Genomic DNA, 96,235 nt, shown 5'->3' on the forward strand with positions numbered 1-96,235 from the left:
CCGCTCCTGTTGCCCCTGTCACTCCAGCTGCTCCAGTCACCCCGTCGGCTCCCGTTGCTCCTGTCGCTCCATCGGCTCCCGTTGCCCCTGTCACTCCGTCGGCTCCCGTTGCTCCTGTCACTCCGTCGGCTCCCGTTGCTCCTGTCACTCCGTCGGCTCCTGTTGCTCCAGTTACACCTGCCGCTCCTGTTGCTCCAGTCGCTCCATCGGCTCCCGTTGCTCCAGTCACTCCATCCGCTCCCGTTGCTCCAGTCGCTCCATCCACTCCCGTTGCTCCAGTCGCTCCATCCACTCCCGTTGCTCCGGTCACTCCGTCGGCTCCCGTTGCTCCGGTCACTCCATCGGCTCCCGTTGCTCCAGTCACTCCATCGGCTCCCGTTGCTCCAGTCACTCCATCCGCTCCCGTTGCTCCAGTCGCTCCATCCACTCCCGTTGCTCCGGTCACTCCGTCGACTCCTGTTGCTCCGGTCACTCCATCGGCTCCCGTTGCCCCTGTTGCTCCATCGGCTCCCGTTGCACCTGTCACTCCGTCGGCTCCTGTTGCTCCGGTCACCCCATCGGCTCCCGTTGCTCCAGTCGCTCCGTCTGCCCCTGTTGCTCCAGTCGCTCCATCGGCTCCCGTTGCTCCTGTCGCACCATCGGCTCCCGTTGCTCCTGTCACTCCGTCGGCTCCTGTTGCTCCTGTCACTCCGTCCGCTCCCGTTGCTCCAGTCGCTCCGTCTGCCCCTGTTGCTCCAGTCGCTCCATCGGCTCCCGTTGCTCCTGTCGCACCATCGGCTCCCGTTGCTCCTGTCACTCCGTCGGCTCCTGTTGCTCCTGTCACTCCGTCCGCTCCCGTTGCTCCAGTCGCTCCGTCTGCCCCTGTTGCTCCAGTCGCTCCATCGGCTCCCGTTGCTCCTGTCGCTCCATCGGCTCCCGTTGCACCTGTCACTCCGTCCGCTCCCGTTGCTCCAGTCACTCCATCGGCTCCCGTTGCACCAGTCACTCCATCGGCTCCCGTTGCTCCGGTCGCTCCTCCGGCTGCCCCTGTTGCACCAGTCGCTCCGTCGGCTCCAGTTGCTCCTGTCGCTCCAGTCGCCCCGTCTGCTCCGGCTGCCCCTGTCGCACCAGTCGCTCCGGCGGCTCCCGTTGCTCCATCCGCACCGGTTGCCCCTGTCGCTCCATCTGCTCCATCCGCACCGGTTGCCCCTGTCGCTCCATCTGCTCCATCCGCACCCGTTGCCCCTGTCGCTCCGTCTGCTCCTGTTGCCCCAGTTACCCCTACCGTTGCTCCGAGTAATTCAGAATGGACTAGTCGGTGAGCAGCCACAATTTGACCCACACTATTTTTTCCCCAGACTGAAATTTGAATTGGATCATCTACCAGGCTTAAAGTCGTAAAAATAAATTCAAATGCATCAAAATCCGCATAATAATCTGTTGTTACAACTTGATCAGGCATAACATTAACAAGCTGACTAACATACATGGTTCTTGTCCCATTCATATAATATCCTTGAACGAGAACCGTAGAAGAAACAACGTCACTTCGGTTATCGATTTTGATCGTAACATGTTGAGTAGGTCGTATACCTCCCACCATGGTATTATCTATCGGCCCAGTAGATAAATAGCTCAATTCTCAACACTCCTTTAGATTATTCCTACATGTTTTTCCCACGCTACTATACGATGAGAATCTACCAATTCTCCTGAAGCCTGTTTTCCCCAGACCGAGATCCCTACCTCTGCTTCAACAACTTCTAATGTTGTAAATTCAAATGCAAATGCATCTAAATCTGCAAAATAGTTCCTAGTTAGAACTTGGTTAGGTGCGAGATTAATCATTTCATTCACATACATCGATCTTGACCCATTTAGCAAAAATCCCTGAATAACAAGATTATATGGATTAAGAGAATCACGATTAACTACTTTTACTGTTACGATTTGTGTCTGTCTGACCCCTAGAATTGGACTATTATCTATAGGTCCGGTTGAGAATAAAGCCATCTTTTTCACTCCTCTCTTCTGCTGCAGTTTGAAAAATAAAAAAACTATAAAACTAGTAACATGGTTCATAATTAATAGCTCTATATAGTAATATTCTGTATTCAAAGTTAATGTGTGGACATTTATGCAAAGGAATTGCCACTCAAAAAAAGACAACCTTCTATTCTTTGAATTTGTAATCTACTAATCGGACAATCTTAAACTCAAGCATTTTCTACGTTTTTCTAACTAACACCCTATTGCTTTTTTCGAAATATTCGTTATACTGATAAAAATTATTCAAGCATCGATGAGCGGGAGAGTAGTTAACGTGTTCTAGTCCACAGTGAGCCGGGTAAGTGCAAGCCGGTACAGATCACTTAATGAAGCGCACCCGTGAGATGGACTTCTGAACCTAAGTAGGAAGTCCCGGCTGAAGACCGTTATCCTGTAAGGTGGCTAAATATCTGTTTAGCAACGAGAGTGGTACCGCGAGCGCTAAAGCCCTCGTCTCTTTTGAGACGAGGGCTTTTTTGTATTTTCAAAGGAGGGTATAAAATGTTAAGTCAAATCATCAAACACAGCATTGAACAAAGTGTAAAAAAAGTATTCCACACCTTAGAAGTTGCCTACCCAAACGATGTTGCAATTCTGATCGAACAGCCAGCTAATCTAGAGCATGGTGATTATTCCTGCAATATTGCTATGCAGCTAGCCAAACTCCTGCGTAAATCCCCTCTCGTCATAGCAGAGTTAGTAAAAGCAGAAATTAAATTACAAGAGAGGTACACGGGTCTTTTACAAAAAGTCGAAGTAGCTGCTCCTGGATTTATTAATTTGTATATGAATTGGCAGGTGTGGGCTAAACATTCCTTTAATCTGCCTGACAGCACAAGGGAAAAGGTCATCATAGAGCACACTTCAATCAATCCAAATAAAGCTGCTCATGTAGGTCATCTGAGAAATGCTTGCATCGGCGATGCGCTGGTCAGAATAATGAAAAGAACCGGACATAACGTAGAGGTCCATAACTATGTGGATGATCTGGGCAACCAGCTGGCAGATACAGTCGTTGGTTTATTAAATGTACCTTTAGAAGGGGAACATCAACGTTTCGGTGATTATTGCTGGGATCTATATGCCAAAGTGAACAAAGAATATGCACGGAATCCAGAGATCACTCACAAGCGCACGGATATGCTGCATGCCCTTGAACAGGGTGATGGTAATGAGGCGTGGCTGGGCAACCTAGTCGCTGAACGTATTGTGAGAGAACATGTAGCGGAAATGAAGCGTTTTGGTATTCACTATGACCTGCTGGTGTGGGAGAGCAATATTTTAAAAGAAGGCTTCTGGACAGCCGCATCTGAGCTATTGAAGCAAACGGCAGTTTTTGTACAGGAGACTGAAGGTAAGCTTGCGGGCTGCTGGGTGCTAAAGCAAGGGACAGAGGTTAGCAGTGGAGCGGATTCAGAGGATCATCAGATGGATAAGGTGCTTGTGCGTTCGAATGGGATTTTGACGTACACAGCCAAAGACATTGCTTATCATCTCTGGAAATTCGGTCTACTATCCAAAGATTTCACCTACAGTGAATTCTCGTCTGGTTTATGGACCACAGGATTAACTGGAACCCCTGAGCCTTATGGACATGCCGACCGTGTTATTAACGTGATCGATTATAGACAGGAATATCCGCAACAAATGGTTAAGCAGGCTTTAGGAGCACTAGGATATAACGAGCAGGCTGAGAAGCTCCATCATGTAAGTTATGGCGTTGTTTCTCTTAGTCCGGCCTCTGCTGCTGAGCTGGGGATAGATGTTTCAGAAGGGAAATCTTCTTATGCCATGTCCGGGCGCCAAGGAATCGGCGTTAAGGTGAGCGATTTAGTAAAGCTTATGGAACAGAACATAGAACATTCGCGCTCCGATAAAGAGGGTCTTTCCAGCCATATCATTGCAGCTGCTGCTATTCGTTATTATCTGCTGCGGTTTAATCTGGGAACGGAAATCGTGTTTGATTTCAAACAGGCTACCGAAATATCCGGTAATACCGGGGTTTATCTGATGTACACCTATGCCCGTGCCAGTAGTGTTTTGAGCAAATCTACAATCCCATTCAGCACAGATGCCTCAAAGCTTCAATTTCCACTCGAAATGGAAAAAGCAGAGCTCGCTTTGCTGAGACAGCTTAGCCTCTGGCAGGAGACATTGTATTCTGCCAGCATAGAATTGACGCCGAATATACTCTGCACATACGCGCATACCTTAGCCACACTTTTCAATAACTTCTATTCTATATGTCCGATTTTAAAAGGTGCGGGGGCTACCATCGCCTTTCGCCTCTGGCTCACTTCGAGATTTAAGGATACTTTAGGGGATGTACTTGAAGTGCTTGGGTTACCGACACCGAGCCGTATGTAGTACAAAAAGGGCAATCTCCACGCTTATCGCGGAGATTGCCCTTTCTTTATTATCTTACTTATAAATGTCTATCACATTTCCAGCTTCTACGCAGAGACGATCAAAGTCCTCACGTTTGATACGGATACCACCACTACGGTAGCGATTAAGCGTACCTTCGGCTTGCACTTCTGTACCGTTAACAGTAATCCGACTGTTATCAGAGCCCGTAAGGTGATAAATAAAGTCTACCTTAGTGCCTGCATATTCAAAGCTAAAGCGCATTCCGTCCAGCGACTCCGGCAGAATTGGATCGACGATTAAATCTCCGCCTTCCGTACGGATCCCCAGTGCATTCGAGATCAACTGGTTCATGTAGATCCCAGGACCGCTTGAATAGATTCTCCAGCCACCTTTAACCGCTACGTCACCATTACGCAGTTTATCGAAATTCTCCTGTGCCTCGTAACGGGTGTTAAATTTACCATCCGAGCTACTGAAATAAGAGTTAGCCTGACGTAGTTCAGCGTTTGGCACCACGTCGCGGATTCCGATCGGATTGATCGCCGCTAGGCCATTCCAGACCTGATCGGTTTTCCCTAGCTTAGCCATAGCTTCTACATAACGGATGTGTGCATGTACATATTGAAGTCCAATTTCCCGACCAAAGTTAGAAGCTTGCTCCGCACGTTTGAAATGGGTGCTTACGCCGCCAACATATTGAGCTGGACGGTTCATCAGACGAACGCCATCTGGACAGAACAGTTTATCTTGGATTACTTCATAGTGGGCTTCGGCTTGTTCTGGTGTAAGCAGCTCACTGATCATACTGCGCGTCATTGGCAGCAGACGGTATTGGATCCCTGTTTCCGTATCACTTGGATGCACCATAAGCTTCACTTGCTCTGGGTCCTCCATATACAAGAAGCCTGGAATTACCTCAGATTGAAGCATATGTGTGTTGAAATCCTCACGGATTCCCTCCACCATCGCTTTCAGCTCTTCCGAACCTGCTGGATCAACTTTATGAAGCACTTCTGAGAACTGATTCAATGTCTGATAGGTAAGCGCCACTGTCCAACTGCTAACCATGTACTGCTTCAGCTGTGGATTAGCCGGTTGGAGTGTATCATCCCAGTCTCCATCACCGTAAGAAGACAAATGCGTGTCATGCAGGAAGTGATTCTTAATATAAGCAACTTCCTTCCGTGCATGATCCAGCAGCGTCGCTTTTTCCTCTGTAAAATCAAAGCTATGCTTACGAGTATAAGGCACAGTCGCTTGCAAAATACTGTAGTCTTGCGTTACCGCCAAATAGTCTCCAAGCACTTTGAGTGGCCATACAATAATATCTCCATGGCTCTCCTCTTGCTGAATCTTCGTATATTTATCAAACATGAACCACTGTGGCCAGTTACCATCATCTTCATATTGATGAGCATACAGGGTCAGTAATATTTCACGAACCTGATCGTATTTTTGCGTAGCCATGAAGTATTCCACTGGTCCCTGACACACATCACGGGTTCCCCAAGCAGCGCCGCCGTATTGTTCCAATCCGTGAGGGACTGAATAATGGACGAGCATATTATGTGTATACCACCAAGCTAGAGCATTTACCTTAAACAACTCACCTTCTGACCCATCACCTAACGTCAAACGGAAGCCATTCATAACCCCGCTATAGAACTCGCGGTATGCGGAAATTTCCTCTTCAGCTGTACGGCTGCTCGATTGAATCTCCTTACCATCCAGAAGACCTTGAATGTTCAATGTCCACTCACTGCTCTCCGACAGTTCCAGAATAGCAAGCGGTGCATCTGACTTCTCAGCATGAGAGACAAGTCTACCTTCATTTTGAAGAGTGAAATCTGCTCCCTGTACCTGGAATTTATATTGCAGATCAGGATATTCTCCTGCACTTAGTGCACTTCTATCAGCCGAGAAGGTTACGGTTCCCTCTTCTTGCTTGAATTGATATGGAAGCTCGTATTCGTTAACGTTCATAGTGATTTGATTAGTGACTAAATAACGATAAGCTTTTCCACTTTCCGTACGTACATTCAGGAATATCTCCGGGGAATCTGCCGTAGTGTAGTTCGTAATAATAAAACATTCGCCATCTGTTCTGTAATACCAACGGGCATAGTTGAAACCAACTTCGAACAATGAAGGCATGGTCAAGAGGCGGTACTCGCCATTCCACTGCACATAGATTCGTTGTCCCGAAGCTTTTGGAATATTAAGCGCATTTCTAGGATTGGACATTAGCTTGTTGAAATTGGTATTGCCAATGACTACTTGGGAGTTAAAGATCCCGTACATATAAGAAGTTGTCGTGATAACCTTATCGTTAAGTCGAGCGTTGTCCCCACTCATCAGAATATGACCATGCGGTCGCTCTACTCTGAGTTCCTTCTCTTTCAATACAACATGCTCATAATTTTCCGTGAAGAAAGACAGAAGCTGGTCTCCCTCTTTTTCCTCTTGATAGCGAACCGGGAACAAGGCTTCGAGCTCTTCAGCCGTTAGAGAATTTGCAGCTAGCGGTGCTCCCAGCTCTTTCGTCAAGAAAGAACGCTCGAGCGGCGCTTCAGCTTCTAAAGGCATCTCTTTTACCGTTTCCCAAGCCGCAGTAACATCCTTCGTGAATTCTAACGAGCTAATCGCTTTTGGATGATCTTGCTTGAACAATCCATAAAATACAAACTGGGCTTCCCCGCTCAGCTTCACCCGCTCCGATTGCAGGGCAGTATAAGCGAATTCATATTGATAGATTTCATTACTTAATTGCTCACGACTCAAGCTTTCCGGTTGATTGGTCTCTTTATAAGACAATCCAAAGAATTGAAAACCATCCGTAGAGAAGCTTGCTGCCTTAGTGATTGCACCCTGTTGTAGATATGGAAATTTTCCACCTTGCGGTTGATTCTGTCTGGAACATACTACATATCCCTTTGACTGATCCTCGAATACGGCGTGGTCAATATACTGTGACAGGTAGGCTTCATTACTGCGAACAGCACCGATATCGGCAATACCCACATCTTGTCCGTACACGAGATCCACATCTGCATCTTGACCTGTAAGCTTCACGTCCCAGAACCAAGCGCCTTGAGCCGTCGGAGTAAAAATAACCTGATACTCGATATTTTCCGCAGTACCTTCCCAAACCAAGCGGTTCCCAGCCTTACGTACAGTGCTTGAGGAATGAATGCCCAGCAAAGGAACAGCTTGAATGCTTCCATTACTATGAATGCGTAAATATAGGTTGGATAAGGAGCCATCCACGATATTAGGCAGCAATTGATTGATCATTGTTCGTTCATGGAGAACTTGGAACAAGTCCCCGCTGTTTGTAAAAGTGAATGATAAGTCTCCAGCGTTTAAATGGATGTTAGAATTCATATTAGTAGTCATATTCTTGCACTCCTCTATTACGACAGCCTGTGTCGTATATATTCTACTTAAGCTAATGTTAAGCGAAAATCGCGTTCTTTAACCTCTTGGCTATTTGGACCCACAAACAATTTGAATTGTCCCGGATCACTGATAAAGCTTAAGTCGCTATGATAGTAACGAAGCTGTTCTTCTGTAAGCGTAAAGCTCACTTCCTGGCTTTCTCCCGGGGAGAGGCTGATCTTAGCAAAATCTTTCAGTTCCTTCATTGGTCTGACAACTTCTCCTGAAATGTCTCGGATATAGAGCTGCACTACCTCTTCACCTTGTACATTACCCGTATTAGTCACCGTAACAGTTACTTTAATAGGCTGATCCTTCGTCATTATTTCACCGGACAGGATCGGTTCACTGTAGCCAAATGTCGTATAGCTAAGACCAAAGCCAAATGGCAGGAACGGCTCATTAGGAATGTCCAGATATTGTGAGACATAACGCTTGTCCGCACCCGGTGCATGTAGAGGACGTCCAGTGTTGAAATGATTGTAATAGACCGGAATTTGCCCAACAGATACAGGGAAAGACATCGTTAATCTTCCTGACGGATTCTCGTCACCATACAGTAGACTGGTAATCGCCGCGCCGCCCTCGCTTCCTGGGAACCAGGCTTCCAGAATAGCATCCGCGTTCTCGATCACACCACTAAGATCCAGCGGACGTCCGTTAAACAACACCACCACAACAGGCTTACCCAGCATCTTCATACGTTGCAAAAGCTCACGCTGCGCTTCCGGCAAGCGGATATCTGAACGACTTCCAGCTTCTCCGCTCATATCCGAATGTTCTCCAAGCGCCAGCACAATCACATCGGCTTCCAGCGCTGCCGCTTTCGCCTCCAGCCATTGCTCTTCTGTAAAGCTCTCAATCCCGGAGCCTTCTGCAACGGTAACCTTACCTGCAGCTGCACGAGCTTCAAAAGCTGGAGCAAGACGGCTAGCTTCTTCTGTTGAACCCAACCAGGACCATGGTCCAAGAATATCTCCGTTATTAGCAAACGGTCCGATTAGCGCAATCCGCTGCTCTGTCGCAAGCGGCAGAACCTGATCATTCTTCAGTAGAACGCAGGATTTAACCGCTAATTCTCTCGCTGCTGTCCGGTGAGCATCACAGAAAATTACCTCGCGCTCTTTCTCTATATCTGCCCCACGTAACGGATTCTCAAACAAGCCCAGTCTTTGTTTCAATTTCAAAATACGAAGTACGGCTTCATCAATGATACTTTCATCCACTTGCCCATCTGCTACAAGAGCTGGCAGTTGGTGCACATAACACTCTGTCATCATCTCGATATCCACGCTAGCTTTGATAGCTTTAAGTGCTGCTTCAGCCTCATCCTCGGCGACACCATGTGGGATCAGTTCCTTCACCGCGCCCCAATCCGAGATCAACACGCCGTCAAAGCCCCATTCCTCACGCAGCAGCTGACGAAGCAGCTTAACGTTTCCGCTTATTGGAATCCCGTCAATCGTGTTGAACGAAGTCATAACCATTTCTGCACCCTCATCCAGTGCTGCACGATAGGCTGGCAGATAATATTCCCGTAGCTGACGTTCTGATAAATCGACCGTATTATAATCCCGTCCGCCTTCGGATAGACCATAGGCTGCAAAGTGCTTAACGCAAGCCGCCAGACGACTTACATCACCAGTCAAGTCATTTCCTTGAAATCCACGTACAAATGCACGGGCAAACCTACCATTCAAATAAGGATCTTCGCCGGTAGACTCCATCACTCTTCCCCAACGCGGGTCCCGAACAAGGTCCGCCATAGGGGCAAAAGTAACGTGCACACCAGATACTGCCGCTTCTTTAGCAGCAATCTCCGCGCTTAGCTCCGCTCGTTCCATATCCCAAGAGCAACCAATCGCCAGTGGCACCGGAAAAATCGTCTTAAAGCCATGCACGATATCCGCCATCATCAGCAGTGGAATACCCAATCTATTTTTACGTAAATGAGCTTCTTGGACGGCAATGACTTGCTCTGCGCCCGAAAGTCCAAGTACTGAACCACTGTTCTCAATCATGTGATCCGTAATCCCCATGGATGCCATAGGGCCAGTGATTTGCCCTCCTTCTTCCGCTCCTTCATAGAAATTAGCAGCTAGCTGCTGCAATTGTGCTATTTTCTCTTCAAGCGTCATCTGGTTCAACAGGGACGTCAGTTGCTGGTCTTTCATCTCAAATCCTCCATAATATCTCTTTCTGCAATTGCTCATTGCTCTTAGTTGTACAAGAAATCAAAAGTTGTCTTCAGATGCTCCTCCCAGAATCTCCATTCATGTGTTCCGGGAGTCTCAACATATTGAAATGTATAGGGACTCGCTTGCATATGAGAAGCAAATTCCCGGTTCATCTCCACAAATGGATCTTCCGAGCCACAGCAGGTCAAAATTGAAGGCAGCTTACGTTTATCGTCGACCAATTTAGCCGCTAAAGCATACAGATCTTGATCCGGCTTAACTTGTAAGCGTTTTCCGAAAGTGCCTGCCATCTCCCTCGCCATATCCGAAGACATTTGCGGGTCTTTCAATCTTTTCTGAATATCTGTAACGCCTGATAAGGAAACTACTTTGCTGTAACGCTCAGGATAGGTAAGTGCACATTTTAGCGCCCCATATCCGCCCATCGATAGTCCGGCAGCATACGTCTTTTGCGGATCATCATCCAGTCTCATCATTCGGCCACAAAGCTCAGGAAGCTCTTGCGTAACATAGTGGAAGTAATCCAGTCCGTACTCCATATCTGTATAATAGCTTCTTCCGACCTGAGGCATTATGACTGTACAGCCATACTTGTTAGCATACTGCTCAATGGTGGTCAGCCTGTACCATGTGCTAGCATTGTCGCCAGCACCATGTAACAGATAGAGCGTTCCTCCGGTGGTATTGCCCGAATCAACGGGGGAGATGATACTGATGGTCGTTGTCATTCTTAAGGTAGGAGAACCAGTCTCAACGGTTAGAAGTGCCATATGTCATCTCCTTACGGAACCTTTTTTAAAATATAAGAAATTATATGCTTACGCAATAAATTATCCTTCTATTTCTCGCTCAAACGCTTACCGTCCTTATAAGGACGCCGAAGGCGTTTATGCTTGTTTATTAATCTTCTTACAAGATCCCCGCTTAACCAAAACAGACTCGAATACCACATGTTTGTTCTCCGATTGTCCCGAAATCAGGTCAAACAGAATTTCAACACTGGCTTTCGCCATATCCACCCCAGGTTGGCTAATCGTATCCAGCGATGGGTGATAGTATTCTGCCATCTCTATACCGTCAAATCCGATGATCGAAATATCATTTGGAATCGATAGACCCAAAGACAATAAAGCCTTGGCAGCTCCGATAGCGATGGTATCTGATGCGGCAAATACAGCGGTGATATCTTTTTTCTTATTAAGCAGTCTTTTCGTAGCCGTAAACCCAGAACTTGGACTGTATTCACAATCCTCTACCAAGGAAGCATCATACTCAATCCCATGATCCTCAAGCGCCTTAATATAACCCATAAGACGACGGTTTCCGGTAGTATGCTGAACCAAAGGAAATCTGGCCAAAAAGCAAATGTTCCGGTGTCCGAGTGAAATTAGATAGCTCACAGCTTTATAAGACTCTTGCATATCATCAATGATCACACTGGAGAATACGGCAGGATCAACATCCTTCGTAGTCGTGATGGTAGTCAAAACGAATGGGATCGGCAATTGTTTGAATTTTTCTTCAGAATGGTCATATGTACCACCCATAAAGATTACCCCGTATAAATTCTTTTCCTTCACAAGCTGAAGAGCAGCATTGATCTCATCCACTCCGTCTTCAACATGCTGGATCAGAAGCGGGCAGCCGCGCAGATTCACTTGACGCTCTACTTCTTTGATCATGTCTGCAAAAAACGGATTTGCAATCCCCTTAACCATAAGTGCTATCGTATTAGAACGCGTTTTTTTCAGATTGCTTGCATTTCCATTTGGAATGTAATTATGTTCTCTTACAACAGCCATTACTTTAGCTCTGGTTGCATCACTTACGACACCGGAGTTATTAATTACCCTGGAGACCGTGGCGATACCAACGCCTGATAGCCTTGCAATATCCTTGATATTCATAATTCCCCCTGTTTCACCCCTATAATGAGCTCCCCTGCACCTGATGAAATCAGCTTGGTGGAAACGCATAAAATGATGGGAAACGTTTCCCATGACATCATTTTGACTGTTTTCGTATCTAAATCGCTTAATACGTTCATTATGGACAGATATTTTTTAGAAGTCAACCTATGATTTTTGACTAAAAATGATTCGCATCTCAAATTCGTTTTAAATTTTAATTGTTTTGATGCTAAATAGTAGTCTTTCTGCTTGCATTGACTTTAAAATAAGAATAGAATAGCATCGATTTAGCTAATTAATATCTAGTCAGAGGAAACGTTTCCACATCATTTTCAATCATTTCGACTACCAAACTTCCTAATCCCAGCTTGGAATCTAAGAAAGAGAGGGCTACATTTTATGTTAAACATGACTCGCTTCGAAGCCCAGATCCGCGAACGTGGATTGAATGTGTTCAATGTTCGTGTGCTTCAAAATGGAACGTTAGTGGGAAAAGTGGATCTCGCAGAGGATATTCGGCGCTTGCAGCATTCGGTCAGCAAATCTTTTACATGCATGGCGGTGGGTCTAGCCATCGAAGAAGGAAAACTATCACTAAATACAACACTTAAGGATGTGTTTCCAGAATATGCATTCACTCATAAAGAAGTCCTTCCTTCCATGCAACCTGGGGAGTTGACCTTGTTCGATTTACTACGTATGAGTACAGGGCATGATTCCCCACCGTTTTGGGTTGAAGAAAGAATGGCCTTGAAGGATGTAAATTGGATACAACATTATCTATCGCTACCTTTAGACAGACCTCCTGGGGAACAGTTTACCTACAGCAGCGGGGATACCATTATGATCTCTGCAATGGTTCAGGCCCGTGTCGGACAAACCGTAAAAGATTACCTCGTTCCCCGCCTCTTTACCCCACTAGGCATAGAAAACGTCGATTGGGAAACGGCCCCTCAAGGGATTACCCTCGGTTGTGCCGGGCTTCAGATCAATACGGAAGAACTAAGCCGATTTGGACAGCTTCTTTTGCAAAAAGGAATGTGGAAGGGACAGCAGCTTATTCCCGCAGCTTGGGTTGATTTTGTTACACAAAAGCAGATCGAAAATAACGGAGCTGGTGATTGGGGCCAAGGGTACAGCTGTCAATTCTGGTTGTGTACGCACGATGCTTATCGTGCCGATGGTGCTCATGGTCAATTCTGCATTGTTGCACCGGATGCACAAGTGGTAATCGCTATTAACAGTATGGAAGATAATATGCAGGCTATTCTAGACACTGTCTGGGAGGAGATCTGGCCGCTTCTTTAGCGGTGGGCATATGCAAGACAGCCTTCTCACGGGAAGGCTCAAGGTGCCGAGAAAGTAGTGGAGGCTACTTTCTCGGCACCTTCTTTTCGTATAATTAGGCCAACCCAAATTATAGGGTGGCCTTTTTGAGAGTAATTAGGGAAAAGCTCCCTCTATTTAGCCGATAATTGCTTGAAATGAATGAAAAGAGGGAAATCCTCCCTAAAAATCGGGGGAATATCTATATTCGCCAACGAATTAGTTAAATTATAGGGAGGATTTCCCTAATTATTAGTCTATTGAGTAGAAAGCTCTGAATTATAGGGAGATTTTCCCTAATTATCTGTCAGAGCTTCAGTTTACTTACTTTGGCGAGGATGCTCTGCACGCAAAAACAGCCCTCCCGAAGGAAGGCTGTTACTTGCCCCGAGCGGGATGCAGCCCTTTCGGGCTGACTGCGAAGCTGATCCTATCGATGCTTATGCTCCGACGAACCACCCGGGCTTCTCTTTCCCTACGCAAAAACAGCCCTCCCGAAGGAAGGCTGTTACTTGCCCCGAGCGGGATGCAGCCCCTTTCGGGCTGACTGCGAAGCTGATCCTATCGATGCTTATGCTCCGACGAACCACCCGGGCTTCTCTTTCCCTGCACGCAAAAACAGCCCTCCCGAAGGAAGGCTGTTACTTGACGTCCCGGAAGGGATTCGAACCCCTGACCGTGCGCTTAGAAGGCGCATGCTCTATCCAGCTGAGCTACCGGGACATATAAGAATTAATGATATGTATTGACGCAACGATATTTATTATACCTTATTCAGCAGAATTTTCAAGATCAAACATTTTGGAAAATAAGTAATCTTAATCCTATTTTAATAATAACAAGGGTATCCTAGCTATTTTCATAGCTTACGGATACCCTCATTTCTACTCCATATTACTCCAGATTCCGAAAATGCTGCTCCAGCTGCTTTTTTAAATCTCCGTATGTCATTAATTCTCTCTGAAACTTGGAACGTTCATCTTCTGGCGTCATAATCATACTGCCTGTAAATGCGCTCGAAGTCACATCTTTAAAAGCATCATGCATATTGTTATCAAACCAATCGGTAGAAGTATCTGCGTCGTTAGTGAGGATACGGACAATCTCATAGCCTTCTTCGCGCTGATCTTCTACGATATACACCAAAAGCGCAGGATCACTAACAGCACCTGGCAATACACCTACTTCTGCACAAGGCGCACCGTCATACTCCATCATTCTGCGAATTTTGGCATCTTTAATATAATACACCTGTCATCCTTCCCTCCTGGCAAATTCCTCTCTCCCCTAGTGTTCGGATAAGGACATACATTTTATGCCTTCCTTCGGCATATATCTGTATTACTTGGCAAAAAAGTAAGGACAACAATCGCACAAAAAGAGAGGATGAACCATCATGTGCGGAATAACCGGATTTATCCAGTGGCGCGGAGATCTCACGCAGCACTCGCAGTTGCTGGTCAAAATGACTGAAACTTTAGCAAACCGCGGACCCGATGCAGCTGGAACTTGGATTTCAGGTCCTTGCGCATTCGGTCACCGCAGACTTAGCGTTATCGATCCAGAGAACGGCGCGCAGCCTATGATCACCCGCCATGAAGAACAGGTATACGCGATTGTGTACAACGGCGAATTATATAACGCACCCGAGCTCAAACAAGAACTTAAGCAGCGGGGTCATCAATTCCGTACCCAATGTGACACCGAGGTTCTGCTGCATGCCTATATCGAATGGGGACCGGATTGTGCAGAGAAGCTCAATGGGATCTTTGCCTTTGCAGTGTGGGACGGACTTCGGGATCAGGTCTTTTTTGCACGTGACCGCTTAGGTGTGAAGCCTCTGTTCTATAGTAAAGTGGATGACGTCTTAGTTTTCGGATCAGAGCCTAAGGCGCTGCTGCAGCACCCCAAGGTACAGCCAATAGTCGGGCCAGAAGGGTTAGCGGAAATTTTTATTATCGGTCCAGCCCGTACGCCAGGACACGGTGTTTATAAGGATATGCAGGAACTTCGTCCGGGGCATGCCATGATCTATAGTCGCGAAGGTCTACGTAGTTACGCTTATTGGAAGCTGGAAAGCGCAAAACATACTGACAATGAAGCAGAGACAGCCGCTAAAGTACGTGAACTGCTGCAGGATACGCTCGAACGCCAACTGGTCTCAGATGTTCCTGTCTGCTCGCTCTTGTCAGGAGGGCTGGACTCCAGTGCGCTGACAGCACTTGCAGTGGACTACTACAACCGAAACGGCCAGGGAAGAGTGGATACGTATTCCGTCGATTATGTCGACAACGACAAGCACTTCAAGAGCCATACTTTTCAGCCCGGAGCAGATGGTCCATGGATTAAACGAATGGTCGATGAATTAAATACGAACCATCACTATATCTCATTTGATACGCCAGAGCTTGTAGAAGCACTTGATAATGCGCTGTACACACGCGATTTACCTGGGATGACCGATGTTGACTCTTCTTTGTATTTATTTTGCCGTGAGATTAAAAAGAATGCTACTGTAGCCATTTCCGGCGAAGCTGCCGATGAGATTTTTGGCGGATATCCTTGGTTCCATCGGGAGGAGATGCTCTCCTCGGGCACTTTTCCTTGGTCAGTTGCTCCTAAAATGCGTGCAAGTCTATTATCCCCTGAAGTTAATGAATGGATTCGGCCGCTGGAATATTTGGGTGACAGATACAGTGATGCAGTAGCCGAAGTCCCAACATTGGATGGGGAGACAGGTAAACAAGCACAAATGCGCGTAATGTCCTATTTAAACATCACCCGCTTCATGCCTACTTTGCTCGACCGTAAGGACCGAATGAGTATGGGCGCCGGACTAGAGGTACGTGTTCCTTATTGTGATCATCGCCTCGTTCAATATGTCTTTAATATTCCTTGGGAAATCAAGAACCTGAACGGTCGTGAAAAAGGGATTTTGCGCAAAGCGCTTGAGGGAATTCTTCCAGATGATGTGCTATATCGTAAAAAAAGTCCTTACCCGAAAACCCACAATCCAGCCTATTTAAAAGCAGTGCGAACACAAGTATTGAACATTCTAGATGACTCTACTTCGCCTATACTTCCTTTAATCGATGCTGCCAAAATCCGTGAGATCGCTGCCTCCCCAGAGTCCTCAACAAATCTGCCTTGGTTCGGTCAGCTCATGTCAGGTCCTCAGCTGTTTGCTTATCTCGCTCAAGTAGATCTCTGGCTGCGTAAATATAACGTCTCTATCCAATAAGCAACAAGCCAAACAGCAAGTCCCCGTACCGGTGGCTTGCTGTTTGGCTTGTATTCGTAATTTTTAGAAATTAAAATTGTCCGGATCCGGACCGAAACGATGGTCTCTGTTCAAATCTTCGATGGCTTTAACATCCTCATCACTTAACGTGAAGTCAAAGAATCCTGCATTCTCCTTGATTCGATCCGCATGTACCGATTTCGGAATCGTAATAACGCCTTGCTGCAAATCCCAGCGAAGTACAATTTGAGCAGGGGTCTTATCATACTTTCCAGCCAGCTCTTTAAGGAGGGGTAGATCTAAGTTTCCTTGCATTAGCGGACTCCAAGCTTCAAGCTGGATTCCTTGCTCATTGGCATACTTCAGCAACTCGCGCTGAGTCAATAGCGGATGGAATTCCACCTGGTTTACCACTGGAACTACGCTAGTGTCCTCGATGATATCCTTCAGATGATGAATCTGAAAATTGCTCACACCGATAGATTTGATGAGACCCTCTTTTTGCAGATGAATCAGAGCTTTCCAAGTCTCCCGATACTTTCCTGCCACCGGCCAATGTATGAGATACAAATCTATATAGTCCAGCCCCAGCTTGCGCCGGCTAACTTCGAACGCTTTCAGCGTTGATTCATAGCCTTGATCAGGGTTGCGCACTTTCGTCGTAATAAACAGTTCATCACGGGCCACTCCACATTCACGAATAGCCTGACCTACACCTTCTTCGTTATTGTAGCCAGCAGCCGTATCAATACTGCGATATCCAAGCTCCACTGCGGTCTTGACCGCGTGAATAACCTCTTCCCCATCTTTAGTCTGATACACGCCAAGGCCTAGCCATGGCATGGTCACTCCATCATTTAAAGTCGGACCTCCCGAGAACGGTGCATTCAATTCACTCATCGCTTAACCCTCCAAGCTTATTGTTATTTCATTAATCTTACTTAACCTAAATTCACGCTTCAGAAGCAAGCGCTACCACAAAAGTATAGCAGACTGCTTCATCATTCCCAAAATCCTCATAAAAAAACGGAGGCATATATAAAGCCCCCGCTCTTCTTTATTTCTCAATCAGTTTGAAATCGTCAAAATGGAATTCTGGAGAAACGATACAGGATACCAGGACCGGTTCTGATCCTAACGGGCGAGCCGCCTGCCATACGCCTGCTGGAACTACGACCTGCGGCTGTTGACCTGCAGCAATATCGAGACCCAGAATAACTTCCTGCACATTCTCAGGCTTATCTCCATTACCTCCGAGACTAAGCACTATTGGACTACCGGAATGCCAGAACCAAACTTCATCGGACAAAACAGTATGCCAATCAGATTGTTCCCCCTCGTGTAGCAAAAAATAAATCGAAGATGCCGAATGGCGCGATCCGGAATAGCTATCCCCAAGCACTTCCTGCGGAATTTCAAATTCGGAGTTCCAAAGTCTTTTGTACCAACCGCCCTCAACATGGGGCTGTAATCCGAGCAGTTCAACTAACGGTGAGATTTCTTTTTGTGTCACGGTAGCTTCTCTCCTTCAAAGTTTGCATGAGCAACAATAGCTTCGTATGCATAGGGTTGTTTTTGCTTTTTACTTTAACGGAAGAAGCACGAATTGTAAAATCTATTTACTATCCTTGCTCGCTTTGAATACCTCAGCAATCGCCCCAAGACTTCCCAGCGTTTCAACAGCGCTTGTTGGCAAGAACACTTTATTTGCAGGACCTTTGGCGATTTCAGCCAGAGCCTCGAAGGAGCGATATGCGAGCACATGCTCATCCAGACCTGCTGAGCGAATCAGCTCAATGCGTGATTTTTCTGCTTCAGCCACTGCTTGAATTGCTTTCGCCTCACCATGAGCTTCCAGCTCCTGTGCTTGTCTTGAACCCTCTGCTTGGCGGATACGTGCTTCCTTGTCGCCTTCCGCTTTCAGAATCTTGCTCTGCTTATCCCCTTCAGCACGCAGGATCATATCTTGCTTGGCAGCTTCCGCTTCCAAAACAATCGCCCGTTTGCTCCGCTCCGCTTTCATCTGCTTATCCATTGCTTCTTGAATATCGAGCGGCGGCTTGATATCGATGACTTCCACACGCTCGATTCTTACGCCCCACTTCTCTGTAGCCTCATCAAGCGCCAGACGAATATCAGTTGAGATTTTTTCACGCCCAGACAGCGTTTCGTCCAATTCCAGCTTACCAATAATTTGCCGCATAGTTGCCGTTGAAATGTTTCTTACCCCATATACATAATCGGAAATGCCATACGTAGCTTCCTCTGGTCCCACTACCTGATAGAAAATAATCGTGTCGATCTGCACCTGCACGTTATCCTTCGTGATCACCGTTTGCGGAGGCACATTCGCTTGTTGAATCCTTAGATCATGGTAAGTACGCACCTGATCAATCACAGGTATCAGAATGTTCAGACCCGGCGTCAGTAGACGATTGAATTTACCCAGACGTTCCACTACACCTACCCGTTGTTGCGGTACGATTTTGATCGTTAATGCCACAAATACTACGACTACCACTAGAATAATTGAAATAATTGCCCATTCCATTAGTTCATATCCCCCCATCGTTCTACTTCAATAATGGTCGTGCCTCTCTTCACTACTCTGACCACTTCGTCCTTGCCCAAAGACTGGTCAGAGCTCGCGCTCCACGTATCTCCGCCTACCTTCACTTGCCCGTAGCGCCCCTGCTCAATCGGCTCAATGACAACTCCTTGCCTGCCTACGATTTCTGTGCCTGTATCCTTGAACCCACGTGAACTGCGAAATTTAGAAACCAGTGGTTTCGAGAATATAGTCAGACCAAGTGCGACCAGTGATCCGAGGATCACCTGAAACAAAATGGCTTCAGGAACAATCATCGACACCACACCTGCGGCCAACGCACCAATACTAAGCCATAGCAGATAAAAAGTAAGCGTCATCATCTCTACAACAAACAGGACACCGGCTGCGATCAACCAAAACACAACCATCGGTGAACCCACCACCTTCCTTATGATACTACTATAACGAAAAGAAACAGCGATGCGTTGCGTAATTCCGTAAAAATATTGCAGGCATGTATATAATTTATATTCATAACATCGGAGGTTATGTGTTCTGCATGAGTTTCCTTAAAAAGAGGACATACACCTTTTCTATCAAAGTTCACCTAAACAAGTATCCATGAATTAGAAAAATGTCCCCCTATATTACTGAATTTTATCCCTAGCATAATCGCTCTCTATGCTTGAAAATAAGAAATGCCTTCACCCATAAATAAGAAATTAATCCTAATTATTGAACTCCAAACCCACTCTTCTACTCACCCTACACCCCTTCAACAATGTTACATCTACAAGTTTGTCAAAAAGTAATCCTTAAAACAGCAGTTTAGAAAGCGCTTACTTATTGTGTAAACCTTATGTAGACCGCTATTTTTTTGCTGCAAAATCTATGAACTTGGTGTCAGTAGAATGAGAGATTTGCAAGGGTGAAGGTACAGGTGAATTTCAAACTATGGGAGGTGAAGGTTGGGATTTCTTGCCGAAAAGAATTTCGAACTACACATTGAACCTTGGAGGTATAAAATCAATGATATTTACGAAAAAAAGTTCACGTAAGACCTTTGCGATCGCGATGATCGCCGCGCTTGTTCTTACACTTTTTTCAGCCCTGGGTAGTAGTGCCAAAACGGCCAACGCCGCACAGGATTATAAACTGGTTGGTTATTACGCTTCTTGGGCCGCTTACGGGCGGGCTTACAATGTATCAGATATCGATCCTACCAAAATGAATGTCATTAACTACGCCTTCGCAGATATTTGTTGGAATGGCATTCACGGAAACCCTGACCCTACCGGCCCTAATCCGGTAACATGGAGCTGTCAAAATGAGCAAGCACAGACCATTAACGTTCCGAACGGCACGATTGTTCTGGGTGACCCGTGGATTGACACCGGAAAGAGCTTCGGAGATGACAAATGGGATGACCCCATCAAAGGTAATCTGAAGCAGCTATGGAAGCTGAAAGAAAAGAACCCGAACCTGAAAACGTTGATCTCCGTTGGGGGCTGGACCTGGTCGAACCGTTTCTCGGATGTGGCGGCTACAGCCGTAACCCGTGAGGTTTTTGCCAACTCAGCGGTAGACTTCATTCGTAAATATAAAATGGACGGGGTCGATCTAGACTGGGAGTACCCAGTCAGCGGTGGGCTCGCAGGCAACAGTTATCGTCCCGAAGACAAGGAAAACTATGTACTTCTACTGCAAAAAATTCGTGAGAAGCTAAATGCTGCCGGTCAGACCGATGGCAAAACCTACCTGCTGACCATTGCTTCCGGTGCAGGACCGACGTACGTCAATAACAATAATCTTGCAGGTATTGCTTCCATTGTTGACTGGATCAATATTATGACCTATGACTTCAACGGGAGCTGGAATAAGACCACCGGTCACAATGCTCCTTTGTACTATGATCCAGCCGCTTCTGCATCAGGCCTGACCGAACCGCAAAATTTTAACGTCGATAAAGCGGTAACCAGCTATTTAGCCAATGGCGTACCCGCGAACAAGTTAGTGCTTGGTATGGGATTCTATGGCCGTGGTTGGGGAGGTGCTCCTGCCGCAGGAAATGGCCAATATCAATTGTCCGCTGGTATTTCGTCCACGGGTACATGGGAAAAGGGTAGTTATGACTTCTATGACCTCGAAGCTAATTACATTAACAAAAACGGCTATACCCGTTATTGGAATGACATTTCTAAAGTGCCTTATCTCTATAATCCAACGAACCAAACTTTTATCAGCTATGACGACGTAGAATCTTTTGGCCATAAGATCAGTTATCTCAAATCAAAAGGCCTAGCGGGTGCCATGTTCTGGGAGACAAGTGGTGACCGGAACAAAACACTGACCAACAAGCTGAACGCCGACCTTGGCGGAGGAGTGGTACAGCCGACACCGACACCAACCGCAACAGCAACTCCCACACCATCGCCTACGGCAACCCCAACTCCAACCGCAACTCCGACTCCTACGGTAACTCCAACACCAACGGCTACTCCAGGACAATGCGCAGCGGCGTGGAACCAGACTGCCGTATATACTGGCGGCCAGCAAGTTTCTTACAACGGTTCAGTCTATGAAGCTAAGTGGTGGACTCAAGGCGATCGTCCCGACCTTAGCGGTGCTGCTGGAGTCTGGAAATTCATCAACGTATGCGGGACAGCAACTCCGACTCCGACGGCAACAGTGGCACCAACCGCAACTCCCACACCAACGGCCACTATAACACCGACAGCAACAGTAGCACCAACCGCAACAGTAGCACCGACAGCAACTCCGGCTCCAACCGCAACTGTAGCACCGACAGCAACTCCGGCTCCAACCGCAACTGTAGCACCCACCCCTGGGAGTTCTAGCTGGATTGTAGGAATCGCTTACAAAACGGGTGACATCGTTAGCTACAACGCCAAAACGTATACTTGCCTCCAGCCCCATATTTCACTTCAAGGCTGGGAACCAGCGACCACACCCGCACTTTGGAAGCTGAATTAAGACTCATTATTAACGCGAAAGGATCACCGTTCCTAATCTACTCCCGCAGTTATATTATCCCTTTTGGAGGAATGTTAAATGAACATAAGTACACGTAATAGGCGAAGTAAATCCGCACGCTACATTGCGGCCTTAATGAGCGCCATCATTCTGCTTCCGCTTTACACAAGTGCAGGTGGATCGTCGCAAGTAGCCTTAGCAGCAGGGACGACGCCTACTGCTCCAGCTCCGGCTGCAGATCATCCGCGTAAAATTGTAGCTTACTTCCCGGAGTGGGGAGATCAGGAGAACAAAGGATTTTATACTGTCGATAAAATACCGTGGGGCAAAATCACTCACATTAACTATGCGTTCGCCAAGGTAAACCCTCAAACGAACAAGATTGATCTGATGGACCGTACAGCAGCTATCGAAAAAGACTACCCTGACCAATTAACTAATTTGCCGTATAAAGGACATTTTAATCAACTCGTAAAGTATAAGCAGTTATACCCCGATGTCCGCACCCTGATTTCGGTTGGTGGTTGGTCGGGTTCTGGTGGTTTTTATAACATGGCCAATTCGGAAGCTGGCCGCGAGACCTTTGCCAACAGTGTTGTGGATTTTCTACGTACCTACCAATTCAACGGTGTGGACATTGATTGGGAGTACCCATCTGGTACTGGTCAATCAGGTAACCCGAATGACTTCGGTGTGGCTGAGCCGCTGCGCACAGTGAATTACAACAACTATGTTCTCCTCATGAAAAAGCTTCGTGAAAAGCTGGATCAGGCAGGCGCACAGGACAATCAGAAATATGACCTAACCATCGCCGCAACCGCCTCCTCTTGGATTCTGGGCGGAATGAAGCTAGGGGAAGCTAACCAGTATTTGGACTGGGCGAACCTTATGACCTATGATTTCCACGGCGCTTGGAATGGATATGTTGGGCCGCATTCCGCCCTGTACCCGGATTCTCGTGATACTGAAACAGCTGCGCTGGGCACTCCGGTTCTGAATACCGACTGGGCCGTTCGATACTATTTGGGTACGCTTCCTCCGGAAAAAATCGTCATCGGAGTTCCTTATTACTCACGTGGCTGGAAGAATGTAAATGGAGGCATCAACAACACCGGTCTTTATGGTACAGCTCCTACAACCGGAGGTGGAGCCGACGGCGTATACGGAATCTGGAATGATCCTGCACCAGAGCAGCCGGCTGGCGCAAATCCAATCTGGCATGTGCTGAATCTGCTCAAAGATCCAGCGAACAAACGTTATTTCGATCCTGTTACCAAAACTCCATACTTGTTCAACGCAGACAAGAAGGTCTTTCTTACGTATGAAGATAAGGAGTCACTCGGCTACAAACTGGATTATATCAAGCAAAAAGGCTTGGGAGGGATGATGTTCTGGGAACTGACCGGCGACTACTCTGAAAAGAGTGATGGCACTTACACGTATGGCAACTCGTTGACCGATTTTGCCTATGACCAGCTTAAGACAGCCTCTCTGCCAGGTGGAACTCCGAAGCCACAACTACCTGCACCTACGAACTTCAGTCTTAGCTTCAGTGGCGCTTACGATCATCCGAATTATACCTACTCCCTGAAGATAACGAATAACACAGGCGCGGATATCTCCGGTGGCTGGAAGCTGGAATTCGATCTACCGACAACAACAACCTTGACCTCTGCATGGGGAGCCGGTACTGTAGAGCAAATCTCTACGGATTGGGACTTTAATCGCTATCGTATTACCGGGACTGCATCTCAAACGATTGCAAACGGAGGCACACTGGAAGTTCCAGGCATGATGAAGCTGAATTTCTCGGGTGGTCCTCAGCGAATTACACTAAACGGAAGCTCGTCCCAGCAGGAATACGACAAACTGTATGGAGGCATCACTCCAACGCCGACACCTACTCCAACAGCGACACCGACACCGACAGCAACACCAACGGCGACGCCAACCGCGACGCCAACCGCAACGCCAACACCGAAGCCCACCGTAACACCGACGCCGACTGCAACCATAGCACCTACTCCAACACCAACCGTTGCACCAACGCCGACACCAACTATAGCACCTACTCCAACGCCAACCGTTGCACCAACGCCGACACCAACTACAGTACCTACTTCAACACCAAACGTAACACCAACGCCAACTGCAACACCGAGTCCGGGAATATCTGCCTGGGCAGCAGGAGTAGCATACAAAGCGGGTGATAAGGTTAGCTACAACGGGTTAACGTATACATGTCTGCAGCCCCACACTTCACTTCTGGGCTGGGAACCGACAGCGACACCCGCACTCTGGAAGCTGAACTAATTCAATAAATTATGCCTAGCCTTACAAATCAAAAGAAGCTTGCAATTCAAGGTACACCCCTTGGATTTGCAAGCTTCTTTATTTCATCTCATATGCGACGCATAGAGGTTTAGGATTAGGAATTCAAGTCATCTGCAGCTGCCAGCTTCTCCGTCAGCAACCTTAGCGCAGTGCCTCGGTGGCTAATCCGCTGCTTCTCTTCGAGCGTTAGCTCGGCCATTGTCTTTTCATATTCCGCCAAGTAAAACAACGGATCGTAGCCGAAGCCTCCACCACCAGCAGGTTCGGATGTGATCCATCCCTCCACTGCACCTTCAGCGGTTAACTCCCGTCCTGAGCTTGGATCGTATAAGGACAATGTACAGACAAACCGAGCTGTACTTAGCAAAGGCTGTCCGGTATCCTCGCCCTGTTTTAGCTTCTCAAGTTCGCTAAGCAGCTTCAGATTGTTCTCTTCATCTCCTGCATTTTCCCCTGCGTAACGTGCAGAGTACACACCCGGTTGGCCATCCAAAGCGTCTACGCAAAGACCCGAATCATCGGCGAGTACCGGGATTCCAAGGGCGTCACCTACGGCTTTGGATTTTTTAAAGGCGTTCTCGGCAAAAGTGGCTCCGTCTTCCACCACATCGGGCAGATCCGGATAGTCGTACATACTTTTCACTGTCAGCCCTAGCGGGGCAAAAGCATGCTCGAATTCGCGTACTTTCCCCTTATTCTTCGTCGCAACAATAAGAATACCGCCGTCAGACTTCATGCTACACCTCTTGGCCCGGCTGGCCGGAAGGGATTTTCAGAGCGATCGCTCCAAGCGCTTCTTTCTGCGCAGCAATCAGTTCATAGATTCCCTTCTCACCTAGACCCAGCAAAAGATCCAACTCTTGACGAGTGAACGGTCTTTCTTCGCCAGTCCCTTGAAGTTCAACAAAGGCACCGCCGCCAGTCATAACTACATTCATATCTACTTTTGCTTTGGAATCTTCTTCATAATTCAAATCGAGCAGCGTTTTATCCCCTACAACACCGACACTGATTGCCCCCAAGAAATCTGTTATAGGAAACACAGGCAACTTGTGCTGAAGTGCAATTTTGTTAATAGCAAATGCCATAGCAACAAAAGCACCTGTAATCGAAGCGGTCCGCGTACCACCATCCGCCTGAATCACATCACAGTCCAGCGTAATACTACGCTCGCCTAACGCTTGTAAATTCACTACGGAACGAAGCGCTCGTCCGATCAGCCGTTGGATCTCCATAGTCCGTCCGGTAAGCTTACCACGTGCAGCTTCACGCTGGTTACGGGATTGAGTTGCCCGAGGAAGCATCGAATATTCAGCGGTTACCCAGCCTTTTCCTTGCCCTTTAAGAAACGGAGGCACTTTTTCCTCCACAGTAGCCGTACAAATGACTTTGGTATCTCCCATTTCAATGATCACGGAGCCCTCAGCATATTTATTCGTTTGGGTTGTTATTGTCAGCGGCCGTAATTGGTCGTCGTTTCGCCCGTTTGATCTCATCTTTTCTGCCTCCTACATCGTATAGCTAAAAGTTTAGCGTGAGTCCCATTTCCCCGTCATAAATACCGAGTAGCACAATGCTTGGGACGTAACGTCTTTTTGAGCAACTTTTATTCTACCAAAGAGGAGGCACAAAAGCATCTTTTAAACCTTACAGGGTCATTCTATAACGGGATCTCATTCAAATATTCAGGTGCGGAAACAGGTTTGCTGTAGTCCACATTATCTGTATCCGTAATCGATTCCTTGCCGTTCAAGCGAATTTGTACCAGAGAATCATCCGAATTTTGCGCAACCGTCAGTACGACCGATTCCAGCATTTCAGCGGGTACACCTTTACCATCTGTGAACATATCATCCGTCAAGGACACGGTAACTACACCGTTCTGCCCAGCATCAACGGAATCAAGTATCGTCCCCTGTGTCATGACCATTTCCAACCCATTTCCGGATTCAGGACCTGCAATCAATTCGTTCAAAGCAGCAGTCAGCTGTTCATGTCCGGCGGGTACAAAGCGGGTTACAGGTACATAATATTGGATACCGTCAGGAGATGTTGTGGAAAAATAAACAGTAACCGCACTGGAGTTCATCAGAAGTGGACCTTGCTTCGGCAAGTTTATGCCCATTGTGCGGGTTAATGGACGATCCAGCGGAGTTCCTTGAAGCGGCATCTCTGTGAGCTTTTTACCATCTACCCAGAGCTGTACGCTTTTAATGTCATCTTGACCGGTCAGCGTCCAAGTGATAGCTTCGAGGATTTTACGTTCCTCTAAAGGATCATAGTTATTGAATTCTGAATTAAATTCGACAACAGCTGAGTTCGACTTGTCTATCGTAATATTTTTGACTTCCGTTCCAGCCGGAAGAATGCCTTGGAAACCTTCAGGCACTGATGAGGCATATTCTCCCTTGCTCACTAATGCCATTAACGAGTTTTTGAGTGGGCTGGAATCTTTGCTCTTTGGCAAGCTTAGGGATACAGGAGCGAGTAATCCATTACCATCTTCCAAAAATACGGTTGTGCGATCTCCGGAAGCATTGCCCTGTGAAGTTTTGGTGCTGCCTTTAACCGCTGTCTGCGTATCATCCTGTGTCACAGGACCGAATACACCTGAATCCAACGTAGTATTTCCACTAGTCTGTAACATTTGTGCTTCAACCTCTGGTGGCGGAGCATCAATCGATGCCGATTCTGAACCAAACAGCCCACAGCCGGACAGTGCCAGTGGAACTGCGAGTAAGCATACTGCGGAGATTCCGCGGATTTGTTGCATAGGTTTCATCATTTATTACCCCTTTCAAGGTTAGATATCATTTGTACTGCTATGTATACGAGACCTTTGTCCAAAAAATAACAACAGCTTATCCTAAATTGTTGGAAAAGCCTGTGAACTACTTCTTCATCTCAAGTAGGGCCTGGATTTCAGTTCGCTGAAACTTCCCTCGCTGGACAAATACTTCCAGTAAACGTACAATCTGAGGTAACAACAGTCCTTAACATCATACTAACGTTTGCTGTAATGAAATGACTTACTAAACAACGAGGTGACTGAACATGGCTGATGACAAAATCGAAAAAATTCCGTACAGTCTGAACAGCAAGGCCGTCGCAGATGCGACCAAATTCTGGCTGAACAAGCGTGGAGTAACCCTGGAAGAAATCGCGGAACTCGTTATGTTCCTGCAACAGAAATACTATCCGAATTTAACGATGGATGAATGTATCCATAATGTAGAGATGGTGCTTAGCAAGCGAGAAGTACAAAATGCAGTACTAACAGGCATTCAATTAGATGTAATGGCAGAAGAGGGCAAGCTGTTCTCCCCACTTCAAGATATGATCGAAAATGATGAGGGATTGTACGGCGTAGATGAGATTCTTGCCTTCTCTATCGTGAACGTATACGGCAGTATCGGATTTACCAACTATGGCTATGTGGACAAGCTGAAGCCAGGCGTTCTTCAAAGGTTAAATGACAAAAGCACCGGACAGATCCACACCTATCTCGACGACATCGTTGGAGCCGTGGCGGCAGCAGCCAGTAGCCGAATCGCACACCGCAAGCAAGCGGAGCGCGAAATTGAGCTGGATCTGCCCCACACACCAGAGGATCGCGAAGAGGCCGCTAGGAAACTTGCAGAATATGATGAAACTCCGGAATGAGGAGTTTTAGGTACACCTTAATGATGAGTTTCAGATCGACTATATGAAACTCTGAGGAAAAAGCGATTGTTTCACAAGCCCTGCGGGCTGCTGAGACAATCGCTTTTTTGTGGGTAGCGGACGAGGAGTTCTACGATGGTGCTTCTGCTATGGGGGTTCTACGGTGGGGGTTCTACGGTGGGGGTTCTACAGGAGCTCGTTGCCTATAGGGAAATCCTCCCTATAAAATAACGATTTTGGCTCAAATCCAGAGATTATACGGAATTCTTCCCTATAATCTCTATGAAAATCTCAATTCATAGCCAAATCAGTAGAATTATAAGGAGAAATTCCCTATAAACAGCTCTAGAATCATTAAACCCAAAATTATAGGGTGAAATTCCCTATAATTACTACCAACGTTTAGCTGCATGACATACATCATTTAGTTGCTCGACTTTTGAAACGTTTCGCCCATGCTATCGGACTCAGCAGACGCTATACTCATAAATCGCCCAAAATTTGTACACTTTCGGACTCCAGAGACGCTACGCGCTCAAAAATGACCCAAAACACTACTCTGTACAAGTAATAACGCCTTTCCGGTCCGATACTAACCTCAAAAGCCCTAAAATCCACGAATAGCGTCATCTGAGTCCGAATACATACGCTAACGCATGAATATGGAAGCGATCGAAGGATGAATAGAGGGACGGAGGGACAAGGTTACTCAAATACAAAAAGAGCAGTTCCCACAATGCAGGACTGCTCTTAAACTTTATACTCATCTACTTCACTTCGATCTTGCAAGATACGCTAGCTGATATGTTCTCCAACACTTTCAGCTGCGGCGAACAAGAAACCGCCGTCTGCCTCCAGCATGACTGCCCGTCCCCGGCGCACCAATTCCGCCAAATGCGCCAGGGTCTCACTCATCGCAAAGCGCATCTGATGAACGGTGGTTACTCGGCTGCGAAACAGAAATTCGCACACCGCGAATCCGCTAAGCGGGCCGCTGGTGAGCAGCGCCGCCGCTGTATCCAGCCGCTCCTCATGATGAGCGAGCAGGCTGCTTACCCGGTGCGCGAAGCCAGCGAAGGGCTCGCGATGACCCGGGAACGCCATGCTGACCGGGTAGCTGCCCAGTTCCCGCAGCCCCTGAATGAACGTCTGCAGCGGCTGTGGATCGCTGCCTGGCAGCAGGCTGACATTGGGCGAGATCTGCGGGAGCACAGCGTCCCCACAGATCATTAGCCCGCTGCCAGCATGATACAGGCTCACATGCCCCGGTGCATGTCCGCCGGTAACTATGAGCTGCCATTCACGGCCGCCCATCTTGAAGGGCTCCGCCACATTGAAATAAGAAACGGCAGGCTGCGGTTCCACTTGGGAATTAAAGCTTTCCAAGTGGGCTTTAATCCCGTTCGACCACTGCTCCGTCATCCCATGCCGGATGAAATAATCCGGTAAGATCTCATTTATGCCTACATCATTGTCTACGCCATTTCCTGTATCTTCATCCATGTCATTCCCCAGATCTTCACCAGTGCCCAAGCCCCACATCAACCTTGCCTCCGCATGGGCGCGCTCCGTCATCCATACCTTACAACCACTCTGCGACTGCAGCCAGCCGGCTAATCCGTAATGATCGGGATGGTGATGCGTAACGACGATATCCCGTATATCCATCCACGACAAGTCCAGCTCCTGCAAAATCCCGAGCCAGCAATTCTCTGTATCCGGGCTGCGCGGACCCGGATCGATAATAGTCACTCTCCCATCTTCGTCCGAAAGAATATAGCTGTTCACTTGACGAAGAGGCGAGTCCATGGGTACCGAGACTTGGAGAATTTTCTTGTCCCATGAAGTAAGCTCTGCCTTAGACATGGAGCGTTCACCACCTTTAAATCTTTTTCCGGAAACCATTTAGGGACGTGTTCCACCAAAGATCATCCGCGTGGACCTTTCTGCATCATAAACCTCATCTTCATAGCTGCCATGTACAGCTTCGAGCTGCAAGCCCGCTTTCTCAATCATTTCCTTGAACTCCTCCAGTGAATAAAGCTTCACACGCTCATGATATTGACGAGGCGTAGGGTCATTCATAGTGGTTAGAATGATGTCCTTCTTCACATAACCATCCTCAATCCGGCGTGACTCATCTATCAAATTCTCTCCGTCCTCACGCGTAGAATGCGGCACCAGATGACGAATCACATGCGCAGGATTCAAAAAATCAATAACGAACTTGCCACCTGGCTTCAGCAGACGATAGATTTCACGCAGAACCTTTACTTGCTCCTCATCTTTTTCAAAATAACCAAAAGAAGTGAACAGATTAACTACGGCATCGAATCCTCCATCTAGTGGTAAATCACGCATGTCGGAACGGATCCAGGTTACCTTCTCCGCCCCGACTTGAGATCGAGCTTCACGCAGCAAGACCTCCGACAAATCCACTCCGGTAACGTCGTATCCTTCCTTCGCAAGTGCCAGAGAATGACGTCCCATCCCACAACATAAATCCAGCACTTTCGAACCTGGAGGCAGTCTCAACCAGGCGATCATCTGATCTACTTCTTTACGTGCTCCACCGAAATCCCGGTGTTTATACACGATCAGATAATCCTCTCCGAAGCTCTTTTCATACCATTCAGTCATGTTGTCTCTCCTCCTACAGGCGTCATCCCGCAACTCCACTTCATGTATGCTAATGTATCGCCATTGTACAGTCTTTTGCTGACAAACTCAAAGAAGAGTCATCATCTTGACCTCTTGGGCTTTAACGACAACTCTTATTGAAACTTCCTTTACACACGCTGCTGCAAATAGACCCTTGCTTCATAAGGACGAAGCTTGAAAGAACGAATATCCTGATCTTTTGACTGCGGATAATTACTGATTAATAGCTCCAGCTGATCTGGATCGAACCCCGCTGGCCATTCGAATTCAGGCTCTCTATCAAAAAAATTCAAAATAACCAACAATCGCTGATCCTCTAAAGTTCGGGTATACGCATAAATCTCAGTATGCTCTGCAAGCAGTAGCTCATATAATCCGTACACGATCACCTTGTGTTTTTTTCTTAACGCTATCAGCTGTTTATAGTAGTTGTAGATAGAATCCGGATCTTTAACCGCATTGCCAGCGTTAATCTCCATATGGTTGGAATTCACTTCAATCCAGGGCGTCCCTGTTGTAAAACCGCCTGCATGTCCATCGTCCCATTGCATAGGGGTACGGGCATTGTCCCGGCTTTTATGATGAATCGCAGACATAATCTGCTCTTCTGGAACACCGTTTTTTCGCTTTTCTTCATAATAATTAAGTGTCTCCACATCCCGGTATTCATCAATGGAATCGAAACAGACATTCGTCATGCCGATTTCTTCTCCTTGATAAATGTAAGGAGTGCCTTCCAGCATATGAATGAAGGTCGCAAGCATTTTAGCCGAAGGAATCCGGTAAAAGAGATCGTTCCCGAACCGAGACACCGAACGCGGCTGATCATGGTTACATAAATAGTTCGCATTCCAGCCTCTTTCATGTAAAACTGTCTGCCAGCTACTCATGATCTTTTTCAGTTCAAGTAGACTCCAGGGAATCACATCCCATTTCCCACTACCCGGCGAAGCGGCATCCAGAAACATATGTTCAAACTGAAAAGTCATATTCAGCTCCCGGCGTCCGTCACCTACATAATCCAGCGCCTGCTCTGGTCCGAGTCCCGAGGTTTCTCCTACCGTCATAATATCGTAGAAATATAACACCTTATCGTATAGATTCTGTAGCAAGGTATGCACATCCTCCAGATTGGAGAACATACCATAGGCCCTTACAGTAGGTGTTCCGTTCGGGTTGTCTGCATCTGGATACCCTTTCGTCTTCACGATATGTGCAATCGCATCAAAACGAAATCCATCCACACCCTTCTTCAGCCACCACTCCACCATTTCATGCAGCTTATCAATGACAACAGGATTCTCCCAGTTCAGATCGGGCTGGTATTTGGAGTAGAGATGTAGATAATATTCATCCGTCCGCGGATCAAGCTCCCATACCGAGCCACTGAAATAAGACTCCCAGTTGTTCGGGGGGCCGCCATTTTTACCTTTTCGCCAAATATAATAGTCCCGTTTAGGATTGTCCTTTGACGACCTGGATTCTACAAACCAAGGATGCTCATGTGACGTGTGGTTCAGAACCAAATCCATCATCAGCTTCATTCCACGTGCGTGCAACTCCCTGAGCAACCGGTCAAAATCATCCATCGTACCGAATTCCTTCATAATGTCACAGTAATCACTGATATCATACCCGTTATCATGGTTAGGTGATTTATAAATAGGACAGACCCAGATCACATCTACACCTAGGTCCTGTAAATAATCCAGTCTGGATATAATACCTTGCAAGTCTCCGATTCCATCTCCGTTACTGTCCATGAAGCTGATCGGATAAATCTGATACACGACGCTTTCTTTCCACCATTTGGGGTTCATAACTCGGTTACCTCCTATTTAGCTATATGTAGAGTTTAACCACACAGAGCCTAGTAGATAACAAATCCCCCCTACTTCCCTAATCCCTTTTGATATTGTGAAGGTGTAAGTCCAGTCCATTTTTTAAAAGTAGCACTGAAGTGACGCTCTTCACCGTACCCTACCAATTTTGCAACGGCGTACATCTTTAGATTTTGGCGGAGCAGCTTTTTCGCTTCTTCTACCCGGTATTGGTGCAAGTAATCGAGAAAATTCACACCAAGCTCCTGGCGGAAAAGTGAGCTTAAATAAGTATTAGAAACATAGGCTTCTTTCGCGACATACTCTAGTGTCAGATTGGTATTGTATTTATTGCGGATGATCTCCATAGCAGTGACTACTGTGCGATGTAGTGGACGATGTTTAGAAAAAGCCTCCACCACATTCTGCATGACCTTATTCAAAATCGTAGACAATTCTTCCAACGTCTCTATCTGTGGAGCCTGCTCCATCCAATTGACCAAATGCTGCTTCCATTCGAAGCCAGCGACTTGTTTTTCCTGCGCGAGTCTCTTTAATCGAACTACAAAAGCAGTTGCCCGAATATTCACTTCTTGCTTAAGACATCCCGGATTGCTACGAAAACGATCCAGCCATTTCTCCAGCAGATCGAGTGCGAGCTCATTGCTCCCAGCCCCCACCGCCACAAGCATTTCATCCTCCAGCACATTTAATTCAGAATCATCTAAAATCCCAATTTCCTGTGGAGCGCCACCTATAACTCCCGTTCCTTCTGTATAGTAATAGACACCGCCTTTTCCGTTCAAAAATCGCGATTCCATCGCCTGAAGGGCTTCTTTATACGACAGATGCGCTTCAGAAATATCCGAACGACAGGAACCAACGGCAATACTGATCGACAGTTTGAGATATTTCTCCAAATTACTCTGCAGCTTCTCAATCTGCTCTTTCAATTGGAGGGGTGCTCGGTAAGGCTTGCGAGAATCAGTTCCGGCTAATCCGCTGCCAATCCATAGCAAGTTATTGCCATCATGAAAAGTCTCTATTTTTCCTCTATAGATAGGAGACAAGGTCTCACTGATAATATTTAACGCTGCGTAGCGTAGAAGTACAAAATCCTGTCCTGTTCCTGTAGCGGAGGGTGGGTCAAAATCAAAGCTGACCAGACCAATTTGTGGTCCTTCAAAGCCAATCGCCATAGATAACTCTCCGATCAGCTCCTGTCGCCGTTCTAGCGGAACCGGGGGATGATAAATCCATTGAGACAGAACCTGGCTTTTGACAAGCGGTGCATTTTTATGCCAAGAACGATCTCTTTTAAGCTGTTCATCCTCCTGATATCGTTGTCTTTCAATAAGTTCCTTGGCCTTCAGTACCGTCTTCAGAATTTCCTCAGGTCGGCATGGCTTCAGCACATAATCAACAACACCCAGGGAGATCGCTTGCTTCGCATAAGAAAACTCGTTATACCCGGATAAAATAATCGACCGGAAGCCGTAACCTCTACGCCGTGCGACTTCAATCAGCTCGAGACCACCCATTTGTGGCATACGAATATCCGTTAACAAAAGATCGGGCTGTTCATTCTCCATCAAAGCCAGCGCTTCACTTCCGTTCCCCGCCTCACCCATGACCTCAATCTGATGTGACTTCCAATCAATCATATTCACAATGCCCTCACGGATCGTATCTTCGTCTTCAGCAATCAGCAGCTTCATCATTTATGGCCCCTCCACAGTGATATGAATAATAATACGTGTGCCTGCCCCTTCCACACTCTCTAGTTGTAAAGAAGCTCCTGCAAAAAATAAGGCCAGTCGTTCCTGCACATTCATGAGCGCAAATCCTGTGCGTCCAACATTGTCTTCCTCAGGTAAAGAATTTCCCCTTGCTAAACGTTGATGAAGCTCTAGAAGTCTATCTGCCGTGATCCCTGCACCATTATCCTGTACCTCAAGCACAATAGTCTTCTCTATACGGTAAGCTCGAACGGATATCAGCCCGCTTCCAGACAGCGGCTCAATCCCGTGAATCACTGCGTTCTCAGCTAGTGGCTGCAGCAGCAGCTTTGGTACTGTGAAATCCTTGATACTCTCATCCAGAGAAATTTCGAATTCAAAACGCTCCTTAAAGCGATTTTTCTGCAGGAACAAGTAATTGGTCACCAGCTCCACTTCCTGCTCCAAAGTAAACGTATCGTGTCCATCATTTAAGCTAAGTCGGAACACTTGAGAGAGAGAATACACCATATCGGCAATTTCTTTATCTCCCTTCTTCTCAGCTTCCCAACAGATTGTATTTAACGTGTTATATAAAAAGTGAGGCCTGATTTGGGCTTGAAGCGTTTTCAACTCTGCTTCCTGTTGCTTCATTCTTGAGGCGTATACATCATTGATGAGCGATTTAATCCGCTGCACCATTAGATTATAACCATGCCCGAGTAAGCCGATCTCGTCATTTCCTTCAAAAAATACCCGCTGTGTGAAATCACCTGTCTGCAGTCTGCGCATCGAACGGGAAAGCTTCTTCAGTGGTTTCGTGATAGCAGCAGCTGCCAGCCAGGTAACCATTAGGCTAACTACTAAACACAGAACAGCAATCGTCATCGTGACCTGTAAAATTTGACCGAGCTCTTTAACAAGCTGCCGCTTGGAATGAGCCACCACCACATACCAGCCTGTCGTCTCCGACTGCAGATGTGACACAATCCACTGTTTATGATCCGCTGTAGATTCCAGCCTTTTTTTCACAGTCAGCTTAGGGTCGCTGTCCGCAAAATACGGAAGTTCCAGATCTCTTTTGCCAATCCAGCTCGGATTCGAAGCCGTAATAATCAGCCCATCCCGATCAATTACGAACATATCTACATCATCTTCAGCATTGTCGAGATATTGGCTCCCAATCTTCCCTGCATCCACACCGATCACAGCGAGTCCTGCCGGCTTTAAGGTGTAAATATTCATGATGATTCTGGAAAGCACAATCTTATGATAATGATCGCCTACAAAAATGCCGTCAGTCGGCCTGGAGAGTCCAAAGGTTGGGCTACCTGCTGCTTTAATAGCTTCTTTATAATACGAGGTTTTGATAAAATCTGAGTACTTCATACCTGTCGTCAATCCTGCCTGATTCGCAGCAAAAGGCTCTGCTCCATTGTTATCGTCTAAAGAATACAGAATCAGCGATTGAATTGAATTGCCTGCAACCATAAGATTGGTAACGGTCTTAAATACAGAATTACGTTCCTTTTGTGCTTCAGACGATGCTAAGAGCCGCTGCACACTTTCATCCAGAAAGAGTGTATTCGAAAAAGATATCATGCCTCGCACCATCTCATCGATCTGCTCTGCTGTTTTTTTGGTAAGATGATCCTGCGACTGTTTCATTTTCTCCACCACCTGCTGTGAAGAGATCTGATACGAGTTCCAGCCCATTGCGAATATGGTCACCAGAAGCAGGGGGACGAACCATAACAACAGCTTAAATTGGAGCGGAAGATGGCGATAACGGCTGACTAAGCGAAAGTTTCGATTCATGAGAACCACCTTCTTATATAATAGAAAGATGTGTAAACCAAGTATAACTGAAATCATTACACCCTGAACCGGCTTTTTACATTCGCTAAAAAATGCCTACATCATTCTTAAATATGAACCATGTTTCTATTAGCCAGAAACTCTTAAGATGAGGATGCAAGCAAAAACGCCTTCGACGTCTCTTATAGACGGTCAGCGTTTATGCGAGAAATATAAGGATAATGTATAGCGTGAAACTTATACATTCTTATATTTCAAGAAGAAACGAGGTTGTCGTCTTCCTTGATGGATAACAATCGTTTCTTCAAAATACATCATTCTAAAAAGGTGGGTTTTTGATGAAAAGTAAAGGAATCAAGCTAATGCTTATGAGTCTAATGCTTCCAGCTCTGCTTGCAGGCTGTGGTGGCGGAAATAACAATGCGAAAGCTACAAACGCTCCTGCAAATGACAAAGCCGAAGCTACTGCCGAGGCCACAGCGAACGCACCAGCCGAAAAAATTACACTGAAGTTCTTCACCGCACTTGCGGATCGGGCAAACGGTTCAGGCAAGGTGGAGCAGGACATTATCGACGCTTATATGAAAGAGCACCCTAACGTCAAGATAGAAGTGGAAGCGCTTCAAGATGAACCTTATAAATCAAAAATCAAAGTATATGCTTCCAGCAATCAGATGCCTGATATCATTCAAGCTTGGGGTCAGCCTTCTTTCCTGAGTCCTCTGCTCGATAATGACTTACTGCTTGAGCTGAACAGCGCTGACTTCGAAGGTGATCAGTTTGTTTCTGGTTCCATGGACGGCTTCAGCAAAGATGGCAAACTGTATGGATTGCCACGTAGTGCCGACTATATGGTTATGTTTTATAACAAGAAAATCTTTGCTGACAACGGCATCGAGGTTCCAAAGACTACCGCTGACCTGCTCGCAGCTATCAAAACATTGCGTGCAAACAAGATTAACCCTATCGCTATGAACGGTATGGATGCATGGACACTGCCAATCTGGTATGAGTTTGTTGCTCAACGTCAAAATGGTGATTTTAATAAGATGGATGAAGCTGTTGCTCGTAAAATATCCTTTAATGATCCTAGTCTTGTTGCAGCTGCAACTGAAATGCAAGATTTCGCAAATGCTAAAGGTTTTGCCGACGGCTGGCTGACCGCCGATTACGGTGCAGCGCGTAACTTGTTCGGACAAGGACAGGCCGCTATGTTCTTTATGGGCGCTTGGGAGTCTGGCCTAGCTACAGATGTGAACTTCTCTGAAGAATTCCGCAATAATGTAGGCGCCTTCGCCTTCCCTGGTTCAGATAAAGGTAAACCAACGGATGATGCTGCTTGGTACGGTGGTGGATATGCAGTAAGTAAAAACTCCAAGCATCCTGAAGCTGCTGTTGATTTCTTGAAATATTTCTTCGCTCCTGAGAACTGGTCCAAGATGTTATGGCAAGCTGGCGCGGGTACACCTGCGCAAAAATTCGATGAATTCTTGACTGGTAATGAAACTCAACTCCAAAAAGAACTAGTCGATGTCTTCAGCTCGATGACCTCTTCTAGCGGAACTCCGCTACAGGATATTGGTAACGACGAGTTCAAGCAAAAGGTAATGGAGGCTCACCAAAGCCTGCTCTCCGGCGCTATGAATACAACGGAATTCGCCAAAGCGCTTGACGCTGCGTCCGATAAATTGGCTGGTAAATAAACTCTAATACTACTAAGTACATGAATGACGGCGCTTCTGATTTAACATCATAAATAGTGGCGTACAACCCCCGACTTCCCCCAGAGGTCGGGGGTTTGTTGTTCGAGCATAAGCGCCTTCGACATCAGAGAAAAATATCATTCCATAATTTAAAAAATGTGTACAATCATCTGAAATATACGGCATGTTCCAGGGTCTAGCTTCCCGTTACGATGGTAGTAGATAGATTACTCTTTCAAAGGACGGAGATTTCCATGCACAGAGTGTTAAGCGACAAAAAAGCGATATTCCTACTCATCGCACCCGGGCTATTCCTGTTTGCTTTTATGATTTGCATCCCTATCTTCATGAGCGCTTATTACGGCTCTACGGACTGGGGCGGGATCGGCAAGTACAATTTTATCGGCTTTGATAACTATCGCGAAATCCTATTTCATGACAAAGTATTCTGGACTTCACTGGGCAATGCCCTGTTACTGACCGCTGCTACTGTATTCTTACAGCATCCCTTTGCAATTCTCATAGGGATATTCCTGACCAATTCCGGTAAATACGAAAAAATATTCCGGACGATCTTTTTTATCCCTGCAGTAATTTCTGTTGTGGTTACAGCCAAGCTGTGGAGCGGGATTTTTCATCCAAATTACGGATTGCTCAACAAGTTGCTAAGCGGCGTTGGACTGGATTCACTCACACATGATTGGCTTGGAGATCCGAAGACAGCGATCTGGTGCATCATCATCGTTGTAATGTGGCAAGGTTTTGGATACGCACTGCTGCTATATTATTCAGGTCTGCAAGGCATTCCAAGTGATCTAAGCGAAGCCGCAAAGATCGATGGCGCAAACAACTATACCCTCTACACCCGCATCATCATACCGCTTCTTTCGCCTATGATGCGAGTTGCCATTATCATCGCGGTTACAACCTGTCTTAAGCAAATGGAAACCGTGTTCTTAATGACGAACGGCGGCCCGGCGAACAGCACGCAATTCTTAGGGAACTACCTTTACAAAACAGCCTTCTCATCGTCGCTTTACGGCTACGGTAATGCCATATCCATCCTATTTATTGTGTTCTGCCTTGTACTGACCGTAATACTCAACAAGGTTCTGAAGAAAGATATCGGAGAGTTTTAGAATCCCTGTAACCGGAGGAAATCATATGAATAATTCATTAGCACCTGCCGCTTCGCCCCTCAATCTGAAGCTTCATAAACAGAAGCGCAGTAAACCTACAACTGGCAAAATCCTAATGATGGTGTTTCTTTGTCTCATTGCTTTGATTCAGTTATTTCCGCTCATCTGGCTGATCGATTACTCCCTGCTAAAGAGTGGTGATTTTTTCGGAAGCTCTTTTCTGAAATGGCCGTCCCCCCCGCAATGGGAGAATTATAGAAACGCTTTTACCTATGGGCGTGTACCACGCTATTTTGCCAACAGTCTTATCATTACAGTAATTACCGTTGCGCTGTCCGCACTAGTGTCACTGATGATGGGGTATGCGTTCACCCGTATGAAATGGAAGCTAAGTGGTATCGTGTTGTCACTTATCATGATGGGCATGATCATTCCCATTCACGCGACACTGCTGCCGAACTTTATTCTGTTTAACAAGCTCGGAATGCTGAACAATATGTACACACTTATTCTGCCTTATTCGGCTATTGTCATCCCAATGAGTGTGCTCATCATGACTGGTTTTCTAGAGACCATCCCTCGTGCGATTGAAGAGTCGGCGGTTATCGATGGCTGCGGCATTTACGGTGTGATCTTCCGCATCATCTTCCCTATTACGAAACCCGCACTAGCTACCATCTGTGTACTCAATTTCATCAGCACATGGAATGAATTTATTATGGCGAACACCTTCCTCACCTCGGAGGATCTCAAAACCATTCCGTTCTCCATTATGAAATTCGCCGGAGAATACTCGTCCAACTACGGTGCTCAGTTTGCTGTTATGACGATCATTGCGATCCCAACCATCCTGATCTATCTGCTCTTCACAGAACAGATGACAAAAGGAATTACCGCTGGGGCGGTTAAGGGCTAACACTAAAAAGGAGTGGAGAACTCTAGCTTTATTCCTCCAACATTTTATTGACATTAACTTTCAACTCGTATATGATCTCCTTAGGCAAAATCACAACGAATTAAATCAAAAATTTAATATATCCCGTAAAGGGGAGTAGCTGTTAAATAAAGTCGTCAATACGAGAATATGAGGATATTCTCCGGCTTTATTGGCAATTCAACATTGTTAGCGAGACCTTTACCAATCAGGTTAGACCTTTATTCCAAAGGCTAATCTGTTTGGTAAAGGTCTTTTTTATATAAAATTGGTTAAAATAGTAAGGTAAGTATCTTTTAGTAGATATTTGCATAAGAAAAGGGAGGACAACAGTAATGGATTGGGGATTATTATTAGAGTACGGCTGGGTATTACTAGTTCTTGTAGCACTTGAAGGACTACTAGCCGCAGATAACGCACTGGTATTGGCAATTATGGTTAAACACCTTCCTGATGAGGAAAGAAAAAAAGCACTATTCTACGGATTAGCCGGAGCCTTCGTGTTCCGCTTCGGTTCACTATTTGTCATCTCTTACCTGGTTGATATTTGGCAAGTACAAGCCATCGGCGCACTTTATTTACTGTTTATCGCGGGGAACCATATCTTCCGAAAACTATTAATCAAGAAGCCCGTTACGGATGAAGCATCTGAAAGCGGTACGGACGGCGCAGTCAACAAAAAGAAATCCAGCTTTTGGTTTACTGTCTTTAAAGTAGAAGTTGCTGACATCGCCTTCGCGGTGGATTCCATCCTAGCCGCAGTTGCACTTGCGGTTGCACTACCTGCAAGTGGTCTTCCAAAGATCGGAGGCCTTGACGGTGGACAATTCCTCGTCATCTTTGCCGGCGGATTTATCGGATTGGTCATTATGCGTTTTGCAGCTTCCTTCTTCGTTAAGCTGCTTCACACCCGTCCAGGTCTTGAAATTGCAGCCTTCTTCATCGTAGGCTGGGTCGGCGTTAAGCTCGCAGTCATTACCTTGGCACACCCTTCACTTGGTGTTCTTTCCGAGGATTTCGCGCATAGTACCATTTGGAAGGTTACCTTCTATGTTGTACTCGTGCTCATCGCTGCAATCGGTTGGTTTATGAGCAGCAAGGTTGAAGAGAATGTTAACGAGAATCCAATTAAAGAAGTAGATAAACAACTCCATTAATTGTATTTGAATAGCAAAAACAAATATAACCCGAAAGACACAACCCTTCTGTAAAGGTGTTTGTCTTTCGGGTTGTTTTCTTTTACTCCCTATTTTGCTCCTCATACAGAAAAGCCTGCTTCCACCATCAAATGGGAAGCAGGCTCTGCATTATATATTCTTATTGACCAATGATCTGATCAGTCTTACCTTGCAGTTCCACTAGCTTCATAATCACCGTAGCCGCCAGTGCTTTCGTTACCGTCTGCTGCGGATTAAACTTGCCGTTGTCATCCTTTAGGATTCCCAATTTCACAACAAGAGCCACTGCACCCTTATTGTTTATAGATGCACTATCACTGAACTGACTTACCGTTACATCTTTATCAAGATAGGCTGTGAGTTTGTTGTATTTCAAAAAATTAGCCAGCTGAACAGCAAGCTGTTCCCGGGTTAACTTACTATCAATTTGCAGGCTTTGATCCTTGTTGATCCACTTACGATCTGCTGCATAAGTAACAACATCATAATATGAATTCTCAGGCTTCACACCTGCCACAGTTTTCCGTTCATTATTAGCAATATAACTGCTGAAATTCGGATTAGAAGCCTTGGCAAGATAGGTTAACCAATCGCCAACTGTTATTTCTTGATCTGGGTTTACTTTACCATCGGCATCCGGAGTAATCACATGATATTTTACTAATTCTGATAAGGGTTGTTCTGCTGCATGACCTTTGATATCCGTTGCAGATATTTGAGCATCTTGCTGACCGAGGTAATCATAGACCGCTACCCATTTTCCAGTGGCTGCATCTAAAACCTGATATAATCCATTAGATTCATCAAAAGTTGTATCATATACCAGCTTCACCTTTGGCGCGGCATAGCTATTATAACTATAGTATCCACCAACCTGAGTATACTTCAGCTTAGTCTGATATTTAGGTTTATAACTTTCGAGCGCTTCCTTCTTGGAAATTGTTGCATCAGGAGATAATGTGATTTCATCGATACCGTTTATCCGATTCCCCATGTAAGAAATCAGTCTGCCGTAAAGATCCAAGCTAACCGTAAGGGTACTGTCACTCACAGGAATGCCTTGATGATATCTAATAAACTGATATCTAAATCCTGATCCGTCTGAAGTAACGTTTGAGTTATCTCCATATTCTACAAGCTTTAGCTTCTGACTCGCCTGAGGATATAGGCTATTTATTATACTAAGTGCTTTAGTCTTAGCTTCGGCCTCACTAAGCTTCTTCCCTCCAGCAGGGGCTGCCTCTTCCTTCTTCTTATCCTGAGCAGCACCATAAGCTTGAACCTGGTACTGTAATATTTCACCGGTCTTTGCATCGATCTCGGCAGAGGATTGTTCTGGAAAGCCAGCCCCAATGTAGCGTTCATTTCCACTAGCCCCACCCCAGTATAACTGCCAGATCTTCCGATCTGTATCCTGATAGTCATTTCTCAAGCTTTGGGAGATCAATTTACGATCTGCTGGAATATATGCAACCTTCTTTACAAGCTGTTCCGCTTCTTTTGAAGTAAGTTCTGTAGTAGAGCTTCTTGCTTGAAAGACATCCTTACTCTTTGCTACATCTGAATACACGACTGCGGTGGATACGGATTCTTTTCCTTCATAATCTATTCTCTTGCCTGTCAATGCATCGATAGGATATAGAGACTGATCCACTGGGCGCCAGCCTAGAATCCAGTTGTTAGGTTTTCCGTTCTTATAAGTAGGAATGTAAAAAAGGCCTACATCAAACTGTTCCGCAAATTGCTTCTGTGCTTGCTCCAAGGTAATCTTCGGCTGTGCAGATGGATACTCAAGCCCTTGAGAAAACTTAGAGAATTGAATTACATTACCGTTGCCATCCACGGCTATATTAATGTTATCCGATCCAGAAGGAAGACCATTCTTCATGACACTGAAGTAATAGCTGTATTGAACAGGACCGAATAAAGAGTTCGAAAAATAATTATAACCAGCATTCTCATTTAATTGCAGATCACTGCTCTTAACCGATGAGGCTGCCTTAGTCACAAAAGCCTTGGCGATCTCCAGTGCCTGAGTCTGCGATACTTTCGGTGGATAATAGGATTCGTTATTCTCACGAGGGTATGAAATATACGTACTGATGATATCTCCATTAATGGCATCTACCTCACTGCTAAAGCCAAATCCCGAATTCCCCTCTTGAATCTGCCACTGAATATTCCAGATCATTTGATTTGCTGGAGGGGGGTAGCTTTGATTAGATCCCAGTTGTACATTGTTTACCGTTGCATCTTTTAGGGATGGGAATAATTCTTTTAGCTTCGCAATCGCTTGCTCCTGCGTGAATTTCACTTTTGTAAGATCTGCCTCAGAGTTCGTTGTAGTCACCGGCGCTTGTGTGCTAACCTGTGTTACCGTAGTGTTGCTACTAACAGATGTAGAATCGGCTGCGGCCAAGCCAGGGGGTAATAATAACGCGAGCGCCACTGAAGTAATCAATACCGTTTTAGCTGTCTGATGAACAAAGTGAGTGTTATTGCTTTTCAAAAGAATTCATCCTCCTCTAACACGTGATTCATAACATTATACAGATAATTACTTATATTTTCCATATTTAATTAACGACAGGAAATTACAATGTTTATGTAATGCACACTATATAAGCTATAATGGTAGGCAGCTACAGCTTCAACTCATCTATGAAAGGGGGCCATTCACATTACTGATTGGAACCTTCAGCCGCTTATAGACGGTATTACTGGCCTAGAAATTCGCAGTTGTCTAATCATTCAACATGGAAAACCTATACTGGAGCATTATCGCGAGCCAGAAATCGCTAAAGAGCTAGGTAAAATTAACTCATGCACCAAAAGCGTGCTCGCCGCCCTAGTCAGCATAGCCATAGATAAACAAATCGTTCCGCCACCTGATACACCTATTTCTCTATTTTTCCCTTTATTATTAAAAGAGGATCAAGATCAACGAAAAAGAGAGATCAAGATCAGTCACTTATTAACAATGACTGCAGGCTTTAACTGGACGGAGTTTGGGGGGCAAAATTCCTTTCCGACCATGACTAGAACCGCAGACTGGATAAATTTTGTGCTCACCCAGCCGCTATCTCATACGCCAGGTACTGTGATGAACTATAACTCCGGTTGCTCTCAGCTCTTATCCGCTATTCTGCGTGAATGTTCTGGACAAGACGTTGCAGCATTTGCTGAAGATCAGCTATTTCAGCCGCTTGGCATCGAAAGCTATCGCTGGGATAGTGATCCGCAAGGCATACATACCGGCGGTTTTGGCCTTTATATGAAGCCTGAGGATATGCTCAAATTTGGTCTCCTTTATTTGCAAGAAGGGCGCTGGAAGGATCAACAGCTCATTCATTCGGATACCGTTCAGAAGTCTACTCACCCTTATGTCTCAGCCACTCTACCGCAGAAGGGCTTCTACGGATGGCACTGGTGGGTATCTTCATTCCATGCAGGTACGGAGCAGCAGCCAAAGGAGATCCCTTATTATTTTGCGCTTGGCTTCATGGGCCAGCATATTATTGTGGTTCCATCCTATGAGCTGGTTGCAGTCATTACTGCGGATAAATACAAGAAAGGCTCACCAGCTAATGTGTTCGGCCGATTTATCGTGCCAGCGCTTCTTGGGCAATAACGACAGGGGGATACCGCACACTCCCATTATGAAAGAAGGAAGCCGGGTTGCAATGACCCGGCTTCCTTCTTCAATTTATTCAGCTTCGATACAACGAAGCTCAAGTCGTTAATTTTGCATACACAGCAAAAAATAACACCATTTCTCCAATGATCAGGTAATTGGGTATAAGGAACAACAAATCTACTGCGAAAAAAACTCCAAGTATACCTAATAATAACGCCAAATGAAATATCCCTAACCGTTGCTGTATACGTCTATATTTATGGAAGACCAGTGAGGTAGAGAAGAAGTAGAGCAGGACCGATCCAAAAATAAAACATACCATAAATGTGTAATTTAATTGTTCTAAAAATAGCAGTTGGATTGAAGCTGCAATCATGCTTAAGGATACATAAATAAATAAATGCCCATAAATTATAGTTTGCCCGGCAGTCTCTATGGTTTTGTCCACTTTCTTTTCAACATTATCAAAGTATTGCCACCACATAGCTATAATTAATAGAAAAGTTAATAATGCAAATAAAATAGATTGCCACGTCCAGTGGCTAGACTGTAAGACTGCAAGTATACTGACCACTGATTCGCCAAGTAGAATGAGGGTAAACAACGAGAAACGTTCTAATAAATGATGAGTGTTTATCGGGCTTTTCACCAAGTATCTCCGACCGATTAATGGAAGCAAAATGTCTATAGTAATTCCTGTATACAAAACTACATAACGTATCCAAGAGTCAAAGAAAAGTGATAAAGCAGAGATCACTAATCCAATCCAAAAACGACTTCCCAGATAACGGGCAGTGTCCTTTCTATCAGGTGCTTCATTCTTATTTACCGTAAGATATTGAATGGCAGTCATAGCTCTTAAGCCAACATAACCGATTAGAAATGGCATATAGTATTGATCAAAGTTAACCGATAAGCTGGCCGTCATTATTAATACAAAAAATAATTGTAGAATCAGAAATATTCGGTGTGAAAAGATGTCCTGTCCAAACCGATTTACAAAAAGCGATTGTCCCACCCAGGCCCACCAGATCGGAATGAATATTAAGATAAATTTAGATAAATATTCAAGTGGAATTGTACCCGCATCTACATGCAACAAGACATGACTCGCTTTTGAAACTGCAGCCACAAAAAGCAGATCATAAAATAGTTCCAGCCAGGTGACTTTCTTCTCAGCAAAGGATGCTGTGCTGTGCTCAAATCCCGATGTGCGCTTATTCATCGTTTTACTCCCTTAGTTTGGATGTGTATCCAATACAGTTTATCGAATACTTATCCATCTTAACCGAATTGATATACTAATTTGAAGCCCCTTTGTTGCCACTCTAAAATCACACAAAAAAAGCTCCCCCTTGCCTAAACTCGACAAAGGAAAGCTATAGTTATATCTCCAACTACATTTAATTCCGCCACTTCATAAACTTGTAATCAAGATAATCAACAAGTAAGAAGAGGACAAATCCCACCAAGCTGAACAGCATAATTCCCGCATACATCTCCGGATAATCCAGTCTTAACCAAGCATCCATAATGAAGAAGCCCATGCCATGCTCAGTTCCATAAATCTCCGTGAAAAAGAGTACAGATATCGCTGTTCCCAGTGAAATACGAATCGTACTCAGAATGACCGACAGTGCACCTGGCAGTGTCACATGCCAGAATTTCTGCACTGTACTTGCCCCTATACTCGTTAAGACATCATAGGTATTCTCAGGAATAGCCTTCACACCATCCCTAACGGAGATAATAATCTGGAACAAGAGAATCAGCATGATCATTAGGATTTTAGACGTTTCACCAAGCCCGAAGAACAGCATCACAACGGGAAGCAGGGCAATTTTGGGAACAGGATAGGTCAAGTAGACCACAGGGTCCAGCAGCTTATTCCAAGTCAGCGAACGTCCCATCAGAAGACCAATGAGCAGTCCAATGATTAATGCCAGCACTACACCTGCAAAAATTCTGAACAAGCTATACCCTACATTTAAAGCAATCTCCTGACCACCTAAGTGAAACATAGCGTTATATACCGCGAATGGACTCGGCAAAATCGAATGATTCATAAGCAAATAGGCAATATACCAAACCACATTCATACAAAAGAACACAAACAACAGTCTTATTATGTGATGAATCCGATTTTTTCTCACCATATCTCCTGCATTACCTTTCTGATTCGCTTAGTCTGCTCAAAGAAATCTACACTGTCCCGCTTATCTTCATGCTTCATCTGAAATACCAATTGATTATCGATCATTTCCGGAGCTTCTTCTTTATTAGATGGCATAACAATAATTTTCTGCCCCAGCAGAATAGCTTCTTCCACATCATGGGTAACAAATAAGGTAGTCGCCGGATGCGCTAACCAGTTATCCAAAAACAGAATCTGTAGCGTTTCCCGCGTAATCGCATCCAGTGCGGAGAAAGGCTCGTCCAGCAGTAAAATAGTGGGCAAAATGGCGAACGCTCTGGCGATTGCCACTCTTTGCTGCTGTCCTCCACTAAGAGAAAGAGGATAACGATCAGCTAAATCAGAGATTCCCATCGATGACAGCCACTGATTAATCTGATTCTCCCGTTCTTGCTTGGATGTGCTCGCAGTATGCGAGATTTTCATCGCGATTTGAATATTATCATGTACAGTCTTCCATGGAAGAAGCCCGTAGTTTTGCGGTACCAGGCCGATCAGAGTTTCTTTATCATGCACGGATTTTTCATTAAAAAGAATTTGCCCCATATAGCTTGGCAGCAAGCCCGCAATCGCCCGTAATAAAGTTGATTTTCCGCTGCCAGAGGGTCCGATGATCGTGTAAATCCCATGCTCCGGTAAAGATAGATCCATCTTTCCTAAGGCCAGTTGACCTGTCTTGTACTCTACTTTAAGACCCTTAATGACGAGTCCCTTATTTTTTGAATTGGACATCAGAAATCACATCTTCAGCCGAGATATTTTTGCTAAGCAAACCTTTTTCCCGTGCCCATGCAAATGCGGCTTCTACTTCTTTCACATCCACTTGATTGGCAGGGACATAATCAGGTACCTTGATCTCATCTTTCAACGTTTCTGGATAACCAACTTCTTTGATCACAAGATCGATATATTCGGATTGATCATGAGATTTCATATACGCTACAGCCTCGTCATAAGCAGCATACATGTTGCGAATCGCATCTGCCTTAGCATCAATAGCGGTTTGTGGGAAAGCCAGTACAAATGGATTCACTCCCGCTGTATGCGTGGAGCTAAGCACGCGCAAGCCTGAAGCTTTACCCATAGTTACAAATGGTTCAGGTAAAATAGCTGCATCCGCCTTATTGTTCTTAAGCAATTCTAAACGGGTAGGGATTTGTGGAACCTCAGTTACCGTAATATCATCTTCCGTTAAACCCGCTTGTTTCAGCATCATTGCCACAGTATATTGTGTGGAGGTATTTTTGGACAAAATCACGGTTTTTCCTTTCAGATCCTTCACATCTTGGATGGCGTCATTCCCAGTCAATAAATCGAATTCACCAAAAGTTTTGCTAGTGATCTTCACATCCAGCCCGGCTTCATTGTAGATAGAAATTGCAACCAAATCAGCACTGATCCCCTCTAACTTGCCTGCTTGAAAGGCGACATCACGGTCTTTTGCACTCTTGAACGTTTGGATATCTAGGTTCACTCCATGCTTCTTATCAAAACCTTGCTCATGAGCAATTACAAAAGGAATCGCATCAATAGAAGGCAGTAAGCCAAGCGACAAAGTAACAGCTTCTTTTGAGGCCTCTGCTGCGTTACCCTCTGTCGATGCTGTATTCGTGTTATTCTTTGAGCCACAACCTACTGCAAGTACAGCGACGACAACGACCATCATCGACAACATCAACATTCTTTTTAATGCTTTTTTCTTCATAAAACTCTCCTACCTCCATTAATCTTTCTATAGTAGACATGCCCCTATTCTTTGCAATCTGCAAAAGAGCATGCAAAAAGCCCTTAAGCTGTTCCAGGACGCTTCAGGTATTGTAATTTTACATCAGTCATCACAGCTTGTATATTCATAAATTTAAATAGTTATATTTATCACATACTAAGATGCAAAAAATCCGAATCAGCCCACAGAGAATCTCTCTATAAGCTGAGCTTTCAGACACATCCTAGTCTAAGGACATATGTTGCTTCAGAATCTTCAGTCCAGTGTCCAGCTCATCCAATGAGGATGACGACGATAAGGCTACACGTACATACTTGTCCGGTGTGCTGGCACCACTAAGAAACCAATCGGAATGGAATATTCGAACGCCTTGTTGTAACAGTTCTGACTCCAGTTCAGCGGCTGTACGGTATCCTGATAAGGGAATCCATTTAAAAAAACTTAAGGGGTGCCCTTCGGCTGCTGTTTGTGGAAAATATGTCGAAAATAGCTTGTTCGCAGCTTGGACCAGTTCTTTTTTATATGCGACAATCTCAGCAGCACTCCCCGATACAATAAGCTCAGAAATAATCTCGGCATCTAGGGAGGATGTCTTCACATTAATATTGAAAATAGCCCGCTCAATTCTCTCTTTGAATTTCTCTCCAAATACGATATAAGCGATCCTAAGTCCAGAGCAAATAGATTTTGTCGTACTGCTAATATAGATGGTCTGATCAGGAAGCAATGAGTACATCGGTTGTTTGTATTCTTCTAAATGACCTGCCGTTAAGAACGCATGAATATCATCTTCTATGAGCAGCAAGTTATGTTTCTGGATAACGTTAGCAATTTCACGCTTCCGCCCATCAGTCATCATAACGGTTGTAGGATTTGTACAAGAAGGCATCAGGAATATACCACGTATATCCAGCAGCTGGCACTGGTTATCCAGCACTTGTGGTAGCATTCCAGAGGTATCGCCTGGAATCGGAACAAGCTGAATACGATACATTCGGGCAAGCTCAATAAAATTAGAATAGGTGAATACATCAACGGCAATCCGTTGTCCAGGTTCGAAGAGAGCAAATAACGTAATGACCAACGCATTCAGGCCACCGGATGCAATTGCGATGTTATTGATATTTGCCTGTATCCCAAATGCTTGCATCCATGATAGGCCTGCCAGTTTATGATGTGGCATTCCTGTAGGATCATTGTAATTTAATAGTTCCTCTATATTGCCTCTATGCATAACCCTTCTTGCGACCTGAGCTACGATCGAGTTACTCTGCTCAAACGAAGCAACTAGCCCCAGATCAATACAGTCATGAGAAATTTTGTCCTTCGATATTGCTATCGAGCGCGTTGCATTCGTTGCCACAAAGGTACCACTTCCTGTAATAGCATAGATGAGTCCTTTAGCTTCGCATAGCTTATAAGCGCGTGTAATTGTTGTGAAATTAACATCTAAAAAATCCGCTAGCTCACGTTGAGGGGGAAGCTTCGTTCCGGGTACCAAAAGACCGCTAGCTATATCTTGTTCAAGCAATGAGGCTATGGAATGATAGATCGGACGCTTCAGAGTATGTCTGTCAGGTCGCCACGACATCGGGTAATTAACAAAAGAATTGATCGGCATATTGTCCTCCCACAAAATTGTAATCCATACAATTATACCATTGATTGTATGGATTCGCACTGCTACAATGACATGGACATAAGCTAAGGGGTTGTAAGTAACATGCGTAACAATAACAAACTTTATGTAGCATTCCGCACCGCGGCTCCCGCTACCTTTCCCATTCTTGCCGCTTTTTTATTCTTGGGGATCGCCTATGGAATTTACATGAATGTATCAGGGTTTCATGTGATCTATACCTTTCTAATGAGCTCGCTTATTTATGCTGGATCGATGGAATTTCTAACGGTTCACTTGTTATTAGGTGCTTATCATCCATTAAGTGCATTATTGTTTGCTTTAATGGTTAATGCACGACATCTATTTTATGGCATATCTATGCTGGAGAAGTTTAAAGGTACGGGGCTGAAGAAGCTTTATTTGATTTTTGGTCTCTGTGATGAATCATTCACCATCAATTATTCCGCGAAGATCCCTGAAGGAGTGGATCGCGGTTGGTATATGTTCTTCGTCACGCTGCTAAATCATTGCTATTGGGTCGTAGGCGCTTGTATCGGGGGAGTATTCGGATCGATTTTTCACATGAATATGGAAGGTCTCGAATTTGTGATGACAGCACTATTCGTTGTTATCTTTATTGAGCAATGGAAGAGTGGATCGACCCATAGAAGTGCTCTAGTAGGCGTTGTTATCTCCATACTGTGCCTTATCATATTTGGACGTGACAGCTTCATGATCCCCGCAATGATCCTGATTATTGCAGCACTTACGATCACTCGTAAACAACAGGAACCGGTAGGTGAAACCGCATGACGATGTCTACTTTTCAGCAGATCATTACAATTGCCATGGTTGTGCTAGGCACGATGATGACACGTTTTATTCCGTTCATTATTTTCCCACCGGGACGTCCAACCCCAAAGTACATTCAATACCTAGGTAGAGTTCTTCCATCAGCAACGATTGGACTCCTTGTTATTTATAGCCTAAAGAACACTAACGTATTGTCCGGTAATCACGGATTACCGGAGCTAATATCCGTCGCAATCGTCGCGTTGCTTCATCTCTGGCGAAGAAATATGCTATTATCCATAGCATTCGGTACAATCGCTTATATGGTATTGATTCAGATATAAGAAATTTATGTAGGTCTTATCAACCGCACATATAACTACAATTATAACATTCACTTCCATTATATATCGATCATTCAAGACTACGATAATCCGCAAGAAGCTTGGAGCGGCTACAAAAAACTACACAAGCTTCATCCGACGCGTGAGTTGTATGTATTTCATACGAGCAGAAACGACGTTGAGGTTATAGAAGAATTTTTTTTAGGAGTGCGGCAACCGTCTTTGATACCGATGCATTAGCTGTAATAGGCATCCATATTGTTTTTATTAATGGACGAGCAAAACGAATGTATGGGGTTGGGGGGACTAGCGAAATTTGCTATGAGCAGCAGATTCCTGACATACTCATTGAACATATTACTTTGACTGATTTACCAATTCAGCTTGGTTCGATACAAGAGCCTTATGGCTTTGATGGAATTGTTGGTATTGATTTTATGATAAGAGCTAAATGCAAGGTTGATTTTGACACCATGAATATCGATCTTAAACACTAAACCAAGCGATGACATCCATCAGTGGACAGCAATCGCTTGGTTTTAGTTTTCCTCTACAACAAAAAACCTCCCCACACCCGTAAAGGTGGAGAAGGTATAAATGCGTCACTTTTAGCTCCCCAAGCCTAATCAGCTCGACAACCGCTTGTGAACGGCCTTTAACTTTTAATTTCTGCATTATGTTGGAGATGTGATTGCGCATGGTTTTCTTGCTAATGAATAATTGACCCGCGATATAACGAGTCGTTTTAACTACACCTCATAGTTCACTACATAATTCTGCAGCTCTGTATTGTAAAAGCCTACACTATACTCAGTTACCTTGCCCAGCTCATCATAAGAATAACGAGTTCGCTTCAGCAAGGGACACTTCTTATCAAGGAGCAATATCTCCTCTACATCAGGCGGAGGAACGGCAACGGAAAATTCATCACGCAGTTTCTCTAAGGAAACGCTCCGCTCTTCAAGCAGTTCATACAAGGACTGGGCATTTAAGTCCAGTAGATCCAAATCATCCATACCATTTACTAAATAATGCGTGTAATGAACGTATGGAATATCATTGAGACTATATATGCGTTCCAAGCGTATACAACGTTCGCCGAATAAACGAAAGGCTTCGCTTTCAACTTCATTATATACTCGTTCCGCCTTCAGCCATTGCTTCCGAATTTGGTGCCCTTCATCCACTAGAATTTCCGTGAATTTTTTCCACTTGGACAGCTTGGATGATGAGGTATTACGGATCACCTTCGTCCCCTTGCCGCTCCCCTTCTCCAGAAATCCTTCTTGGACGAGCTCCTGAATGGCACCGCGTACAGTAATCTTGCTGACATTGAATTCCTGCTCTAGCTGAGGCTCGGAAGGAATATTCAATCCAATAGGATAGACTCCGTGTAGAATCCGATCCTTTATAATATTTGCAATTTGCATATATAAGGGCTTATCTTTTCGGGACAAACTCAAGAGGTTCACTACCTTTCTACATCGCCTACGGATAGAGTCATAGCTCGAAGTATATCCGCTTCTGAAGCCATGGGAGTGTCGCCCTCGACAGTGTGGGCTAACATACTAGCGGCAGCGGCAAACCGTACTGTCTGCTCAGGTGTAAATCCTGTTAGCTCGCCATGCACAATTCCGCTCGTATAGGCATCTCCAGCCCCTATTCTATCATAGACGAGAAATCTCAGCGTATCCGAAAAGAAGAAGCTCTGATTCTTATAAAGAAACCCACGCAGTGAATGTGTGTTGTCGCCATGAATACTGCGATGGGTGCCTGCAATCACCGAGATATTGTAATGCTTCGCAACTGCTGGAATCAGTTCGACCAGTTGCTCTTCGCGTTCAGCTTGTTCAGTGCTGATCCCCAAGATAAAGATTGCGTCCTTCTCATTCATCATTACGATATCGGCCAGCTGCAGCATCTCCTCGTAATGCGGCTTCGCTTGTGAATAGCCTTCCGGTCCCCACAAGGACGGACGATAGTTGCAATCAAAGATCACAGTCCCACCCTGCTGCTTGACAGCTCTAGCCAAGGATTTCATATGATGACGTACACTATCGTTCATAGCCAGCGTGATGCCGCAGAAATGGATCACATCCAGACTTCGCGCAATCTCTTCATAATTATAAGTTTCCTCAGGAGCCGTATTGAAGCTACTCTCCAGACGATTACTATAAGTCACCTTGCTTGGACGTGCACCAAATCCATTCTCCAAGAAATACAAGCCCAGATATTCTCCTCCTCGTATAATGAGCCTAGAAGAAATCCCCAGCTTTCGCAAATACGCCGCGGCAGCCTCTCCCAAAGAAGTATTCGGCAAACGTGAAATCAAAGCACCTTCATGCCCGAAGCGTGCCAGTGCAGCGCTGACATTAACTCCGGTGCCAGAGAATGAATAATTCAAGGTGTTTCCCTGTGATAGCAACTGAACTCCCGGCACCTGCAGACGCATCATCACTTCTCCGAATGCCCCGATTCGTTTAGGCATATTTATCTGTCAGCCTCTTCATAATTCCAAGCAAATCACGCACATCCTGGGTCCGGGTCTGGCCCGATTCTTTATCGATAATGGATGAGTAGACATGCGGAATCACTTGTGGCACCCCTGCTTCAAGCGCAATCTCTAGTATTTCCTCGAAATTGTCCATATCAATTCCACCGGTTGGTTCGAGTGCGAACTCTGCCTCAGCACAGGCCTTAGCGACAGAGCGGTATTCCTCTTCACGGCTTAATCCCTCCATCGGGAAATACTTCAGTGCATTACCACCCATATCCCGAACAAGCGCAATTGCCGATGCTATAGGTACAATCGCCGCTTCACTCTGCGCAGCGCTGAAGACTCCTGTAGAAATATTCACATAACCAGCGTGACCAGAAGGGGCGATCATGCTGTTGATCCAACTGTCTTTCCCACCAAGATTAGCGCGTGTAGCTCCAACCACCGGGAATGCCTGGTTAATATGACTACCCGGATAATGCTTAGCAATCTCGGCCACAATTGCCGCTTGGCGATTATCTCCTGCACCTAAGCCAATGGATACCGCATCTTCAATCTCTTGACCATATTGCTTCATGGCTGTTACGGCTTCTTCTACCGACTTATAATCCTTAGAGAGCACACCGACCAGCACATACCCTTCCGCCGCTTCATAAATCTCTTTAGCATTAGCGATATCTTTAGCGAGTACATTTAATGCGGTGCGGCCCTTATAAAAACGTTGTGAAATCGTCATCTTATTGTCCCCCTATTAATTTATGAATGCTGTCTACAATCACGTGCAGATCATCCCCCAGAAGCGGCCGTGGATCAATATCGAAATATCCCTGCTTCACTCCATAATCGCGGGTATAGATCGCAATCTCGCCTTGCTGCAACCCCTCTACCAATTCCTTCGCCGTAATACCAGCCTGCTTTGGATCAACTTGAACCCGGCCGCGATAGATGGAACGGCCCGCCTCGTCCTGCACAATGGTTACACGAATTCCCGGAAGATCATTCAACACCATTAATCCCTGCAAAGACGCTTTCTCGGTGTCACTCTTGTCTTCCTTGACCATGTATTCCTCTAGTGCTTGCAGCAGACCAAAGGAAGTTTCTTTACCAACCTTCATACTGCGTCCTATTCCATACAATTGGACCTTAACCCATTCCACATAATTACGTTTGCCGGCGATAATACCGGATGTAGGCCCTTCAATAGCTTTAGAACCACTATAAATCGCCAGGTCAGAGTATTTCACATATTTACAGAGGTCTTCTTCCGCTGCGGCATCTACGATTAGTGGAATGCCCCTACGGTTTGCGATCTCCCATGCTTCTTCGACGGATAACATATTTTTCTGCACTGCATGGTGGGACTTCACGTACAGAATGGCAGCCGTCTGCTCACAAATGGCATCCTCTATATGCTCGGCACGGCCTTCATTCGCATAACCGACCTCAATTAGTTTCCCACCACCTAGATAGACCATCGTTTCCACAGGAGCTCCGTACTGTACATTATGCCCCTTCAGAATGATGATTTCATTGCGTGGAATGACTTCTTGGTGCAAACGTTCACTGCGGCGCCGATTGCCTTGGGTCACTAGCGCCGCAACGGACAATGCAATACCGCTGGAGGCTGAGTTAACGATAAGCGCTGCTTCAGCGCCGAGAATTCGTGCCGTGTAATCTCCGGCTTTATCCACCAGATCCGCTATTTCCACATAACTCTGTCCGCCTTGCTTCATCGCCTCCATCACTGTGTCAGACGGAGCCGACACCCCCAGGATACTCATTCTGCCGCTTGCATTGATTACGCGTTTAAGCCCGTATTTCGCATTTAATGAATTCGCCACCTATAACCACTCCTTTTGCATGGATTAATTTATCCGTCACTCTTTCTTCTCCTTCAGAATCAACAAGAACTGCAGACTTATGCTGCAGGGTGAAGAGAGTCAAGTTTGCAGGATCTCCCACCTGAATTCGGCCCAGCTCCGGCCTGCCCAGCCATTCCGCCGCATTGGAAGTAACCGCTGCCACAATCTCATCCAGAGCATAGCCCAAACATAGAAACTTGGAAAGTACATTAGACATGCTAAAGACAGGTCCCTTCAATCGGTTCACTCGATAGATATCCGTGCTAATCGTATTCAATCCAATACCATTACGTTTAGCAGCCTCAGCTACCTTAAAAGAGAAGCTTGCTGTTCCATGTCCCACATCGAGATGAACTCCCCGTTCAATAGCCTCAGTCAGTACCTGAAGCGGCTGACCATCCGCAGCAAACAAATTATTCTCTTTTCCGTTGAGATAATGGGTCACGATATCCTTACGCTGCAAAAGGGGCATTACCTCTCTGATATCTGGCGGTGCTGAACCGATATGTACCATTAACGGCAGGCCCGTCTCCATTGAAAGGCTTCGTGCAATATGCAGCGGCTCAATCCCGCTCGCGCCGACAACGCTCTTGCTGATCCTAGCCTTTAATCCCACGATTATCTCCCCGTAGGTTCGGACGGATTGCAGGATCTTCTCCTTATCAATCCATTCCAAGTTGGATAATTCATCAATTCTTAGCAGTCCGATCCGCGAGATATTTAAGAAAGCCAGTACATTCGTCTTAGCCTGAGACGCGTCCAGAGCCAGATCACCTATCCGATCCGCCCCGCAGCTACCGGCATCGACTAGAGTGGTCACCCCTTGCCGGACACCGATCTCATCGATCTCGTCACCATACGGATCAAATTCGCGAAAGGCATGCACATGCATATCGATCCAGCCACTGGATACGTACGCGCCTGAACCTTCCCACTCCTGCCCCCCATGCGCCTCACCTGCCGGGGTGATCTCAGCGATCTTGCCATTTTCGATTACAATGTCGATCTCTTCTCCGCTTACTCGTTTCACCTGACGGAGCACGTATCTTTCATCCATTGTTCTCACCTTTTTCCATATAACATTATAATGTTTAAAATAACACGAATAGCGCGTTAAGTAAATATAACGTTATAATGTTTATACGTAAAATTAGACGTGGTTGTCACAAAATTAGAGAAACCTGATTATCGGACGGATTCTTTGTAGAGAGTAATTAGGGAAAATCTCCCTGATTATAGCCGATAATTGCTTTTAATGAATAGAATTAGGGAATTCCTCCCTAAAAATCGTGGTAATATCTATATTCACCAACGAATCAGTTGAATTAGAGGGAGATTTTCCCTAATTAACTATCAGAGCTTCCGTTTCACTTCTTCAGTAGTGCTAGAAGTCGATTTGGCTTTTACCTGCCCATAATCTACAGAAGCAAGCTGCAAATGACCGAAACGCAAAGCAGCGATCCTCCAATAAAAAGGAGAATCGCTGCTTTCTTGACTTTTACCGTTCAGAATATCGAATGTATCTGTCACTCTTGTACAAAATCTATGAACTTAATAACCCTACATGTATCTTAATAACAGCCTTCTTAATCTTCATGCCCGGTTGACCCATACCAGGTCTGTGTACATCATGCGGGAAAAAGACAGCGAACAGCCCCGGCTTCAAAGTTAACAAAATTTCATCGGATGACGGAGGATAGAGCGCATAATCTGCTTCGGCATCGTAAGGCTTAGTAACCTCGATCCCTTCTTGCAGAGGGGACCAACCGATCGTTTCTTCACCTTCGATCAGATAATGCACATCAATATAAGCCTCATGCTTTTCAGCAACCTGTTCCTCTAGCGACTTCGCCTCAAGCGCCATAATCGAAACGTATATCTCGTTACCACGCATCTCGATTCGCCCGAGATCAGGTTCGTGTTGTAAAATGACTTTCAATTCCTCAATAGCCTCTACAATGACTGAATTCTCGTATCTGCTATGCTCTTCCCAAGATGACAATGAACCTAAGATCATATTGTCTCATTCTCCTCACATCTCAATTATCTTACAGAGGTTGTTCAAAAAGTCCGCTTTTGATCACGAAGTAGCCCAAGAAGCTTACTCGACATCGAATATTGAATTCAGGCGAAACTTCCGGTGCTCACGTAGCTTCCACTACGCTCCGCTCCTCAGTTTCTACCTTCATCCAATCTTCTCGGTGCTGAAAACCATACTTTTTGAACTCGCACTTATAGGAGCTTCTCACTAACTGCCGCAGCTGTTGTTTCTTTATTGATAATGGACTGCTCACTAGTCTTTTTGAAATATTCCACATATAAAATATCCAGCAAATAGAGTTGTGAGATCTTAGCAGATAATGAACCGCCCTGCAGAGGACCCTCATTAGCACCACAAAGTAAGGTAAGATCCGAATACGACGTTAAAGGTGACTTTTCAAATCTCGTAATGGACACCACCTTAGCGCCTCGTTCCTTCGCCTTTCTTGCAACCTCGATACTATCTTTCGTTGAACCGGAGTAAGAAATGATTACAGCTACATCTCGGTTAGACATTAGCGCCGCAGACATCATCTGAAGATGTGAATCCATCAAACACTCCGTTTTGTTTGTAATGCGCATAAATTTAATTTTGGCTTCCATCGCCGTGATTAATGAAGAGCCTACGCCGAAAAATGATACTCGTTCCGCGTTTATCATATAATCAATAGCTTCATTGATCTTCTGTATATCAATTAAATTATAGGTCTCGTTCAGCGCACTTACATTTGTGGTCAGCACTTTGGAAGCCACAGCTTCAGTAGTGTCGTCCATTAGAATTTGATCCGTAAGCTGCGGGATCTCATTCTCCACAGTGATACTATGAGCGAGTGCAATCTTGAACTCTTGATACCCTTTATAACTTAAAGATTTGCAAAATCGAAAAATACTTGATTCACCTACATCGCACGCATCTGCAAGATCAGTAATCGACATATAGACAACACTTCTCGTGTTCTCCAGGACGTAGTCCGCTACCTTCTTCTCCGTATTCGTCAAATTATTGTACTTGGAATGAATAGAAGAAAAAATACTGATTGTTCGCAAATAAGCCCCTCCTTTACAATGATTTAATGTGCGAATAAAGAGGAAGCGCCAAGCAAGCCTGCCTTATTCCCAAGTGAGGCCTTAACAATTCTTACACCCGCAAAACTCTCCATAATTAAAGACTTCGTCCGTTCCTCGACCCTTTGAACTAAATCTTCTTGCTCCATAACACCGCCCCCAATAATTATAGCGGATGGATTGAAAATATGAATAATTGAGGCTAAACCCACGGACACCTCAGTTACCCATGAATCCAAGATCTGTTTCAGAGCTTCGTCCCCTTTGTGAATTTTATCAAAAAGGACTTTTCCGTCTGTACATTCGGGATCTGCCTGCTGAGCCATCTTGACTAAAGCAGTAGTTGAAGCATACTTCTCATAAAAAGGCAGTCCCTCCACCACATCTGACAATGGATGTGTCAGGATATGACCAAATTCGGCCGCTACCCCATCTGCTCCTTTATAGATTTGGCGGTTCAATACAATGGCACCACCAATGCCCGTGCCAAACGTCAAGCATAAGAAATTGTTAAAGTTCTGGGCAGCACCATAATGAGCCTCGCCTAATGCTGCTGAATTCACATCGTTCTCTACCATAACAGGTTTATGAAAATGATTAGTTACAATTTCCTTAATCTTCATCCCTGTATATCTAGGTATATTTTCGTTAGCATAGACTATAATTCCTTCTTCAGCATTGACTTGACCGGCCGTACTTATAGCAATGGCATCAAAATCATCATTTTCTGCAATTTTATCAAGCAATCTTAAGATTACATGCGGCCCTCCCAAGTGGCTCTCAGTTGCATACTCCTTAAAGTTATGAACATTCCCAAGTTTATCGCATATACACATCTTGGTATTGGTACCGCCAATATCTACAGCGAGAATTCTCATCCTTATCTACCCTCTCCGGCAATCTACTGAATAGCGTTTACAAACCTTTTGGTAATCTCCATTGGTCTTGTAATCGCTGAGCCAACAACTGCTGAATAAACACCTAGATCGAACATTGTCTTCAGTTCTTCAGGAGTGGAAACACCGCCTTCAGCTATCACAGGCACAGAGAAGTTGCTTACGATTTGCTTGACTAGCTCGAAATCTGGAAGTGACCGCTCTTTGGTGTATTCTGTATATCCGCTTAAGGTAGTTCCCACAAGATCAAACCCCAGCTCAACGGCTTTAGCAGCTTCTTCAAATGTAGAGCAATCTGCCATAAACAGTTGATCTTTATAGGTCTCTCTTATGTGAGGAAATAGTTCTGAGATAGTTGATCCATCCGGACGAGTCCGGTCCGTCGCATCCATAGCAATGATATCTACCCCTTCTCGGTAAAGCTCATCTACTTCCTTCAGGGTTGGTGTAATGAACACTTCAGAACCTTCATATACCCTTTTGATGATCCCAATGATCGGTAGATCCACTGTTTTCTTAATTTCTTGAATATCCGCTACGCTATTTGCCCGAATGCCTGAAGCACCGCCCAAGTATGCTGCATAAGCCATTCTTCCCATTATAAACGGACTATGCAGCGGTTCTTCGGGTAAGGCTTGACTGGAGACGACTAGTTTATGTTTTATCTTTTTAAGTACATTATTTTCAGTATTCATCAGTAACCCACTCCACATCTTTATTTATTCTTTAACTGCTCCTGCTGTAATTCCATTGGTGAAGAACCGTTGGAATAACATGAACACTAGCAACATCGGAATTGCAGCAATGGTGGCTCCGGCCATTTTATATGCGAAATTAGGATTCAGATCCTGCATTAAGGTTGCAGTACCAACCATTAATGTTTTCATTTTGTTCTCTTGGCCTATAACCAGCGCCAAATCATACCGTTATACGAATTCACCATTCCAAATTGCTGTGTAATCCGGAATAAAGGCACGATCATAATTTCTTTAGGAATCATCAAGCTCGATATGAAAATAATGAAGATCATATCTTTACATTTAAAATTGATCTTTGAGGATGCATAGGCAGCCATAGCGCCTACAATAATAGCGATGAAACTTGTTAAGTGTCATTGATATCTCCCTTAAGATGTGAACGGTTTCTTTTATACATATTCAAGATATCACTTAAATTTGATTCTGTAAATTTTTTTCTCTATTTTCTATAAAATAAAATTTATTTCCACCAAAATAACAATCATACTAGAAAAATAGTTTCATTTAAGTGAATGCCCATAAAATAAGACCTTATTTTCCATTTAAAAATAGAATATCGTACGATATATGCAGCTCTAGTTATAATCAGAGTAACACGATCTACGACCTTAAAGTCATCCGCTGGATTGGTAATTACTAGAAATCTTTTTGCATCTCTTAGGGGCAATAGATTATCCATTTAAATCTAATATAAATGTCTCCTACAAGGAGACATTTTTCTCCATAGGAAGCACAAACCCTAATTAACACACAATGTTCACTTAAAAACTGTGTTTTTCACGTGGACACATCTTTAGAAAACTGATTTCTATGATATAATGAAAGCGTAACCAGAACAATACAAAATATATTGTTTCTTCGCCAAAGGAGGCTGGAGGAAATGCTAGCAGGTCTTAAAGAACTTAAAAATTGGGTAACGGAAAATTGGAATCCAACGATGAATTCAGGTAATGAGGATTATCAAAAAATGGAATATTCTGTGCAACGCCACTTGCACACTCCAAGATCCCCAAAACCACTCACCTATGAAGAAGAAGCTCGTATCAAGACTGTTAAATTCCATTAATTTCACCACCTTTAGATACAGATTGACCCTATAATAGAATCTTGTCCTAAGGCCGCAGATCCGGAAGTCATTCCAGTAGAGCGGTCTTTTATTATGCCTTGAAATTATGTAACGAAAAACCTTTTCCATATTGACTCAATTACTTGAATCAAATACATACTAAAAAACCTCCCTCTCCATGACGGCATCCCATCACTTCGAAAGAGGCTTCCTAGTATCATTTGATCTTATACAGACATTTGTCCTTTCTTCTGCAAGTCCGAAAGCTTGACCGCCTGACCTGCGTTCAATCTCGAATGTTCCGACGCGAATGCGATCAAATGACTCTGCAGGGATGCCGTCGCCGAGGTCAAGCCTTGCGATGGATTGCTGTCGAATTGACGCACATTCTGCAGGAATGAGCTTACCATACGGTCATCGCCGCCTCCATGGCCATCGCCTTCCACATTGCAGCCAATCTCAACCTTCTCGCCCGATACATAGCGGTACAGCGTGAAAGATCCTTTGTCCATATCCCCGATGATCTCGCCTTGTGTTCCCATAATTTGAACCCGACGCGTGCCGCTCTGTGTCAGCCCTGACATGATGAACGATGCATTCGCTCCGTTCTCGAACTCCATGTTGACTACCTGGTGATCCACGACATTATTATCGCAGCGATACACGCAGCGACCCCACGGTCCTTCCTTCAGCGCCTTCAAGATCCCCTCTTGCGACAAATCATTCGTCATATAGCGTGCCCAAGGGTGTTCCGGGGGCTGAATATATATTTTCATCGCCGAGAAGGCGCATTCCTTCTCAACCTCACAGCCGTTGATACAGCGATCCGCGGAGCCTTCCGGAGCGTTCTCCGCCCTGAAATGCAGTAATGATCCGTACGAGCTCACGCTTGTACACGGTTGATTCATAAGCCATGAGATGAGATCCAGATCATGGCATGATTTGGCCAGGATCATGGGACTCGTCTCCTCCGAATTGCGCCAATTCCCGCGGACATAACTGTGTGTCATATGCATGTAGCCCACATTTTCGGTTAATTGAATCGTACCTATCGTTCCGAGTTCACCGTCTTCGATGCATTTTTTGATCCCAGACCAGAACGGGGAATATCGCAGGACATGGGTTACGACGAGCAATCGCTTATACCGAAGCGAAGCTTGCTCCAATTCGATGCATTCTTCCATGGAAGGAGACATCGGCTTCTCTAGCATGACATGATAGCCTAGCTCCATCGCTTTCATCGCTGGTATATAATGCATCCGATCGAGCGTAGCAATTATCATCACGTCCGCAATTTGACCCTGATCGAATACTTTCTCCCAAGAATCGTAAACATGTTCTGGGGCAATTCTATGAATCTCTGCAAATCGATTTCTACGTTCATCATCCGGCTCAGCTACGGCAACAATCTTTAATTCATTCGGGAACTTCTCCGCGTAGGGCCCATAAATATATCTTCCTCGACTGCCAGCGCCAAGTAATACAGCTGTTAATGTTCTCAAGACTACTCCTCCTCTTGCGCACCTAGTGTACTTCCATTGTAAGGCGGTAGGAACGGAGGCAAAAGAGATCGTTACTGACATTTCATATACATTTATTGACCTTGATTCTGTATATGGATCCTTGCCATACGGAAATCTTGCGGCGTCGTTTCGTTCTGCTTCTTGAAGAAGCGAATAAATGCAAGCGCTGAGTTGTACCCCAGGGCAGCAGCAATTTCATTCACTTTCATCGATGTGTTGAGCAGCATATCTTTGGCGATCAGGTTACGATAGTCGTTCACATATTTAGATAACCCCATTCCAGTGATTTGCTTATAAAGTCGGGATAAATACGATGGATTCAAGCTCACGTAATCGGCCAGCGCATTTAAGGAAATATCAGTAGAAATATGTTCTTCAATATATCGATGTACCTTATTCACGACCTCTGTCGGCAATTGCGTACCCCGCAGCGCATTCCATTCGAAGAAGCAATCCGCCATTTGCGAGAAGTATTGAATCAGCTCCGACCATGATGCGGAATCTCCATAGCGATATAACTTATCCAGATCCATCAGCGTATTGATGTAATCCCGAATTTCCCGATTCTTATGGATATAGAACAGAAAAATAGCTGAAAGCGAATGATACAGTTCGATCTTCCGCTCATTCGGCGACTCCTCATCATTCCAAATGGACGTTAATTCGGCATACAGCTTGTTGAATTGCTCCCGATGATTATTCTCGAGACAAGACATCAGCAATTGAACACGGGCGTGATAGAAGGCATCGTGGTAGTTCCCACTCAGATCACCGTTCACTTCTCTTTGAATGTCTTTATCGGTCAATATGACCTCATTAAATAATCCATGTCCTTGTACCAGGCCGTATTTGATCGAGTGAAACCGATCAGATATGTTATCCCATGTCGTTGCTTCACTTCCAAGAAGGAAAGAAACCGATAAACTCAGCAATCTCTTGCAATTTCCCTGCACAGTCTCCAGAATACCGCTCGTATACCGATGAGCTCTGATCCAATCCTGATCCCCGTATTCGATAGACGATCCATCCGGGATTTTCGGTTGAATCATCCAGACGATTTTGGATAACTCGAATACAACGGAATAGCATCTGACCTGCGTGGACAAATACTCATCGCAAATGTTCTGTACGGCGTAAGTCAATAACGCTTTATCCGGCGTCGTGAACATTTCTTTCCATGCGTCTACCCTGCCTATGAGCAAGTAAACCGGCAATGTCGCATCAAGCGGGATATCGATTTCTTTGAACGCCTGCTTTAATTGGCTATCCGATACATGCTTGCCTTGAAAGAGCTCCCACACATACTCTTTTTGCAGGGAGGGCAATGCCAGTCTCATTTTGGATTGCGCTCTAGCGATCATCTGTTCTTGGTTATTTTCTTCTTCAATTTTCTCAATCGCCCGTTCTACGGACTGAATAATTTTCTCATCACTTTCGACCTTCAGAATATAATCGAACCCACCGTACGTAATTGCGCTCCTTGCATAATGAAAATCATTGTATCCTGTTAAGAAAATAACTTTGCAGGCCGGCCACTGGGATTTGATTTCCCGAAGCAGCTCAATCCCTTCCAGTCCAGGCATCTTAATGTCGGAAATCACGATATCAATACGATGATGAGACAGTACCTCCAGTGCTTCTTCACCTGAATATGCCTTCATAACCTCGAGTTGTAAATGATCGGTCTCATTGAATAGCTCCAGAAGACCATCGACAATAATGGGAAGGTCATCGACGATTAGCAGTCGGTACATGCTGATTCCTCCTCTAGTTCGCGCTCAGATTGATTCTTACTTGAAGTCCACCAAGAGCAGAACGTGACACTGTAATGCCATATTCCTCACCGTACCGCAGCTGTATTCTGCGATGCACATTTATGATTCCGGTTGTTTCCTCCATCCGAGTGGTAGATTGACGCAGTCGCTTCTGAAGCTGTTCGATCTCCGCATCGGAGATGCTTCGGCCATTATCTTCGACATAGATGGAGAATACATCGCCCACCCGCTCACAATGAACCCATAGCTCACCTTTCTGAATCATATTGCCCAAGGCATGCTTATAAGCATTTTCGATGATCGGCTGCAGAATCAGCCTCGGCACGAAGAGATCGGGAACATCACCTTCGAACTTGACTTGAATACGGTCTCCGTAACATATGGTTTGCATGTCTACATACGTGCGAGAATGATTGACCTCCAGCCCCAGCGGAATATCATCCTCGTCATCGCGAGTAATGAACTGAAAATATTGTCCGATGTACAGGCAGAATTGATAAGCCTTTTCCTTCTGATTCTCGGATTTAATTAACCGGCACAATACAAAAAAACAATTATATAAAAAATGAGGATTAATTTGCGATTGCAATCGTTTCAGTTCAGAACGCTGGTTCCTGATTTGCTGCTCGTAATTTTCCTCGATTAGTGTTTTCAAGGATCGGATCGTATTATTAAAAGCTTGGTACAAATACCCGAACTCATCGGCTCCACGATCGATCACGATCGGTTCCAGCCTATTCTGCTGAACGCGCCGAAAGGAATGCACAAGTTTCATTAATGGCCGATAGATAAATCGTAATAGAAAATAGGAGAAGAAAACGACAATACCCACAGCTAGCGCGCAAGCCCACCAGAACAATGTTCGATAGATCTCAAGAGAACCCAAAATCGTCTCTTCAGGAATGCACATAATCGAATAGGAATTCCAGAGACTGGAGTATTTATATACCGTAAGAAATCGCTTACCATTATACATAATCGTTTCGTATCCTTCGTCTTTTTGCAATTCCCGCTTATCCGCAGCGAAGGATTTCATTTGTTCCAGCAGTTCCGGATCCATGTCACTCTCGATCTCCCAACCACGTTCCAGATTGAGCAATACGCTCTGTCCACCACGTGAGCTGCCGATTTGAGATAACGTTTCTCTGATTTTGGTAGTCGATAATTCAACCGCTACGATATAAATCGGATTTTTAACGGTATTAATGGGGTATTGCATGGAAATAAATAATCGATCGTTCCAATAAATGAAAGGTTCTTCGTATAATCTCTTGTTTTGCTGCATAGAAGCATATTCCTGCTTATTCATCGAAGTTTCAAATTTATTGCTAAGAATCGTTCGGTCGATAAGAGGGATATACGCCCTTGCTTCTTGAATAAATGGACTTGAGTTCTTCATCAATTCAAGCCGTCTTTGGATATCTAATATTTTTTGCGCACGATCGTAATAACTCATGTAATTGCCTGTAGTTGCAATTTCCATCAAGTCTTTGTCCATCACATAGTTCGGCAAATAACGGCTAATCCGGTCTGCTTCCTTGTCGAGTGAATCCAGATAGAAGCGAGTCGTATTTAGAATAGACTCGGAAATTTCACTCCGAATATTGTCCGAACCCTTCTCATTAATCAACCAGGTAATCGCCATGAGCGGAAACAAGGCTGCCAGAAAGGCAGCCATTATTTTCTGGAATATAGAGGAATCTTTAATCAAGAATCGGATTTTCATCGTTTGTTCTCCTGCAATGCAATGTCTTAGTTTGAGTGCCCTATTTTATTCTTTGACACTCCCCATCACAATTCCTTTAATGAAGAACCGTTGCAAGAACGGATACACGATTAGAATCGGAAATGCTGCTACGAAAATTTGAGCGGCTCTGCTCGTACGATCGGACAATTTGAGCATTAATTCTGCCCTCTCAGGTTTAATAAAGCGGAAATCCATTTTGATAATGATCGTCTGCAGGAAGGTCTGCAGCGGATAATTCTCGGGATGATTCATGTAAATCATACCGTCAAACCAGCTATTCCAATGCCCCACCATGGTGAAAAGACCTGTCGTTGCCAATGCCGGCAACGATAGCGGCACATATATTTTCCATAAGGTAGTAAATTGACCCGCCCCATCGAGCAGCGAAGATTCCTCAAGTTCTTTGGGCAGACTGCGATAGAAATTCAGCAGCAGGATAACGTTGAACACCGTGACCGCTCCTGGCAGCAACAAAGCCCAGATTGTATCGAGCATCCCAAGGTTCTTCACGGTTAAATAGTTGGGAATAAGCCCGCCACTGAATAAAATCGTGAATACGAAGAACCATGAATAGAAGGTCCGCAGCCGAAATTGGCGAGAATCTTTGGATAATGGATAGGCCGTGATAATCGTCAGGAACATGCTGATTGTCGTTCCCATAAGGACCCGCTGAATCGATACCCAGAATGCGCGTAAATATTCAGGTTTTCCAAATACGTTAGCATAAGCAGCCGTTGTGAATTCAACTGGCCACAGGATGACTTTTCCGGCGGATGCTGCCTGCCCGGAGCTGAACGAGAGCGCCAAAATATGAATAATAGGCATGAGGCATAACAAAGATACGGATGCCAGAAAAATGAAATTACATATCAAAAACAATTTCCTTCCGAATGATCTGTTAGTACGCACGATGTGTCTCCCTTCTGAATTACCGACAATTGCATTAGAAAATGCGGTAATTCGCTACACGATAGGCTAAGATATAGGACATAGATACGAATACGAAAGAGATGACTGATTTCAGTAGTCCTACGGCCGTAGCGAAACCGAACTGTGCTTGCTCAATCCCCATACGATATACGAAGGTATCGATAATATCCGCGCTCTCATAGACCGGAGGACTGTATAAATTGAAGATTTGATCAAATCCGGCATTCAGTACATTCCCGATACTTAGCGTAAACATGAGAACGATAATAGGAAGCATCCCCGGCAGCGTCACATGTAACGTCTGCTTAAAGCGTCCTGCGCCGTCGATCTCCGCTGCCTCGTACAGTGACGGATTAATACCGGTAAGCGCAGCCAGATAGACAATCGTACCAAATCCGAACTCTTTCCATACATCCGATATGACCATGACATAAGGGAACCATTTATTGTCTCCCAGGAAAAAAACAGGGTCGATACCCAACAAGCCAAGCACTTGATTGAGAATACCGGAAGATGGAGACAATACATCGATTAGAATACCGCTTAACAAGACCCATGATAGAAAATGCGGCAAGTACACGAGCGTCTGGAAGGTCCGTTTGACCCATTCTTTCCGCAGCTCATTCAGCAGTATCGCTATGGTGACCGGAACGACCATGCCTGCTACAATTTTCATCACCGCAATGTATACTGTATTGAAGAATATCCGGCCGATATCGGGGTAATCCATCAGTAACTGAAAGTTTTTAAGACCAATAAATGGTGAGCCGAACAACCCTTTATTCGGTACGTATTTCTGAAAGGCCATCATAATGCCGGCCATCGGGATATAACTGAAGATGAGGACCAATACGATCCCAGGAACCAACATCAAGTGAAGCGGCCACTCCCTTTTCCACATACGCGTTAATACATTCATGCTATCCACCTCGCTATAGGACTAAAAATGAAGAACTAGGTTAAAGAAAAGAGAGGTCGTTTGTGTCCAACCCCTCGATTCTCCTGCTATCATTGTTTGTTAGTCGCGTACCATTCATTGACTTCTTTGGTCATTTCGTCGCCGCCAAGCTTTTTCCACTCTTCCACGAATTTATCGAATTCATCCACGGATACTTGATTCATCATAATCTTGAAGTATACTTCATCCCGCTTCTTCTTCAGGATTTCTTGTCGATCTGCCATGGTTGGAGTCGGTGCGCCGTAGAATTTGTTCTGTAAGTACTGTTTATTGTTCTGAATTTCAGGAACAAGTGAATATGCGCCTTTTGGACCTGAAATCAGATATTCCCACCACATGTTGATATCGGTACCGTCAACATACTTCATGGCACGCTCGTAACGAGTTTTTTGATCTTTCGTCTCCAAAATGCTCTCGTCTTTGTTCTCGATCGCTTTTGGCAATATTTCACCGTTATTATCCTTTTGTTTACCAACACGAAGCGGGCTTAGAAGCCAGTAGTTGTTACCTTTCTCCTTCAGGTCTTTACCATACTCATACACTTTCTGTTCTGGCGTCGGATGATTATCCACGACAATCCAATGGTTCAGCAATTTAATAACGCCTTCCGGATGCTTCGCTTGCTTGGAGATAACATAATATTCGTCAACACCCAAACCTATCTGCGATTGTGCAGGGTTGCTATCTGCCGATGGAATCGGGAATACGCCCCACTCTTGTACGACTTTACCATCCTTTACTGCGCCTTTAGCGAGCTGAGCCGGTACCCAAGACTGGCCGTATACGATACCTGTGTTGTTGTTATAGAGGAGCTCTGCTGCTTTCTCCACATCTTTAACGACGAACTCAGGATCAATTAATCCTTTCTTGAACATTTCCTGCAGCGCCTTAAGTGCGTCTTTCACTTGAGGCTGAATGTCACTGTTGACCAAATTGCCATTTCCGTCTTCCATCCAAAGATTTTCATAAGCATGGTAACTATTCAAGAATGCTATTAGTCCTGTAACAGCTGTGGACTGGTTAAATGGATCTTTGCTAATTGCAATTCCATGCGGTTTCCCAGTGCCGCCTGGATCTTTTGTTTTGAACGCTTCGGCGATCGTCAAGAGATCCGCCATCGTCTTCGGTTCCGGCAGGTTCAATTTCTTCAGCCAGTCCGTACGTACATAGAGGAACTGATACTGGTACGGATTATAAGAACTTGGAATCCCCATGAGTTTACCGTCGAAAGTGGCGGTCTTCAGTTGCATTCCGCCATCCATCGACAAGAATTTCTTCGTCTCATCCGTCGCATTCTTGTCATATACGTCCGTGATATCCATAATCATATCCGCTTCGGTCAGCTCTTTCAGCTGTGTAGCATTAACCTTCATGAAGTCCGGAAGATCATTGGAGGCGATGGACATCTTCACTTTTTCCTTGAATTGAACGTCATCGGCGGACACCCATTTATTCGTGAGCTTCACACCGATATCTTTCTCATACGCATCATAGACAGAGTTCTTCTCAAAGCTTTCGCCCTCATCGAATTTGAGATACTGATCGCTTGCCGAAACTGTTGAAACTTCAATCACTTCATTTTTTTGTTCCACAGGTGTCTCAGACTGCTTCTCCGGCTGCTTCTCCCCTTCATTTGTGGTTTTGCCGCATGCCGTGATAGTTAAACTTAGGATCAATGCAACGATCAGAAGTATTCTACTTTTTTTCTTCATATTACCCCTCCACATTGTCTCAAAATAGGTCGTGCATCTACTTCATGCTGCTTCTCTTCCTAGTTCTAGTATAGGAAAGGAAAGGACCCCCATCTATATACTAGTCTTTACTTTCGTATACACCTCTTGACTACCGTCAGGCTTGTCCCTAGAACGCACAAGGGAGAGGGAGTCTCCCTAGGTTAGGTTGACTCCCCCTTCGCTTCGTTGAAACGTTACCGTGTATTAACTCGAATATTCAGCTCCCCACGATATTTGACAAGAGATGACGCGCCGCTTCTTGCTTCATTTTCATTTCTTCATTTTTCGATAAACCTAAGCGCACGTTCTGATTGATATTCAGCTAGACCTTTTGCGAATTGTTGATCGGGAAATCCTCTATGCTGTAGCTTTAAACCCGCTGAAGTTAATGATATATGGTGATGCAATTGATAAAATAACAGCCTATCCGGATCAAGCTTATCGTTCTTAAGATACCGATAGAAATCTCCAAATCGCATCTCCAAAAAACTATGCTCATGCTCAATATCAAAGAACGCTGCTCCTTCGATATCGATCAGAAAGGGCTCCAGCTTATCATTAACCAATACATGGTCAGGACCCAGTTCCCCATGAATAAATCCATACTGCTTTCTAGGCTTAATTCTTGATTCAAGCTCATACAACTTATCGAGAAGTTTACTTTGATTAGACCCGATCTTCTCCATATGCTGAGAGGCGTAAGCTAGCTGTACTTTCGCATTTTTCATTTGTAATGAATGACATTGTTCTGTACTGATCTCGTTAGCATTGGCTTTCCCAAAAATCTGCCTTTCGGTGGTATGCATTGTAGTAAGCATATCCCCCAACTGCTGAAACACTTTATCTTGAACAGCTAATTCGGAATGTTGGAAAAAGGTTTCTGCCTTACGTCCATCTATATATTCAACAAGCGCATAATCAAATGGGTAACGATCTCTTTCCTTGTTCAGATCATAAAGTGCTGGGGTCTGAATTCCATGTTGTGTTAAATACTTATTGTTTAATTCAAACAAATCACTTCCATAGGACTGTTCATTTATATCTTCATTCGCTTTTTCTTCTTCAAAATAATTCATGGAAAGATCCCACACATACAAAACGCAGGAAAATCCATTACTGCACTCAATCTTGTAGACCACCTTTTGTGCGCCACCATGCATTCGTGAAACACGAGTAACTAAATAACTGGTGCCAAAAATCCGTCCAATATAATCCTGTAAGTCGGCCTGATCGAGATGATAGGTAACGTCCATTAACAACACTCCATTGATTAAGTTTTGCCGGCTTCACAATAGTAAATAAAATCCAGCCCAAAGTATAGACTTTTTCTTTCTGATCAATTATGATGTTGAATAAGGTCTTGAAAAAAATAAGCATACAAAAAGCCTTTGGATTTTATTCCAAAAGGCTTTTTTTTGATGAAATTTCTAGCGAAACCGGCATATCCTTAAGTTATTTATAATTACTCAACTATCGTGTCCTGTCATCAGCGCTCATCGTGTATACATAATATAATCATCATTCTAACTCATCGCTGTTAACAATACGGCAATCGTATTAAACACACCGTGAAGAATCATACCAGGCACGACCGATCCCGTACGTTCATAGGTCCATGCAAGCACAACTCCACTAATAAAATTCACGGGCATGGCATTCATAGTGGGAAAATGTGCAAAAGTAAAGATTAGCGAACTAATCACAATCGCCCATCTCATACTAACACGAGCCCGTAGCCAACGATATATAAATCCACGGTAAAATATCTCCTCATAAAAGGGTGACACGATCCCTGCCGACACGATACCAATAATTATAGTAAATAGAGTGACATTTTGCTTCAGACTCTCTGTTTTGCTGTTGTCCACCGTATTCCCAAGAAAACTCGTGAGATAGAGAGTGGCCACACTAAATACAATGAGAATGAGTGTCCACAGGGCAATCCTCCACCAATCTTTCGCAGGAAACCCCTTTACTCCTACCTCTGTCCAGGACATTTTCTTCGGTCGTAAAGCAATGAAATATAATCCTAACAAAAGTACAATCGCGATGGTAAGCCCTGTAAGAGTCCCTGAATAAAGAGTATTCCCCAACCATTGCTCATACATTGACTGTACCGCATACTTGATAACGAATATAACGAATACAAATTCAAGCGCAAGTAAAGCAATAAACTCACGCCATGTCCACTGATCCATCTTCTTCCACATTTCCGTACTGGTCATCCTTAATCCCTCAATCCTCTGTGATATAATTTAATGATATTAGGTGACGTTACGTCACCTGCAAGCATTATTTTCGAGAGGAAAGAAGAAACATGAATAGATGGACAACAGGACAAGTATCCAAACAGCGGAATATTTCCGTTCGAACCCTACGTTATTATGATCAGATCGGTCTTCTTACACCAAGTTATAAGGAAGATAACGGCCGCCGTTATTATTCAGAGGAAGATTTATTCACTCTCGAAAAGATAACGTTGCTTAAATCACTATCACTACCGCTTGAAGACATTCAAAATGTAATGGACAAGCTATCTTTTCGTCATATTCTAATCGCACATCATAATCATCTTCAGGAGCAGCTTACTTCTCTTCAGGGCAGTATTGCAAATACTACGTCTTTGATCAATATGATTGATCTAGAAGGTACACTCTCCTGGGATCGGGTTTCTCATCTGGTCCATAACGTACAACCCATTTCTAAACAGTGGATCGATTATTTCAACGATGACGAAAGTGCATTTCTACAGAATGCACTACCCAATCTCAACAGTAATGACCAGACCACTCAGCAATATGCCTCTTTGCTGCGCCGGATTGAATGGTGCATACAGCAATCTGTTCCACCTGAATCTGATGAAGGTTATAACATTGCCTGCGAGTTAATGAAGCTATCACACGAAACCTTTAATGGAGACGAGAAATTGATGGAGAAGTTTTGGGAAGTGAGGAAGCTCCCTACATTAGAGTCAGGACTATATCCCGTATCCGACGAAGTGCTGAACTTTGTGGAGATTAGCATTGCTCACGTTCAAGAAAAAGGGACGGGACAGAAATAGGAATTGAGGAATTTATTGAAATCATGAGTAGCCCCTTTAAACTGAATAAGCGGCGGATCTCTAAAGGAGGATCCGCCGCTAACACATACTAAAAAAATCGAACTTCATATTTATGACTACTTCATAATAATTGCGATAATCCCTACTATAATACACAAAATCCCACTTATAAATTGTCCTAATCCTGAAGCTTGTCCCATTAGTATGAAATTGAATATGTTTTTACTTTTTCTATTTTTCCCAAATAAACCATCTTCTTTTCTCATAAGATAAAGACCCCAAACTATCAAAACTACCCCGAAAATAAATAATATACTAAGCAATTATATTCCTCCATTATTTGTTTCATATGTGCATATTTACGAAAAATATTATTTGTCATCTTCATCAAAAATAAACGTTTCTTCAATTGATAAATTAAAAACTGAAGCTATTTTATACGCAAGTAGCACAGATGGATTATACTTTTCTTTTTCTAATGAGATGATTGTTCTAGAAGATACACTTACTTTATCAGCTAGTTCTTGTTGAGTTATTCCTTGTTCTAGTCGTAATTCTTTCACTCTATTTTTCATTAAATATCTCCTTGATTAAAGGACATGATTATAATATTTTCTAGAACCAAATTCACTAATGATTAAAGATATTAAAACAATTAATAATGCAGTATTTGTAGGAATTACTAGGAAATTAGTTAAAAACATAATAATTATAATTACATACATCAAAAAACGCATTGAAAAGTGAGAAACTTTTCCATCAATTAAAATATCTCTTTCATCATATTCCTTTGACATATTCCTTTCCAATATTTTGTTATTGCGGGATTTAAGGTAAGAAATTATTGAAATCAACAAAATTATTCCACCTATGAATAACATGACATAACCATAATTAAATCCTTCCGATGTATCGAGATATAATTGAATAAATCCCAATACCATTAACAAGATTGATAATAAAAGTCGCTGTATGAATAGTTTTTTCAAATGTAATTCTCCTAACTAACTTATTCTTCTAAAGTGAAGTTTGTTTCATATGAAGTTTACTTCATGTGAAGTTGACTTCATAATATCTTATTTCAAAGTAAATAACAAATGGTAAATAATAGCGCTTTAAATAACAGATTATTTCATCATTTGAACAATTTTATTGTAATAGTGTTCAAGTAATCTGCCCGTTAGCTGAATAAAGGCAGTCGATCACGTTGACTGATCGGCTGCCTTATCGTGTTTATTGAGCTATTGATACTCGTTGGGAATATCTTGTGGTTAAACTTGACGCTCAGTATCCATGTCCTTTTTATACATTTTTTCCGCTTCAATAGGACTCTCTTTTGCCGTCATATGGCTTGGAATTACCCGATAAACTTGAACCGGACCGCCGAATACAGCTGATCTATACTTCTCCACATGCTGCTTGGACAGGGGGCGATTATAGTAACCTGGTACATACTTATTCATCATTTCCTGAAGTACATGAGTGGCTTCATCCAAATCCGTGATCGGTTCTGCTTGTCCGAATATCATTACGCTCATATAAGCTGTATCCGTTTTCGCAGGTACCGGATCCGTAATGGTTCCGTATTCCTCACATACCGTAAAACACACCTCTGAATTATCACTCATCACCTGATTACGCCTTCCGTCTCCAGCCCCGTGAAAATAGAGTTTCCCTTCTGTCCATACATAATTAAGTGGCACAACATAGGGGCGATTGCCATCAGCCAACCCAAGATAACCCAATCTCGCTTGCTGAAGGAACCCTTCAATCTTCTCTTGATCCAGGCATTCCCTGCTCTTGTAACGAACCGAATTCATATCGATATCTCTCCTTTAACTCTAGCGTGCGGCAACGACCAAATTGCGAATACCAGCGTTGTTACGGTAGTATATCAATGAATGGATTGCATTAAAATATCCAAAAATCACCGTTTAGAGCAATCCATAATTAATATTATTATGATTGGACTTCTATTTGGAGGTGTGTACGATGATGAAAGTAATTCGTAATGATAAGAGACCGATCTGGCAGCAATTGCTTGATCAAGCGATTCATAATATTACTAGCGGAGTCTGGGCGCCAGGAGAATTACTAATACCTACCCGCGAACTTGCTCACATCGTAGGTGTCTCACGTTCAACTATACAGATCGTCTATGAAGAATTGTTAAGTCGAGGTTATACAGTTACCTCTCGCCGAGGAGGAACGCGAGTTAGTAAATGGAAGCAATTCAATGTGTCAACGAAGGAAATAGAACCAGAGGGTCCCACAGCTCCTTCACTCTCCTTGTTAGACTCAGCTGTTGATCATTTACATGACTGGTTCAGAGGTAAAGAACAGCTAGAAGTGGATATTGATTTCAGTCCTCATGAACCCTATTTGGATGAACAATTTCAAAAAAGCTGGCGGCAATCGCTGCTCCACGCATCTGCTGAAATGGATTTATCAAGCTGGGCTTACGGTAATTGCTACGGTTACACACCATTACGTGAGCAATTACAGCGTTATTTATCCCTTGAACGGGGCATACATATCCAAACTAATCAGATTCTGTTGACCTCAGGAGCTCAACATAGTATAGATTTAATCGCACAGTCGCTTTTAGCTGATGGGGACACAGTTTCAGTAGAAGATCCAGGTTTCCCAGCTGCTTGGATGGCGATGAAATATCGACGAATGAATGTGGTACCTGTTCCCGTTGATGAGTATGGTCTAGTGGTGGAGCATATTCACCCTCAATCCAAACTGATCTTTGCCACCCCTTCTCACCAGTGCGCAGTAGGGGTCGTTATGTCGGAGCCCCGTCGGCAACAATTGCTACATAAAGCGGTTCAAGAACGGTTTTGGATCATTGAAGACGATTATGATAGTGAATTCCGGTATCGTGGGGAGCCGCTGCCAACGTTATTTAGTCAGGCATCCAATAATACTTTGTATCTCATGAGTTTCTCTAAAATGATTGCTCCTGGCATTCGTATTTCGGCTATTATAGGTTCAGTCGAGGCAATTGCTCAACTAGCGAAGGTACAGGAACTGACTTACCGTCATCTTCCGATTATGGATCAGCTAACACTAACCCATTTCATTAAAAATGGTCATTTTATGCGGCATATGAGAAGAGTCAGAAATGTATATCGAAGAAGACACGAGGTCATGACAAAAGCTATTATGGCTAGTGGTTTAGGGGAGCGTTTTACACTCAGTGGAGTAGAAACAGGATTGCATGTGTTACTTGAGGCTGAGGAATCATACGACGAAGAAACTGTGACAAATTTAGCCCTACAACATGGAATACGTGTTTACCCTCTTGGACCCTATTGTCTGGATAGCAAAAGAAAGGGATGGGTATTGGGGTTTGCAAAAGTAGATGAAGCATCAATTGAGCAGGGGATACATCGCCTTGCGGAGATAATTCTGTAAAATCATTTCCGCAGGATTAGATAAATTAAAAGAAAGTATGGACTTTAAATTACTTGGTCCGATGGTTACAGTTACCGTGAATCCCTTGGTTACGCCCTCATTTTAAGATACTTGGCTTATGCAGATAGCAAATAATACAAGCCTCTATCCCGCCACTCGGAATAGAGGCTTGTATTATTCTTACTCCTTTAATACTCTCCTTTGATTACAAAATACGAGCCACGGATTGTACCGGCTAGTTTAGACTTCTGCCTAGCAAATTTAAACTTCTCTTCTAACTCCTTTGGTATCTCCATCCCCTCAGAAAGCTTAAAACCAACGGCTCGCTTCTTAGGATCATCAACCGTATACATGACATTAACCTCAAGTCCATCTTCATAAAAGACATAAGTGAATTTAATATTTTCCACTTGAAAACGCGATGTTTCTAAAGGTTTTGCAGCAAACTCAATATTACGTTCTTCTTTTAAAATTCGGCTCACATAATCAAGGTTTTCCTGGCTTTCGCTAGCTGGGACAACTGTAAATTCATGCTTGTACTTGTTCATAAAGTAACGAGCTTCATTCGCACGTAAACCAGCAAGCGCCTCTGCTACAGGTGAAGACTCTACTCCGACCGTAGACACATTTTTAAAATCAACGATATACGTCATTTCCATCTCTCCTTTTCTCTCATTATTCCCTATCAACAGGATACAATAACTAAATTTTTAACTATATTATATCAAAAATAATCTACTTCACATGTTCAAATCTATGCCCGTAACTTTCTAAAAAAGAGCACCTGCTGCAAGGCGACCAAGACTTATAGCCTTCATCCTTGCAGCAGGTGCTGACGGTCAGCTAAAAACCGTATCATCCATATATTGGTGCCATCGAAAACAAACCTTGAAACGGATTCCTACCTGACGCATTCTCTCAACCTTCTGTGTGACCGAGCCCCTGAATACTGTTGTGATCAATCGAGCTCCGCGCGGGAGAATAGATCCCGGATCAACGTCTCATCTTCACAGGCCTGCTTCAACCGCACCGCGAACTGCTTAATAGCTTCGCTATTCTCCGAATAAGCACAGAACATATCCGCTTCCGGGTCAAAATGAATCGTATCTACCCATTCAGGCATATATTCGTTCACAAACACAGCCGCCAAAGAAGCCCAATCGTACCCGTTACCTTCAAATCCTTCGTCTGCCCGGGCCTCGAACACTTCCGATCGGTAGCTACCCACATTTAGAATGACAGACATGCCTCCACCTTGCTGATCCACGAGTATAAAAGGGGCAACGTCCTCTTCTGCGGATTCTGCTTCCAGCCGTGCAATGACCTCAGAGCGGGCTTGATCCGTGAAGCAAAGCACCCCGTTTTTCTGAACAATCAGCCCTTCCCATATCCGCCCATCCAGCCAATCGCTGATCCAGCCCGGAGCATACCCGCCTTGACCGAACTCGCCGCCAAAAGCGATCATTTCCTCATATACATCCAGATATTGTTGACGGCTCGTATTTGGATAAGAGCTTGTGTACAGCCAGAACTGTACATCGTACATCAGAGCAGAAAGCTCATCCGCATGAAAGGAAAAGTGTCCCTTCTCTTCTACGATTCGGGTACAGACTCTACGGATCTTCTGCTCAAGCTGATATACCTCAGGCACATGGCTGCACAGCTTGGCAAGCAAAGGCGAGAATTGGCCTACGGCTACTTTGCGCAAATCCTCCTCTTTATCTTCTTCAGAGGTGTCGTATTCCTCATCATTCACCAGGCCGCGTATAAACGTCTCGAAGTCTTGGGCCAGGAACGTAATCTCATAATTATCTTCCTGATCCACATGAATCACCTCGGGTTCTCCGTCCCTCCCACAGTTCCGGTAATCCAGCATCACGACATCATGGCCTGCCGAAGGGCAATCACAAATTACCACGCCAATGTCAGGGTATCCCCACTCCTCAATCATAAACGGACTGCCGAGATCGCCGCAGAGTGAATAGCTTTTCTCGCGTCCGATGCCCATAATGCCCGTAATCGCAATATGATCCTCAGCCCATGAGGTCGCGTCCTCCGTCGGAAAACAAGTATTATAAGGAACTCCCCCATTGTGCTGCTTCATCAGACTGATATAAGAGGCAGGAAGCTTGTAACCCAGTTCTTCTTCTACAGAAGCAATCAGCTCATCCGTAGGCGGGGCAGAAACATATTCTTTTAGCGCATAATCGCTATCTTTCCAAAATTCGGAGAGATCCATCCCCTCAAAAGGAGTTGCAGTCGTCCCCGAATCATTATGTTGCTCTCTGATTGCCTGTCTGGCTGCGGCGTGTTGTTCTTTGCGTAGCTTGCGCTGGCTGAATTTCAGAAACATGGCCGTATTCTCATCATCCGGATCGAGGTCGTGGGCAATACTCAGCACTCTCACCGCTTCCTCATATCGATTCAAATAGTAGTAGGAATATCCCACGCGAAAATGCCACAGATAGTCATTCTGCCCTTGTTCCGCAATCATCGCGAAGTGTTCAAGCGCTTCTTCATAACGTCCCAAATTGTTATACGCTCTTGCCAGACTGCTGACTACCTCGTAATCTCTGTCCGCTAGAGGAATCGCCATCAGGGTGTCTGCAATCTTCTGGTGTTCATCATCTTCATGCCACTGTGTCAGCTGCACGGTTAGTTCTTTGTCCATGGTCTACCTCCCCAAGCGTATAATCAAATTACTAGAATATAGAGAAATATGGTTTCCCCTATTCTACCAGATGGGATGTAGGTATTGAAAATCGTAAAGAGGGCAGCTAAACGTAGCCATGACCCCAGCAGGAAACGGTAACTATACCTACCCTGTAAATAACCTGCAACACGGGGATACCATCGAGTACTCCTTTACCTATAATCCGGGGCTAGGGGCCGTCGATTCCCCGACCTTAACGTATATCCATGGGGTAACCCAAGGAACACCGGAGTAAAGTGGATAAACCCTAGACAAAATGCATGAACACAAACAGGCGAGGAGGAAGTGCTGGTGCTTCCTTCTCGCCTGTTTTGTTGTTTCAGCCATGCTGGTCTCCTCGGTGGAAGATCGGTTGCCATGCGTGATGCGTGATGCGTGATGCGTGACCTCCTTGACGACAAAGCTCACCTCTTAGACGTAATCAAGCCTAACTATTTACACCAAACTCTATCTTCTGATCAATAAATTGCTTGAATCTTGTAAAATACTGCTCTGATGCCTCCCAGCGCCTAAGGTCCAAAAAAGACATGTCCTGTTTGCCATATTGATTGGGCGGCTGATAATGCCGGGAAACATAAGTTCCATGATCCACTGTATAAAAATAATACGCTTCATCCGGAGTCTTGATTTCAATCCGGGCATGCAGGTAGTCTCCGTCCTCGTCCGTATGCGCTTTACGGAAGCTGTAATATTTTGAGCCGTCCCAGAACCCGTCATCCTCCTCTTCTTCCGAATATAATTCCTGAATTACAGCGTGTTGCAAAATGTCTTGCACATATTGGACCTCAATGTTTCGTAAATAAAGCTCAGCCATATTAATACAGGTCAGCAACATAGTCCAGCAATCGCTAATCTCCGCTAGCTGTTCCTGAGACTCTTCTGTAATGTGCTCCCACTCAGATCCCTCATCTATAGTTCTCCTCAACAAACCGATGGAATGATCTTGCTCCAGCCAAATATAATAGTGATGCCGGTTATCTTTCATATAAACGCTGAGATCCCGCTCATCCCCGTCTGCATCAATATGCTCCAGTTGAACTTTGAAAAATACGCCTTGCTCCTGAAAATCAAACGATGGTTTGTCATCCGTCATTAAAATACACTGAGTCAATTTCAATATATTTTCCTCATTGATCGTGTTATGGGTAAAATATAATTGAACAGGTTTCTTTCTCGTGAGGGTTTCATTTACTTTTTTCAATGCGGAACGCCCTTCTACAATAACATTCACCAGCGTGCAAAAGGAAAATTCCATGTCCTCCTCATCCATATCCAGAAAAACTTCATCAATCAACACCTCATGAATGTCCACCGGAAGCTCCTGAAATACGCCGTCTCCCTCCCATACATTTACTAAGCATGCAATAGATTTCTGCCCGTCTACTTTGATGCTGTACTCGTCATCCTGAACTAAAACCGCAGCGCTAAGATCACCTATAACAATTGTTTCCCCGTGATTGTAGGTGCCGCACAATATTTCCTCAACCATCAGATTGCCCGAAACATAGATTTCCTGACCGCCTACAGCTATATTTTTCGCATTCAAATTACCGGTTACCATAAGTCCTATGGCACCATCTGTTTCTTTATTATAGAGATTGTCTACAGTAAAATTCCCATCGATAAAAATGATGATAACCTCTTTTTGTTGCGGGAAAGCCTGCTCCCAATCCAGATTAAGAGAAGGCAGCGTCAAATCCCCTTCATAATAAGCGGCTAGCTGCTCGTCACTGAAATCCTGGTAAAACTTCGCCCACCAAGATCCTTCCGGAAATTTATCTGCTAGTTGACTAATAGGAATGAATCGGAAAAGATTGCTCATACATTATTTCCCTTTCATTTTAAAATTTCCATTATTCTCTCATATGTAAAAATAAGGGTCAATCTCAACTTTACAAACCATCCCCCACAACAAAAAAAGGCCATCCTTCTATGGGATGGCCTGACAAATCAGAAGTGCAATAGTAATCACCGTTTATTATTTTTTCAAAACCGGTATCCAAATCTCACTTCTGAAGGTCGGTGAAGATATATCCTTACTCTCATTCCATAAAATTTCCGGGCCTCTTGCCAACTCATAATTAGCGGTAGGGAACCATTCAGAATAGATGCGTCCCCAGACATTTTGCAATGTATCGGGAAATGGTCCAACGGCTTCGAATACAGCCCATGTTGTTGCAGGAACATCTAGTTTCGTTAAATTTTCGGGGCATTCCTTGGTTGTAGCAACGCCAACATAATGGTCAAGTTCCCCCTTTTCTTCCATTCTCCCCTCAGAAAAATTCATCGATGCTTGAATCAGTCCCTGAGGTTCGACATTCGAGAGCTTTTTGAGCTGGTCGATGTCATCGCTAGTTAAGCTTTTCCACATAGATGCGATTTCCGGATTTACGCCATTAAATTGGATAGGTACCCTTCTCGTAATGCCTACGATACAGAATGACTCTTTTTCAATGATACGATAGTTCATTGCACTTCCCCCTTGAATCGTTAATTGAAAGGTCAAGCGCGGATAGGCTTTTAATGAAGGGCTATGCAACTTTACCGAAGAGGGCGGAATACCGTGCAGGCCTTGGAAAGCTCTAGAAAATGCGTCTGCTGAGCTATATCCATATTTCACCGCCACATCCATAACTCTTAATTCTCCAGCTTGAAGCTCAAATGCCGCAGATGTCAGGCGCCTCCGACGGATGTATTCTGATAGCGTGATGCCTGCAAGAAATGAGAACATTCTAGAAAAATGATATTCGGAACAACAAGCCAACCTCGCTGCTTCCTTCAGGTCTATATCATCAGCAAGATTCTCTTCAATGTATTGTAGAGCCCCGTTCAGATTTGCAAGCAAATCCATTCGAATGACCTCCCTTCACTAACAATATAGCAAGTATCGTCGGCATCCATCCGACATCTCATGCACAGTTTTGCTGGGTACCTAGGAGAAACTTGCCGCTACTTAAGATACGGTTCACCGCGCATTCAAAAAAGAGGTGCGAAAAAGCCGGTTCATCACCGGACGCTTTTCGCACCTTCGTTCTCTTTCCTAAATTAACGCGTCGAAGTGGCCCTCCGAGTTCACCGTCGCCGTCCGGGGATCGGTCAGACCGATGCCCTTGAGGCCTCCCTTCCACTCAATCCGCGAGAGGGGGAGGTGATCTTGAAGCGGAGAAGCCGGTACAAAATTTACGGGGGCGCTACTCCCGCTTTTCTGTACGAGTTGGGACTCCAGCAGCCGGATTTGCCGCTGCAGCTGCTCCCGGCGATAAGGAGTCTGCATCTCACTTCCTTGTGCCGCATTCACTTTATCCAGTTCCATCATCAGCCGGTTCCGCTGTTTCTCCAGGGAACTGACATCACTCTGTGTACCGCCGTAGGCCGCAATGGTCTGTACGGAGCTGATGCCTGATACTGTCTGTGCCGCCATGATCTTTCCCTCCCTTTCCTCGGCTCCCAATCCAAATTCAGCCAAATTTGAAAGTTCTAATCATCTTTATTACCCAGCAGGCCCCGTCATGACAACATCACAGCCTCAATTGGAGAATAATCGTCGTATAGTCTCAGTCGGCTGCTTGTTTCGACCCTACCAAAGACCCATCGAAGGCTGGCTAAAGTCCCTTCAGAGCTCCCTTACTCGTCCTTTAACCGCCGCTGATACAAAATGACAGACACTACTGTTAGCACAACCGTCCATGCCAAAGTAATGAGGAGGGGTTTTAATAAATCTCCCGTCGTATAACCTGTATTGCCTAGACCCAGCAGATGCACAAGCTGACTGCTTGGCATGTAATCCAGCACTTTGAAGACCGGATAATCCTTCGCTAGTACTTCTCCCCACGGTGCCCCCATAAATATGAACGCCACAGGGAGTATAGATAATGAGGCTTCAAGCAACGTCTTGGAGAATAAACCGCAGATCGTCCCGGCTGCAGTGTACAGAATAATCGAAAGAATGATTACTGCCACAAACGCCCATATATTAGCTGGCTCATAACCAAATAATAATGTAGAAATAGCGAGAACAACAGCAGACATGACAAAGACCAAACTGCTTTTACCGATTAGTACATCCATGGTCGTAGCCGGTGTCATCATTAATGACCGTAAAGTGTTACGCTCCTTCTCTTCCGCAATCAAGCAGGCTTGTGCGAAACATGTTAGCAATACAAACGAACTATTAAAAAGAAAACCGCTGGCTCCAGGTAAAGACGCACCTGCCCTCTTGAAAATCAGAGCGATAATAATAGGAAAAATCAGCATAATGGACAGCGCGTAGTTACGTGAAAACTCTTTGTAATCCTTCACAAATATCGCCTGGACACGTTTTAATGAGATACTCATAGTAACTCACTTCCTGTCATTTTAATAAAAATATCACCTAGACTTGGCTCTTTCGTTTCTAACCGGTCAATTAACCCTCGTCTCATCCAATCCGCGATTTGATCAGCCGTTCTCTCATCGATCGGGAGCTCGTAAGCTTCCCCATTGATTAATTCAACACAAACTACGTTCTCCCGGTGCTGTCGTTTAAGATCCTTCGGTGAACCGATGGTTTGGATTTGTCCCTGATACAGAATCGCTACGCGGTTGCATATCAATTCTGCCTCAGCCATATCATGCGTAGTTAAAAAAATCGTTGTCCCTTTGTCATTTAAGTAGCGTAAGCCTTTATAAATATGTGCTGAGTTTACCGGATCTAAAGCCGAAGTAGGTTCATCTAGAAATAATAATTCGGGCTCATGGATAATCGCGCAGGCCAACATGACACGCTGACGCATCCCTTTCGATAAGAGATTGACTTTCTTTTTGCGCTCTCCGCTTAAGTTTACAAACTGCAGCACCTTATCGACTGCAGATCTGGGAAGATCATATAACTTACGATACAGCTCCAAATTTTCCTCAATCGATAACCTCTCATATAGACCACTGTTATCCGTCAAAATGCCGAAGCGCATCTTCTGTGCAGACTGCTGCATCATCTCCGCTGGCTGGTTAAATACACTTGCCTGTCCACTTGTCGGATTTAACTGCGCAGTTAAAATCTTGATTAATGTCGTTTTTCCTGAACCGCTCGGACCGAGGAAGCCAAAAATTTCCCCTTTCGGAATTGAAAAAGACACATCTGCCAACGCATCTTTATTTCCAAATCTCTTACGGACACGTTCTACTTGGATAACATCCATTAACACCACTTCCTTAGCGTTGATGCCTTAAGCATATAAAGATTGCATGCTTCCAGCCATCAAAACCCGCCGAAATGTAGCTATTATCGCCTGAATAGTACCACAGAGTGCTTGATTGGTTGGACATTACCCAGGAAATTAAATGTTCAGAAGTGCTTTTAATTCAGACAATTTTGAACGGGATAACGGAACCACAGCATCTTTACCTGTATTTAACCGCAAGCTGTAGCTATTCTTCGTCCATGTAATAATCTCTCTTACTTTTTGCAGATTAACGATGTAGGACCGATGACACCTAAAAAAACCGAAATTTAACAATCTTTGCTCGAGTTCGGTCAACGTCAAAGCACAGTCATAATTTTCCCCATCCACATGAACAAGGATCGAACCCTCTACACTTTCTATAAAATCGATTTCAGGCGGATTAAATAAAATTACTTTGTCATTTCTTTTGGTTGAGATCTTCTGCAAGGTTATATTGGTCTCGTCTTGTTTCTGTAATTCCTGCTTATCCTCTTCGAAGTCCCGAATATCCAATGGATGAAATCCGGACTCGTTCAACCGATAAATGGTATCACAGGAAATAAGGGCATCCTCTAAATTCGAAGTTAAAATTAATATCTGCTTTTCTTGCGAAAGATCATCCAGAATCCGTTTGAATTGACGACGATCCTGCTCTTCCAAGTAAAAATAAGGTTCCTCCAGTACAAGTGTAGGCTGATGCGCAAAAAAAACACGTAGCAAGGTCACATACATCCTTTTCGATGAGCTTAGATCCTTGATCCTCACCTTCCGTTCTTCTTTTAGAACAAAATAATCCATTAACAAAGCGGCACGCTCTTTCCTCTCCGTTACTTGGATAAGAAAAGTAATTAGCTCTTCCACCGTTAAACGCATATACTCGCTTTGCCCAGCCCGAAATAAATAATATTGAGAATGGTCCACTAATTGATTCATTAAAAGCTGCTTTCGCTTCAAGTCCGTTATAATAGCAACCGATTGGTTCAATGTCATATTTAATTCAATCTTCGGTAGAAATAATTCCCCGTCATAATACATTGGTTGAAATTGCATTCCGTCCTCCTGATCAGCGACACTACTTGGATATATAAAACAATTATAAAGTCAGGATACTTTTTTGTCAGTTTCTAACTAAAAACACAACGGCATGTCCTATCTAAACGTTCGTCCAGCCGTTCATGTTCATTCGATTCCTTTCACTTAACAAGTATAAGCGAGGAAAATGGGGGTCACTTTAAGACTATCTGTTATGCAAGAAGGGGCTCAGCATATGACATATGGAGAAATTCTATTTCGTACGGCAACGTCTTTCGTTGCTCTACTCGTTTTGACGCGTCTTCTCGGTAAAAAACAAGTCGGACATCTAACGTTTTTCAATTATGTAACAGGGATCACCTTCGGCTCCACCACTGCGGAAATTATCGTCAACAGACAAATCACGCTGCTGCAAGGAATATCTAGCTTGGTCTTATGGTCGCTCTTGGCGTTCAGCGTTGCATTGATCGGACTGCGCTCTGTCAAAGCACGTGAGATTCTCGACGGCCAACCTACGATTCTCGTCAAACAAGGTAAGATTCTGGATGAGGCATTAGCTAAGCAGCACCTCAACATCGACGATTTAAGCATGTTGCTTCGGAATAAGGATGTCTTCTCACCCGAAGAAGTCGAATTTGCAATTCTGGAACCTGACGGTAAACTTAGCGTGTTGATAAAAGAAGAGCTGCTGCCTGCAACAAAAAAAGATATAAAAGTAAACGTTGCACCTATTCACAATATCCCAACTGAGCTTATCGTTGATGGTAAAATCGTAGAAAAGAATCTTAATAAAATAGATGTCTCCGTTGTCTGGCTCAACCAACAATTAAAGAAAGCCAACATTCATTCTTTAGATCAAGTATTTTACGCAGAGCTCCAATTGGACGGGAGTCTGTATATCGACAAATACCAGGATATAAATCCATAAAAGACCCCCAAAGAGAACAGCCCCCGGGCTGTTCTCTTTCGCTGTCTGCTTTAGAAGCAGGTGAACGAGCGAATCCGATTCAAATCAATACCGAAGTACCCCCAGAAGAGACCGAACCATCTGAACCCTGCAACAGAATTACGCCCGACGAATACCGGGAAGAACCAGAATTGCTCGCCGTTGTTCAGCCAAATGTATGTGTTGCGGAACAGACAGCCTCTGATCGCACCGGGGTCGATGGCAAATGCGGTGGCCGACATTTGCGGTACGAATTGCGGTGGAGGTGCCGTCGGCGCTTGAACGCCTCCCGGTGCAGCTCCTGGAGGTCCCGGAGTCCCAGGAAATCCACCTGGTCCACCCGGTCCTCCTGGTCCTCCTGGTCCTCCTGGTCCACCCGGAAACCCTGGGAATTGGCCGCTTCCCGGCGTTGGAAAAAATCCCATATATGATCGCTCCTTTCAATGAGTAGGCACAATCATCATATGCATTCGCGGAAAGAGTGTTTGGGCGAATGCCAATAAATAATCCGCGCCCAGCCGAAGCTGAACAGTAATGAAATTAAGCCGTCTAAAAGCCTTTTTCACCTGCTTCGGCTTATAAATATGGACGGATATCCACTTATGCTGATTCCTAATTTGACTTAGAATTACCGTAGAAGATTGAAAAAGGCTGTGATTCTAATGTTATTCAAAAGAGACAAATGGTTGCAATATCGCATCCTTCGCAAAGGTTCCTCTCTCGCCGGACGGCTGCCAGAGACACAGTTGCTTAAGAAGAACGCATTAACGAATATGCTGCTTCACTATCAAAGCGTCGTATTGAAACCCCGCAACGGGAGTTACGGAAGGGATATCCTGTTCATTAAAAGAAACGGTGCAAACGCCTATCGTATTCATAACGAAAAGAAAGCCTTCACCATGACAGACAGCGATAAGTTACTTAAATTGTTCCGTAAAAAAAACAGAGGTCGTGGATATATTGTCCAAAGGCGTCTGCAGCTTGCCCAAATTCAACACAAGCCATTCGACATTCGGATAATGGTTCAGCGACAAAAGAGCTCTTCATCCACTTGGATCGTGACAGGCTCATACGCGAAAGTTGCGGCGCATGGATATCTAGTCACAAATGTGGCTAGCCGCACCATTCCAGTCCTTGAGGCACTCAAATTAGCCCGAATCGGAGATCGGAGCTTGCTTGTCAAAGCGGAACAGATCGCATTATTGGCAGCTACACGACTGGGAGAGCGTTACCCAAAGCTTAGACAAGTCGGGTTCGATATAGGCATCGACAGGAACTGCCGGATTTGGATCATTGAAGGCAATTATCAACCGGACTTACGCCCATTCCGGCTCTTGAAAGATTCCTCAATGCATCGCAGAATATTATGGTATAAGAAACATTAGAACGAAAAAAAAGACGACCAGCCTCTTATCTTTGGCCTGTCGTCTTTTCATGTTTGGTGCCTATCCTTGATAATCCCCCGCTTGCAATTTTACTTGCGTCTTTTGTTACTTACAACACGCGTCACTTGGAACTTATTTACCCCTACCTGTATAATGGCAAACTGGCTGTAAGAAGTGCCGGAAGACGTATAAGGTTCCGCTTGAATATTTCCACTCGGTGTTCTAACCGTTGCAGTGATTCTAGTCACCAAACAGACTCCACGGCTAGAAGCTTTCCAAGTCTCGTCACGCTGAACATTATAATTGTCATCACTACATAAGATGGATGCATATTCAACTTTTCCAAATGCATTAAACGATGTGGAGTTAAAGATCTGTACGGGGTCATAACCGCCAGCTTTTCTATTTCCCATCCTCAAAACCTCCCTTATTATCGATATTATTCATTAAATGCAATTGCATCGTTTTGGTAAGGTATAAATGTGGACAAGAAAAAAAAGTACGTTTATCCGATGGTCACAACCCCTTCTCTTTTACTTCTATTATCTTTTTACTAAACTGATATTTTACAGTAACATTCTCAATAATCTCAGTATTCTGGTAGGCAAGAGAACCTTCAAATACTAATGTATCATTGTCTTTCCACACCAGGTTATCAGCATAGCTATAATTCTCATGATCGGTGCGAATCCATGTGTCTAATTCTTTTTGTGCACCATATTTGACTCTTGCAGATTCTATTAACTCTGGACTTGTCATTCCCTCTTCAATATTGCTAATTTGAACGAAATTACTTTTATTAGAGCATGTTACGATCGCAATTAACTTATGATTTGGAGAAGGGATAATTTTTGTAATATACATAGATGGTGCAGAAAAACTTAAATATTCTTTAAGCACATTATCTTTAATTCTCCAAATGACATTTTGACTTCCATAGTCCGAATAATTATTAAACAACGTAAATATCATACTTCCGTCTGCTAGCTTAACAATATAAGGGCTCCGATAACTTTTCGACAAAATATCTACGGCAAAAGCAGCCGCATCAGCGATTTTTTGATTCTCATTTTTTATAAATGGCTGAAGTTCTTTTAACGCTTTTACTCTCAACGTGGGATCATTAAAGCTTTCTACCAGCCTATTAATAGCAATATATACATATTCATTATTATCACTTTTTAAAGCATGTAGAAATTTTTCCGCATCATATTGAGTAGCAGGCTCTAACTCCATGTCTTCAGCATTTAAATAACGTATGTAAGGCTCTGAATTTTGATTTTTATAATATTCTGTTGCTAATAAAGCTGAAGCGGTTGAACTATATAGGACAAGACAGGCAACCAAAATAACCCACTTTTCAGAAATTCCTTTTTTCCTTTTCTCTATTCCATTGTGCCCAGCCGCTTCAATTAAGTTTTCATCAATGAGTCCGATCTCCTTAAATAAATCTTCTTTTTTCATAGGTTAACCCCCTCTTTGTCTAGATGAACTCGAAGTTTATTTCTTGTCCTAAATAATATAGATTTCACTTTACTACTACTCATATTAAATCTCATAGAAAGCTCATCTATTGAATAGGAATACCAGTACCTTCCAATAAATATGTTTCTCGCTTGCTCATCTATGCCATATAAAAATTGATTTATTAAGTTTGCGATCTCACCTTCTTCATACTCTGTTTCTACAGTATCAGGCGAAGCTAGACATTCTTCTAGTTCCGTTAGAATGACTTCAAACTCACGATTACGCTTTTTCGCTGTGTTATAACCATACTTATCAAGCGCAATATTACGGATGATCCTCCCTAAAAATACCGAAAAATTCCTAGGCAGATTAGGCGGTATCGCATTCCATGCCGCTAAGTATGTATCGTTCTCACACTCTTCAACATCCGAGAAATTTGAAATAATGTTTCTTGCAATGACTCTGCAGTAAGCCCCATATTTATTTTTAGTCTCTAAAATGGCTTGCTGTGAACGCTGTAAGTATAGGTGGATTATTCCTTGGTCTTCCATTCGTTTTTCTCCTTTTAAACACTCTTATCTATATAGTAGAGAATTCTTAGGATGGGTTGCACTTATATTAAAATTTACACCCATATATAAAGACAACCCCCTCCTAAACAAGGAAGGGGTCTTTGTAATAGATCTGCCTTTTGGTCATCTCTACAATCCAAAATGTTCTCTAACTAACCTAAATTGTTCTTCCACGCTCATACTTGGTATTCTTTCAACGGTTTTGATCCCCATTTTATTACAAGCAGTCTTAATCTCATTGGAGAACTTAACCATAGATTTGTTACCGTGTTTAATCGTTTCTTCTGGATTTATCGTGTAGGCGTTAATACAATCTAAAATCATCTTATGATCTTCTCTAAAGTAATATAATCTCTCTATCTCTTCATCGGACGTATAAAAACAAATCATTCTCTCTTTTGGAATAAACGGTAGTATACGTTCAGGCATTATTCCTAAATCTATTATAATTGGTTTATTATTAGGAATTGTTAACAAATCAATGATAAAGAAGTCCATCATCTCTTCGACGATTTGAAATAGCCACTCGCAGTGCTCATCTACGGGTTTATTGAACCACTCATTCCAATCCAAATCAGGATTAGGAAATTGAAGGGCAGGGTATTCAACAGGACTAGTGAATGGTCTGTATTTTAAGACATCATCCCCCAATGTTTGAAAGCCTAGCTCCTCTACAAATTTCTTGGTCATGGTAGTCTTCCCAGCACAAGGCCCCCCATTAAGCCAGTAAACATGTTTTAATTGTTCCTTCAAATAATTATTATTAATCTTCATCCGGTACACCCCATATGATTTGTGTAATATCTTACTTTAACACGTTGGTTTCAGGGAGGTGACGGATTCTTATCTTCCTATAACAGTGAAAACACATAGAAATTCTCCTTTCTTGACACAAGTAGTTATATTCTATGAGTTGGGTTAAATTCCCTGTCACTTTATCTTTAATACGATCTTTCCTTTTGCCCTGCCCAATTCAGAATACTCCATCGCCTTCTGAGCTTCTTCGAAAGAGAATATTTGATCAATTACAGGCTTTATTTCTCCTGCTTCTATAAGCTCCGAAATGATCTCCAATTGTCTCCCGCTTGGTTTCATGAACAAGAAGCTGTATTTGACATTATATTGCTTTTCTAATTTTGTTAGCTTACGGGTAACCAATCGAAAAAGACTCGTTTTTAAAAAACCAGACCCATATTCAACTCCGAAGCGTGCATTGGGCAGCCCAGAAACCGATACAATTTGTCCGCCTGGTTTGACTATTTTAAAAGCCTTTTCTAATGTCTCTCCGCCAATCGTATCGAATACTCCATCATAATTTTGTAAGACCTTATCAAATTGTTCTGTTTTATAATTGATTATTTGATCTGCCCCAAGAGATTTGACCAGATTAGCTCCAGCATTGCTAGTAGTTGTAGCCACATAAACTCCCATCTCTTTGGCAAGCTGGATAGCAAAGGTCCCAACGCCGCCCGAACCAGCTTGAATCAATACCTTTTGCCCTGCCGATAGCTGTAATATATCATGTAATGCTTGATAGGCTGTAAGCCCGACTAATGGGATTGACGCCGCTTCCTCAAAAGAAAGGTTTTGTGGCTTTAAGGCTATATCGTCCTCATGTATAGATATATATTCTGCGAAGGTTCCAATTCTATTTTTTCTTGGCCGTCCGTATATTGCATCGCCTATTTTGAATTTTGTTACTTTATTTCCTACTTTGGTGACTATACCTGAAAAATCATTTCCTAACACAAGCGGCATATCGTATTTCAACAACATACGAGTTTTGCCATCCCGCACCTTGAAATCGATAGGATTAATACTCGCCGCATGGATTTCTGCCAACACATCATAATCACCTACTGAAGGTGTTGGAATGTCTGTCATTAGAAGAGGACTTTTCCCATATTTTTCAATGATCATCGCTTTCATTAAGAAACCTCCAATTCTAATAATATTGTTCCATAAATTCATCGAGATGGTTTATAAGATTTTTTAACACTCCTAATTTTGTTCTAACGTCCATAAAATAATAATTTTTAGAGCCTTCTTTCCTCACCATTATAATTCCGGCTTCTCTTAAGATTCTTAGATGATGGGAAACAGCAGGTCGTGATAGATGCGTTTTTTCAGTAATCTCACCTACGCGTAACCCGTTCGTACAGGTAGTCTCCATAAGTACAGTAATAATAGATTGTCTTGTCTCATTACCAATAGCTAAAAAGACCTTCTGACACATCTTGAAATCGTCTTTGATGACTTCGACTTGTTGCTGTTTATTAATGATTCTCACCGCTTTCGTTTCGTTCAATCGTTTAAGTTAGTGAACCATTTGCTGACGAGTATGTCATAACAAGATATGCTCCGCAACCTTGAGAAAGAAAATCGAGATCACAAGTAAATTTTTTACATTCCTTCTCCTCCAACCCTCAGAGCAGAATTGTCGATAGATCTCAAATCGTATCAAGAACAATTGACGTTGAGTGAGCTGCTTGCACTTGAAGTACTGGAAAATAAGCTTACAGCATTGGTTCATTGGCTTATGAAAAATCGCCGTCCGACTCCCAACAGGGAACGTGAACGGCGATAATTTTTGAGTTATCCAATAAACGGCAGTTCAAAGTAAATTAAGGTTTTCTTTATAAAAGGCATTCAGTTTTTCAACAGCTTGTCTAACTGGTTCTGGTTGATCGTATAGGTCATAGTGGCTTACATTTTCAAGAATGAACAAGTCCTTTTTCGTTGACGCCGCTCTATTATACAGCTCATGACCATCTTTGTATGAACCAAATGCACCTTGTTTATCACCTACAATGAACAGGTGGAAGAATTACTGGAGAAGAATATCGCGGTGGCCTCACGTTATTAAGCTGATGATACTTATGATACGATTCACCGCACTGTCTATATCGGTAAGTTTTAGGGCCATCCTTTGACGGATGGCCCTTCTTATAAATTGAACCAACGTCCTACCAAGGTAACCTGATAGGTTAATCCGCTTAACCAAGCGGTCATTGTGGATATTTTATACAAAAAGTTATACTGCAATTGACTAGTCGAAATGATACAAATTGGAGGTTATCCAAATGAATGTTGAGATAGGAAAAAAAATAAAGACTCTTCGTTTACAAAAAGAAATGACTCAGGAAGAACTAGCAGCAAAACTGAATCTGTCATCCCAAGCAGTATCTAAGTGGGAAAATAATGTAACCATGCCTGATATTCAAATTCTTCCTGATTTATCCGTGATTTTTGGTGTTACAATTGATGAATTATTTGCATTAACCGATGATACCCATTTAGAACGAATTGGAAATATGATTAGTACTGAACATTTTATATCCGAAGACGATTTTAACTATGCTGAACAATTTTTAAAAGGAAAAATAAATGATGCGCAAAAAAAATCCCCATCCCTCACCTTGCTAGCTCAGTTACACATTCATCGTTCAGATGAGCACCGTGAAATGGCTTCCCATTATGCTAAGGATGCGCTGCTATTAGCTCCGGACAGCAAAAGTAATCATAATGCCTTGCGAGATGCGGAGAATGGAATCATTTTTGATTGGAACTTTTCAAATCACCATAAACTCATTGCATATTATAAGAATTTCGTGCCGAATCACCCGGATTACTGGCAGGCTTATGTATGGCTTATGAACTACTTAATCGCAGACGGCAGATGTATTGAAGCAAAAGAAATTCTGGAACAATTGAACCAAATCCATCCTGGTCATTTATATCAAAAATATGGAGGGCTGATATGCAAGGAAGAGGGTAACCTTTCTCAGGCGCTGGCTCTCTGGGAGCAAATGACTGATTTGTATCCTGAGGATTGGCTTGCATGGTCCTCCAGAGGAGACTGTATGGCTAAACTTTGCAGGTACGACGAAGCCATAGAATACTATTCCAAAGGTTACGAACTACAGCAAAGTCCAAAGTATACAGATGCATTTGAAGCCATTTCTCATATATATATAATAAAAGGGGAATATGATAAGTCTATTGAAAAGCATCACGAAATAATTGAGCTGCTAGAAAGGGACTGGAAAGTCACAGAGGGTAAAACCATTGATTTTTATAAGAGAGAAATAGAAAATTTAAAGATAATGTTGAATAAACAAACCTAACATTTATAAAAATACCAAATAACATGGACGACTGGCCCTTTCCGCCAAAACGGCGGAGGGGGCTTTTGCTTTTAGTAAGCAAAACTGCCCCACTAGATACTACATTATTTTGTGAACCCAGAATGCTTGGAGAATCCCATGTGTGCTGATTTGCCCAAGCGGTGCAGTCCCCGGATATCTTAGGTTTACTTTCGTTGTAACCTTCTAGCTACCTACCCGATCTAATATTTAAGTAACGTTACGAACATCCTAAGACTTTTAGTCAAGAAAGCAGGTAAATCTTTGCATATTAATCCTATTGTCGTCAAAGCCAAAGCTGGGGACTCTGAAGCATTCGTGCAGTTGATGCAAGAGATAGAGTTACCTCTGTATAGAACTGCAAGGTCCATCGTCAACAAAGACGAGGATTGTGCAGATGCCCTGCAAGAGACGATGCTTAAAGCCTTTAGGTCCATCCATACACTCAGAGAGCCCGCTTTTTTCAAAACGTGGATCTTCCGGATTCTGATTAATGAATGCAACAAAATGATCAAAAACAATACAAGAGCCCTCCCTTATGGAGAGCTTCCCGAAGTCCCTTCCATTTCCAAGGATTATGAGAAAATCGAAATATGGGATGCCGTTCAACATCTTGAGGAGAATCTACGAATTGTCATTCACCTTCATTACCTACAGGACATGCCGATCAGTCAAATTTCCGACATTCTCGAAATTTCTACGGTAGCCGTGAAGACCCGGCTGCATCGCGCCCGCAAAAAGCTAAAGCATTTATCTCAATTCAATCAAGAAATGGAGTTGCGACATGGTAAACACTAAGTTAGAAGAACAATTAAAGAACTGCCAAAGCCTACTTCCCGATCAGTTATCGGATATTGCCCGCTCCAAGCTGAATGAGACTTACCAAATCATCAGGGAAACCGATAATTCCATTTCCCCCGTTCAGAAAAAGAAAAATGTATCTAAAACTTTTAATAAATGGTTGATTTCCACTGCAGCCGCTGCAATTCTTGGAGTTACAGTCCTTGCTTCCGGCTTTGTATCGCCCGCAATGGCTGATGCACTCAAGCAAATTCCGGTTCTGGGACAAATCTATTCATTATGGGGCGAAAACAACGGAGATCCCGGTGTTCAACAAGCCGAGGATTTCATCACAAACGTAAACCAAAGCGTGACCCATGGCAATGTTACTATGAATATTCCAACGTTGTTATTTGACGGGACCCGAATTCTTATGAACATAACCACTCCTGGAAACCGTCTGGCTTCGGAGCCCAATTCGCCACCTTCAGATGCCAATAAAGGAGCGGTGGATAAGTTTGAGGTTCTCTATAAAGGCCAACCTCTGCTCTGGAGTTACGAACATATGGACGGTGAGACTGCTTCCAGCATAATGGTTCAGGTTTTGAACACTTATTATGAGCCGAGCACAACAACACAGACTGTCCAGTTCCCTGATCAGTTTGACTTGACTGTAAATGTAACGTTAAAGGGTTACGATGTCCCGTTCGAATTCGTTCTGCCTGTTACAAAATCAACGCCCGTTACCATACTAACTTCAGAGGAGACCATGCATCACGATAACATTAACTTGCAGATCAGTAAGGTGGAAATCACCCCAATCACAACGCAGGTATCCATTGAGTACAAAACCAAACCTGGCCAGAGCAAAGAAGAAATGCTCGATTCTATCCCTTCGAAATATAAGGGGGCTAACGGGGGCGCCATCGCTCTTCAATTTGACATTGTGGATGAACGTGGCGTTCAACTGAAGCCCATCGGTGCTCACCCCTTAAGCGAATCTTATAATGTTCGTTTTGAACCCTTCAAGACTATTCCGAGTACCGTAACCATCAAACCGTACTTAGTCGTTTCCGAAGGTCAAGCCCCAGCTGGGACTAAAGGACTGTGGGAAGACAACAATATGGTCAAGGAATATATCCCTGAGCTGGAGACTGTACTTTCGGTGCAATAGTTCATTTGTAAAAAGGACATTATTCTCTTGGATTAAAAGGGTATGCAAACCTACAAAAGACGAAGCCAATTTAAACTGTACCCTATCGAGTAGACACTTTTAAAAAGTCTCTCGGTAGGGTATTTTTGTTTATAACGAAGAAGATAGG

84 protein-coding genes, 1 tRNA gene, 5 pseudogenes and 1 other annotated feature are annotated in these 96,235 nt (G+C 44.1%); of the genes and pseudogenes, 23 read left to right on the plus strand and 67 right to left on the minus strand.

The window, feature by feature from the left end; translation table 11 throughout:
- Together PAENI_RS06580 and PAENI_RS06585 are read right to left on the minus strand one after the other, a co-directional pair.
- Positions 1–1,618 (minus strand): annotated as a pseudogene (locus tag PAENI_RS06580) (collagen-like triple helix repeat-containing protein); the annotation flags it as partial.
- A 14-nt stretch (positions 1,619–1,632) separates the two neighbouring features.
- Complete coding sequence (locus tag PAENI_RS06585) at positions 1,633–1,992, minus strand: hypothetical protein (protein ID WP_149644733.1); 360 nt, start codon at positions 1,990–1,992, stop codon at positions 1,633–1,635.
- Between the two features lie 280 nt (positions 1,993–2,272).
- Positions 2,273–2,489 (plus strand) — a binding site (T-box leader).
- Between the two features lie 40 nt (positions 2,490–2,529).
- Here PAENI_RS06585 and PAENI_RS06590 point away from each other — a divergent pair.
- Positions 2,530–4,395 carry an arginine--tRNA ligase gene (locus PAENI_RS06590; protein WP_149644734.1) on the plus strand — a complete coding sequence of 622 codons (1,866 nt, stop codon included), beginning with the start codon at positions 2,530–2,532 and terminating at the stop codon, positions 4,393–4,395.
- Between the two features lie 54 nt (positions 4,396–4,449).
- Here PAENI_RS06590 and PAENI_RS06595 read toward each other — a convergent pair whose 3' ends face one another.
- From PAENI_RS06595 to PAENI_RS06610, 4 genes are all read right to left on the minus strand, one after another.
- Positions 4,450–7,794 carry a GH36-type glycosyl hydrolase domain-containing protein gene (locus PAENI_RS06595; protein WP_149644735.1) on the minus strand — a complete coding sequence of 1,115 codons (3,345 nt, stop codon included), beginning with the start codon at positions 7,792–7,794 and terminating at the stop codon, positions 4,450–4,452.
- A 47-nt stretch (positions 7,795–7,841) separates the two neighbouring features.
- Entirely contained in the window at positions 7,842–10,010 is a 2,169-nt protein-coding gene (locus tag PAENI_RS06600; protein ID WP_149644736.1) for a glycoside hydrolase family 3 N-terminal domain-containing protein, read from the minus strand.
- A 44-nt stretch (positions 10,011–10,054) separates the two neighbouring features.
- On the minus strand, positions 10,055–10,804 hold the full coding sequence (locus PAENI_RS06605) for an alpha/beta hydrolase (RefSeq protein ID WP_149644737.1): 750 nt from the start codon (positions 10,802–10,804) through the stop codon (positions 10,055–10,057).
- Between the two features lie 117 nt (positions 10,805–10,921).
- The gene (locus tag PAENI_RS06610; protein WP_042191311.1) at positions 10,922–11,941 is read right to left on the minus strand and encodes a LacI family DNA-binding transcriptional regulator; all 1,020 of its coding nucleotides are present in this window, start codon (positions 11,939–11,941) and stop codon (positions 10,922–10,924) included.
- 411 nt (positions 11,942–12,352) lie between these two features.
- On the opposite strand from PAENI_RS06610, the gene PAENI_RS06615 reads away from it, so the two are divergent.
- Positions 12,353–13,252 (plus strand): serine hydrolase domain-containing protein, encoded by a 900-nt coding sequence (locus tag PAENI_RS06615; protein ID WP_262495537.1) that lies wholly within the window; start codon positions 12,353–12,355, stop codon positions 13,250–13,252.
- Positions 13,253–13,919: 667 nt separating this feature from the next.
- Here the strand turns inward: PAENI_RS06615 and PAENI_RS06620 are convergent.
- Positions 13,920–13,993, minus strand: a tRNA-Arg gene (locus PAENI_RS06620).
- 171 nt (positions 13,994–14,164) lie between these two features.
- On the minus strand, positions 14,165–14,521 hold the full coding sequence (locus tag PAENI_RS06625) for a hypothetical protein (protein WP_076286059.1): 357 nt from the start codon (positions 14,519–14,521) through the stop codon (positions 14,165–14,167).
- A 145-nt stretch (positions 14,522–14,666) separates the two neighbouring features.
- Here PAENI_RS06625 and asnB point away from each other — a divergent pair, with 145 nt between their 5' ends.
- On the plus strand, positions 14,667–16,511 hold the full coding sequence (gene asnB, locus PAENI_RS06630) for an asparagine synthase (glutamine-hydrolyzing) (RefSeq protein WP_149644739.1): 1,845 nt from the start codon (positions 14,667–14,669) through the stop codon (positions 16,509–16,511).
- Positions 16,512–16,574: 63 nt separating this feature from the next.
- Here the strand turns inward: asnB and PAENI_RS06635 are convergent, their stop codons facing one another.
- The 4 genes from PAENI_RS06635 to PAENI_RS06650 form a co-directional block, all read right to left on the minus strand.
- Complete coding sequence (locus PAENI_RS06635) at positions 16,575–17,411, minus strand: aldo/keto reductase (protein WP_076286057.1); 837 nt, start codon at positions 17,409–17,411, stop codon at positions 16,575–16,577.
- Between the two features lie 157 nt (positions 17,412–17,568).
- Positions 17,569–18,024, minus strand: a complete 456-nt coding sequence (locus PAENI_RS06640) for a cupin domain-containing protein (RefSeq protein ID WP_076286056.1) — start codon at positions 18,022–18,024, stop codon at positions 17,569–17,571.
- Between the two features lie 102 nt (positions 18,025–18,126).
- The gene (locus PAENI_RS06645; protein WP_042191323.1) at positions 18,127–19,062 is read right to left on the minus strand and encodes an SPFH domain-containing protein; all 936 of its coding nucleotides are present in this window, start codon (positions 19,060–19,062) and stop codon (positions 18,127–18,129) included.
- Positions 19,062–19,490 (minus strand): NfeD family protein, encoded by a 429-nt coding sequence (locus tag PAENI_RS06650; RefSeq protein WP_149644740.1) that lies wholly within the window; start codon positions 19,488–19,490, stop codon positions 19,062–19,064. The genes PAENI_RS06645 and PAENI_RS06650 overlap by 1 nt, the downstream gene beginning before the upstream one ends.
- A gap of 601 nt (positions 19,491–20,091) precedes the next feature.
- Here PAENI_RS06650 and PAENI_RS06655 point away from each other — a divergent pair.
- Together PAENI_RS06655 and PAENI_RS06660 are read left to right on the plus strand one after the other, a co-directional pair.
- Positions 20,092–22,056, plus strand: a complete 1,965-nt coding sequence (locus PAENI_RS06655) for a glycosyl hydrolase family 18 protein (RefSeq protein ID WP_149644741.1) — start codon at positions 20,092–20,094, stop codon at positions 22,054–22,056.
- A 78-nt stretch (positions 22,057–22,134) separates the two neighbouring features.
- Positions 22,135–24,369, plus strand: a complete 2,235-nt coding sequence (locus PAENI_RS06660) for a glycosyl hydrolase family 18 protein (RefSeq protein ID WP_149644742.1) — start codon at positions 22,135–22,137, stop codon at positions 24,367–24,369.
- 115 nt (positions 24,370–24,484) lie between these two features.
- On the opposite strand, the gene PAENI_RS06665 is transcribed toward PAENI_RS06660, so the two are convergent.
- The 3 genes from PAENI_RS06665 to PAENI_RS06675 form a co-directional block, all read right to left on the minus strand.
- Positions 24,485–25,126, minus strand: coding sequence for an XTP/dITP diphosphatase (locus PAENI_RS06665; protein ID WP_149644743.1), 642 nt, complete (start codon positions 25,124–25,126; stop codon positions 24,485–24,487).
- Between the two features lies 1 nt (position 25,127).
- Complete coding sequence (gene rph, locus PAENI_RS06670) at positions 25,128–25,886, minus strand: ribonuclease PH (RefSeq protein ID WP_042130710.1); 759 nt, start codon at positions 25,884–25,886, stop codon at positions 25,128–25,130.
- 164 nt (positions 25,887–26,050) lie between these two features.
- The gene (locus tag PAENI_RS06675; protein WP_188114496.1) at positions 26,051–27,172 is read right to left on the minus strand and encodes a GerMN domain-containing protein; all 1,122 of its coding nucleotides are present in this window, start codon (positions 27,170–27,172) and stop codon (positions 26,051–26,053) included.
- 272 nt (positions 27,173–27,444) lie between these two features.
- Here PAENI_RS06675 and PAENI_RS06680 point away from each other — a divergent pair, with 272 nt between their 5' ends.
- On the plus strand, positions 27,445–28,053 hold the full coding sequence (locus tag PAENI_RS06680) for a phosphatidylglycerophosphatase A family protein (protein ID WP_076286050.1): 609 nt from the start codon (positions 27,445–27,447) through the stop codon (positions 28,051–28,053).
- Positions 28,054–28,848: 795 nt separating this feature from the next.
- Here the strand turns inward: PAENI_RS06680 and PAENI_RS06685 are convergent.
- The 5 genes from PAENI_RS06685 to PAENI_RS06705 form a co-directional block, all read right to left on the minus strand.
- Positions 28,849–29,919: an MBL fold metallo-hydrolase gene (locus tag PAENI_RS06685; protein ID WP_149644745.1), complete on the minus strand. Its 1,071-nt coding sequence runs from the start codon at positions 29,917–29,919 to the stop codon at positions 28,849–28,851.
- A 39-nt stretch (positions 29,920–29,958) separates the two neighbouring features.
- Complete coding sequence (locus tag PAENI_RS06690) at positions 29,959–30,693, minus strand: class I SAM-dependent methyltransferase (RefSeq protein WP_149644746.1); 735 nt, start codon at positions 30,691–30,693, stop codon at positions 29,959–29,961.
- 149 nt (positions 30,694–30,842) lie between these two features.
- Positions 30,843–32,534 carry a glycoside hydrolase family 13 protein gene (locus tag PAENI_RS06695; RefSeq protein WP_149644747.1) on the minus strand — a complete coding sequence of 564 codons (1,692 nt, stop codon included), beginning with the start codon at positions 32,532–32,534 and terminating at the stop codon, positions 30,843–30,845.
- Positions 32,535–32,605: 71 nt separating this feature from the next.
- Positions 32,606–34,255, minus strand: a complete 1,650-nt coding sequence (locus PAENI_RS06700; protein WP_076300464.1) for a response regulator — start codon at positions 34,253–34,255, stop codon at positions 32,606–32,608.
- Positions 34,256–36,070 carry a sensor histidine kinase gene (locus PAENI_RS06705; RefSeq protein ID WP_188114491.1) on the minus strand — a complete coding sequence of 605 codons (1,815 nt, stop codon included), beginning with the start codon at positions 36,068–36,070 and terminating at the stop codon, positions 34,256–34,258.
- A 338-nt stretch (positions 36,071–36,408) separates the two neighbouring features.
- Here PAENI_RS06705 and PAENI_RS06710 point away from each other — a divergent pair, with 338 nt between their 5' ends.
- The 4 genes from PAENI_RS06710 (at position 36,409) to PAENI_RS06725 (ending at position 41,003) form a co-directional block, all read left to right on the plus strand.
- Positions 36,409–37,773, plus strand: a complete 1,365-nt coding sequence (locus tag PAENI_RS06710; RefSeq protein ID WP_149644749.1) for an ABC transporter substrate-binding protein — start codon at positions 36,409–36,411, stop codon at positions 37,771–37,773.
- 254 nt (positions 37,774–38,027) lie between these two features.
- Positions 38,028–38,912, plus strand: a complete 885-nt coding sequence (locus PAENI_RS06715) for a carbohydrate ABC transporter permease (protein WP_042130723.1) — start codon at positions 38,028–38,030, stop codon at positions 38,910–38,912.
- Positions 38,913–38,937: 25 nt separating this feature from the next.
- Positions 38,938–39,828 carry a carbohydrate ABC transporter permease gene (locus PAENI_RS06720; protein ID WP_081393202.1) on the plus strand — a complete coding sequence of 297 codons (891 nt, stop codon included), beginning with the start codon at positions 38,938–38,940 and terminating at the stop codon, positions 39,826–39,828.
- 353 nt (positions 39,829–40,181) lie between these two features.
- The gene (locus PAENI_RS06725; protein ID WP_149644750.1) at positions 40,182–41,003 is read left to right on the plus strand and encodes a TerC family protein; all 822 of its coding nucleotides are present in this window, start codon (positions 40,182–40,184) and stop codon (positions 41,001–41,003) included.
- Positions 41,004–41,163: 160 nt separating this feature from the next.
- Here PAENI_RS06725 and PAENI_RS06730 read toward each other — a convergent pair whose 3' ends face one another.
- Positions 41,164–43,533: a YcdB/YcdC domain-containing protein gene (locus tag PAENI_RS06730; RefSeq protein WP_149644751.1), complete on the minus strand. Its 2,370-nt coding sequence runs from the start codon at positions 43,531–43,533 to the stop codon at positions 41,164–41,166.
- A gap of 171 nt (positions 43,534–43,704) precedes the next feature.
- Here PAENI_RS06730 and PAENI_RS06735 point away from each other — a divergent pair, with 171 nt between their 5' ends.
- Positions 43,705–44,655, plus strand: a complete 951-nt coding sequence (locus PAENI_RS06735; protein WP_149644752.1) for a serine hydrolase domain-containing protein — start codon at positions 43,705–43,707, stop codon at positions 44,653–44,655.
- Positions 44,656–44,755: 100 nt separating this feature from the next.
- Here PAENI_RS06735 and PAENI_RS06740 read toward each other — a convergent pair whose 3' ends face one another.
- From PAENI_RS06740 to PAENI_RS06760, 5 genes are all read right to left on the minus strand, one after another.
- Positions 44,756–45,886 (minus strand): low temperature requirement protein A, encoded by a 1,131-nt coding sequence (locus PAENI_RS06740; RefSeq protein ID WP_149644753.1) that lies wholly within the window; start codon positions 45,884–45,886, stop codon positions 44,756–44,758.
- 178 nt (positions 45,887–46,064) lie between these two features.
- Positions 46,065–46,760, minus strand: a complete 696-nt coding sequence (locus PAENI_RS06745) for an ABC transporter permease (protein WP_231573342.1) — start codon at positions 46,758–46,760, stop codon at positions 46,065–46,067.
- A gap of 50 nt (positions 46,761–46,810) precedes the next feature.
- Positions 46,811–47,587, minus strand: a complete 777-nt coding sequence (locus PAENI_RS06750; protein WP_076300457.1) for an ABC transporter ATP-binding protein — start codon at positions 47,585–47,587, stop codon at positions 46,811–46,813.
- On the minus strand, positions 47,568–48,560 hold the full coding sequence (locus tag PAENI_RS06755) for an ABC transporter substrate-binding protein (protein WP_149644754.1): 993 nt from the start codon (positions 48,558–48,560) through the stop codon (positions 47,568–47,570). The genes PAENI_RS06750 and PAENI_RS06755 overlap by 20 nt, the downstream gene beginning before the upstream one ends.
- A gap of 244 nt (positions 48,561–48,804) precedes the next feature.
- Positions 48,805–50,202, minus strand: a complete 1,398-nt coding sequence (locus PAENI_RS06760; protein WP_042191351.1) for an aminotransferase-like domain-containing protein — start codon at positions 50,200–50,202, stop codon at positions 48,805–48,807.
- A 102-nt stretch (positions 50,203–50,304) separates the two neighbouring features.
- Between PAENI_RS06760 and PAENI_RS06765 the strand changes: the two genes are divergently transcribed.
- The 3 genes from PAENI_RS06765 (at position 50,305) to PAENI_RS06775 (ending at position 51,835) form a co-directional block, all read left to right on the plus strand.
- Positions 50,305–51,015, plus strand: coding sequence for an AzlC family ABC transporter permease (locus PAENI_RS06765; RefSeq protein ID WP_042191353.1), 711 nt, complete (start codon positions 50,305–50,307; stop codon positions 51,013–51,015).
- Positions 51,012–51,338, plus strand: coding sequence for a branched-chain amino acid transporter permease (locus PAENI_RS06770; protein WP_042191355.1), 327 nt, complete (start codon positions 51,012–51,014; stop codon positions 51,336–51,338). The genes PAENI_RS06765 and PAENI_RS06770 overlap by 4 nt, the downstream gene beginning before the upstream one ends.
- A gap of 287 nt (positions 51,339–51,625) precedes the next feature.
- On the plus strand, positions 51,626–51,835 hold the full coding sequence (locus PAENI_RS06775) for a hypothetical protein (RefSeq protein WP_081951193.1): 210 nt from the start codon (positions 51,626–51,628) through the stop codon (positions 51,833–51,835).
- A gap of 106 nt (positions 51,836–51,941) precedes the next feature.
- Here PAENI_RS06775 and PAENI_RS32550 read toward each other — a convergent pair.
- The 12 genes and pseudogenes from PAENI_RS32550 to PAENI_RS32190 all read right to left on the minus strand — a co-directional run.
- Positions 51,942–52,085: pseudogene (locus tag PAENI_RS32550) on the minus strand (LuxR C-terminal-related transcriptional regulator); the annotation flags it as partial.
- Between the two features lie 2 nt (positions 52,086–52,087).
- Positions 52,088–52,801, minus strand: a complete 714-nt coding sequence (locus PAENI_RS06785; RefSeq protein WP_076286037.1) for a GntR family transcriptional regulator — start codon at positions 52,799–52,801, stop codon at positions 52,088–52,090.
- A gap of 8 nt (positions 52,802–52,809) precedes the next feature.
- On the minus strand, positions 52,810–53,826 hold the full coding sequence (locus PAENI_RS06790; protein WP_149644755.1) for a sugar kinase: 1,017 nt from the start codon (positions 53,824–53,826) through the stop codon (positions 52,810–52,812).
- On the minus strand, positions 53,819–54,571 hold the full coding sequence (gene dagF / locus PAENI_RS06795; protein WP_149644756.1) for a 2-dehydro-3-deoxy-phosphogluconate aldolase: 753 nt from the start codon (positions 54,569–54,571) through the stop codon (positions 53,819–53,821). The genes PAENI_RS06790 and dagF overlap by 8 nt, the downstream gene beginning before the upstream one ends.
- A 1-nt stretch (position 54,572) precedes the next feature.
- Complete coding sequence (locus PAENI_RS06800) at positions 54,573–55,676, minus strand: DgaE family pyridoxal phosphate-dependent ammonia lyase (protein WP_149644757.1); 1,104 nt, start codon at positions 55,674–55,676, stop codon at positions 54,573–54,575.
- The gene (locus PAENI_RS06805) at positions 55,642–56,754 is read right to left on the minus strand and encodes an amidohydrolase/deacetylase family metallohydrolase (RefSeq protein WP_149644758.1); all 1,113 of its coding nucleotides are present in this window, start codon (positions 56,752–56,754) and stop codon (positions 55,642–55,644) included. The genes PAENI_RS06800 and PAENI_RS06805 overlap by 35 nt, the downstream gene beginning before the upstream one ends.
- Positions 56,755–57,050: 296 nt before the next feature.
- Positions 57,051–57,227, minus strand: a complete 177-nt coding sequence (locus PAENI_RS31750) for a hypothetical protein (protein ID WP_179086734.1) — start codon at positions 57,225–57,227, stop codon at positions 57,051–57,053.
- Between the two features lie 13 nt (positions 57,228–57,240).
- Positions 57,241–57,714 carry a NanQ anomerase/TabA/YiaL family protein gene (locus tag PAENI_RS06810; RefSeq protein ID WP_149644759.1) on the minus strand — a complete coding sequence of 158 codons (474 nt, stop codon included), beginning with the start codon at positions 57,712–57,714 and terminating at the stop codon, positions 57,241–57,243.
- 215 nt (positions 57,715–57,929) lie between these two features.
- Complete coding sequence (locus PAENI_RS06815; protein WP_076300453.1) at positions 57,930–58,784, minus strand: MurR/RpiR family transcriptional regulator; 855 nt, start codon at positions 58,782–58,784, stop codon at positions 57,930–57,932.
- Positions 58,785–58,807: 23 nt separating this feature from the next.
- Positions 58,808–59,680 (minus strand): ROK family protein, encoded by an 873-nt coding sequence (locus PAENI_RS06820; protein WP_149644760.1) that lies wholly within the window; start codon positions 59,678–59,680, stop codon positions 58,808–58,810.
- A 23-nt stretch (positions 59,681–59,703) separates the two neighbouring features.
- Entirely contained in the window at positions 59,704–60,393 is a 690-nt protein-coding gene (locus tag PAENI_RS06825) for an N-acetylmannosamine-6-phosphate 2-epimerase (protein WP_149644761.1), read from the minus strand.
- Between the two features lie 24 nt (positions 60,394–60,417).
- Positions 60,418–60,585 carry a sugar ABC transporter permease gene (locus PAENI_RS32190; RefSeq protein ID WP_262495541.1) on the minus strand — a complete coding sequence of 56 codons (168 nt, stop codon included), beginning with the start codon at positions 60,583–60,585 and terminating at the stop codon, positions 60,418–60,420.
- Positions 60,586–61,336: 751 nt separating this feature from the next.
- Here PAENI_RS32190 and PAENI_RS06835 point away from each other — a divergent pair.
- On the plus strand, positions 61,337–61,522 hold the full coding sequence (locus tag PAENI_RS06835; RefSeq protein ID WP_042130754.1) for a hypothetical protein: 186 nt from the start codon (positions 61,337–61,339) through the stop codon (positions 61,520–61,522).
- A 227-nt stretch (positions 61,523–61,749) separates the two neighbouring features.
- Here the strand turns inward: PAENI_RS06835 and PAENI_RS06840 are convergent, their stop codons facing one another.
- From PAENI_RS06840 to PAENI_RS06875, 8 genes are all read right to left on the minus strand, one after another.
- A complete protein-coding gene (locus tag PAENI_RS06840; protein WP_149644762.1) occupies positions 61,750–63,024 on the minus strand; it encodes a Gfo/Idh/MocA family protein in 1,275 nt (424 codons plus the stop codon).
- 92 nt (positions 63,025–63,116) lie between these two features.
- On the minus strand, positions 63,117–64,799 hold the full coding sequence (locus tag PAENI_RS06845; RefSeq protein WP_076286025.1) for a response regulator: 1,683 nt from the start codon (positions 64,797–64,799) through the stop codon (positions 63,117–63,119).
- Between the two features lie 13 nt (positions 64,800–64,812).
- Positions 64,813–66,546: a sensor histidine kinase gene (locus PAENI_RS06850; RefSeq protein WP_149644763.1), complete on the minus strand. Its 1,734-nt coding sequence runs from the start codon at positions 66,544–66,546 to the stop codon at positions 64,813–64,815.
- A 45-nt stretch (positions 66,547–66,591) separates the two neighbouring features.
- Positions 66,592–67,476, minus strand: a complete 885-nt coding sequence (locus tag PAENI_RS06855) for a carbohydrate ABC transporter permease (protein ID WP_149644764.1) — start codon at positions 67,474–67,476, stop codon at positions 66,592–66,594.
- 34 nt (positions 67,477–67,510) lie between these two features.
- On the minus strand, positions 67,511–68,416 hold the full coding sequence (locus PAENI_RS06860; RefSeq protein WP_188114492.1) for an ABC transporter permease: 906 nt from the start codon (positions 68,414–68,416) through the stop codon (positions 67,511–67,513).
- Positions 68,417–68,505: 89 nt separating this feature from the next.
- Positions 68,506–70,167, minus strand: coding sequence for an extracellular solute-binding protein (locus PAENI_RS06865; RefSeq protein ID WP_149644765.1), 1,662 nt, complete (start codon positions 70,165–70,167; stop codon positions 68,506–68,508).
- A 299-nt stretch (positions 70,168–70,466) separates the two neighbouring features.
- The gene (locus PAENI_RS06870; protein ID WP_149644786.1) at positions 70,467–71,396 is read right to left on the minus strand and encodes a phosphotransferase; all 930 of its coding nucleotides are present in this window, start codon (positions 71,394–71,396) and stop codon (positions 70,467–70,469) included.
- 315 nt (positions 71,397–71,711) lie between these two features.
- Entirely contained in the window at positions 71,712–72,413 is a 702-nt protein-coding gene (locus PAENI_RS06875; RefSeq protein WP_149644766.1) for a CPBP family intramembrane glutamic endopeptidase, read from the minus strand.
- Positions 72,414–72,505: 92 nt separating this feature from the next.
- Here PAENI_RS06875 and PAENI_RS06880 point away from each other — a divergent pair, with 92 nt between their 5' ends.
- Positions 72,506–73,249: a MerR family transcriptional regulator gene (locus tag PAENI_RS06880; RefSeq protein ID WP_076286021.1), complete on the plus strand. Its 744-nt coding sequence runs from the start codon at positions 72,506–72,508 to the stop codon at positions 73,247–73,249.
- Positions 73,250–73,365: 116 nt separating this feature from the next.
- Here PAENI_RS06880 and PAENI_RS31755 read toward each other — a convergent pair whose 3' ends face one another.
- The 4 genes from PAENI_RS31755 to PAENI_RS06895 form a co-directional block, all read right to left on the minus strand.
- The gene (locus PAENI_RS31755; RefSeq protein ID WP_188114493.1) at positions 73,366–73,515 is read right to left on the minus strand and encodes a hypothetical protein; all 150 of its coding nucleotides are present in this window, start codon (positions 73,513–73,515) and stop codon (positions 73,366–73,368) included.
- A 105-nt stretch (positions 73,516–73,620) separates the two neighbouring features.
- On the minus strand, positions 73,621–73,824 hold the full coding sequence (locus PAENI_RS06885; protein ID WP_076286019.1) for a helix-turn-helix transcriptional regulator: 204 nt from the start codon (positions 73,822–73,824) through the stop codon (positions 73,621–73,623).
- Between the two features lie 15 nt (positions 73,825–73,839).
- The gene (locus PAENI_RS06890) at positions 73,840–74,238 is read right to left on the minus strand and encodes a DUF2178 domain-containing protein (protein WP_149644767.1); all 399 of its coding nucleotides are present in this window, start codon (positions 74,236–74,238) and stop codon (positions 73,840–73,842) included.
- Positions 74,239–74,520: 282 nt separating this feature from the next.
- Positions 74,521–75,069, minus strand: a complete 549-nt coding sequence (locus PAENI_RS06895; RefSeq protein WP_076300446.1) for a pyridoxamine 5'-phosphate oxidase family protein — start codon at positions 75,067–75,069, stop codon at positions 74,521–74,523.
- Between the two features lie 172 nt (positions 75,070–75,241).
- On the opposite strand from PAENI_RS06895, the gene pdxR reads away from it, so the two are divergent.
- A complete protein-coding gene (gene pdxR, locus PAENI_RS06900; RefSeq protein WP_149644768.1) occupies positions 75,242–76,672 on the plus strand; it encodes a MocR-like pyridoxine biosynthesis transcription factor PdxR in 1,431 nt (476 codons plus the stop codon).
- A gap of 188 nt (positions 76,673–76,860) precedes the next feature.
- Here the strand turns inward: pdxR and PAENI_RS06905 are convergent, their stop codons facing one another.
- The 3 genes and pseudogenes from PAENI_RS06905 to PAENI_RS06910 all read right to left on the minus strand — a co-directional run.
- Complete coding sequence (locus PAENI_RS06905; protein ID WP_042191399.1) at positions 76,861–77,325, minus strand: hypothetical protein; 465 nt, start codon at positions 77,323–77,325, stop codon at positions 76,861–76,863.
- A gap of 305 nt (positions 77,326–77,630) precedes the next feature.
- Positions 77,631–77,939: an immunity 51 family protein gene (locus tag PAENI_RS32555; protein WP_262495544.1), complete on the minus strand. Its 309-nt coding sequence runs from the start codon at positions 77,937–77,939 to the stop codon at positions 77,631–77,633.
- A gap of 42 nt (positions 77,940–77,981) precedes the next feature.
- Positions 77,982–79,343: pseudogene (locus tag PAENI_RS06910) on the minus strand (SMI1/KNR4 family protein); the annotation flags it as partial.
- Between the two features lie 112 nt (positions 79,344–79,455).
- Between PAENI_RS06910 and PAENI_RS31760 the strand changes: the two are divergent.
- Positions 79,456–79,620: pseudogene (locus PAENI_RS31760) on the plus strand (hypothetical protein); the annotation flags it as partial.
- Positions 79,621–79,812: 192 nt separating this feature from the next.
- Here the strand turns inward: PAENI_RS31760 and PAENI_RS06915 are convergent.
- The 6 genes from PAENI_RS06915 to PAENI_RS06940 all read right to left on the minus strand — a co-directional run bounded on the left by PAENI_RS06915 (position 79,813) and on the right by PAENI_RS06940 (position 85,636).
- A complete protein-coding gene (locus PAENI_RS06915; protein ID WP_149644770.1) occupies positions 79,813–81,207 on the minus strand; it encodes a hypothetical protein in 1,395 nt (464 codons plus the stop codon).
- Between the two features lie 156 nt (positions 81,208–81,363).
- Positions 81,364–82,236, minus strand: a complete 873-nt coding sequence (locus PAENI_RS06920) for an AraC family transcriptional regulator (protein ID WP_149644771.1) — start codon at positions 82,234–82,236, stop codon at positions 81,364–81,366.
- A gap of 189 nt (positions 82,237–82,425) precedes the next feature.
- Positions 82,426–82,806: a FlxA-like family protein gene (locus tag PAENI_RS06925; protein ID WP_076286012.1), complete on the minus strand. Its 381-nt coding sequence runs from the start codon at positions 82,804–82,806 to the stop codon at positions 82,426–82,428.
- A gap of 203 nt (positions 82,807–83,009) precedes the next feature.
- On the minus strand, positions 83,010–83,720 hold the full coding sequence (locus PAENI_RS06930) for an ABC transporter permease (RefSeq protein WP_149644772.1): 711 nt from the start codon (positions 83,718–83,720) through the stop codon (positions 83,010–83,012).
- Complete coding sequence (locus PAENI_RS06935) at positions 83,717–84,562, minus strand: ABC transporter ATP-binding protein (RefSeq protein ID WP_149644773.1); 846 nt, start codon at positions 84,560–84,562, stop codon at positions 83,717–83,719. Before PAENI_RS06935 ends, PAENI_RS06930 begins: the two co-directional genes overlap by 4 nt.
- Before the next feature lie 138 nt (positions 84,563–84,700).
- Positions 84,701–85,636, minus strand: coding sequence for a LytTR family transcriptional regulator DNA-binding domain-containing protein (locus tag PAENI_RS06940; RefSeq protein ID WP_149644774.1), 936 nt, complete (start codon positions 85,634–85,636; stop codon positions 84,701–84,703).
- A 217-nt stretch (positions 85,637–85,853) separates the two neighbouring features.
- Here PAENI_RS06940 and PAENI_RS06945 point away from each other — a divergent pair, with 217 nt between their 5' ends.
- Complete coding sequence (locus tag PAENI_RS06945; RefSeq protein ID WP_149644775.1) at positions 85,854–86,546, plus strand: YetF domain-containing protein; 693 nt, start codon at positions 85,854–85,856, stop codon at positions 86,544–86,546.
- 50 nt (positions 86,547–86,596) lie between these two features.
- On the opposite strand, the gene PAENI_RS06950 is transcribed toward PAENI_RS06945, so the two are convergent.
- Positions 86,597–86,989, minus strand: a complete 393-nt coding sequence (locus PAENI_RS06950) for a hypothetical protein (protein WP_042130783.1) — start codon at positions 86,987–86,989, stop codon at positions 86,597–86,599.
- 261 nt (positions 86,990–87,250) lie between these two features.
- On the opposite strand from PAENI_RS06950, the gene PAENI_RS06955 reads away from it, so the two are divergent.
- Complete coding sequence (locus PAENI_RS06955) at positions 87,251–87,949, plus strand: YheC/YheD family protein (protein WP_188114495.1); 699 nt, start codon at positions 87,251–87,253, stop codon at positions 87,947–87,949.
- A gap of 89 nt (positions 87,950–88,038) precedes the next feature.
- On the opposite strand, the gene PAENI_RS06960 is transcribed toward PAENI_RS06955, so the two are convergent.
- The 7 genes and pseudogenes from PAENI_RS06960 to PAENI_RS32925 form a co-directional block, all read right to left on the minus strand.
- Positions 88,039–88,362: a hypothetical protein gene (locus PAENI_RS06960; RefSeq protein WP_076300430.1), complete on the minus strand. Its 324-nt coding sequence runs from the start codon at positions 88,360–88,362 to the stop codon at positions 88,039–88,041.
- A 103-nt stretch (positions 88,363–88,465) separates the two neighbouring features.
- The gene (locus PAENI_RS06965) at positions 88,466–89,413 is read right to left on the minus strand and encodes a hypothetical protein (RefSeq protein WP_149644777.1); all 948 of its coding nucleotides are present in this window, start codon (positions 89,411–89,413) and stop codon (positions 88,466–88,468) included.
- On the minus strand, positions 89,410–89,967 hold the full coding sequence (locus tag PAENI_RS06970) for an RNA polymerase sigma factor (protein WP_076286005.1): 558 nt from the start codon (positions 89,965–89,967) through the stop codon (positions 89,410–89,412). The genes PAENI_RS06965 and PAENI_RS06970 overlap by 4 nt, the downstream gene beginning before the upstream one ends.
- A 150-nt stretch (positions 89,968–90,117) precedes the next feature.
- Positions 90,118–90,762, minus strand: coding sequence for a DEAD/DEAH box helicase family protein (locus PAENI_RS06975; protein WP_149644778.1), 645 nt, complete (start codon positions 90,760–90,762; stop codon positions 90,118–90,120).
- A gap of 156 nt (positions 90,763–90,918) precedes the next feature.
- Complete coding sequence (locus PAENI_RS06980) at positions 90,919–91,917, minus strand: NADP-dependent oxidoreductase (RefSeq protein ID WP_149644779.1); 999 nt, start codon at positions 91,915–91,917, stop codon at positions 90,919–90,921.
- A gap of 16 nt (positions 91,918–91,933) precedes the next feature.
- Positions 91,934–92,224, minus strand: coding sequence for an ArsR/SmtB family transcription factor (locus PAENI_RS06985; RefSeq protein ID WP_405176794.1), 291 nt, complete (start codon positions 92,222–92,224; stop codon positions 91,934–91,936).
- 378 nt (positions 92,225–92,602) lie between these two features.
- Positions 92,603–92,800, minus strand: a pseudogene (locus tag PAENI_RS32925) (alpha/beta hydrolase); the annotation flags it as partial.
- 271 nt (positions 92,801–93,071) lie between these two features.
- On the opposite strand from PAENI_RS32925, the gene PAENI_RS06995 reads away from it, so the two are divergent.
- The 3 genes from PAENI_RS06995 to PAENI_RS07005 all read left to right on the plus strand — a co-directional run bounded on the left by PAENI_RS06995 (position 93,072) and on the right by PAENI_RS07005 (position 96,087).
- On the plus strand, positions 93,072–94,115 hold the full coding sequence (locus tag PAENI_RS06995; RefSeq protein ID WP_149644781.1) for a helix-turn-helix domain-containing protein: 1,044 nt from the start codon (positions 93,072–93,074) through the stop codon (positions 94,113–94,115).
- Positions 94,116–94,397: 282 nt separating this feature from the next.
- Complete coding sequence (locus PAENI_RS07000) at positions 94,398–94,931, plus strand: RNA polymerase sigma factor (protein ID WP_149644782.1); 534 nt, start codon at positions 94,398–94,400, stop codon at positions 94,929–94,931.
- Positions 94,918–96,087 carry a DUF4179 domain-containing protein gene (locus tag PAENI_RS07005; protein ID WP_149644783.1) on the plus strand — a complete coding sequence of 390 codons (1,170 nt, stop codon included), beginning with the start codon at positions 94,918–94,920 and terminating at the stop codon, positions 96,085–96,087. Before PAENI_RS07000 ends, PAENI_RS07005 begins: the two co-directional genes overlap by 14 nt.
- The last annotated feature ends 148 nt before the right edge of the window (positions 96,088–96,235 follow it).

This window comes from Paenibacillus sp. B2(2019) (assembly GCF_008370385.1).
GTDB lineage: Bacteria > Bacillota > Bacilli > Paenibacillales > Paenibacillaceae > Paenibacillus_AQ.

What these genes read in the sequence shown, in the direction of transcription:
- PAENI_RS06585 (WP_149644733.1), bottom strand. Translation starts at nt 1,992, where the DNA reads ATGGCTTTATTCTCAACCGGACCTATAGATAATAGTCCAATTCTAGGG.
- PAENI_RS06590 (WP_149644734.1), top strand. Translation starts at nt 2,530, where the DNA reads ATGTTAAGTCAAATCATCAAACACAGCATTGAACAAAGTGTAAAAAAA.
- PAENI_RS06595 (WP_149644735.1), bottom strand. Translation starts at nt 7,794, where the DNA reads ATGACTACTAATATGAATTCTAACATCCATTTAAACGCTGGAGACTTA.
- PAENI_RS06600 (WP_149644736.1), bottom strand. Translation starts at nt 10,010, where the DNA reads ATGAAAGACCAGCAACTGACGTCCCTGTTGAACCAGATGACGCTTGAA.
- PAENI_RS06605 (WP_149644737.1), bottom strand. Translation starts at nt 10,804, where the DNA reads ATGGCACTTCTAACCGTTGAGACTGGTTCTCCTACCTTAAGAATGACA.
- PAENI_RS06610 (WP_042191311.1), bottom strand. Translation starts at nt 11,941, where the DNA reads ATGAATATCAAGGATATTGCAAGGCTATCAGGCGTTGGTATCGCCACG.
- PAENI_RS06615 (WP_262495537.1), top strand. Translation starts at nt 12,353, where the DNA reads ATGACTCGCTTCGAAGCCCAGATCCGCGAACGTGGATTGAATGTGTTC.
- asnB (WP_149644739.1), top strand. Translation starts at nt 14,667, where the DNA reads ATGTGCGGAATAACCGGATTTATCCAGTGGCGCGGAGATCTCACGCAG.
- PAENI_RS06635 (WP_076286057.1), bottom strand. Translation starts at nt 17,411, where the DNA reads ATGAGTGAATTGAATGCACCGTTCTCGGGAGGTCCGACTTTAAATGAT.
- PAENI_RS06645 (WP_042191323.1), bottom strand. Translation starts at nt 19,062, where the DNA reads ATGGAATGGGCAATTATTTCAATTATTCTAGTGGTAGTCGTAGTATTT.
- PAENI_RS06650 (WP_149644740.1), bottom strand. Translation starts at nt 19,490, where the DNA reads ATGGTTGTGTTTTGGTTGATCGCAGCCGGTGTCCTGTTTGTTGTAGAG.
- PAENI_RS06655 (WP_149644741.1), top strand. Translation starts at nt 20,092, where the DNA reads ATGATATTTACGAAAAAAAGTTCACGTAAGACCTTTGCGATCGCGATG.
- PAENI_RS06660 (WP_149644742.1), top strand. Translation starts at nt 22,135, where the DNA reads ATGAACATAAGTACACGTAATAGGCGAAGTAAATCCGCACGCTACATT.
- PAENI_RS06665 (WP_149644743.1), bottom strand. Translation starts at nt 25,126, where the DNA reads ATGAAGTCTGACGGCGGTATTCTTATTGTTGCGACGAAGAATAAGGGG.
- rph (WP_042130710.1), bottom strand. Translation starts at nt 25,886, where the DNA reads ATGAGATCAAACGGGCGAAACGACGACCAATTACGGCCGCTGACAATA.
- PAENI_RS06675 (WP_188114496.1), bottom strand. Translation starts at nt 27,172, where the DNA reads ATGAAACCTATGCAACAAATCCGCGGAATCTCCGCAGTATGCTTACTC.
- PAENI_RS06680 (WP_076286050.1), top strand. Translation starts at nt 27,445, where the DNA reads ATGGCTGATGACAAAATCGAAAAAATTCCGTACAGTCTGAACAGCAAG.
- PAENI_RS06685 (WP_149644745.1), bottom strand. Translation starts at nt 29,919, where the DNA reads ATGTCTAAGGCAGAGCTTACTTCATGGGACAAGAAAATTCTCCAAGTC.
- PAENI_RS06690 (WP_149644746.1), bottom strand. Translation starts at nt 30,693, where the DNA reads ATGACTGAATGGTATGAAAAGAGCTTCGGAGAGGATTATCTGATCGTG.
- PAENI_RS06695 (WP_149644747.1), bottom strand. Translation starts at nt 32,534, where the DNA reads ATGAACCCCAAATGGTGGAAAGAAAGCGTCGTGTATCAGATTTATCCG.
- PAENI_RS06700 (WP_076300464.1), bottom strand. Translation starts at nt 34,255, where the DNA reads ATGATGAAGCTGCTGATTGCTGAAGACGAAGATACGATCCGTGAGGGC.
- PAENI_RS06705 (WP_188114491.1), bottom strand. Translation starts at nt 36,070, where the DNA reads ATGAATCGAAACTTTCGCTTAGTCAGCCGTTATCGCCATCTTCCGCTC.
- PAENI_RS06710 (WP_149644749.1), top strand. Translation starts at nt 36,409, where the DNA reads ATGAAAAGTAAAGGAATCAAGCTAATGCTTATGAGTCTAATGCTTCCA.
- PAENI_RS06715 (WP_042130723.1), top strand. Translation starts at nt 38,028, where the DNA reads ATGCACAGAGTGTTAAGCGACAAAAAAGCGATATTCCTACTCATCGCA.
- PAENI_RS06720 (WP_081393202.1), top strand. Translation starts at nt 38,938, where the DNA reads ATGAATAATTCATTAGCACCTGCCGCTTCGCCCCTCAATCTGAAGCTT.
- PAENI_RS06725 (WP_149644750.1), top strand. Translation starts at nt 40,182, where the DNA reads ATGGATTGGGGATTATTATTAGAGTACGGCTGGGTATTACTAGTTCTT.
- PAENI_RS06740 (WP_149644753.1), bottom strand. Translation starts at nt 45,886, where the DNA reads ATGAATAAGCGCACATCGGGATTTGAGCACAGCACAGCATCCTTTGCT.
- PAENI_RS06745 (WP_231573342.1), bottom strand. Translation starts at nt 46,760, where the DNA reads ATGAATGTGGTTTGGTATATTGCCTATTTGCTTATGAATCATTCGATT.
- PAENI_RS06750 (WP_076300457.1), bottom strand. Translation starts at nt 47,587, where the DNA reads ATGTCCAATTCAAAAAATAAGGGACTCGTCATTAAGGGTCTTAAAGTA.
- PAENI_RS06755 (WP_149644754.1), bottom strand. Translation starts at nt 48,560, where the DNA reads ATGAAGAAAAAAGCATTAAAAAGAATGTTGATGTTGTCGATGATGGTC.
- PAENI_RS06760 (WP_042191351.1), bottom strand. Translation starts at nt 50,202, where the DNA reads ATGCCGATCAATTCTTTTGTTAATTACCCGATGTCGTGGCGACCTGAC.
- PAENI_RS06765 (WP_042191353.1), top strand. Translation starts at nt 50,305, where the DNA reads ATGCGTAACAATAACAAACTTTATGTAGCATTCCGCACCGCGGCTCCC.
- PAENI_RS06770 (WP_042191355.1), top strand. Translation starts at nt 51,012, where the DNA reads ATGACGATGTCTACTTTTCAGCAGATCATTACAATTGCCATGGTTGTG.
- PAENI_RS06775 (WP_081951193.1), top strand. Translation starts at nt 51,626, where the DNA reads ATGTATGGGGTTGGGGGGACTAGCGAAATTTGCTATGAGCAGCAGATT.
- PAENI_RS06790 (WP_149644755.1), bottom strand. Translation starts at nt 53,826, where the DNA reads ATGCCTAAACGAATCGGGGCATTCGGAGAAGTGATGATGCGTCTGCAG.
- dagF (WP_149644756.1), bottom strand. Translation starts at nt 54,571, where the DNA reads ATGACGATTTCACAACGTTTTTATAAGGGCCGCACCGCATTAAATGTA.
- PAENI_RS06805 (WP_149644758.1), bottom strand. Translation starts at nt 56,754, where the DNA reads ATGGATGAAAGATACGTGCTCCGTCAGGTGAAACGAGTAAGCGGAGAA.
- PAENI_RS06810 (WP_149644759.1), bottom strand. Translation starts at nt 57,714, where the DNA reads ATGATCTTAGGTTCATTGTCATCTTGGGAAGAGCATAGCAGATACGAG.
- PAENI_RS06820 (WP_149644760.1), bottom strand. Translation starts at nt 59,680, where the DNA reads ATGAGAATTCTCGCTGTAGATATTGGCGGTACCAATACCAAGATGTGT.
- PAENI_RS06825 (WP_149644761.1), bottom strand. Translation starts at nt 60,393, where the DNA reads ATGAATACTGAAAATAATGTACTTAAAAAGATAAAACATAAACTAGTC.
- PAENI_RS32190 (WP_262495541.1), bottom strand. Translation starts at nt 60,585, where the DNA reads ATGAAAACATTAATGGTTGGTACTGCAACCTTAATGCAGGATCTGAAT.
- PAENI_RS06835 (WP_042130754.1), top strand. Translation starts at nt 61,337, where the DNA reads ATGCTAGCAGGTCTTAAAGAACTTAAAAATTGGGTAACGGAAAATTGG.
- PAENI_RS06845 (WP_076286025.1), bottom strand. Translation starts at nt 64,799, where the DNA reads ATGTACCGACTGCTAATCGTCGATGACCTTCCCATTATTGTCGATGGT.
- PAENI_RS06850 (WP_149644763.1), bottom strand. Translation starts at nt 66,546, where the DNA reads ATGAAAATCCGATTCTTGATTAAAGATTCCTCTATATTCCAGAAAATA.
- PAENI_RS06860 (WP_188114492.1), bottom strand. Translation starts at nt 68,416, where the DNA reads ATGAATGTATTAACGCGTATGTGGAAAAGGGAGTGGCCGCTTCACTTG.
- PAENI_RS06865 (WP_149644765.1), bottom strand. Translation starts at nt 70,167, where the DNA reads ATGAAGAAAAAAAGTAGAATACTTCTGATCGTTGCATTGATCCTAAGT.
- PAENI_RS06875 (WP_149644766.1), bottom strand. Translation starts at nt 72,413, where the DNA reads ATGACCAGTACGGAAATGTGGAAGAAGATGGATCAGTGGACATGGCGT.
- PAENI_RS06880 (WP_076286021.1), top strand. Translation starts at nt 72,506, where the DNA reads ATGAATAGATGGACAACAGGACAAGTATCCAAACAGCGGAATATTTCC.
- PAENI_RS31755 (WP_188114493.1), bottom strand. Translation starts at nt 73,515, where the DNA reads ATGAGAAAAGAAGATGGTTTATTTGGGAAAAATAGAAAAAGTAAAAAC.
- PAENI_RS06885 (WP_076286019.1), bottom strand. Translation starts at nt 73,824, where the DNA reads ATGAAAAATAGAGTGAAAGAATTACGACTAGAACAAGGAATAACTCAA.
- PAENI_RS06895 (WP_076300446.1), bottom strand. Translation starts at nt 75,069, where the DNA reads ATGAATTCGGTTCGTTACAAGAGCAGGGAATGCCTGGATCAAGAGAAG.
- pdxR (WP_149644768.1), top strand. Translation starts at nt 75,242, where the DNA reads ATGATGAAAGTAATTCGTAATGATAAGAGACCGATCTGGCAGCAATTG.
- PAENI_RS06905 (WP_042191399.1), bottom strand. Translation starts at nt 77,325, where the DNA reads ATGACGTATATCGTTGATTTTAAAAATGTGTCTACGGTCGGAGTAGAG.
- PAENI_RS06915 (WP_149644770.1), bottom strand. Translation starts at nt 81,207, where the DNA reads ATGAGCAATCTTTTCCGATTCATTCCTATTAGTCAACTAGCAGATAAA.
- PAENI_RS06920 (WP_149644771.1), bottom strand. Translation starts at nt 82,236, where the DNA reads ATGGATTTGCTTGCAAATCTGAACGGGGCTCTACAATACATTGAAGAG.
- PAENI_RS06925 (WP_076286012.1), bottom strand. Translation starts at nt 82,806, where the DNA reads ATGGCGGCACAGACAGTATCAGGCATCAGCTCCGTACAGACCATTGCG.
- PAENI_RS06930 (WP_149644772.1), bottom strand. Translation starts at nt 83,720, where the DNA reads ATGAGTATCTCATTAAAACGTGTCCAGGCGATATTTGTGAAGGATTAC.
- PAENI_RS06935 (WP_149644773.1), bottom strand. Translation starts at nt 84,562, where the DNA reads ATGGATGTTATCCAAGTAGAACGTGTCCGTAAGAGATTTGGAAATAAA.
- PAENI_RS06940 (WP_149644774.1), bottom strand. Translation starts at nt 85,636, where the DNA reads ATGCAATTTCAACCAATGTATTATGACGGGGAATTATTTCTACCGAAG.
- PAENI_RS06945 (WP_149644775.1), top strand. Translation starts at nt 85,854, where the DNA reads ATGACATATGGAGAAATTCTATTTCGTACGGCAACGTCTTTCGTTGCT.
- PAENI_RS06950 (WP_042130783.1), bottom strand. Translation starts at nt 86,989, where the DNA reads ATGGGATTTTTTCCAACGCCGGGAAGCGGCCAATTCCCAGGGTTTCCG.
- PAENI_RS06960 (WP_076300430.1), bottom strand. Translation starts at nt 88,362, where the DNA reads ATGGGAAATAGAAAAGCTGGCGGTTATGACCCCGTACAGATCTTTAAC.
- PAENI_RS06965 (WP_149644777.1), bottom strand. Translation starts at nt 89,413, where the DNA reads ATGAAAAAAGAAGATTTATTTAAGGAGATCGGACTCATTGATGAAAAC.
- PAENI_RS06970 (WP_076286005.1), bottom strand. Translation starts at nt 89,967, where the DNA reads ATGGAAGACCAAGGAATAATCCACCTATACTTACAGCGTTCACAGCAA.
- PAENI_RS06975 (WP_149644778.1), bottom strand. Translation starts at nt 90,762, where the DNA reads ATGAAGATTAATAATAATTATTTGAAGGAACAATTAAAACATGTTTAC.
- PAENI_RS06980 (WP_149644779.1), bottom strand. Translation starts at nt 91,917, where the DNA reads ATGAAAGCGATGATCATTGAAAAATATGGGAAAAGTCCTCTTCTAATG.
- PAENI_RS06985 (WP_405176794.1), bottom strand. Translation starts at nt 92,224, where the DNA reads ATGTGTCAGAAGGTCTTTTTAGCTATTGGTAATGAGACAAGACAATCT.
- PAENI_RS06995 (WP_149644781.1), top strand. Translation starts at nt 93,072, where the DNA reads ATGAATGTTGAGATAGGAAAAAAAATAAAGACTCTTCGTTTACAAAAA.
- PAENI_RS07005 (WP_149644783.1), top strand. Translation starts at nt 94,918, where the DNA reads ATGGTAAACACTAAGTTAGAAGAACAATTAAAGAACTGCCAAAGCCTA.